This is a genomic window from Pseudoalteromonas sp. SWXJZ94C, from assembly GCF_015864385.1.
GTDB lineage: Bacteria > Pseudomonadota > Gammaproteobacteria > Enterobacterales > Alteromonadaceae > Pseudoalteromonas.
The window spans coordinates 1-115,343 of record NZ_JADYXF010000003.1; the positions used below are offsets into that span (position 1 = coordinate 1).

Here is a 115,343-nt window from a genome sequence, read left to right on the forward strand (position 1 = left end):
CAAAAGATGATAAGGGTATTGTGAAGCAACCAAAAGATCGGTCAACCGATCAAAAATACCTTAACTGATCGGTGTTAGCTTTTAAAAGCGGCTTTTCATTTAATTCTTAATACTATTTTCGTTTAGTCGGTTTAACACGTTGATTGTGTTTTTTAACTGCTTTACGAATCTGATTAATTTTAGCACGTTTATCTTTGCGCTTTTCAGGCATAACAGAAAGCTTAGTTTGTGTTTCACGACCTAATTTAACTGTTTTACGTAAATAGTTAACGGTTTCTAAATCGTATTCTACCCATCCGCCTTGTGGCACGCGCTTATCTAATTCTAATTTGCCATAACGGATACGAATAAGACGAGATACTTCAACATCTTGTGATTGCCACAAACGACGTACTTCACGGTTACGTCCCTCGTTTAAAGTTACATTATACCAACGGTTTATACCTTCTCCGCCCATTGGATTAACGCTCATAAACTTAGCAGGACCATCTTCTAACTCAACACCACGGGTTAAGTTTTTAATCGTTTCGGCAGTCACTTCACCAAATACACGTGCAGAATATTCACGCTCTACTTCGTAACTTGGATGCATTAAACGATTTGCTAATTCACCATCGTTGGTAAAAAGCATTAAACCCGATGTATTAACGTCTAGTCGACCAACAGCAATCCAACGCTCGCCATCAATACGAGGAAGTCGGTCAAATACAGTACGTCGCCCTTCAGGGTCTTTACGGGTACTTAACTCACCTTCTGGTTTGTTATACATAATTACACGACAGATTCTGTCTGCTTTTTCTTCAATTTTTACAGTGTGTCCGTCAACACGAATTAAATCAGTTTCCTCAACACGGTCACCTAGCTTTGCCACTTTACCATTTACACTAACGCGGTTTGCATCAATGTATTTTTCCATTTCACGGCGTGAGCCTACGCCAGCACGGGCTAGGACTTTTTGTAACTTTTCACCTTGTATAATACTCATTCGGATGGTTCTCTCACAGAAGGATCACTTAATAACTGGTTTATTTTACTCTGCTGTTGCTCTGGCAAGGCAGGTAAGTTATCTAAACCCATTATCGAAAAATAATCTAAAAATTGCTTAGTAGTTGCATATAAAGCCGGTTTACCCGGAACCTCTTTATGCCCTACCACTTTAACCCACTCTCTTTCGAGTAAGGTTTTAATAATATTTGAGCCGGTTGTTACACCTCTTACTTGCTCAATTTCGCCACGTGTAATCGGTTGTTTATATGCAATAAGCGATAACGTTTCAAGTAATGCGCGCGAATACTTAGGCGCACGTTCTTGCCAAAGGTTATTTAACCATGGGCTTAAACTACTACATGCTTGAAAACGATAGCCACTGCCAACTTCAACTAAGCGAATACCACGGGTTTGAAAATGTACTTGTATTGTTTCAATGGCATCGTTAATTCGCGCCATCGTAATAGCCAAATCAGCTAAAACAGTGTCTTTAAGGTGACGTTTACTGACAGGTTTATCTGCAACAAAAATCGCCGCTTCAATGATTTCAATTAATTGCTCATCACTAATTCGCCGACCCGCCATACACACTCTAAACAAATAAAAATACACAGCCATCTATTATGCCAGAACAACACTAAACTAGGAAAATATATCTATCAATTTACCTAATTTAAAACACAAAAAAGCCAGTGAGTGTCACTGGCTTCTAACTTACTCTTTAAAACAACAAATATTAACTGTGTTTAATCGCTTCTAATGCGTCATCTTCAGCTACTGCGTTACCGTATTTTTTAATGTAACCCATAAACTCGCTCTTGCTGATGCGCTTATCTTGGTTTTTATCCATATAACCAAAATGATTTGAAATATCATCATCATTGCCTTCAACTACAGAGATATAGCCATTACTGTCGTTATCTAAGCTTGAAAAGCTGCTTTCAATTTTATCAAATTTAGCAATTTCTGCTTTAAAAGCCGATTCGCTAACCTCAGAATCAGTTGCTACTTTTCCAGTATTAAGCTTCATGTAAGCATTAAATTCTTTGCGGCTTATTTCGTTATCCATGTTGGTGTCAATATTTGAAAAATGACCCCAAATGCTATCGTCATCGGCTTCAACTTTAGAAATAAAACCATCGCTATCGTTATCTAAACTTGCAAAGTCGCTGTCTATTTTCTCAAGACCTTGATTAGATGAACAAGCTGCTAAGCTTAAAGACGCTAAAATAGTGGCTGCTAATGTTAACTTTTTCATAAGACGTATCCTTCGTAATTAATTAAATGTCACTCTATTTAATACAAGTCTGATGCCAATTTAAAATTGGTCAATAAAATCAGTTGGATAGCATTAGTAAGGTTATTTATCAAACAAACTCATATACTTACATAATGAAAGGTTTGCAGAATGTCTGTAATTTTTGCAAAAAAATACCCAGTACATAAATATATACTGAGTATTGTTTTTATTTAATGATGCTAATTAACTTAAAATCTGATTAATAAATTAATTGGAGCATTTATTAGATAGCAGCGTTATGGTAGCGCTTAACAAAGTCGGTTACCTTTTGACCATTACATTTTAATGAGTCTAAGTTGCCTATTTTTTGACGAACTGGCGCTAGACCTTGCTTTAAAGCAGTCATACATAATTGTGTTTCTTGTTGAGCATCTTTTGCAAACACTTCAACCTTAGTCGTTGTTACTTTATTAAAAGTTTCTTTTTTAGCGATATCACGAATATCTTCACCGTTACACAAAATGCTTTGTGAAAAGCGTGATAAATACACACCATGAAGAGCAGCTTCTTTACGAGCAGCAGTAAAACCTTCATTTGCGCTCAATACGCATAACTTAGATTCAATTTTATTGTCTTCGCTAAAGTAAGTATTGCTTTGTGCAGAAACAGTCGTTGATGCTAAAAGTGCAGCGGCTAAAATTAGTTGTGTTTTCATGAGAGATCCTATTTGAACGAGCTAACTAAGTAATTTCGCGCATTATATAGCCAACAATTAACATTTCAACTGAATTTTTTATTTATTTAAAATATTAATACTGCATTAACAATGTTTGATCTTTAAACACCATTTGATCAACATTTACGCAGCTATTTCCTCATTTCAGCCATGTTATGTAGGTGTATTTACTGATACAATTTATCTTATTAAATAGAACTAATTTAAAGGTAAATTCTATGAAAGTGATTTCTTTCAATATCAATGGTCTGCGTGCTCGTCTTCATCAATTACAAGCTATTATCGATAAACATCAACCAGACGTTATTGGGTTGCAAGAAATTAAAGTTCATGACGAAGCGTTTCCACTAGAAGATGTTCAAAAAATGGGATATCACGTTTATTTTCATGGGCAAAAAGCGCATTACGGTGTAGCTATGTTATGCAAAAATGAACCTAAATCGGTCTTAAAAGGCTTTGCAACCGATACAGATGAATCACAAAAACGTATGATCAGTGTCACTGTAGAGCAAGAAAATGGTCGTGATTTAACCGTAATGAATGGTTATTTCCCGCAGGGCGACAATATAAATCACGAAACTAAGTTCCCCTATAAACGCCAATTCTATAAAGACTTAATGACACACCTTGAAACCAACCATACGCCAGAGCAAGACGTCATTGTTATGGGCGATATCAACATATCACCTACTGATTTAGATATTGGTATAGGCGATGTAAATGCTAAACGTTGGTTAAAAACAGGTAAATGCTCTTTCCAACCAGTAGAACGTGAATGGCTAGCTACACTGCTTAATTGGGGCTTTAAAGATACCTTTAGAGAACAAAATCCAAATACAGACGATCAATACTCTTGGTTTGACTATCGCTCAAAAGGTTTTGTAGATAACCGTGGTCTTAGAATAGATGTAGTGCTTGCGACTAACGAATTAGCTGCGCGCTGTATTGATACCGGAATTGATTACGAATTACGTGGTATTGAAAAGCCTTCAGACCACGCGCCTATTTGGTCAACATTTAAAAATAATTAATATGTTGAGCTTACAAGTACAAGGACTGCTTTGGGCTGTTGTTGCTATAGCTAGTTTACTCAGCTTTGATAAGGCTACCTATAAAGCACTTTATAGTACACCTGTTCGCCAAACAGGTGTACTTGCGTGCGCGCTCGTGTTTGCCATTTTATGGCGAATAAAAGCAGGCATACTAACAGGGCTAGATTTACATATTTTAGGCGTAACCGCAGCCACATTAATACTAGGCTGGCGCCTAACTATTTTAAGTAGTTTACTTGCCACTGCCCTATTAGCTAGTTTTGGGCAAATTGAGCCCGAATTACTGCCAGTGCAAATACTTATTGGTGCATTTATACCTATAGCATTGAGCTATTTAGCTTTTATTGTTAGCTATCATTATTTACCACGCCACTTTTTTGTTTATATTTTTGTTTGTGCTTTTATAACAGCAGGATTCATAGCATGTATTAAAATTGCTTTAGGTGCGTTATTTTACCTTTCTATTGGTCAATATAATTGGCAAGAACTTACAGATAACTACGTTTATTTAAGTGCAATAATCTGGTTTCCGGAAGCGATGTTAAATGGAATGGCTATTACTATAATGATCACTTATCGCCCGCATTGGGTAAAAACTTTTTACGATAAGGACTACCTAGACTCATGAGCCTTGAATATCGCTGCCCTCTGTGTAGCAACCCTCTTATAAGAACAAGTAACACACTTAGCTGTGAAAACAGACATAGTTTTGACTTTGCAAAAGAAGGGTATGTAAATTTATTACCTGTGCAACAAAAAAACTCTAAACAACCAGGCGACTCACTAGAAATGGTTCAGGCTAGGCGTGCATTTTTAGAATGTGGCTTTTACGCATTTTTACAAAGTGCACTAGGTCAAATAATTAATACACTAAATGCCGACAATATTATTGATTTAGGATGTGGTGAAGGATTTTATACTCAAGCAATCGCAGCAAACACACAAGCTAATGTGTATGGTGTAGACATATCAAAGTCTGCAATTAAATACGCCGCAAAACGCTATAACAATTGCCATTTTAGCGTTGCATCAATAAGCCAAGCTCCGTTTAAAAGCCAATTTGCTGATGTATTAATAAGTGTGTTTGCACCATTATTTGATCAAGAACTAGCAAGGCTAGCAAAACCAGGCTCAACACTTGTTGTAGCAAGCCCCGGCCCTTGGCACTTAAAAGAACTAAAAAGTTATATTTATTCAAGCGTAAATGAACATACTCAAATAGATATACCAAATGAGTTTATTCAAACTGATCAAATACTACTAACCGAACAAGTAATGCTTAACTTTAACGACGTTAAAAACTTAATTATGATGACACCATTTGCGTGGAAATTTAGACCCGAGCACTGGCTAGCGCTCGAAGAAAAAGGTGAGCACCATGTCACCTTATCATTTTATGTTACTCAGTTTACCAAAACTGCTGGCGATGTAGCTCTCTAAAATTGCTCTTTAGTGAATGCTTTATCCATTTTATCAAACATGTCATTAAGTAAGTTAGCAAGCTCCAAATAACGGGGCTTGTTTTCATTTAGCTGGGTTTGATAGCCATTGGCAACCATTTTTGTATGAAGTTCGTTATACCATTTATGCATAGCAGGCTCTAAGGGAGTTTGCGCCCGTTTTCCCAACCACAATAATCCCTGTAGAGGTAGCGATATAAAAAATAACGCGCTAGCGATCGCTTGAGGTAAAAAATCAGACCCTAAATAATTTAACTGAAAAAATAACGTAAACATGGCTAAAATAGGCATAACTGTAATAGCAAGTTCGGTTGCCTTAATAACTTTAAACTCAGCAAATAAAGGCGCGAGTTCTTTTCGCATAGGCCATTTTTTTGCATACAGTCGACCAGTTTGTACCTGTGACATTACACTTTTTTGAATCATAACTCCTCACCTATACTGCTAAAAACACGATAAATAAAACGGGTTATACTTAAAGTGTAACACAATTTAGCACGGTTTCACTTTCTCTTTAAAAGAGCTTAAATTTACTCTAAAGCATACAATCCTAACTTAAATACCTTAATTAAGGTAAAGTATTTAACATTAAGTTAACGGCTTTGCATTTGATCACTTAATTGTTTTAGCTTTATTTAATACCCTAGTTACAGTGATTACGTATTAACTGCTCACTTACTAAATTTTGTTTATGGGAATTGAAACTATGCCAACAACCTATCCTAAATCACAACACGTTTTAGTGCTAAATAGCGGCAGCTCTAGCTTAAAATTTGCCATTATTGATGCAAATAATGGTCACGAAATTATCTCAGGTTTAGCTGAACGCTTAGGAGGCGAAGCGCCCTCTATAAAGTATAAATACAATGGCGCTAAAACCACTATTGATTTAAAAGCAAATCAAGCACACGAAGAAGCAATTAATACGCTAGTAACATTAATAAAAACACATAAATTAGATGAGCATTTAATTGCGGTAGGTCATCGTGTTGTTCACGGTGGTGAAAACTTTATCAAATCAATACTTATAGACGAAGATGTTATTTCGGGAATTACCCAAGCAGCAACACTTGCTCCTCTGCATGGTCACGCTAATTTACTAGGAATTTCATCTGCAAAAACATCTTTTAAAGGGTTACCTCAAATTGCCGTGTTTGACACCGCCTTTCATCAAACTATGGACGAAGTAGCTTATCTTTATGCCCTTCCCTATAAGTTGTATACCGACTTTGGCGTAAGACGTTATGGCTTTCATGGAACAAGTCATTGCTATGTTGCAGAGCAAGCAGCTCAATTGTTAAATCAACCCATAGAGCAAAGTAACTTTATTAGCGCTCATTTAGGTAATGGCTGCTCTGTATGTGCAATAAAAAATGGTAAAAGTGTTGATACAAGTATGGGTTTAACGCCACTCGCTGGTTTAATTATGGGGATGCGCAGTGGTGATATAGACCCTGGCTTGTTTAATTTTTTAACTACACAACTAAATTATAGTGCGCAACAAATTGACGATTTATTAAATCAAGAAAGCGGTTTGCTGGGAATAAGTGGTCTCTCTAATGATTGTCGTACAATTGAAGAAGCATCACTTAATGGCAATCAAAGAGCAACGCTAGCGCTTGATATGTTTTGCTATCGCCTTTCAAAACAAATTGCAGCTTATATGGTGCCTTTACAACGCCTAGATGCTGTTATTTTTACTGGCGGTATAGGTGAAAATTCAGATCTTATTCGTAAAAAAGTAATATCTCAACTTGCCTTTTTAGGCATTGATTGCGATGAGCAAGCTAATCTTAATGCGCGCTTAGGGCAACAAGGTATTATTAGCTCTGAAAAAGCAAAAATTAAAGCTATCGTTATGTCTACAAATGAAGAATGGGTAATAGCGAACGATGCTGCAAACATAGTAAAGGAGTTTTAAAATGGCACGTCGTATTATGTTAATTCCTGTCTCTACAGGCGTAGGTTTAACTTCTGTGTCTGTTGGTTTAGTGCGAGCGCTTGAGCAAAAAACCGTTAAAGTTAATTTTTTCAAACCAATTGCTCAGCCACGCTCAGGTGAAACCGGCCCCGAAAAATCCACACAAATAGTAACTCAAGGCTCATCAATTAACCCTCCTACCCCCTTCGCGCTTGATTATGCAGAGCAAATGATTGGCGATGGTAAAGGGGATGATCTGTTAGAGGAAATTGTTGAACGTTTTGAGAGTAAAATAAACGACGACGAAGTAGCCATTATTGAAGGAATGGTAACTACTCGACGCCAACCTTATGCTGGGCGCGTTAATCGCGAAATAGCACAAACACTCGGAGCCGAAATTGTATTTGTACTTACACCGGGTAATTACAATATTACACAAATAGAAGATCGCCTTGAAATTGCCGCTGGTAATTATGGCGGTATTGACCACCCAAGAGTTCTAGGCTGTATTTTTAATAAAGTGAATGCACCACTTGATGAAGAAGGCAGAGCTCGCGCCGATTTAGTCGATGCGTATAAACCAGAAGAGCTTGAAAACGAATTAAAGCGCTTAGCTGCTTTACCTATTTTTAGGAAAAATTCGTTTATGTTACTTGGTGCCATCCCGTGGGACTTTGACCTTGTAGCACCTAGGGTAAAAGATTTGAGCGCGTACTTAAAAGCCACAATTATAAACGAAGGCGATATGCTTCACCGCCGCCTGCGTCGTATTACTTTTTGCGCTCGAACTGTTTCAAATATTTTGAATTACTTTACGCCAGGCGCGTTGTTAGTTACCCCAGGGGATCGCTCAGACATACTTGTTGCAGCGTGTTTGTCAGCAATGAACGGTACAAAATTAGGCGCCATATTATTAACCGGAGGGTATGAGCCTGAGCCAAGAATTATGGCGCTGTGCGAGCAAGCTATGCAAACAGGATTGCCTGTACTTGCAACCGAAGCAGACACTTGGCGTACGTCGTTATTGCTGCATAACTTTAATATGGAAGTACCAAGTGATGACGATCAACGTATTGAAAAAGTTAAAAACCATAATGCAGAACATATTAATTCAAACTGGTTAGATACATTAGCTAAAAATGTAGGTAAAACGCGTAAATTATCACCACCCGCATTTCGTTACTTATTAACAAATAAAGCACGCAAGGCTGGTAAAACAATAGTCCTGCCTGAAGGAAACGAACCTCGCACTATAAAAGCCGCCGCTATATGTGGTCAACGTGGTATTGCTAAAACGATATTACTTGGCGATCGCGAAGAAATAATGCGCATTGCTGAACAACAAGGTATAGAACTAAACGAACATGTAAGCATTATTGAGCCTCAAAGCATTATTAATGATTATGTTGCCCCAATGGTCGAAATTCGTAAAAGCAAAGGATTGACTGCGGTTGTAGCACAAGAGCAACTACAAGATAACGTAGTGCTTGGCACTATGATGCTCGAGCAAGGAAAAGTAGATGGTTTAGTATCTGGCGCTGTTAATACCACTGCCAATACAATACGCCCGCCATTACAGTTAATTAAAACAGCACCGGGCTCATCGCTTGTATCATCTATATTTTTTATGCTGCTACCCGATCAAGTATTGGTATACGGGGACTGTGCTATCAACCCAGACCCAAATGCCGATCAATTAGCTGATATAGCAATTCAATCTGCTGACTCAGCTGCAGCATTTGGTATTGAGCCACGCGTTGCCATGATCAGCTACAGTACAGGCACTTCTGGCACAGGTGCCGATGTTGAAAAAGTACGAGAAGCCACAAAAATAGCACAACAAAAACGTCCTGATTTAATTATTGATGGCCCACTTCAATACGACGCTGCTATTATGGAAAATGTAGCACTCAAAAAAGCACCTAACAGCCCTGTTGCCGGCAAAGCAACTGTATTTATATTCCCAGATTTAAATACAGGTAATACAACCTATAAAGCCGTACAACGTAGTGCCGACTTAATAAGTATTGGTCCAATGCTGCAAGGTATGCGTAAACCCGTTAATGATTTAAGCCGTGGTGCTTTAGTAGATGACATTGTATACACAATCGCGCTAACAGCTATTCAAGCGGCTCAAGCCGAAGCACTTAATTAAGCGCCAACACTAACATGTGTTTTTTATAGCCTAGCTGTTATTTATTTAATAATTAACTAGTTAGGCTATTTATACCCAGCAACCCCCACAGTTATCCACAGAAATTGTGGGTAAGTTTTTACTCCCTTCTTTTATCTACTTATTTACTGCTGAGTTAGTCGTTGTTACACCTTTAATTTAAAGCCAATAATCTATACTATAAAGCTATTAATATTGCTGTTTAGCAGGTTTTTAATGTCAAAACAAACATTACAATTACACAGCACCATTTTATCTATACATAGTTTAGATATAGATGCAGATATACCTGCGGCACTTTTAAAGCAATCTCTGTTTTTTATTTCTAAAACCCACGATGAGCTTTCAATTGTGTGTCCGAGTAGTTTTGAAATAAAATGCCTTGATACCGAACCAGACTGGCAAGCCCTGGAAGTTGTAGGTCCACTGGGTTTTTCGTTAACCGGAATTATGGCTAATATTTCAGGAGTATTGGCACGCGCTAAAATTTCTATATTTTCTATTTCAACTTACGATACTGATTATATTCTCATTAAAAAACACACAGTAGATAATGCTATTACCGCATTAAAAAAAGAGGGTTATAACGTGGTGGTAAATTAGCTTATGAAAGCAAAAAAAATTGACTATTTAGCTCAAAATAAAACACCTCTTAGCGCAATAAATATTACCAGCCCGTTTTCAGGTAAAGTAATTGAACTAAAAGAGCACCCAGAGCCTTTTTTTCGTTTTGGAACACTGGGTCCTGGCATTATGGTACAGCTAACAAGTCATAAAATTTTAGCACCGTTTGACGGTACTTTATTACAAGTAAAAAACGCGGGCACTGAGTTTATTTTACAAGCTAAAAATGGTTTAAAAGTTCTGATAAACTTAACTATTCCTGATTCGCAATCAATTACGCACACTCACATAGCCCAGCTAAATGGGAGTAAAATAAATAAAGGTCAACGCCTTGCTTACTTTGATTTACGTGAATTAGATGCCCCAATGCTAGCAAGTTTAATTTTACTTAACGGACACAACCTCGGCACATTTCATTACTCACATTCGCATGTAAATGCGGGTGTAGATACTCTATTAACTATTATTAAGAAGAAGTAGATATATGATCACTCTATACGGCATTAGCAATTGCGATACGATAAAAAAAGCTAAAAAATACTTAACCGATAATAACGTTGAGTTTACCTTTCATGATTACCGCAAAGATGGCGTAAATGAGCAAATGGTGAGTGATTTTGCAGATAAACTCGACTGGGAGCAACTTGTTAATAAACGCGGTACTACTTATCGTGCATTAACAGATGAGCAAAAACAGAGTCTAACTAAAGAAAGTGCAATACCACTTTTAGTGGAACAACCAGCAATGATCAAACGCCCAGTACTCGTAAATAACGGCAGCTACCATTTAGGCTTTAAAGCCGCTCAATACGATGAGATATTTAAATCATGAAAGATGACGTAATTAAACTCGCTCAAGCACTCATTCAGCGAGAATCGGTAACACCAGAAGATGCTGGTTGCCAACAAATGATGAACGACCGCCTTGCTGCAGTTGGCTTTAATATAGAGTCGTTATTTTTTACTGATACATTAAATACATGGGCTCGAAAAGGCACACAATCACCACATTTCTGTTTTGCGGGTCATACTGATGTTGTTCCAACGGGTCCTGAAAAAAACTGGCAACACCCACCATTCTCAGGGTTAATAAAAGACGGCTTATTACATGGTCGTGGCGCTGCTGATATGAAAGGCTCATTAGCGGCAATGCTTGTAGCAACCGAGCGTTTTGTAACTAAAAATCCAGATCATAAAGGCTCGATTTCTTTTTTAATCACCTCTGACGAAGAAGGACCGTTTATAAACGGCACAACACGTGTAATAGATACACTAGAAGCCCGTGGTGAAAAAATAGATATGTGCCTAGTAGGCGAACCCTCTTCTCGCGATGTATTAGGTGATGTTGTTAAAAATGGTCGCAGAGGCTCACTTACTGCTTACTTAACAGTTAAAGGCACACAAGGTCATGTTGCCTACCCGCATTTAGCTCAAAACCCAATTCATTTAGCAACGCCAGTACTTACTGAGCTTAGCCAAACAGTATGGGATAACGGAAACGAATATTTTCCTGCTACTAGCTTTCAAATTTCGAATATAAATGGCGGCACTGGTGCTGGTAATGTGATTCCGGGGGAATTAGAAGTACAGTTTAATTTTAGATTTAGCACCGAAGTAACACATGAGCAATTACAGCAACGTGTGAATGATATTTTACAAAAGCATAATTTAAATTATGAATTAAGTTGGATAGTAAACGGCTTACCTTTTATTACCGAGCACGGTCCACTTGTTGATGCCACAGTCAATGCGATTAAATCGGTAACCGGTTTAACCACTAATCTAGAAACCACGGGTGGTACATCAGACGGTCGCTTTATTGCGCAAACAGGGGCTAAAGTAATTGAACTTGGACCACGTAACGCCACTATTCATAAAGTAGATGAATGCGTAAGTACCGATGACTTAATAGCCCTTGCCGACATTTACGAGCAAATACTAGAGCAACTTTTAGCATAATGGATTTAAACCAATCAACACCAATACTGTGTATTACAGGTCAAAGTGATACACATTTAACTGATATACAAAATCATCGTTTGCATAGCAACATTATTAGCGACTTTTTAGCGCTACAAAGTGCAGCAAAAAATGCGGGATTTGAGCTCACGATTGCATCAAGCTTTCGTGACTTTAATCGTCAATCAATTATTTGGAATAATAAATTTTTAGGTATTCGACCTGTTTTTAATAAACAGCAAGAAATTGCAAATTTGAGCGACCTAAGCGATATAGATAAATGCATTGCTATAATGCTCTACTCTGCATTACCTGGGGCAAGCAGACACCATTTAGGTACCGATTTAGACGTGTTTGATAAAGCAGCCGTGAACGACAATTATAAACTACAGCTAACACCCGATGAATATCAGCAAGGCGGTCCATTTGCTCCTTTAAGTAACTGGTTAGATGACAACTTGGGTAAGTTTGGTTTTTATCGTCCCTATCAACACGATTTAGGCGGCGTAGCACCGGAGCTTTGGCATATAAGCCATATTGAGCAATCACAGTTATTAGTGAATAGGCTTAGCGAACAAGTACTTTTTGAATGTATAAAAAAGAGTGAATTGCAGGGGAAGCAGGCAATACTTGATAACTTACCTGCAATTTATGCACGCTTTGTAACTAACGTAAGCCCCCCACAAAAAGAAGGCTGACGTAAATAATATTAAACTTTCTTTTTATTTAAAATAAATACCAGCACCGCGCCTAATATTAACGAGCTTGCTACAATAAATTCCATTGTTACTTGCTCTGATAAAAACAACACACCGGCAATGGCTGCAAGTACAGGCACACAAAGCTGCACTACAGCAGCTTGTGTACTTTTAAGTAATGGCATTGCCACGTACCAAACGCTATAGCCAATGCCAGAAGCTATCGCACCTGAGGCACACGCAAGCAATATGCCTTCAATACTTACATTTGGTAAATGGCTCATACCAACTAATAATAAAATAGGTATAGCAACTAAGCTTCTTATAAAATTAAAACCTGTAGTGCGCAAAGGCGATACACACACTTTACCTCTAATGCTATAAATGCCCCATGCCACACCACTTAATGCCATAAGCGATGCACCCAGTAATGAAGGCACAGCTGCAGATGGCAGCATTAAATACACAAAACCACCCAGCGCGACTATAAACGCACACCATTGAAGCACACTTAACTGCTCTTTTTTATATATTCCCCAACCAATCATGGTTAGCTGCACTGCAGAAAATAAAATAAGTGCACCGGTGCCTGTATCTAGCTCTACGTATGCAATCGAAAAACAAAGCGCATAAATAAGGAGGCTAATACTGCTTCGCCAGCTTCCTTTATCGCTTAAAATTGCAGAGTTAAATGCACCTTTACGCTTTAAGTTATGGGTATAAATAGCCATTATTATGCCCAAACACGCAGCACCACTTAGCAAACGAATAATAGTAAAATTCCAGGCATCTATATAGCCTTCGGCTAAAGCCATTCTGCAAAAAAGAGAGTTTGCGGCAAATGCAATTAAAGCAATGATTGTATACAGCGTAGCTTTCAAAAGAATTCCTTAACAACAAAACGGATAACAGCGTTATTTAAGTTACCTAAGCAAGTAAATGCTATCTAATTATTGAACAATTATAGTAATTCAAACCCAGTAAACTACTTACTGGTGAGCTTATTTAAACAGGATTATCATTACTGTGCAAAGAGTGTGTTTTGTTTTGATAAATTAAGTAATATTTTTAAAATTAATACTTAATTATTGAACGTATTTTTCAATATAAAGATCTAAATCTCAAACATTTAGTACTTGTATCATCTAAAACAATACAACCTATACCGAGTAATATACCCATTAACACACCGATGAAATTGTTAATTATGTATTCTTTTTAGGTGTACCGTATTCAACAAGACCAATAAAGCCATTTAAGTATTTCAACTTAGTTTATTAAAATTAAAAATTCACGTTTTGTTCACCAACGTTACTCTACGATTTCTTACAATGTTTCGTACATTAAACCCAAAAATATATGTTAATGTGTGAAAGTAAATTAAGAGGAGTGCTCAGTGCGCCGCAGTATAATTTTAAGCTTTTGTTTTATTTTAAGTGGTTGTAGCACCATAGGCTTTAGTGACCTATTTAACGACTATGCCACCCAAATGACACCGGTAAGAAATGCGATCGAGAAAAACAATATCGAAGAAGCGCAGTCCCTTATTGCTAAAAATAGCACTATGCACAGTAGTTATCTTTTAAATCAGTTAGAGCAAGCTCGTATAAACGACTTAGCCAATAACCCTACTGATTCACAAAGTAAATTTGAAAACGTATATACGCAAATGCAAACTAAGCGCGAAGCAGCAAAAATACAGTTAAGTGCTGGGCTTGAACAAAGCAATGCACTGTTTACCAATGACTCAGCTATAACCTATGTGCCGCCAGCTTATGAAATGAGCATGCTACATAGCTACAAAGCACTTAATTATGTATACAAAAATGACGTTGAAGGCGCTTTAGTAGAGATTCGCAGAGCAAATAAAGTACAAGTTGATGCACGTTCAGAAAACCAGTCAGCAATAAATTCAACGGTTCAAGAAGCACAACAGCATTATCCAAGTATGGGCAATGTTACCCGAGACGTAAAAAATGGCTTTCAAAATGCTTATACATTTTATTTATCGGCTTTGCTTTACCAAAGCGTTAAACAATATGACGACGCTTACATTGATTATAAAAAAGCGTTAGATATTCAGCCAAACAATATTTATTTACAACGTGATGTAATGCGCCTCGCTAAAAAACAAGGGTTTGACCAAGACTTAAGTGAATTTAAAAAACGCTTTAGCGATGCACCCAGCATACCGGTAAATCAAGGCGAAGTTATTGTTTTATTTGAACAAGGTTTAGTACCAAAGCAAGATGAATTTAAACTGCGTTTACCAATATACACTTCACGCGGTGATGCTCGTTTTTACAGCCTTGCTATGCCTGTATACAAAGATAATGCGTATATAAGACGACTCAATAACATAAACATAGATACAAACAGCTTAGAATTAAACCCACTTGTTCATATTGAAGCACTTGCAGCAAAAACATTAGAAGATCAAATTCCTGCCAAGGTGGCACGCCAAATTTTGCGCCTAATCGCAAAAGAGAAAGTTCGCGCAGAGCTAGCACGTAGCGCCGGCGATGTTGGGAATATACTCGCAAATATTTATAATTTAGCATCGGAGCAAGCCGACACTCGCAGTTGGCTTACGCTTCCAAATCAAATTAGTGTTGCAAGGCAAAGCCTAGATATAGGCGAGCATTCGTTACAAGTAGGTACTCAAGCGCCTATAAATTTTACCGTTAGTAAGCAAGGGTTAACGTTAATTTACCTAACCTCTGTTAATAACTACTTTAACTACCATGTAGTTCAACTCTAGGAGTCACCATGAAATACATAGTGCCATTATTTGCTGTTTTAATGCTTAGTGCATGTAGCAGCAAACCCGTTACATCAGGTATTGCCGTTGAACAAAATACAAATAAGTTTAACGAACAACTACGTGTTGATAATTCAGATTTAGGTAATAAGCTGGCTATTACTGACGTAAAAACACGTCAAACCAATCAGCTAACCGACGTGGTAGTCACACTTTCGAGTCAATATAAAAAATCGCAGTATCTGCAATATCAATTTAATTGGTTTGATAAAGATGGTTTTGTAATTAAAGGCAACCACTCGCCTTGGCAAGCACTTACACTATTCGGCTTTGCAAAAACACAATTACCGGGTTTAGCGCCAAGCTCTGATGCGGTCACCTTTTCTTTAGCAGTAAGAGAAGTATCTACCGAGTCACAAGAATTTAAAGATTAAAGGAAACAGACATGATCATCAGTAAAAAATTTAAAACAGCATCAACTTATGCTTTAGTTGGTTTAAGTGCTTTAGTATTAAGCGGTTGTGCAAACAAAGCAGTAGTGAGCTACGGCGATGCACAGGCAGTAGAAACAACCGATATAAATTTTGGCTCTACCGACTTACAAAAAGTAGCGAGCCAAATGACCGACTCATTACTAAGCTCACCCGTTGTTGGCACAATGACCGCTAATAAACGCCCTATTGTATTTGTTGAGCGTATTAAAAACAAAACCAGTGAGCATATAGACACAGAGTCAATTACCGATTCTATCTCTACACAAATGCTACGCAGCGGTAAGTTTAGATTTGTTGATATGACTCGTGTTGAATCAGTACGTGAGCAATTAACGTTTCAAAATGAAGATGCACTAATAAACCCTGCAACAGCCGTTGCATTTGGTAAACAGATTGGCGCGCAATATATGTTATACGGCAACCTATCAAGTATCGTTAAATCTAATGCCGATAAATCAGACGTGTACTACAAATTTACCATGCGTTTAATGGATATGGAAAGCGGCCTAGTTGAGTGGGCAGACGAAACTGAAATTCGTAAAACTAAAGAAAAATCAACCTTTGGCTGGTAGCTAATACCAATCTGCTTATATATGGGGTCTATTTAACGTTAAGAAAATTACGCTAGTACTAGGCAAAAATTTTTGTATTTAGTTGTTCTAAATAAAAAATTTTTAACGACGTTATAGCGCAATTTAATTCGTTAAATTGATCAAATATTTATGCAGGTTGGTATAAAAGGAGCAAGTTATGAAAGCAATTACTGTATTAATGTGCGTATTACTTACAATTAGCGCACCTACATTTGCTAAATACGAGCGCAACAAAGCAGTGCCTGTTCAGCAAGTTTTATTTGGTGACGTAAAATCGGTACGCAATATTACCGAACAAGAAATCATTCAAGACAAAAACAACGGCTGGAAAACCTTTGGCGGCGCATTACTGGGCGGTGTTGTAGGTAATCAGTTTGGTGGCGGAAGCGGACGCACTGTTGCCACCATACTTGGTTCTATCATAGGTGGTAACTTAGCGCATAATAGTCAGCAAAAAAGTCATTACGAACAAAGTCATTTTGTAGAGTTGTTGATACAAGTTGAAAATGGAGATCAATTTATGGTCGTTCAAGATCAAGACCAATCAATGCGTTTTAGCAAAGGTGACAACGTAAGGTTAGTATACTTAACCGACAACACTGTTCGGGTAGATAGCGCATATTAAATAGTTATGTCTATTGACGTTTAAAACAAAAACGAGCCTAAACTGGCTCGTTTTTTGTTTATTTATTTTTAAATTAAACTTGGCGGTAATCTTTAAAAAAGCGTTTCATTTTTATCATCGCATCCGACAAATCATCTTTGTTTGGCAAAAATACCAATCTAAAATGATCAGGTTCTGGCCAGTTAAATGCCCTGCCATGCACAAGTAATATTTTTTCGGCTTTGAGTAAATCAAACATCATTTGCTCATCATCTTTAATATTAAAATGTGCGGTATCTACCTTTGCAAACGCATACAACGCCCCTTTTGGCTTTTTACAACTTATGCCCTCAATTGCATTTAGCCCGCGCCATGCAATATCACGCTGCTCGTATAAGCGACCACCAGGGTTAATTAAATTATCAATAGATTGCACGCCACCCAACGCTTGTTGTATGGCGTATTGAGCTGGTACATTTGCGCACAAACGCATAGAGGCAAGTATTTCTAAGCCCTTGCGTAAATCGTCCATTACCGAGGTACGCCCGCTTAATACCATCCAACCCATTCTTAGCCCAGCAGCTCGATATGTTTTAGCCAAACCGTTAAAGGTAATAATTGGTACATCATCGCAAAGCGAGCCAATCGATGTATGGGTTACACCATCGTATAAAATCTTTTCGTAAATTTCGTCACTCAACAACAATAATTTGTGTTCGCGCGCTATATCAATCAATTGCAGTAACAAATCATCACTGTAAACCGCACCAGTTGGATTATTAGGATTAATTAATACCAAAGCTTTAGTTTTTGAGGTGATTTTACTTTTTATATCTGCAATATCCGGAAACCAATCTTGTTCCTCATCACACAAATAATGAACCGGGTTACCACCAGATAATTTAACAGAAGCAGTCCAAAGTGGGTAATCAGGCGCAGGAATAAGTACTTCGTCGCCATTGTTTAATAGCGCCTGAGTAATCATTTGAATAAGTTCGCTAACGCCATTACCAATGTAAATGTTATCAACATCTAAATTGTGTAATCCACGTTGTTGGTAATGCTGATAAATAGCCACGCGGGCTGAGTAGAGGCCTTTAGAGTCACAGTAGCCTTGGGCTGAGTATAAATTGCGGATAATATCGCGGTGCATATCTTCAGGCATATCAAAACCAAAGGCGGCCGGATTACCTATATTTAACTTTAAGACTTTTTGACCTTCGTCTTCCATTTTTTTAGCTTGCGCTAAAACTGGTCCGCGAATGTCATAACATACACCTTCTAATTTGTGACTCTTTTTAATATCAGACATTTTTACCTCTACTAGTGAGTCTTTAGACTAACCTAGTAAAGGCGTAAAATGCCAGCCTATTTAAGCGCTTAATACTGAAATAAATTCACGTTTAGCTTATATTTTTAACGAGATGCTAACCATTCATTTAGCTTAGTTTGAGAGCCAGTTACTTGCGCCATCAAACTATTAGACGCATCGATAGCTTCTGATAAGTTATCCATATTTAAATTTTGCTCAATAACACGAGAAACCTCAGCAAGGCTTGAAGCCCCAAACTGCGCCGCGTTAGACTTTAAGCTATGAGAATGACGAATAGCCGCTTCTCTGTCTTTACCAATGGTTGCCAAAACTTCAGACCCTAAACGTTCAAACTCTGTACAACAAAATTCAAGCGTATCAGCAAATTGTTCACCCAATAACGATTCCATACTTTCTAATGCTGATGTATCAATATTTATTTCTGTCATATTTAAAGCCCTTAAAAACAATCCATGTAAATTACAGTTTAATAGTACTACTTTATATTGATGCGTAAAAAAAACCAACTTAATTACCTTAAAAATGTATAATTATGAGGATCATACTGGCAACTAAAAAGTTTATTAAATGGCACGCACACTTTGTAATCAGTGTAACTTTGCACTCAACACCTGTATTTGCAATGCAATTACAAACACAAAAAACAAAGTCACGGTTATTATTCTACAGCATCCTAGCGAAGAAAAAATAGCAAAAAACACCGCTAAGTTATTGAATTTATGCTTAACTGATTGCCAAATAATCAAAGGTGAAAATAATAACGACTTTTCTATTCTTAAAACACTGCCAGTAAACTCTACCGTTTTACTCTACCCTAATGAAAGCGCTGTAAATTTAGACGACAATAATGTGCAGCCAAGTTTAAAAAATATTACGCACTTAATCGTTGTTGATGGCACATGGAAAAAAGCCTACAAAATTTTGCAGCTCACCACATTGCTAAATCAATTTAAAACGGTCAGTTTTAAACAGTTACCTAAAAATCGTTATGCAATTCGTAAAGCCCCCCGCGCCGACAGCCTATCCACACTTGAAGCCGTAGCGCATAGTTTATTTTTAATAGAGCAGCTAAATCCCGCACCACTTTACAATGTGCTTGATGAATTAATACAAAAACAAACCCAACACATGCCCGAGCACGTAAAAGCACGTTACTTAGATTAAATTCGTTACTATATGAAACTTGCAATGCGTAACTACCCAAACAGATTAAAGCGTGGATTTACTCGCCAAGGTCCCGACTATCGATTTGACGACCAAGTCGACTTTAGCGATATAAGAGACACCTTTGGTTTTAGGTCAATGGTGGTAGGTAAATGGGTAACTAAAGAAGAGCGCTATATTAGCGCCAATTTAATTTACGATGCTCTGGCCGACCTTGCACAAATACTGCATTTACCACCTAAAGCAATTGGCCTGCGCGGGAAGCTTAATTTTGCATTTGGTCATGGTGGTCAAAAAGGCGTGCAAGCGCATTATAATGCAGCCTCTCAAACGCTTGCTCTTGCAAAAAATGCAGGCGGAGGCGCACTTGCTCACGAATGGTTTCATGCGTTTGACCATCATATAAGCGAGCATTTATTTGCAGCAAAACCACGATTTGGTTTTGCCTCAAAACTATGGCTTTCAAACACACCTAATTTATCGCACCCACTTAATAATGCTTTAAACAGTTTTTATAAAAATGTATTTTTAGATGAGCACGGCGTTAATGCTAATAGCTTTGTACAAACATGCATAGAACACGATAAAGCACAAAACATGAATTATATGAGCATGCCAGAAGAACTTGCAGCACGTTGCTTTGAAGCGTGTATTGAGCAGCATTCAAATATAAAAAATAGCTTTTTAGTGGGGGGCTTACAAAGTAGTAATTTAATATACCCAAATATTGGGCATATTAATAAAGCAAATGAAGCGCTTAACCAGTACTTTGAACTATTGGGTTATGCGCTTCATAAAATAGACGAGTAAAAGCTTTATTTAGTGGTTACTTATCGTCACTAATACGACTTGCTACTGCGCTGTTTTGATCTTTATATTTTGCATCTTTACGAATGTTGTATGGGTTTTCACACGGGCCCGATAGCATTTCAAAGCTCATAGCCCCAATTTTCATCAGTGGGCGAAGCGCCAGTGGTAATTTACCTGAGTTGTAAAACTCTAGAACAATATTACCGCTCCAGCCTGGATCTATTCGGTGCGCAGTTACATGCACCATTAAACCTAAACGCGCTAGCGATGAGCGTCCATCTAACCACCCTACTATGTCTGCTGGCAGAGTTACTTTTTCGTGCGTTATAGCAAGTGCAAGTTCACCTGGGTGTAAAAAGAATGCTTCACCTTCAGCAAGCACTATTTCTTCACTCATGATTGATTCCATGGCTTTATTTAACTGATCTTTTGGACCGCTTAAATCGACGTATGCCGCATTATGCGCATTAAAAGTTCTGAATTTATTACCTAATCGCAAATCGGCAGTTACGCCTGAAATCATGTCACTTGTTGGCGCAGGCTCAATAACAATGCGACCATCGCTTAGGTATTCATTAATATGTGTGTCTGAAAGTCTCATTATTTATTAATCTTCTGTAATCACAATTTCAATTGCATTGTGATGCTGTTGATAATAGAGCGTGCTGGCTATAAGCCTCGCTGCTGCGCTGTATGTTTTGCTTATCGCCGCGTCGTTATCGTTGGCAATAAGTTTTCCTTGCTCAGAATATTCACGTATATCTATTGCAAGAGGAATATGGCTAAGTACGGGTACGCCGTGCTTGTGCGCCAGCTTTTGTGCACCGTCTTTACCAAATACGTGGTTAGCTTCACCGCAGTGGCTGCAAATGTAATAACTCATGTTTTCAATTAAGCCCAGCACTGGCACGTTTACTTTATTAAACATAGCAATGCCTTTTTGCGCATCGGCTAGGGCTAAGTCTTGCGGTGTAGTGACAATAACAGTGCCGCTCGCGGGTACTTTTTGGCTCATTGTAAGTTGAATATCACCGGTGCCCGGTGGCATATCCACAATTAAGTAATCAAGCTCGCCCCAATCAGTCTCGTTAAGCAATTGGCTAAGCGCGCCTGACGCCATTGGCCCGCGCCATACGGTGGCATCATCGCTTGGAACTAAAAATCCAATAGACTGCGCTTTAATGCCGTTTGCATCAAAAGGCTGTAGCTGTTTGTTATCTTTAGTGACGGGCTCTGCGCCCACCAAGCCTAAAAGCATTGGAATAGATGGGCCATAAATATCAGCGTCTAAAATACCGACCTTTGCGCCTTCGTTTTTAAGGGCGCCCGCCAAGTTAACGGCAGTAGTCGACTTACCTACTCCGCCTTTGCCTGAGGCAATAAGCACAATATGTTTAATCGCCTTAAACTTAGCTGCCTCTTTAATGATAACCTTGGCGCTAATTGTTACAGGCACATTTAAGCTTTCACTTACGTGTTGCTCAACTAAAGGCATTTCTGATTGCCCAGCAAATGGCAGGGTTAATTTAATGTGTAGTGATTTATCGTCATTTTGAGTAATAGTATTAATGAAGCTTTCGTCAATACCGACGGCAAAAGCCGCACTACGATATGCCGCTAAGGCAGTAATAATCGGTTGTTTTTGCACCGATTTAGAAGAGAATAGTTTCGACAGTCCAAACATAGCAATTAAATAGCGTTTCTTTGATGAAAAGTGCCACGGAATTATGTAACATTCAGGGCATTAACACCAGTCAATTAATAAAAATCCATAAGCTGTGCGTACTCTAAGCAGATAGCTTGTAGATAAATTAATGATAATTGCCGTTTGTATAATAAAAACGGCGTTTTATCCTCAATTCGGAATGATTATGACGCAGCGAAAGATCCTGATTACCAGCGCATTACCTTATGCAAATGGCCCTACTCACTTAGGTCATTTATTGGAATATATTCAAACTGATATTTGGTCACGTTTTCAAAAACTACAGGGCCACGAAGCTTATTATGTTTGCGCAGACGATGCCCACGGCACACCAATTATGCTTAATGCGCAAAAGCAAGGGATCACGCCTGAAGAAGCGGTAAAACAAGTCAGCATAGAGCGCCAACGCGACTTTGCTGACTTTAATATCAAATTTGATAACTACCACAGCACACACAGCCAAGAAAATAAAGAATTAAGCGAGCTTATTTATAACCGCCTAAACGATGCCGGTCATATTAAAAAGCACACTATTTCGCAATTATTCGACCCTGAAAAAGGTATTTTCTTACCCGATCGTTTTGTAACAGGTACTTGCCCAACGTGTAAGTCTGAAAACCAAAACGGCGACAGTTGTGATTCATGTGGTGCTACATACAGCCCTACAGATTTAATCAACCCACGTTCTGTAATGTCGGGCGCTGAGCCTGTACTTAAAGATTCTGAGCATTACTTTTTTGACCTGCCAGCATTTGAAGGCATGCTAAAAGAATGGCTACACTCGGGCACTATTCAACAAGAAATGGCTAACAAGCTAGACGAATGGTTTACCGATGGCCTGCAGCAATGGGATATTAGCCGCGATGCACCTTATTTTGGTTTTGAAATTCCAAATGCACCGGGCAAATATTTTTACGTTTGGTTAGATGCCCCTATTGGTTACATGGCGAGCTTTAAAAACCTGTGTGACAAAACAGGCATTAACTTTGATGAGTTTTGGGCTGAAGGTTCAGACGCTGAGCTTTATCACTTTATTGGTAAAGACATCATTTATTTCCACAGCTTATTTTGGCCAGCAATGCTAGAAGGCGCTAATTTTAGAAAGCCAACTAACGTATTCGCTCATGGTTTTGTCACTGTAAATGGCGAAAAAATGTCTAAATCAAAGGGTACGTTTATTAAAGCGCGTACTTATTTAGATAACTTAAACCCAGAGTACTTACGTTACTACTACGCAGCAAAATTAAGCAGCGGTATTGTTGATCTTGATTTAAACCTAGAAGACTTTGCACAGCGCGTAAATTCAGACCTAGTAGGTAAAGTAGTAAACATAGCGAGCCGTTGTGCTGGCTTTATTACTAAAAAGTTTGATGGCAAGCTAAGCAGCACTATTATGCAACCAGAGCTATTAGCAGAGTTTCAAGCGGCTGCACCTAGCATTACAACACACTATGAGAATCGCGATTACAGCCGCGCAATTCGCGAAATAATGGCGCTTGCCGACAAAGCAAACCAATTTATTGATGGCGCAGCACCTTGGGTATTAATTAAAGACGAAACTAAGCAACAAGAAGCACACGAAGTGTGTTCTCTTGGTCTTAACTTATTCCGCGTTTTAATTACTTACTTAAAACCAGTGCTACCAGAAATGGCCGACAACGTACAAGCATTTTTAAATGACGACCTTGCATGGGACGGCGTTCAAAATGCACTCGTAAGCCACCCTATCAATAAATTCAAACCGTTAATGCAACGTGTTGAAATGGATAAAGTAAATAAAATGGTTGAAGAATCTAAAGAAAGCTTAGCGCCAAAAGTAACTATTGACCCTAACAGCCCACTTGCAAAAGAGCCTATTAGCGACGAAATAGAATTTGATGACTTTGCAAAAGTAGACTTACGCGTAGCTAAAATTGCTAAAGCAGAGCACGTAGAAGGCGCTGATAAACTACTTAAGCTAACACTTGATTTAGGCGGCGAAACTCGCCAAGTGTTTGCGGGTATTAAATCGGCTTACGCACCAGAGGATCTTGAAGGTAAGTTAACCGTTATGGTCGCTAACCTTAAGCCTCGTAAAATGCGCTTTGGTATGTCTGAGGGCATGGTATTAGCAGCAGGTCCTGGCGGAAAAGAAATTTATATTCTTAACCCAGATGACGGCTCAGAGCCTGGTATGCGCGTAATGTAAGCTAACGCTTAATAACCCATCTAAAAACCGCTGATACTGTCAGCGGTTTTTTTATAGGCTTCCCTATTTGCTTTATAAGCATTATTTAAATAATATCAGTGTATTAAAATATTTTTTAGATCAACAACCATGACCAACAACCTTGATACCCAAAGACTAAATACCAGTGCGCTAATCAAGCAATATAAGTTACTCGCAATCTTACGCTTAAAACAACAAAGCGATGTAGCTCCATTAATTGATTGCTTAGTTAATGCAGGCATAAACGCACTCGAAATCACTTCAAACACGCCTGGCTTTGAGCAAGAAATAACAAAAGCACGCGCAGCTCATAAAAATGCACTTATCGGCGCAGGTACAATAATAAATATCACTCTTGCTCAGCAAGCAATTGATGCCGGCGCGCAGTTTATTGTAACTCCTAACACAAATAAAGCCGTTGTAGATCTTGCTCACAAGCATGGTTTACCTGTACTTATGGGCGCATTAACACCTACCGATGTTGCAAATGCAATTGAGTATAACGCTGACATTATTAAAGTATTTCCTGCTGGCAGTATGGGCGTTGGTTACTTTAAAGCATTAACTGGCCCATTTTCAGAAGCACAATTAATGCCTGTTGGTGGTATTACTTTGGATAATATATCTCAGTGGTTTGACGCAGGTGCTTGCGGCGCGGCAGTAAGTGGTGATTTTTGTAAAATAGTCAACACAGAACAAGAACGCAGTGATCTTACTAAGCTTGTAAAAAGCTATATAAGTAAACTGCCTAAATAGACAGTTATACTTTAACTATAGAATTAGGACCTGTTTATCTTTCGAGGTTGAATTTGCAACTGGATGCGGAAACTTTGCCCGATTTTTACTTATTCTTACATGGATGTAAGTCAGTAGAATAACGCAGGAGCGGTTATCGAGCCCACTATGTTACAAACCTCACGCCGCGATTAAATCGCCCCTAAATTGAACGAATTTTAATCCTGAAAGGTCAACAGGCCCTAAACATTCTTTTTAATTCAGCTTTTTCAATACACGATCTTTTCTTGGTAAGTAATAGTTATCGTAATCAAGCGATACTATAACGCGCTCTGCTTTTCCCAATAGCTCATCACGCGGAATTAAACCTATTACACGAGAGTCTGCACTATTATCTCGGTTATCGCCCATTGCTAAATAATAATCATCAGGAATTGTTATTTCGTCAAACCCCGATAAGCGCGAAGGAATATTCGCCACTCTTATCGAATGCTCTAATCCGTTTAAATCTTCAATTTTATCAAGTGAGTCTATGTTGCTGCGCTGATCTGCATAGTTAAGCTTTTTACCATTAATAACGAGCTCATTATTTTCAAGCGCCACGGTATCTCCTGGCAAACCAATTACACGCTTAATTAAACGATTATCGGCTGCCTGTGAGTCAAATACGATGATATCGCCAGTTTTCGGATCACTTAATTTAAAAAGCGGTATATGCGTAAAAGGAATACGTAAGTCGTAAGCCATTTTATCAGTAAGAATCCTATCACCCTCTTGAATAGTCGGTTTCATTGAGCCTGTAGGCACTTCGTACCAGTCGGCAACAGCGCTTCTAAATACGCTCATTAGTGCAATAAATACGATGAGAGAACGATTGTTTTTCCAAAAATTATAAACTGGTTTCATGCCTAATCCCTTTAATTTAACAAGTCTTTAATTGAGTAAGTGTTTATATGACTTTACTAATAAGCAGCAGTTCAATTAAGGATGTAACAAAACATGTTTACTACTTAATTTTAATTGATCGATTAAATTTAAAGCGCCGTAACATTTAATGAAACCAACGGGTATTAACTTAAAGGAAAATAAAATGTTTAAGAAAATTACTACTGCATTATTGTTTACAACAGCAAGCCTTGGATTTACTACGGAGGCTTATGCTGATCATCATGGTATGAAAAAAGATGTTGTTGAAGTAGCCGTTGAAAATGGTTCGTTCACTACTCTTGTTGCCGCTGTTAAAGCAGCAGGTTTAGTTGAAACGCTACAAGGTAAAGGACCATTTACTATTTTTGCACCAACAGACGCTGCATTTTCAAAACTGCCTGAAGGCACTGTAGAAATGCTACTCAAGCCAGAAAACAAAGATAAGCTAACGGCGGTATTAACTTACCACGTAGTGTCGGGCAAAGTGATGGCTGCTGATGTAATGAAGGTAGATAGTGCGAAAACACTACAAGGCCAATCAGTTATGGTCAAGTCTAGTGATATGGCCGTGATGATTAACGATGCAAACGTTATTAAAGCTGATGTAGAAGCAAGTAACGGCGTAATTCACGTGATTGACAAAGTGCTATTACCTAAAGAATAATTTAAATAACAAAGAGCATAGTTGTTTTTTTATTCGTATTTAAGTTAACTTAAATACGAATAAAATTATTGAATTACCATAAACGACTATGCTTATTTTATTTCTAAATTACTGAAAGCTATTTCTAACACACTAGATAACGCAGTATTATTAATAGCGTCAGCTTTAAGGTTTGCTGTTCTTTTAGGTAATTTAACTGTAATTCCATCGTTATGTATTTGATACATTGTTTTATGTTTAGTAAAAGTGAGTGTTTGTTCATTTTTATTAAAAATAAACTTACCGGAATACGCTAGCTCAATTTCTTCACTCTTGTTTTTAAAAATATATACCAAATATTCCTCGTCGGCTTTCAAATGAAATAGTTCCATCGTTTTGCCACCCTTAAACGTTAAAGAGTAAATTAAAGTAAGATCCAAATCATCACGTAATGTGTTGTACTCTCTTTCGAGCATTTGGTTTTCAATTCTTGTTTTTTTTATATGCCTCTCTAACACAGAGTTTATAATAAAATCGCTTTTAACAATTTCCATTACAACTGGTTTATTTTTATCTACTTTAAACGTTGAATACTCATGCTCACAGCAACCGCTTTTAGTCGACGTATGTATTGTTTGTGTTTTGTAATCTATATCAAACATACCACAATAGTTTTGTGCTAATTGAGTAAATTCTTCACTGTGCTTTAAACCTCTTTCGGTTTGCAGGTATACTTGATAAGAAGGGCCGCCGTAACAACTATTGCGCCCATCTCTGATCGCAAAATCGGTAATATTGTCAAAATTGAAATCTTGCGCTATAAAAAACCTTTGCTTATCGTATGGTAGTTGTAAAGGGATTGTTTTTGCAGTGGTATCAATGTCTAAAGTTAAGCCTTCAGCATAAATAGTAATTATACTTTTTCCTGTACTCGCTTCAATAATAGAAATACTTCCATTATTAAACACTTCATCCTTGTTACCCTCTTCAATACTAATTAGCCCAGTGTATTTTTCTGAAAAACCCTTAATTTGGTAATCTGTTTTACAAAAAGCGGTAGTGGAAAATAAGACGAATATAAATATTAAGTAGTGTGTGCTCTTCATTTTGCATCCTTGCATAATGGATTTATACGTATTTCAAAATCTATATACTTTTTTATTTTACGCATAAATTTAAACAAATAATTATAACCACTGCCTTTATTTAAACGCAGTGATTACAAAATAATTACTGATTTAGTTTTTCTTTCGCTTCTTTCACTTTTTCAAAATCTAAACCAAGTTCGTCGGTTGCTTCTTTAATCAAGTGTGGTTGCGTCATCACCACTGCCATTAGTTGCTGTAGCTTTTCTGGCGGAATGCCAAGCTCTTGAACAAGCGCCATTGCCATCATTGGGTTTTGAGTAAACGCTTCAAACAATGCTTTTACTTTTTCGTCGCTTACGTTGTGCTCTTTTAAAATTGCAATAATTGGGTTCATTTTTAACCTTGTGTGTTTTTGTACGTATTTTATATTTACTAAATTATATTAGCTGAGCCATGCATTAACAACGTCAACACACGTCTCAGTGTTATATCTCATGGTTATTCTACAAGTAAAATCACTTTTCCTGCGTTTTCATTTCGCTCTAAAATAGCATGAGCTTCGTTTGCGTCGCTCCAAGCCAATGTTTTATACAGGTTAAAGTCGTACTTTTTAGTGGCAATATCATTGTAAAAACGCGCTACAAAGTCGTCGCGCACCTGGCGTTTAAACTCAATGCTGCGATTTCTAAGCGTTGAGGCATGAAACGAAATACGTTTGCGTAAAAGCGCGGCAAAATCAACTTCTGCAAAACGTCCATCTAAAAATGCAAGCATCACAATTTGGCAATCCATCGCTGCAATAGCGGCATTTTTATTTAAGTAACTCCCCGAAACAGGATCTACAATTGCATTTGCTGTTAAGTCATTTGCTTTCATATATTCTACAAAGTCGGTGGTTTTGTAGTTAATTGCATGATCGGCACCGAGTTCTTTTGCGTGTTGGCATTTTTCATCCGTACCTGCAGTAATAACCACGGTAGCACCTGCGCTTTTAGCCATTTGAATTGCTGCACCGCCCACACCACTAGCACCTGCATGAATGAGCGCTGTTTGCCCTTTTTGTAATTTACCAAGCTCAAATAACGCGCCAAATGCTGTTAAATACACTTCGCTTATTGCAGCGCCTTCAGCCATTGTTACATCATCGGGTAATTCCATTAGCTGTTTTGCATCAACGGCTACATATTCACTGTAAGCGCCACCAGCACACAAAGCAAAAACACGTTTATTAAGCCAAACTCTATCAACTTTACCGCCAATATCGCTAACAACACCGGCACATTCTAAACCTAAAATAGGGCTATCTCCCGCTGGGGCCGGGTATTTACCTTGGCGCTGCATGCTGTCTGCACGGTTTACACCTATTGCTGCAACTTTAACAAGTACTTCGTGGCTCTTTAAAACCGGCTTTTCGGTTTCACTAAATGCAAGATTACCATCTTCATGAGAAATATATTTCATTGTTGCTCCAAGTTTAAAAACTGTAATAACATATAGATGGGGATGAACACAGATTCAAACAACCTCAAAAACGCCAACTTTGTTTATAAGGGTAAACATCAGGTAAATAACCGGCTTTTACTTGTTGCTGACACTCTTGCCAAAATGTCGCTAAAAACAAGTTACTGTGCTCATTATTAAAATAGTTAAACGCAATATCATTGGCACTAAAAAACACCTTAAATTGGCTCGGAAATATATCATTTTCAGCTATATCAAAATACGAGTTACTACTTAGCTCTTCAAGTGCATTATCTGTGTGCGGCACATCTCTAAAGTTACAATCGGTAAGCGGGCAAATTTCGTCAAAGTCGTAAAACACCACTCGCCCCCATCGCGTTACGCCAAAGTTTTTCATTAGCATGTCGCCTGGAAATATATTAGCACCGGCTAACTCTTTAATTGCTTTACCGTAATCAACCATTACTCGCTCTAAGTTTTTGTTATCGCATTGGTTAATGTATAAATTAAGCGGGGTCATTTTACGCTCAACATAAACGTGCTTTAAAATAAGTGCCTTACCCGATATAACCATACTGCTACCAATTTGGTTTTTCATCTGCTCAAGCAATTCATCGCTAAAACGGCTTAAATCAAACGCTAAATATCTAAACTCGTGCGTATCTACCAAACGACCAACCCTATCGGCTTGTTTTACAAAGTTATACTTGTCTATTACTTGTGCTTTGGTGGCTGTTTTTGGCGCACTAAATTTGTCTTTAATTACTTTATAAACGTAATCTAGCCCTTCAATAGTAAATACCAGCATTACCATACCTGGCGTCCCTGGTGCTGTGACATACTTAAAGTTGGCTGGACTATTTTTAGTCGTATCGACCTTGTGTCGATAAAACTCAGTTTTGGCGTGCTTTATAAAACCAATGGCGTTAAATAACTCAAAGCGTTGTTTATGTGGCATTAACACACTTAAGTAATCTACATAACGAGCGGGCTTATCGGTATCAACCATAAAATAGGTGCGTGCAAAACCAAATAATAAACTTAATTGATCGGCGCCCATCATTACAGCATCAAGCTTTAGTCCCTCATCGGTATTTAAAATAGCGATAGCAAAAGGCATATTGTCGCCATTTTTAGCAATGCAGCGCCCTATTAAATAACAGGCTTTGTTTCGAAAAAATAATGAATTGGCGTATTCAATATACCCATCGTTTAAATTTATAAGTTCGTACACCTGTTTGCATTGCTGCTGAGCGCCTTGCATTAACGTACTTTGTAATGTGGCTACATCGGGTTCTAAATTACTAAATGGCACTCTAAACACTTGATTAGTAATAAGCGTTTTAACGGCGTTATTAAACCCATTATGTAGCGATACCCTGCTAACTAAGCTTTCATAAGAGCGTGGCTCACTACGATACTTTGCTTTTAATACAAATAAATGCACAGTACGAATTTTTTTATCGTCCCAAATTGCGCCAAACGTTGAGTTAAAAAAGGTATGCGCAATAGGTTTATTTTCGTGATTTTGTACCATATCGCCGTAAATGTTTTTAGCTAATTGCCACGTTTGCGGGCAAGTAAGTTCAGCGTAAGCAATAACTCTCAGGGCTTCACTCACATTTTTTACTTCGCGCTCATACACTTGTAAACGTTCACGCATAGCACTTTGTACACTGTGATACTGTCGTTGCTCAAACCGGCTTTGTGCACCCAGTGTAATATTTAAAAATTGCGAAAACATCGCCTCAAATCCAGCAAAAACAGATCGTGCAAGCTTACTGGCTACTACGTGTTGTAGCGCATTATTAGATTGATTTGTTAGCCTATTTTGCATAAATACAGCACTTATATTGATGCCAGTTATGGCGGTTATTTTTTATTAATGGTTTACACCTTAGCAAGCAGGCTTTAATTTAGATAATTAATAAAGTATATAAATAGCATTGATCTAATGAATATAAGAAACGTCGACCTCAACTTGTTAGTTTACTTAAATGTACTCATCGATGAAAAAAGTGTTTCAAAAGCTGCAAATAAACTTGCACTTACGCAACCAGCTATGAGTAACGCATTAAAACGTTTGCGCGATTTATTTGACGATCCGCTACTTGTGCGTGCCGCAGGCTCTATGACGCCAACGGCAAAGGCACTTGTGTTAAAGCCCGAAGTTGAAGCCCTATTAAAAATGGCTGAAGCTATTACGCAGCCTAGTGAGCAGTTTAACCCTACAACCGCAGAAGTTACGTTTAGAATAATGGCAAACGACTACATAGAGTCGACCTTAATAGCCCCTTTTATAACCGCGCAGCTTAGTAAAAACCCCGGTATTAATTTTGATGTATTAAGCCCAAGCGACGTAAACCTACAAGACATGGAAAAAGGCACTATAGATTTAGCAATAAATCGCTTTAATGGTTTGCCACGCTCGTTTCATCAAGCCAGTGTTTGGCGCGATAATTACTGTTGTTTAACCCATCCTAAAAATACATTTTTACAACAATCAGGGTTAGACGACTACTTACAAAAAGAACATATTTGGGTAAACCGTGCAGGTTGGGGGCCGGAGGCCGCTGTTACTAATAAATCAGGCAAGCAAAAATTAGGCTGGGTAGACGAGGCGCTTTGGCAACTAGAACAAACGCGTAAAATACGTGTTTTTACTCGCCACTACATGGTTGCAAGCCTGCTTTGCCAATCAGAGCAACTTATTGCCACCCTACCGCGCAGGCAAGCTAAGTTATTAACCTCTCATACTGATTTAGTAATCAGCCCTGTACCATTTCAAATAGTCCCTATTGAAGTGAAAATGATATGGAGCCCACTGCTTCACCACACACCTGCGCATCAATGGCTCAGACGTGCATTATTAGAGTTTGCTAAAACGATTGCCGATAGATAAATTAAATACAATATGGTGGGCATGAGCATTTACTATTTCTTCAGGACTAGGTTTCGGATTTTTTCAAACTAATTGTCGCATCAAGTTAAATTTTATGCAGCTGCATTTCTTCTTTTTTCTGGGTTTAAATTTACTTCATTTTAGACTGTTTGTACCTGTTACTTTAAAGTATATTCAAATGCCTAATTAATCTTGCAAGTTCTTTTTAGACCTTAGCGTTTGTGGTTCGCACTTTTTGACCTATAAAATATATGCTGGCCATCAGGTATTAAATTTATCATAACAAGGATGTAACTATAGATGCAGTATATAGACCCCTTCCCAGTCAAGTGTGAGTTTTGCCAACACTTAGCTTATTATCCATTGACCCCACTTAAAGCCGAAAAAGCAGCTTGTACAGCTTGCAAAAAAGTTTTACGCCAAACTCCTCGTAACCTTCGTAGTTCAAGCCGTAAACATGGAATTGAAATTTGGCCTTTTGCTTTTGTGTTTGAAGTTATCTCAGATTTCGATCTTGATTGTGATCTCGTTTACGATGAAGAGCCTAATGAGGAAACAACTCTATTAGCATTTGTTGATCTAGTGCAAAAAATTAAACCAAGTGTTTCCACTCGTAACCTACTTGATTTTGGTATGTTAAACACTGCTCGCTCTACCTGCGATGAAGAAAAATTATTAACGCTAAAATTAAAAGAACTGGCTTTGTTGTCTCACCCAGAAGAACCATTGCCAGACAATAGCTCTCTTGCAGATCCCAATGTAAAAGGCATTGAGAAATAATTGGTTTGCAGGTAATGCGAGTTTAGAAAAAGTTCTGGCGCGCATACCTTTTTAACCTAAGGTAGTAATCCATTGCATGAATTTTTCTATATATTGCTCTGGTATTATTGCCATAGGAATAGATTGCAAAGTCTTGTATCTAATATGATCAGTTGTTACTTCAGTAAAAAAGCGTGTAAATGCTTGCTCTTGCTCAACATGAATAGCATATGAGAAAAACTCGGTATTGGCGCTGCGTTCGATCCATAAATATCGGTTCTCCCTTGCCGATACTAATAATAATTCAACCTTATCTGGCGCGTTAGACAGTGCATACAAAATGTATCCTGGTGCGTATTCACGATTTAAGCTAACCATATTTTACAAAATTTAATTTAGTAATAATTTAGTGACATAAGTGCAGTAAATACCAATAAATTAAAGCTATTTATAACCATCTAGCCAAGGGTAATTTATTAAGTATCAAAAATATAGGAATGGGGATGAAAAAGTAGAGAGGTTATACCTAAACAATTTTGGTTTTAAATAATATTATTTAAAACCTTTAAATTGCACCATATGCGGCAATTTTTTAGATTAAAACTATAGCTATCAATCCATTTTATGATTTGATAGCTATAAATAGTACATGAAAGAATTTAAATATTTATGTGCCGGTTATCACTGTATGCTTTGATTATTCAGATTCTTCAACAGGGGTAAAACGCCAGCCTTTAAACACTAATTTACTTGCAGTGCCACCAGAGCCTGAAGAACCACCAAAGCTCGCTTCATTTAATGCGGTGTCGTAATGCACACCACCAGCGCCATTAACGGTCACTACATCTCCTAAAATAGAGCCTTTAAAGCCAACACCTGAGGTAATTTTAACTTCGGTATAAGGTGCATATATAACAGCATAAAGCTCTCGTGTGCCACCTGAAACTTCAACACCTGAGCTACTCCCTGTATATGAGCTATAAATACTAAAAACAGGTCGACCTTCGTCTGTAATGCCATTGTCGGGGGTGTAAACTTGTGCACCACTTCCTATTTTAAACTTACCTTTTATGATAATAGTTAAGCTGCTGTTATCTGGAATAGTTAGCGAACTTGCACCACTCATTGTAAAGTCGCCATCTACAAACATCACCGCATTGTAATTTTCTTTTACCTGCATTCGTCCTTTAATTGTCACATCATCAAAATAAAAAATTTGCGTTGCTGAATCAAGAAAAGTCGCCGATTGAGCGTTAATATCTCCATCTGGAGTGCTACCAAAATCGACTAAAAAGTTAGCTACGCTCGTTTCTAATTCGAGTAAATCGCCTGCGCTACTGTTATTATTTATATAAAGATCAGGGCTTGCTGTATTAATAGATACATCGTCAATAGCTGTTGCAATATCAAGTGGGTCACACGTAGTTAACCCTCTATTATTTTCACTCTCTGGGGTTATTTTTTCAACAGGCTCAATAGTTGGTATTGATATTTCTGTACTTGATACTTTATAAGGTGAAAAAGCATACTCTTGTGTATCGTCCTGAAACGTTCCATTTCCTGCGTATCTTAAATCTTTACCATCGATAGTGCTGCCATACTGCTTGAGGTTCACATTACCTTGAACACGCACACCACCAAAAACACTTCCACCTGTTTGCTCATAATTACCTGATGTGTAAACACCATTACGTATTATTGTTTGGTTAAAAGCTATTAAATCATATGAACTAACGGTTCCCTGAATTGTATTACCCGTAATTGAAATAGAACCTGATGAACTCACATCTCCACCAACTGGCGTTTGCTGTATTGATATAGATTGGTTTGCTGAAATACTACCAGAAACAGTACCGCTGCTTTGTGAAAAGCTTAAATACGCTGATGCATCACCACCTACAACCACACCACCAGAGAGTATTAAATTACCATTACTATGGATATTACCGGTAACGTCTGCACCTTGCGTAATTGATAAATTATTAGACGATAAAACATCGCCTTCAATTGTCCCGCTACCATTGAGAATAATATCGCCTGTATCGTTTACTGTACTAACGAAAGACTGTTCTGATGTGTTTTGACTACCATCATCTAATGTGTCGTTGTAATCCCCTAAAGACGAATCATAGCTATCAATTAAGCCACTCCCCGTAACTGCAACACCAGAACAGCCTGTAATTCCTCTAGAAAAAACAGAGGCACCTGTGGTTCCACCACCACCAGCAACAAACTCAAATATGGCTTGCATTTGATCCTCACCTTCAAAGCGAGTGCCTTCACTAGAAATTAATACATCGCCATTACTATCAACTTCAATAGTTGCATTGTATAGGCTTGATTCAAGCGAACCCGTACCTGAAACTTGGCTATTTTTGGCAATTAAATCGCTAATATTTATGGTTGGGTCTGCGAGCATTCCTGCTTCAAGTTTTTCCATACTTGAAAACACACCCTTTTCGGACATTAACCTTGCGTTTAATTTTTTTTGAAAATTACCACTCAACCTTTCTTGAATAACACTATCTCTAAGAGTGCTCAGTACGACAATTGATGCCATAGACGTTAAAATAAGTACCGTGACAAGCGTGAAACCGGATGTGTTTTTCATTTATTGAAACGCCTTATTCATTACTATTTGCGATAAAGATATATCGATAACTAAGCGGTTATTAAATTGGCTTGGTAAGTTTGTAGGCTCAACAAAAACGCTCACTATATTATTATCAATTGCATAGCTAATTGTATTAACACCTTTTAATATTTTGACTTTGCCGTTCCCTACATCACAAAATAATGAGTCGTCTTCGTGACTATAGTTTTCAGTGAATGGCGCATTAATTATTGAACCTGTACAAGCAAGTACACCCGACTCTTGCTCAACACTTAAAATATTATTGCTATAAGTAGGAATTGAGCTGGTTTATTTTAAACTTCGCGTAAATATTTTGCTGCTAAAGCGAATAACATCGAGCGCATTCTCTAAATCTTTTGCAGTGCTGGTACTGCTATTAATTGAAGAATAAGCCAAGCTAACACCACTGAGTAAAAACATCCCTGCAGCAAGCGCAACCATAAGCTCTATTAAAGTAAAACCACTGTGTTTATTTATTAAATGTTTCATGGTGTGCACCCAGCAGGCAGTGTTGGAAAACTTCCTGTAATTACAACGCGGCTCTCTAAATTATCAGTCAAACGTTTATCTTGCCATGTTATTTCAACCGGTAAGTCATTTGAAAAATTAGCTGGTAAGGTAAGTGTGTATGCATCTATTTGTGGAGATAAATAATTTATAAAATCGGCATCATTGTACAAACTAGGGTTAGTTTGTTGCAGCTCACATAAGTGAGGCCAAATGCGTTCTAAAACATTATTAGCTTCAATAATAGACACCGTATAATTAAAGCTGTTTGTAATATATTGCAATGACTTTAATTGACCTGATGCTAATCCTAATAAAGCTATAGTCGCAACAATTAATGCAACCATAACTTCTAAAAGAGAAAACCCCTTACTATAATTTTTTAGCATGTTTCAGGAGCCTCAACTAACCAACTTTGTCCACTTTGTAAAACGCATAATGTAAAGTCGGTGGTTGTACTATCGCTATCACTCACCAATATTTGGTACATTTGGTCTAATTCACCAGCACTTGAAATATCAATATCTTTTAGATCGACTGAAATACTGCTATGTGTAACTTCAAAAATATTTAACGTGGTTTGCGTTGAATTAATAGCAGTTTGTACTTGCCATTGATTGTTTGATGTTTTAACGGAAACTTTTTGATTTCTTTTAATTGCTTCACTGCGTGCAAATTTAAAAACGCTATGCAGTTGATTCGAATTTGTAACTAATCTATCCCGCTTTATAAAAGTAATAAACGAAGGAGCCGCAACAGCAGTTAAAATACCAATGATGGTCATCGTGATTAAAACTTCGAGTAAAGTAAAACCAAGGCTTTTTTTTACCAACACTGGGATTTATCCGCAGACTTGGTACCACTTTGATTTACAGATAGCTTGCCACACTCGTCACCACTTTGTGCACCTTTGGGTGAAACTTCTATCGTAAACTCTGACCCATTTGAAGCGCCGGTTGTTGCATCGGTTGTATATGTATATGAGTAGTAGTCTGAAGCAGGAAAAGTAAAAGTATCTGGGTAACCACCAACTCGGGTGTATTGCCTTTCTAAAACAGCTGTTTGCTGTAATAAAACCTGTTGCACATCAGCTCTTCTACTTTGCTGTATGTAACTCGTATAACTTGGAAGAGCAATTGCATATAAAATTCCAATAATTGCAATCACTATCATTAATTCAATAAGAGTAAAACCAAAACATTTTTTTAACCGCTGCGTATCCAATTATTTAATTCCATCATTTATAACAAGTATGTTTGATTTTTACGCAAAGCAAAAAGTAAGCCAACGTTCATCTTGATAGATATGATAGTGCTAAACTATGTATTGTCAATAATATAAAAGTTCGGATATTTAGGAACGTACGAGTAGTTTTAACAATGCACTAATTTAACTCAGTGAAACTAAAAAACGCACTAAAACAGTGCGTTAGATAAGTGCTTAAAATAATAAAGTATTTAAATTTAGCCTAGTCATAAGTGCTAATGAAAAAGTCAAATAACCCATAAAAATTAACAATCAAAGCTCTTTGACAATAATTAAATATTCACTATATATAATTTTAAATTATTTTCTAATATATAATTCCATTTTTGCTCAACCACCAAAACCAAGAGTTTTATATAAATCTGGTTTAATATTTATGGTTATAATTATTGCCGACTAGAAACAAATCCACCCTTATGTTATTTTTGTCTTGTTAGTAAAGTTAATTAATCAACTAAATCAGCTACAGGAGCCTTTCTTTTTTGAAACCTACGCCGCCCTAAGTTAATGCCCTTATCTCATTTATTTGCACATTATGTGTAATCAAATATCGCCATCTGCGCGAGAATCACTATTATTTAAATACAAAAACCTCCCTGCCGTTGCAGGAAAACTAACTAATTAGGTTATCTACATGTTTGATCACGTAAAAAGAGATTGGCTCTCTAATGTTCGTGGCGATGTGCTTGCTGGTATTGTTGTGGCGCTTGCCCTAATACCTGAAGCTATTGCCTTTTCTATTATTGCGGGTGTTGATCCTAAAGTGGGTTTATACGCCTCATTTTGTATCGCCGTTATTATTGCCTTTGTAGGCGGACGCCCTGGCATGATATCAGCGGCTACCGGTGCAATGGCGCTATTAATGGTAACGCTGGTTAAAGATCATGGTCTGGAATACTTACTAGTTGCTACCTTGCTTACCGGTGTACTACAAATATTTGCAGGCTTTTTAAAGCTTGGTGAGTTAATGCGGTTTGTATCGCGCTCTGTTGTTACAGGGTTTGTAAACGCATTAGCGATTTTAATATTTATGGCGCAATTACCCGAGCTTACCAATGTTACTTGGCATGTTTACGCCATGACCGCTGCGGGCTTAGGTATTATTTACTTATTTCCGTATATTCCAGCTATTGGCAAAATCCTTCCCTCTCCTTTAGTGTGTATTGTTGTTATTACACTGGTTTCACTGTTTTTAGGGCTTGATATAAGAACCGTTGGCGACATGGGCGAACTACCAGACACCCTGCCTATATTTTTATGGCCCGATGTGCCGCTAACACTCGAAACGCTGCAAATTGTTTTACCATATTCGATTGGTCTTGCGGTTGTGGGCTTACTTGAATCCATGATGACCGCCACTATTGTTGATGACTTAACTGATACAACGAGCGATCGTAATAAAGAGTGTAAAGGCCAAGGTATTGCAAATATTGGCGCAGGTTTATTTGGTGGTATGGCGGGTTGCGCCATGATTGGACAATCAATTATTAATGTTAAGTCCGGCGGTCGTGGTCGACTTTCAACCTTTATTGCTGGTTTATTTTTAATCATCATGGTGGTGTTTTTAGATGAGTGGCTGCGTTTAATTCCTATGGCTGCATTAGTTGCAGTAATGATTATGGTATCAATTGGTACATTCTCTTGGACATCAGTTAAAGATTTAAAAAAGAACCCGCTTTCGTCAAACGTAGTGATGATTTCCACCGTTATTGTGGTTGTTGCCACACATAATCTAGCCATTGGTGTTTTAGTTGGCGTATTGCTAGCTACGTTGTTTTTTGCCAATAAAATTGGTCGCTTTATGGTTGTTACAACTAAGCACGATGAAACTAAAAACCTAGTAACTTATGAAGTTGTAGGTCAGGTGTTTTTTGCCTCAGCAGAGCAATTTATTGCTTCGTTCGATTTTAAAAGTGCGGTAACAAATGTTGTTATAGATTTAACCCATGCACATTTTTGGGATATAACCGGCGTATCGTCACTCGATAAGGTGGTCATTAAATTTAGACGCGAAGGCGCAACAGTTAATATTGTTGGTATGAATAGCGCAACCGAAACAGTTGTTGATAAGTTTGGCGTACACAACAACCCTAAAGAAGTCGATAAACTACTTGGCGGTCATTAAGGAGAATGTAATGAAAAAAATAATTACCTGTATCGATGGCTCTGTCATTACACACGCTGTAACCGAAGCTGCTATTTGGGCTTCAAAAAAGCTAGATAAATCAATTAGCTTTATACATATGCTTGAAAAAATACAACAAACTAATGTAGGTAACTACACCGGTACGATTGGTTTAGGTGCCCAATCGGCTTTGCTTGAAGAAATGACAAAACTCGATGAACACCGTAGTAAAATTTCTTTAAAACTAGCAGATGAATTACTCGACTCGGTTGCTGTACAAGCAAAAATTGCTCATATTCAAAACTATGAATTAATTAAACGTCACGGTGACGTAATCGACGCTATTATTGATTTTAAAGATGATACTCGCTTAATCGTTATAGGTCGAAATGGTGTTGATCATCGTGTTGATTTAAATGCACTTGGTTCACACATCGAAACGCTCGTGCGTAGCGCTTCGCAACCAATATTGCTTATTTCTAGAAAGTTTAAGCAACCTAAATCATTTATGATTGCGTACGATGGTCGCGAAACAGCCGACAAAGCACTGCAACAAGTTATTGATGGCGGTTTATTACATGGGCTTCATTGTCATTTAGTAAGTGTTAATAATAATGAGAAGAACTTAGAAGAGAAGTTTCTTAACGCTCAATTTAAGCTTAGTAGTATGGGTTTTGAAGTGTCTGCAAGCTTTTTAGAGGGCAATATTTTTGACTCATTAATGCAATACAAAGAGCAAAATAACATTGATTTGATTGTTATGGGGGCTTTTGGGCATTCTAAGTTAAGGCAGTTTTTTGTGGGCAGTAATACCATTAAAATGCTCGAAAACAACGATGTGCCAGTTATTATATTAAAGTAAGTAGTTGTTTTAAGTAAGCGCCACTTTTAATTAAGTAACTATTTTAAAATAATATTTTAATATTCCATTCTAAAAGCCTAAAATCACTTAACTGATTTTAGGCTTTTTTTGTTTTTAGCTTGGTTTGGCTTTTAGTTTTAAAGTAAGGTTTAAAGTAAGCTTTATTTTTTAGCTTCAAACTTTTCAAATAAAAACTGAATAAACGACGTGACCTTTTGAGCCACAAACTTTCTATGCGGATAAATAGCAAATAAACCAAACTCAAATGTTTTATAACCTTGCATAACCTGCACAAGCTTACCCGATGCAATATCGTCTCTCACCACTATTTCAGGAATTAAGCCAATACCGCCACCCGCTACAACCACCTCTTTTACAGCTTGTGGATTATTAACCGAAACACGCGAGTTTACACTTGCCGTTAATGCCTCACCACTAGGTGAAACTAGAGGCCAATGGCGACCTATTTTAAAGTTGCTATCAATCACCGTAGCGTGTTGTTCAAGCTCGTCAACACTCGCTGGTGCGCCAAAGCGCTGAATATAATCTGCTGATGCACATAAAATTAAAGGGTAACTGGTAATTTGCCTCGCGATTAAATTAGAGTCAGACACACTGCCAATTCTAATTGCTAAATCAACCCCCTCTTCTAGTAAATCAATTGTTTTGTCTGAAAGCACTAAATCAATACTTAAATCAGGATAACGGCTCAGTAACTCAGGCATTAACGGCGCAAGGTTTGATTCACCAAACGACACCGGCGCACTCACCCTAAGCTTGCCGCTAGCAAGTGCTGTTTGACCCGATAAGTTATCGAGCATTTCGCTGTAGCTTTCAATTACAGGCACTACGCTTGTGTAATAACTTTGCCCCGCTTCGGTAATCGAAATTCTGCGCGTGGAGCGGTTAAATAATCTAACCCCTAAGTCTTGCTCTACAATGCCCACGTACTTACTAACCAGTGCCTTTGAAAGCCCTAGCCTGTCGCCTGCGGCTGTAAAAGAGCCTGTTTCAACAACCGCGATGATTGTTTTAATGCCAATAATAGTATCCATGATTGTCAATATAGCATTGACATTAATTCCTTACTAGCTTGGTTTTTCAAAACGGATAATAGTGAAAGAATAGCGTTATTAAAAATCACTATTCAAAATTAAAAAACAGGACAACCCATGAGCAACCTAACGCTATACCGTTTTACTTTATCTGGTCATTCACATCGTGCAGAGCTATTTACATCGCTTTTAAAGCTTGATGTAAATATGGTTGATGTTGCACTGCAAAACGGCGCACAAAAGCAAGCTGACTTTCTAAAAATGAATATTTTTGGGCAAGTACCCGTACTTAAACATAACGATGACGTTATTAACGATTCAAACGCTATTTTAATGTACTTAGCACAAAAGTTTGACGCTAACAGAACCTGGTATCCAGAAGATATTACTGTTCAAGCGCACATTCAGCGCTGGTTGAGCGTTGCTGCAGGGCTTGTGGCTTCAGGTCCGTGTTCGGCGCGTTTAGTTACTGTATTTGGCGCAGAGCTTGATCATCAAAACGCGATAAACATTGCCCATACATTATTTAAAACAATGGATGCATACTTACAAAATCGCGAGTACTTAGTAGGCACTCAGCCAACTATTGCCGACATTGCCAATTTTTCGTACATAGCACACGCACCAGAGGGCGGCGTATCACTTGAGCAATACCCAAATATTTTAAGATGGTTAAACAACGTTCGTAAACTTGATGGTTTTATAGCAATGCCTGAAACAAAAGCAGGTTTACTGGCTTAGTTTTTTAAGTTTTAAATACTGTTTTACAAGAAGCTATTTAGCCTCTTTTTTGTTTTTTATTGTTCTAAAATGCCGAGTCACAATATTTATTGTGACTTATTATCACCTGAAAATATGTTTGTGTAGCAATATTACTCTCATAAATGGATAGCTTAAGAGAAAAAGTTCAGTAAGATGCTTATGTATATTGTTGGATATGAGATAAAATTTTGGATTTGCTACTAACTGAAGATTTAGAATTAAACGTTCGAATTACCGAAGGTGAATACTTCAAACTTAAGCTTAACTACGGAAATATGCCTTTATTAACTCATGTTAGTAAGCATTTTTATGAATATAAAGGAGATGAGATTCAGGTAGAGGGTTTCACCGAAAAGCAAACTCCAAAGTACCTTTTGTCAGGTGCTATTGATTCTGGCGGGCAATCATCTAAGCTATTTCGATATATATATTCAGGTAAAGCAAAAGCAACTAACCTAAAAAAAGTATACTTCACGTTCCCTGAACTAGCTGCGTATTTCAACAACGAAATTTCAAGAAATCTAGGGGAAAATGGTGACTTGAGTGGAAATATCACCATAGAGCCAATGGATACAACGGTATTGAATGATGATCAAACCATCAAAATTGGATTGCATCAAGATTATCGGCTTTCTAACACATCGGCCAAAGATGGCTTTCAGTTCACAAGCTCTATAACTCTGGTTTTTGAATTTGAAAACGCCATTACTTTTAGTGAAATAGAAAAGTACTTGTATAAGTCTAAAAACCTTTTAACTTGGATTACAGGGTTTCCAATCAAAGTATCTAAAATCGAAGTGTCAGATGGAGAAAATACAGGAACCTTGTACATCCCGTCAGTTAAAGATACATCCGAACATGACATATCATACCCAAACAGTTTCATGCTAGCAGAACAATTAAGAGAACATTTCGTAAAAATTTGTGAAGCATATTTCGAAAAAAACACGTTCGAATTTGAGAATATTTGGTCACGAACAATTCCGTTATACAATTTCGATGGAGTTTTAGAGTATGAAACCATGCTCTATGCTGCCATTCTCGACAAGTATTGCAGCCACAAAGCAGATCAACTGAATCTTGATACCATGCTTGATAAAAATGAGTATACCAAACTAACAAATAAACTTGCAGATTTGATCTCTGAAGATGCAGATCTAGTCAAAACCTTTTCAAAAAATATAGTGGCTGATTTAAGTAATATCACAAAGCTTAGGGAAGTATTACCTAATCGATCGGCTGCAACTTTTAAGCAAAAAGTTAAAAAGTACTTAGATCACATAGGTAGGTATGTTACGGAGGTATTTTTGTCATCCGATGATCTTTACTCGATAAAATGTGTTAGAGACAGGGCTGCTCATGGGGAAATAGAAAAATACCCTATGAAAAAAGTAAATGAAATATACTGGAAATTAAGGTTGTTGGTTACCTATCTGATATATAAAGACTTAGGTCTATCTGATAATGACTTTCTTGAAATTATTTTTCATACACGTAACCCATTAGCTTTACACTGCAATAAAGATAAATTTAAATTTGATACCAAACTAAATAAAGCAATTATTTTACCTGTTTCAGAATCAGTATTTAATGAACTATCGTCACAAATAGGAGTAAATCTTGTTTTTGTACGCAAGGAAAGTATCTACGAAGTAGATCAAGAATACACAGCTAAATTATTGAGCTATTTTAATGCTAAAAACTCTGCAAACAGGCAAATAAAGAGCCTAGATGAATACGTGCAAACCTTGCTAGAAAATCCGAAATTAGAAGCTAAATACACTGGTAATGCATACATTACACACAAACAGAAAAACCATAAACTACATAATGTAATCATTGTTGATACTCCGAGAAAGTTAAGAAGTTATAATATTCGTTAGAGACAAGAATGTACTGCAATCACACGTCTATTTTGTATCAATAGTGAGCCTTTATTGCCCTACAATGATAAAAGCTGAAGATTTATATTTTGAAAAAACGTTACAGCTCTAAATCAAGCTCTTCAACGCCTTTAGCCGGTACGGCGCAGCAAATTAGCGCCTGTCCTGCCTCTACTGGGTAACTCACGTTATTGCGATAAACCACAGCGCCTGCGTTTATTTTTACGGCGCAACTGCCGCAGCTGCCGTTTCGACAACCAAACTCAGGCTCTAAACCATGGGATTCGGCTACATTAAGTATAGTGTTATCGCCTTTATTCCAGCGTTGTTCAAAGCCCGATTTACTAAATTTAATTACAGTGTTGTCTGCTACTTCAACGCTAACCTCGTTGCTTTTATTAGGCGCTCCGCTTGTTTTAAGTACTTTGCGCTTAATAGCGGAGGGTCCAAATGCTTCAGCAAATATGTTTTTATCCTGCACACCGAGCAATAACAGCTCGTTATATACGTGCTGCATAAACGCTTCAGGTCCGCATAAAAAGAACTCGTAATCATCAAGTGGTAAATAATACCTAAACACATCCGCATTTATGCGCCCTTTTAAATTAAAGCTTTCGTCTTTTAAGTTAAAGCTCTCATCTTTTAAATTAGAGCCATTGCCTTGCTTTTCATCAAGCTCAGGCTGAGATAAAAGTGAGTAATAATCAATTGCGCCGCCACTCGTATCTGCAAGTGTTTTCAGCTCGTTATAAAACGCACGCTGTTGGGCACTTTTAGCACTATGGAAAATATGCAAAGGGCGTGTATAACGGGTTCTTAACCCTTCATTGGCAATGTGTTTAGCCATTGAAATCATAGGTGTAATGCCTATTCCTCCACCAATCAATACCGCTGGTTTGGTACTGGTTGGGTCAATAAAAAACTGCCCTTGTGGGTATTTAGCTAAAATAACGTCGCCTACTTTTACGTTATTATGAAAGTAGTTAGACACCTCACCACTGAGCTCTTTTTTAATCGATAACCTATAAAATAGTTCATGAGGGCTTGATGACACGGTGTAGGTTCTAATAACAGGTTTGCTATTACTGTTATTGCTATTGCGACTATTTTTACATGGTATTTGTACAGTTAAATGCTGCCCAGCTTTAAACGGTAACAAGGTTGTATTGTTATGCCCTTCTAAATAAAAGGAGGTAATTACATTACTTTCTTTTATTATTTTAGTTACTTTTAAAGGCTGCCAAGTATGTTTTAGTTTTTCGGCTTGTTTGTTTTTATCAGCCTCAAGCCACGTGCCCGTCATTTTAGTATTAGGGGAGTAAGCATCAAATTTAGCACTAAACGGGAGTAAGTTTTTAAGCCACATTCCTTTAGTGAGGATAAATTTCCAGCCTCGGTCTGCGCCAATAAAGCCTTCAAGTTCTGGGTGCCCGTCCCATAGAATTTCAACGTTGCCGGTAAGCATTAATACATTGCCCGTGTCAAAATCAGGAAATAACAAACCTGCTTTTGGGTTTAATAAAAAGTTACCCAAGGTATTAAAAAAATTGTTACCTGCGTAGTCAGGAATCGTTAATGTGTTGCCTTCTCGCTTTACAAAGCCCGGCAACCCACCACGGTGAGAAACATCAACACCTTCAATTTTTGGATTGTTTTTAGCGGTTATAAAGCTTGAAACAAAAAATGTATCGGTGGTGTCAATTAACGCACTAGCTGCGTTATCAAGTGTATTAAATTCAACTTTTTGTACTGCACTACTTTTAACTAAAGGATCTCTATCAAACGTTAAGTCGCGCGTTTGAATATACTGCGGGCAATTTCCAAAAGATTGATCAACATTAAAACTCACCTGATTATCGTCAATTACCTCACCTACGCGCACATTTAAACGGTTACGCCTACGCGTGCTTAGCTCAATGCCTAATAAACCAATTGGCGAGCCGGCAATATTTAATGTGTTATGTAGAGGGTCGTTTTTATCAACCGCGTGCTTCATTAATAACGACGTGGGTGTGGGGGCGCTTAAAAAGCCTGACTGTCCTGAAACAATAGATACCCACGGATTAGCGTTTTCATCAACACTGCCTGCAACCACAAATGGTAACTGCTCAAAAAAGGCTTGATGCTGCTTTGGCATAAATGAGCGCACGGCACGTTTACCAAATGTTGCCATTATTTCTCGTTTACCGAGTTTGTCTTGTACTGCCAGCTCGCCTTCGTGAAAAGGGGAAGCATCTATTGAGTTTGTGTTAGTCATTTTGCTCGTAATTCGTGTGCGTATTTCATGGGTTAAATTTAACTCAATACACAATCAATGATAATGGGTGTTTTATTGACTGATAATGCACAAAACAATGACAATACTTGCACCCTCTTAGTGCCAGGCGCGCACCAACATATAACAAAACAGGTTTTATCCTCACTCTAAAAACACATTAAATACTATTTAAACAATAACTTAAAAAACTGGCTGTATTTTTGCAAACATTCTATTAACAAGCCCGTTTTACTTACGGCAAAAATTTAGGTTGTTAGCACAATAGCTATTAGCAACCATCGGCAAAGAAGCCCGCACACAGTTATGCATAATGCGTATTTGTGGCGGGCTTTTTTGTTAATTGTATTTAAACCGTCACTTTAAGGAATGCCCTATGCAAACCTCGCAAAAAATACTCATTATTGGTAATGGTATGGTCGGACACCACTTTGTTGAGCAAATGCGCCAAAGCGATGCCAACGCAGACATTACTGTACTTTGCGGAGAAGCAAATCTTGCATACGATCGCGTGTACTTATCAAGTGTATTTGATGGCAAAACAGCCGCCGATTTAGCACTTACAACTCACGACAACTACAAACAGCTTAATATTAATGTACATACCAGCCAGTGGGTTGAAGGCATTGATAGAACAGCAAAAGTAGTGACCACATTAACCGGTGAGCAATACCCATACGACAAACTTATACTTGCAACCGGTTCGTTCCCGTTTGTGCCGCCTATAAAAGGTAACGACCAACCCCATTGCTTGGTGTATCGCACATTAGAAGATTTAGAACAAATAAAAGTCAGTGCCGCTGTAAGTAAAAGCGGTGTTGTTATTGGTGGTGGTTTGTTGGGGCTTGAAGCCGCAAACGCCATTAAGCAACTAGGGCTTGATACCCACGTAGTTGAATTTGCGCCACAACTTATGGCTGTTCAACTTGATGGACAAGGCGGTACGCTACTAAAAAATAAAATAGAAAAACTCGGCGTAACAGTACATACATCAAAAGCAACCAGCGAAATAGTAAAAGGCGAAACCAGTCGCTTTAGATTAAATTTTTCGGACGAGTCATTTTTAGAAACAGATCTGATTTTGTTCTCTGCCGGTATTCGCCCGTATGATCAGCTAGGTAAAATTGCTGATTTAGAACTCGGTGAACGCGGCGGTATTATCATTAATAATCAATGCCAAACGTCAGATCCTGATATTTTAGCCATTGGTGAATGTGCCCTGTGGGACAAAAAACTATTTGGCTTAGTTGCACCGGGTTACAACATGGCGCGCGTTGCAGCGAGCCAATTAAGTGGTGGCGAGCTTGAGTTTTTAGGTGCCGATATGAGCACCAAACTTAAGTTATTAGGCGTAGAAGTAGGCTCAATTGGCGACGCTCACGCAAAAACGCCAGACTGTAAAGAACTTATATACCAAGATGCTATTCGCGGCTGTTATAAAAAAATCATACTAAGTGAAAAAGGCGATAAATTACTGGGCGCTGTACTTGTTGGCGACACCAGCGATTACGATACATTACTACAGTACATGCTTAACGACATGGACTTACCCGAAAACCCTGAGTGTTTAATTTTGCCAGACAGCGGTGGCGCACCGTCGCTATCGGGCAGTGCCCTACCCGACACCGCCACTATTTGTTCGTGTCACAATGTGAGTAAAGGCGACATTGTAGGTGCAATTGATGGCGGCTCATGCGATTTAGCTTCAGTAAAGTCATGCACTAAAGCAGCAAGCGGCTGTGGTGGTTGTGCCGCGTTATTAAAATCAGTTGTTGATAACGAATTAGCAAGCCGTGGAGTTGAAGTTAACAACCATGTATGTGAGCACTTTGCGTATTCACGCCAAGAACTACTGCACATGGTAAAAGTAGAAAGCATTAAAAGCTTTGATGACTTACTAACTAAACACGGCAGCGGTCATGGCTGTGAAATATGTAAACCTGCCATTGGCTCTATTTTAGCCTCAACATGGAACGACTTCATTTTAGAACCCGCTCATGTTGGCTTGCAAGACACTAACGATACGTACCTAGCAAATATGCAAAAAGATGGTTCGTACTCTGTGGTACCGCGTATTGCTGGCGGCGAAATAACCCCCGACAAACTCATTGTAATTGGACAAGTAGCCAAAGACTTTAACCTGTACTGCAAAGTAACGGGTGGTCAACGTATTGATTTATTTGGTGCGCGCTTAGAAGAGCTTCCTGTAATTTGGGAGCGATTGATCGAAGCCGGATTTGAGACCGGTCATGCTTATGGTAAGTCTCTCAGAACCGTTAAATCGTGTGTGGGTAGTACGTGGTGTCGCTATGGTGTGCAAGACAGCGTTGGTCACGCAATAGAAATTGAAAACCGCTATAAAGGACTGCGTGCACCGCATAAATTTAAAATGGCGGTATCGGGTTGTACCCGCGAATGCGCCGAAGCACAAAGTAAAGATATTGGCATTATAGCCACCGAAAACGGCTGGAACTTATACGTGTGTGGTAATGGCGGTATGCGCCCTCGCCACGCTGACTTATTTGCAACCGATTTAGATACGCCAACACTGATCAAATACATTGACCGCGTGATTATGTTTTACATTAAAACGGCTGACAAATTACAGCGTACCTCGGTATGGATGGAAAACCTTGAAGGCGGTTTAGACTACCTTAAAAGCGTAGTTATTGACGACAGCTTAGGTATTTGCGACGAACTAGAAGCGCAAATGGAGTTAATTACACAAACCTATGCCTGTGAGTGGAAAAAAGCGATTGAAAGCCCAGATGCTTCCAAACGATTCCGCCAGTTTGTTAATAGCCCCGAAACCGACGACAACATTTTATTTGTGCAAGAGCGTAACCAAATTCGCCCTGCTACAGAAGCCGAAAAACGTGAGCAACGTAATACACAAAACCGTATTCCAGTAATGGAAGTTGAAGAGGAGCAAGCTGATGTCTTGGCATAATATTGGAACAATCGATAACCTAGTGGCTAATAGCGGCGTATGCGCATTAGTTAATAATCAGCAAGTTGCTATTTTTTATATTCCGCAAAACCCAACGGCTGTGTTTGCCATTAGCAACTACGACCCTATTGGTAAAGCCAATGTATTATCGCGTGGCATTATTGGCTCTATCGACAATAAATTAGTTGTTGCATCGCCTTTATATAAGCAGCACTTTTGCCTAGAAACAGGCGAATGTTTAGAAGCAGAAGCAATACACTTACCGGTTTTTAATGCAAAAATTGAAGACGGCAGTGTATTTATAAGTTCTGTGCCAAAAGTTACAACAGCTGTGGCTTAGGGGAATATTATGAGTGTACTGTCTTATTTTTCGGGTATTGAAAACGTGTGGTTAAATAAGCTTGTTACTAAGCTAACAAGCTCAAATAGTCGCAGTGCTAAAAGTGGCAACGTTTATATAATTGGTGCAGGTCCGGGAGACGCAGAGCTAATTACAGTAAAAGCGCAGCGTTTAATTAATACCGCCGATGTTGTTTTATACGATTGGTTAGTAAGCGATGATTTACTAAAAACACTGCCTAAAAAAGCGCAGCGTGTATTTGTAGGTAAACGTGCAGGTAAGCATTCGATGACCCAAGCTAACATTTGCGAACTACTGGTTAAATACGCGCAACAAGGCTTAAACGTAGTGCGTTTAAAAGGCGGCGATCCGAGTATATTTGCACGTATTAACGAAGAAGCCGATGCGCTTACCAAGCATAATATTAATTTTGCGATTGTTCCGGGTGTAACAACTGCTTGTGCTACGTCCGCTTATACGGGTATTCCGCTCACTGCCCGCGATGTAGCGCGTAGTGTTACATTTTTAACGGCGCAGTTTGCCGACCCTAACAAGCAACCTCATTGGCAAAATTACGCGTTTATGCCTGCAAACAACAACCCCACTTTAGTGGTTTATATGGGGCTTTCGCGCTTACAAACACTAAGCAACGGTTTGCAATCAGTGGGTTGGCCAAGTAATACACCCATTGCACTAATAGAGAATGCCACTACCACTAAGCAAAAAGTAATTACCAGTACGCTTGATCAAATAGTAAGTGAGCATGCTAAACATAACTTTCAAGGTCCTACCCTTATTATGATTGGTGAAGTAATAAATCATAAAATGGCTATTAGCCCAGAGTTACTAAACAGTGTAAATGTTAACGCTTGATAAATATTGTTTTCGCGCTTACTACCTCCCCAGGAGTAGGCGCTTTTTTAGGTTCAAGTTGTGTGCAATAACATATTTAAATGCACCAAATAAGTTAACAGCAGCGATTATTTTAGTTATAAAAGCTCTGTGATAAATTAAGATGGAATTTCAAGTGACTGTTTTAGTTTGATTTTAAATTCAATGATGAAATTTATTAATGATTGGAACGGTGGTTGCACTTTAAAAACAAAAAAGTGTGGAATACTATCAATGGCGACAAGCAATCCTCTCACAAAACAGTTTTTATTAGCGGCAAAGTATCAAGAAATACACGCCTTAAAAAAATTACAAAACAGTTGCGCCTCGCTCACTAAACTAGGCGATTTTGTACATCAGCTACAAAAAGAACGTGCAATGAGTAATATATTTTTAGCCTCAAATCGCGAGCGGTTTAAAACACAACTCCAGCAGCAAATACACGTAAGCCACGATGCACAAACCGCATTTTATGATTCAATTAAACAAACTTATATTAGTGATAATGCCGATACTGGTCATACTCGACTATTTAATTTAATTGCCTATAGCTTACAATCTCTTGATGCATTGCCTGCATTACGAAGCCAAATATCGCAGCAAAACATTAGCGCAGTACATGCTACACAATCATTTACGCAGCTAATAACCAGTTTACTCAATATTATTTTAGAGGCAGCCGATGGAGCAAGCGATCCTAAAATAACTCGCTTACTGGTCGCATTTTTTAATTTTATGCAAGGTAAAGAATACGCAGGGCAAGAACGTGCGTGTGGCGCACAAGCATTTGCAGCGAGCAAGTTTACTGCAGAGCAAAAACAACAACTGGCACATTTTGTACAGGAGCAAAACCACAGCTTTGACTTTTTTAATGAATACGCAGATGAGCATTTATTAAAGTGCTATGCCACGCTAACAACGCATCAGGTTAACAATCAAGTTGAACAACTTAGAAGTTTGCTGCAAAAGCTCGATGACGAAAACGCACAACCGCTCTCACAACTTAGCGAAGTATGGTACGAAGTAACCACTACTCGTATCGATATAATGCATAAAATAGAGCAAAATATTGCTGATAATTTAATCGACACGGCTGCAATGCAAATAGCATGCGCCCAACGTAGTTTAAATACCAATAAAAAAGTGCTCAATACTATAAATGAACAGCAAATCGCTCCTATCGTGGGTCAATTAGCTATAAAACAACCAGACCCTGAAATACAACCCAATGTTGCAGCCGATAAGCTCAATAGCAATAAAAGCATGTACGATTTAATTATTGATCAAAGCCAACATATTAAACAAATTAACCAAGCCCTACTCGATGCTAAAAAAGTAATTAGTGAGCAAAAAATTATTCACCAAGCTAAATACATACTTATTGAACAACTAAAAATTAGTGAAGAACAAGCCCACAAGCAACTACAAAAACAAGCCATGAATTCACATAAAACACTTTATAGTGTTGCTCAAAAAATCGTGGAGTTAAGTGATTAAAAGTGAAGGGTAAGTTTAGCTCGTAGGTATATAAAATAAGTATTAGCCAAAAATAAACCCAGATGCGCAGAGCGTATCTGGGTTTATTTTTAATACAAACAAAATTTAAATCAAGACCTCTATATTGCAGTGATTAACAACATAAAGGCCTATTAAATTAAACTAGGTCGAAACGATCTGCATTCATAACCTTTGCCCATGCAGCAACAAAGTCTTTAACAAATTTTTCTTTGTTATCGTCTTGTGCATACACTTCAACGTATGAACGAAGAATTGAGTTAGAACCAAATACCAAGTCTGCTCTAGTGGCTGTCCACTTAACAGATTTTGTAGCTGTATCTTGAATCTCATAAGAGTTACGACCAGTCGGAACCCATGAATTACTCATGTCGGTTAAGTTAACAAAGAAGTCATTAGTTAATGCGCCTTCATTATCTGTAAATACACCATGTTTAGTGCCACCGTAGTTAGTGCCAATTACACGCATACCGCCAATCAATACCGTCATCTCTGGTGCTGTTAAACCCATCAGTTGAGTGCGGTCAAGTAGCATTTCTTCAGGTGTTACTGTGTAATGCTGTTTCTGCCAGTTACGGAAACCATCGTGAAGCGGTTCAAGTACATCAAATGACTCATTATCAGTCATTTCTGCTGTTGCATCACCACGACCTGCTGAGAACGGCACTGTTACTTCAAAGCCAGCTGCTTTAGCTGATTTTTCAATACCAACATTACCGGCTAGAACAATTACATCTGCAATGCTTGCACCCGTTTCGCTTGCTATAGCTTCTAGTACTGTTAGTACTTTAGCTAAACGAACTGGCTCATTACCTTCCCAATCTTTTTGTGGTGCAAGGCGAATACGGGCACCATTTGCTCCACCACGTTTATCCGAACCACGGTAAGTTCTTGCACTATCCCATGCAGTATTAACAAGCTCACTTAGTGTTAAATCGGTTGCTGCGATTTTAGCTTTAACTGTTTCAACATCGTAACTTGTATTACCTGCTGGTACAGGGTCTTGCCAAATTAGCTCTTCTTTTGGTACGTCTGGACCAATGTAACGTGCTTTAGGACCTAAATCACGGTGAGTTAACTTAAACCATGCACGTGCAAATACTTCTGAAAAGTAGTCTTGATCTTGAGCAAATTTCTCTGAAATTTTACGGTACGCAGGATCTACCTTCATTGCCATATCGGCATCAGTCATCATTGGGTTAAGACGGGTTGTTAAGTCTTCAACGTCAACTGGTTTTTTATCTTCAGGAAGATTAATTGGTTCCCATTGTGTTGCACCAGCTGGGCTATGCTTTAATTCCCAATCGTAGTTAAGTAATAAATCAAAAAAGCCATTATCCCATTTAGTTGGGTTAGACGTCCAAGCACCTTCAATACCACTTGTAACAGTATCACGACCAATACCACGTTTAGTTTTATTCAACCAACCAAAGCCTTGGTCTTCTAATTCTGCAGCTTCTGGATCTGCTTCTATCTGCGAAGCATCGCCGTTACCATGTGCTTTACCAACAGTGTGACCACCGGCAGTTAATGCTACGGTTTCTTCATCGTTCATAGCCATACGCTCAAAAGTAACACGTATATCATTTGCTGTTTTTTGTGGATCTGATTTACCGTCTACCCCTTCTGGGTTTACGTAAATAAGTCCCATCATTACTGATGCTAACGGATTTTCTAAATCGCGTTCGCCTGAGTAACGAGTACCTTCACTGCCACTTGGTGCTAGCCATTCTCTTTCTGAACCCCAGTAAATATCTTTTTCAGGGTGCCAAATATCTTCTCGACCAAAAGCAAAACCAAATGTTTGTAAACCCATTGACTCATAAGCCATGGTACCTGCATAAGCAATTAAATCAGCCCAGCTAAGTTTATTACCATATTTTTTCTTAATTGGCCAAAGTAGACGACGTGCTTTGTCTAAGTTTGCATTGTCAGGCCAAGAGTTTAGAGGAGCAAAACGTTGGCTGCCAGATGCCGCGCCGCCACGACCATCTGAAATACGGTAAGTACCCGCAGAGTGCCATGTCATACGAATCATAAGACCACCATAGTGACCCCAATCAGCCGGCCACCAAGGTTGGCTGTCAGTCATTAATGCAATCATATCTTTTTTTAGCGCTTCAACATCCAGTGTTTTTACTGCTTCACGGTAATCAAAATCTTCTTCTAATGGATTTGTTTTAGTATCGTATTGGTGAAGAATATCTAGGTTTAGCGCTTTTGGCCACCAAACCTTATTTGCATCAGTTGATGTAGCACCACCGTGCATTACTGGACACTTGCTATTAGACATAGATATTTCCTATTTTTCGAATTGAATTAATTTATTATCAGCACTACGTTCAGTGCTCTAAGCAGTACTATTACTTGTTTTTTATTATAAATAAAACTGTTTATTCCTACCACATTGATAGCTAAAACCTATCAGCCCCATTTTATTAAAATAAATTAGCTAGTATTAATAAATGCTCACAATAATATATAGCACATGAATTAAGGTAATATATTAATAAATAAAGAATATTTTATTAAATATTTCTATAAAATCGTCAACGTTTAAACTCTATACAGTAAATTTAAAGCGCCCTATCTCCACTAAGTTATTGCTAAAACAAGTGAAATGTTAATTTTAAATATATTCATCGTTCAATAATTAGCACTTAAGTACTATTTAAATATTTTAATATTCATATTTAAAAATATGAATTTAGGTAAGTAAATAATCGAAACCAAGTACAAAAAGCGGTCAAAAATTAAAAGCGCGTCGGCTTAAATTATTGTCCACAATAAAAATGAAGTTGAATAAGAGGACTTTATTAATAGAGTGTTTTTTAATCGAAAATATTTTCCACTGGCTATTTAAATTTAAATTATAAAAATAAAAAGTGAAAATTTTCTTAAAGATATGACATTGTAAAATTCTATATTTTAGAACATTTACTCTCGTGTATAAGAGTAAACTGAACTTTTTCCTTTTTTAATACTTGGAAATCACACGCTTTATAGTACATAAATAATTTGTTATGTTTGCATACTAAACAGTAAAATAGCCCCGACTAATGCTGTAATAACACCATAAATTATCATCGGAAGTATGGTTTTTTTAATAATATTGCCTTCTTGGTTAACAATACCTAAAATGCTGCTAACAGCAATTATATTATTAATACACACCATATTCCCCATAGCTGCTCCCGCTGATTGCAATGCCAATACCAATGTAATAGGTAAGCCAACCTGCTCAGCAATACTTAATTGAATACCACCAAACGTTAAGTTTGAAACTGTTGATGAGCCTGAAAAAAAGCTACCCAAAGCCCCTAAAAACGCAGCAAAGTAAGACCAATTATCCCCGGTTACATTTGCAAATGCATTAGCAATAAGAAAAATAGGTGACTGCTCGTCGCCAAGCATCATAAAGTTCACCATAATTAACGCCCCAATAAGTGAAAGCAAAGGTAACTTAATGCGCTGTCCAGTATCTACAAACGCTTCTTTTACTGTACCTGCAGACATTTTAAGTAATGGGATCGAAATGAGTACAACTAATAAAAATGGAATTAGCGCAGGTACATACAACGCTTTATATGACCAGTTAACCGATGTTTGTAGTATATGCTCAACCGATAAAACCAGCGCTTGGCTTACACTAAAATAGGTGTCTGCAATATCAAAACCAAACCATAGACTATTATTATTTAGTAATCCTTTAATACCCAGTTGTTCAATTCGCGTCACAATTAAAATAACAATGAGCAATATTAGAGGAAACAAAGCAATAAAGAGTGGTTTAAATGGCACTTTTTCGCCTTTAGGTAAATCGTTGTCAACTGACTTTAACCCTATATCGGCTTTAGCCAATACAATACTGAGCATTAAACCAATCGCTCCACCAAGGAGAGAGGGAAATTCGTAATTCCAATTAGCTAAAAGGTAGTAAGGTAAAGTACAGGCCAAAATACTTAAGAAAATAAAAGTAATATTACCTCGTATAAGTTGCCAGCTAACAACAAACCTAAGTGCAATAATAGGAATTACTAGCCCCGCAACAAGGTTAATTAAAGCGGTTTGACTCGACACCGAAAGTAACTGCTCTGAGCTCAGATTAAGTGCCTCTAACCCAAACCATATCGGTGTACCAACAGCGCCAAAAGACACCGGCACTGAGTTCATAATTAAAGCAAGTACAGCAACTTTAAGCGGCTTAAACCCTAACCCAACAAGCATAGGTGCAGCGATGGCTGCTGGTGTACCAAAGCCAGAAGCGCCCTCCAACATAAAAGCAAATGCCCAACCAATAATCATTAGCTGAGCAACCGCATTTGTACTTATAGAGTTAAGCCACGCTGTAATGACTTTTTCAGCTCCCGAAAAAGCCAATATCCGGTTTAATAAAATAGCCCCCGCAATAATAGATATAGGCGTTAATACCGAAAGTGCCCCAGCAATCGTATTAGCTAACAGTAAGCGTATATTAGTTTGAAAATAAAAAAGTTGAATTATACCCACTAGTAAGGCAATTATTGGTAAGGCTATATGCGAAGGTAAAGCAGCTTTTTTTGTCATTAACCAAATTAATAATACAATTGGAAACGCTGATATAAGTGTACTAACGAATTCCATTTTACTTTTCCTCTGCCAGCGTTAAAAATATTAAACTTAATCTAAAGTAACTATATTATATATTTAGAGCACTAGATGGATTGAAGCAAAAATCAGACTGGATCAAATAACAACCTAGCATTTAAAATCCAATATTTTTATAAACCTTAAATAGACAGCTTCTTTTTAATTTTTTCTTGCCATTCTAAAGCGAGCTCTGGCGATGTTAGTGCTTGTAAAAGTACGTCTTCATAACCTACATATTTTTTATCAAAAAACGCCTGAAACAGCCTTTTAACTGATATGTCGTGCGAGACTTTCTTCTCGATAACAACACTATCACCCGTTTTTGCAACGCCCTGCTCTAGTACCCTAAAATAAACCCCAGTACAGTAATGCTGGGTAAACAGTTTGAGGCTATTTTTATTATTAAGCGCAATAGCCAGTTTAAAACAGGGTACTCGAGGCTGACTTACCTCTAACAGCGTAGTGCCTACACGAATATGGTCACCTATGTGTATATTTTCTTCATCAAGGTCTGTAATCGTGAAGTTTTCACCAAAAATCCCAAAATTTAAATTTTCGTTTTCAAGTGTTTGTTTCCAGTAGTCGTAATGATTGTGCGAAAAAGCATATACCGCTTTATCTACCCCGCCGTGGTTAACTAAATCTGCTTGCTCGTCACCTATAATATTTAGCTTTTCAATTACTACAGGCTCGTTAGTTGGAATTTTAAATATTCCCGTTTTAACCTCTTTACTATTGTGAACCACTGTTTTTATTTTTGAGATGTTGGTTGAGATTATTTTCATTACGATACCAAAGACTGAGAAGGTGAAGATTGATTAAGCAGATATTTGAATTAGTATAAATAAATTTGATCAAAAAAATAACTACTAAAAGCTAAGTAACCTGAATTCTGAATAATAAATCTATTTCAAACAGAGTTCAGGTTAAGTAGTCATTTTAAAATATATTTTATTCGGCTTGCTTTAAAAAATACGTCTCGGCTAGTCCATTATGTATTCCAGCTAAGTCTATCTGTATTTCATCGATAAAGTCATGCAACAGACCATTTTTAAGTACTCGTACGTCTTTATTTTCTAACTCAACAATTGCATCATCAATAGATTTAATAATTTCTGTTGAGTTTGGCAAAGGTAAAACCAATGCTTTTAATTCATTCATACAAAATAAAATAGATCGTGGGAATACTTTGCTGTGCATCACAAATTCTATTACATCAGCACGCTGTACTCTAACGCCCATTTCTTGGCGATACATTTGATAAGCACTTAATGAGCGCAATAAACTGATCCACTGAATATTATCAAATGGCTTCACTTCCTCTTCATTAGTAATTAACGTAGCTGAGCGAATATCTAAAATTCGCGATGTCATGTCTGCGCGCTCTATAATCGAACCAAAGCGGATAAAAACATAGCCCTGATCGTGATTAATTGTGGCATCTAACGCCCCAAATATTTGATGGGCTGAATCTATAATCTTTTTTAAATAATCAAAACGTCCGCGCTTTGTTATCCCTTCTTTTTGATTATCTTTTACATAATAATAAAGAGAGTTAATTTCTTCCCACACATCTCGCGGAATTACATCGCGGATTGTACGCGCGCTTTCTCGTGCCGAAGTAATAGAGTTTAAAATTGACGAGCTATTATCACTCCCAACTAACAAATACCTTAATGCTTTTTGTTCAGTAAAATCAGTATGGTTTTCTGAATACGCTTTACGCACACCAATAATATCAATTAATGGCTCCCAGCCGGTACATACGCCTTTGGGTAAGTCCATCATCAGTAAATTGTTAACGTTGATTAAACGAGCTACATTTTCCGCGCGCTCAATGTATCGAGATACCCAATATAAAGTTTCGCCTACTCTTGATAACATATTATTTAGCCTCTTCGTCAACAATCCAAGTATCTTTACTGCCACCACCTTGTGATGAATTAACCACCAAAGAGCCTTTAACCATAGCAACACGCGTTAATCCACCAGTGGTAACTTGCGTATCTTTACCTGATGATAAAATAAACGGTCTTAAATCGGTATGTCGACCATCTGGTTTATTACCATCAAATGTTGGTACTGTTGATAAATCTAATGTTGGTTGAGCTACCCAGTTTCGTGGGTCCGCTTTAATTTGAGCAATACACGCTTCTTGTTCTTTTTTAGTCGATTTAGGACCAATTAATAATCCATATCCGCCAGATTCATTTGCTGGTTTAACAACAAGCTTATCGATATTTTTAATCACATGGTCGCATTCTTTCGGGTCTAAACATTTGAACGTTGGGACATTAGCAAGTTTAGCTTCCTCGCCTAAGTAGTACTTAATCATCTCAGGTACATAGGCGTAAACTACTTTGTCATCAGCAACACCTGCGCCTGGTGCATTAACCAAAGCAACATTACCTTTAGACCAAGCACGCATTAATCCAGGAACGCCAAGTTGGGATTCTGGTAAAAAGGCTTCTGGGTCTAAAAACAAATCATCTATACGACGATAAATAACATCAACTCGTTGTAGCCCTGTGATTGTTCTCATGTATACACAGTCATCTTTTTCAACAACTAAATCGCGCCCTTCTACCAGTTCGCAACCCATTTCTTGGGCAAGGTAACAATGCTCAAAATAAGCGGAGTTAAACACCCCAGGAGTAAGTACCACAACTTCTGGTTTATCTTGTGGACGAGGCGACATTGCCGCTAGCATATCAAATAATTGTGAAGGGTAATCATCAACAGGTAAAATCGATACTTGCTCAAATAATTCAGGGAATACACGTTTCATTACAGAGCGATTTTCAAGCATATAAGATACACCAGAAGGAACACGCAGGTTATCCTCAAGCACATACATTGTACCGCTACCATCGCGTACTAAATCTGAGCCACAAATATGCGCCCATATTTTATTTGGCGGGTTTATCCCCACGCATTGCTGGCGAAAGTTAACTGATTTTTCTAGTAACCCTTTTGGAAAAACACCATCTTTTATTATTTTTTGGTCGTGGTATAAATCATCTATAAAAAGGTTAAGCGCTTCAACACGTTGCTTTAAACCAACCTCTACGCTTTGCCATTCTTTTTTACCAATAGTACGAGGAATAATATCAAACGGCCAGGCTCTATCAATCATATTGCCTTCGTTGTAAACCGTGAAAGTAATACCCATTTCTTTAATAGCTAAATCAGCAACCGCTCTGGCTTTTACTAATTCTTCTGCTGATAAATTAGCAAAAAATTGTGCTAATTGTGTCCCATGCGATCGAACGTTTCCTTGTGCATCAATTAATTCATCAAAGAAACCATTTGTTTGGTACGCTTTCCAATCAATTTTCATACACTCTTTCACCTTATCCATCATAATATATGACGTAGTTAAACTGCCTATTCCATTCGAATCATATCAACCGCTACATCAAGCAATTGACTACCGCCACCAAATACCACTCCTTTTAAAGGAGTTACGTCAGAAAAGTCTCGCCCTACGGCTAGAGTAATATGCTGATCGCGAGGTAAAACATTATTTGTTGGATCAAAATCAACCCAGCCAAAGTTTGGCACAAATACCGCAAACCATGCATGAGTTGCATCTGCACCTTCTAGCTTTTCTTCGCCTTCTGGCGGCATGGTTTCTATGTACCCACTTACGTATCGACCTGCTAACCCTACGCTGCGTAAGCATGCAAGCGCAAAGTGTGCAAAGTCTTGGCAAACGCCCCTTTTTTGTGCAAAAACAGTGCTCAAAGGCGTACTAATCGTTGTAAAACCAGGATCATAATGAAATTCATGAAAAATTCGTGCCATTAAATCTTTGCATGCAGAAATTATATTTTTGTGTGCATCAAACGAAATTAATGCGTATTCCTTAATTCCTTTATCTATTGGAATAAGTTGTGAAGGTAGTACAAATTCAGACGTTTTTAATAACTCCGCCGTATTTGGTTTAACCAATAAATCACGTACTTTTCGCCATGCAATATCAACACTCTCTAAATTACTATTAGCGCCGACTAACAGCTCTACCTCACTGATCATCGTTACTTTAAGTTTTTTATGCTGTATTGCTATTTCAAACGCTGTTACCTGATTATTAAAATAATCAGTAAATGTTTGTAAGTAAGTCGGTGTAGGTTCAATTTCTACACGACTACTGTGGCATATTTGCCCGCGATTCGTTTTTGGCGTTAATCGCGCTTGGTTTTGACACAAACTAACAAAGTCTGAATAGTTGTATGTAGTCGAGTGCTTTATTTTATATTTCACGATTGAGCTTGCTCAATATTAGTCCAGTTCAATTTATTTGCCGTTTGGGTATGAGAAAAATACTGTAGTAGTAATACATCACAAAATGTATCTAAGTTCATACGCGTATTATGGTTAAATTCGATTAACTGGTTACGTTGTCCATTTTCACTTTTTTGTAGGTAATCTTTCTCAGTTACATAACAACTTGTTTTAGAAAGTAAAATTGCTTTTTCGTGTGCCGCAATTACGCCTTGTCTGCGTTTTGTGGGTAAATGCTTACACAACTTATTAATTTCCTCTAACTGAAATAATAAAGAACGTGGGTATTCAGCATCTAAAAGTAATAACTCAAGCCCTGTACCAATGGTTTGATACATTCTGTATCGGCGCTTATGCGTAACTAAACTAACTTGGCAACTTAGCACTGCTTCAAGTAAGCCAAGCTCTTCGGGCTCGTCTAACTCTTTGGTTAATAAAGCCGCACTTAGTGATGTTATTTGTAAGCTACGCTCTACTCTTCTGCCCATTTCGAGTAAAAACCAGCCGTTACTATTTGGCATACAATCTGTAATCGAGCCATTAAAAGCCATAATTGAGCCTATAACTCTATCTAGGCTGCTTTGCATTGCACGCGTTGGAATATTAATATTTACATTTTTAAATACTTTAATTTGCTCATTAATATCATCAATTATTCGGCGGCTATCATGAGATAGTAATTCTTGAATTTGCACCGACGCATTTGCAATGTACTTTAATGTATTAATAATACTGCCAGCGCATTGCTCGTCTGCAAGCAGTTGAAAAGCAGTTTCTTTAGACAGATTTACATCAATGCCATCTAGTTTTAAATCAGGTTCTATATAGGGATAAACAATATATTGCGACCTAATGGCATTAGAAAGCCGTGCAACTATACTTTTTCGTATTGAATCTGGGTAAACAGAAAATTCGGTGTACTTGTCTATAAAAATACGCAATATACGTATGGTATTTTCGCAGCGTTCTAAGTATCGACCCAACCAAAAAAGGTGCTCAGCCGTACGGCTCGAAATAACCCCTTCGAGTAGCGTTACATCCATTCTTTTTCTAATTGGCACCGGTGGATTATGCTCGCCTAAATCAACTCTATCGGCTGTATTTATCCATGTATCTTTGATCCAACCAGATATTCTCGGGTTGTTACTTTTTTCGTTCGAAAAACATAGTGCTGAAGGAAGTACTTCTACGCCATTTTCTGTGGTTAATGCATAACACCTAAACACCACTGGCTTGGAGATTAATTGCCCGTCATGCCAAAATGGTGCACTGCTAAAAGAAGGTTTTTCTTGGAAAAAGTAATTATCGGGTTCTTTGCTAATAAGTAGCTTTATTTCTTGCTCGTCTAACACTCCATCTAACTTGAGTGTAGGGTCTATAGCAGATAGTAGTTCGAGGTTATTCCAATCAACGGATTGCGCTTCTTTTACACTTAAATAATTTGGCTCACCTAACAACAGCGGTTGTTTTAAAATTTGCTGCGATAACTTTTCTAAGTTGCACTTTATTGAAGGTGACGAAAGCACACCGCTACCAAACGGGTTTAAAACCTTAACCGACCCTTGTCGTACCGATTGTAATAAGCCCGGAATACCATGAAGTGAATATTCAGTTTGCTCTAAAGAGTCAATACAACGATCAGAAACCCAGCGTAAAATGACATTAATTTTACCCAAGCCTTGTAACGATTTTAAACAAACGTCACCACCACGTACGGTTAAGTCGGCGCTTTGTACTAATGTGTAGCCAAAGTAGGTAGATAGGAATGCATGCTCGTTGTAATTAGGGTCATCAATTCCTTGGGTTAGAATTACAATTCGTGGGTCATCCATATAATGGGTATATTCGTTAATACCCTCTTGGAATAAATTTAAAAATTCTTTAATTTGCTGAACATTACATTCGGCAAATTCTTCAGCCATTACACGCCTTGCAATAATACGGCTTTTAATTAATAGCCCTAAGCCTAACGGGCACTGGCAATGATCGCTTAATACTTTAAATTCGCCTGTTGGCGTGCGATAAACATCTAATGCAGTAAAAAAAAGTGTTAATTCGTTGCTAGGTAAACTAAAACCTTCGCGTAAGTAATTAGGGTCTTGAAAAAGCTGCTTTGCAGGAATATGACCATCGACTAATAATGTTTGGTCACCGTAAATATCTTGCTGAATTTTATTTAATAAAAGGGTTCTTTGTTTTATTCCCTCTTCGAGCAATGCCCAATCAGCTTTAGATAACATAAATGGCAATGGGTCGAAGTGCCACTGCTTATTGCTTTCATTTTTAATATTGCCATTTTGTAGCAATTGGCTAATTTCTGTAGCGCGGCTACTAACATCATCTGCTGTTAGACTAGCTAAACGCTTAAATAAAGTATCCCAATGGTCTGGGTTTAAACCACTGTGGTTTGCTAGTTCATCATGTCCATGTGATTTATCAAGGTATAAAGACAACCACTCAGGCAATTCCGGCATCGCGTTATTGTTAATATACAAGCTGAAAGCGCTCCAATTTATAGTAAATAGCCGTGTTAATAATGATGCTTTAAAAATATTTAGTCATTCCACTTTAAATAATTTCAAAGTGGAATGACACAACTATCAATTATTATTTAAAGTTAGGCTGCCTGCGTAAATCCAAGGTATTTGGATAATCAGGATTACTACTTTCTTCATCAGGTACCACGTATTCACTTGCGCTTTGCGCAGATTGAAAACTATGCGTAACCGCCGATGGGCTCCAGCTTGGTTCTGCTGATGCAAGTAACGATGGTGTATGCCCATGCTCCCAAAATCTTGCGACTCTGCGCCCTTCGGCTTCAAATGCATTAACCGGTAGCGTTTCAGGATTACGACCTCCAGCATGGCTCACATGATATACAAAGCCTCCAACTGAACGACCTTCCCACGTATCGATTAAATCAAAAACTAATGGAGCATGTACGCCAATAGTTGGGTGAAGCGCTGTAGGTGGTTGCCAAGCTCGGTATCGTATACCCGCGACCATTTCATCTTTTGCTTTACCTTTAACCGGTTTAAGCGGCACTCTTCGACCATTACACGTTACAACATAGCGATCGCTCATTGTTCCTTGTACTTTTATTTGCACTCTTTCTAATGACGAATCTACATAGCGCGCCGTACCCGACGCACTTGCCTCTTCGCCTAGTACATGCCAAGGCTCGATTGCGGTTCTAAGCTCAAGTGTAACGTTATCAAGTTCTCGCGTTCCACATACCGGAAACCTAAATTCAAAAAATGGATTTAACCAACTTAACTGAAATTGAAAACCTGCTTGTTGTAAATCGCGGCTTACTTCAGCTAAATCGTTTTCTACATATTGTGGTAATAAAAACTTGTCGTGTAACTCTGTACCCCAACGTATTAATGGCTTGTGGTAAGGTTTTTTCCAAAACCAAGCAAGTAAAGTACGCAACAGTAGCATTTGCACTAAGCTCATTTGTGAATGTGGAGGCATTTCAAAGCCTCTAAATTCTACAATCCCTAAACGACCTGTGGCTGAGTCGGGTGAATAGAGCTTATCTATACAAAATTCTGCCCTGTGTGTATTACCCGTTAAATCCACCAATAAATTACGCAGTAACCTATCAACTAACCAAGGTTCAGGCACCTCACCTTCGGGCATATGCGAAAAGGCAATTTCTAGCTCGTATAAAACTTCATCACGGGCTTCATCCACTCGCGGCGCTTGGCTTGTAGGACCAATAAAAAGCCCCGAAAATAAATACGACAAACCAGGATGATGCTGCCAATAGGTAATAAAACTTCTTAAAATATCAGGTCTGCGTAAAAATGGGCTTTGCTCAGGTGTTTCGCCACCAAGCGTTACGTGGTTACCACCACCAGTACCAGTATGGCGACCATCTGCCATAAACTTATCAGTACCTAATCGGCATTCTTTTGCTAAACCGTATAACGTTGTGGTTCGACTGACTAATTGATCCCACGATGTTGAAGGATGAATATTTACTTCAATAACACCTGGATCTGGCGTTACAGCGTATTTTTCTACGCGGCTATCTTTAGGTGGGCTATAGCCTTCAATAACAAGCGGCATTTTAAGTTCTTTTGCTACACTCTCTATACTACTTATTAAACCCATGTAATGTTCAAAATGACTTGTTGGTGGCATAAATATATATAAACACCCCTCTCTCACTTCCATTACAAGCGCAGTTTTAACCATTTCTTTACCAATAAAGCCCTTTTTAAGCTTTTTAGCTTTGGTAAAATTTTCTGGAATATCAAACGGGTCGCGGTCAATAATATTGCCGCTCCACTCAAGGCTGTCTAAAGGTAGGCGATAACCAAGTGGTGATTCACCCGGCAATAAAAAACAATGACCCCGTTTAAACTCCCACGTACACGACTGCCAACAGTTTTTACTATCGTTCCATTTTAAAGGTAGAACATAGCCAACAGGCTTTTCTATGCCTTTATCCATTTTAGCTAAAAAGCCTTTTCGGCTCATTGCATGGAGAAGTTCTGGTTGATCTGGCTTTATTTCGGTAGGTAATGAGGCTTCTTGCCACATGTGATATAAAATATCTTCATAAGCCGTAGTAAGTGCCTTGGTTTCAAGACCCAGTGAGTCACACAGTTTATCAGCAAACTTTTTAGTATCGGTATGATCAAATTTATAATCTTTATTAGGATCGGCTAATAGCGCGGCATCTTGCCATAAAGGTTCACCATCTTTGCGCCAATAACATGCGTATTGCCAACGTGGTAATGGCTCACCCGGATACCATTTACCTTGTCCGTAATGAGTAAAGCCACCTTTTGTGTATACTTTATTCATTTCTACAAATAAATTTTGAGCTAATATTCTTTTTTCTTTACCGTCGGCGTCAGTATTCCACTGAGGATGTTCCATATCGTCGATAGAAATAAACGTAGGCTCGCCACCCATGGTTAAATGTATGTTTTCTTCGTTGTAAACATTATCAACGTGCTGACCTAAGCGATTAATTGCTGCCCACTGCGCCTCAGAATACGGCTTAGTAACACGTGGGTCTTCGTGTACACGCGTTACTTTATTATAAAAGCTAAACTCAGATTTACAGTCGTCTATACCGCCTGTCACCGGCGCTGCCGAGCTTGGCTCTGGCGTACACGCCAATGGAATATGACCTTCACCAGCAAATAAACCCGAGGTAGGATCAAGCCCTATCCAACCTGCACCCGGAATGTACACTTCGGTCCATGCATGCAAATCGGTAAAATCTTCTTCTGGACCACTTGGACCATCTAGTGATTTTTGATCTGAGGTTAGCTGTACTAGGTAGCCCGATACAAATCGAGATGCTAACCCTAAATGACGAAACAGTTGTACTAACAACCAAGCGGAATCACGACACGAACCTGTTTTTTTACTTATTGTTTCGTTTGCCGTTTGCACACCGGGTTCTAGCCGGATGCCATAACCTACTAATTCATAAATAGCTTGATTAACAGCCACTAAAAAATCAACGCTTCTAAGCGGCTCTTTAGGGTTTAAAGATTCAATTAATTCTTTAAATTTTGGACTGGCTTTGCGTTTTTTTAAATAAGGAGTGAGTTCTGACTTTGAAATTGCATCGTAAACAAATGGGAAATTTTCGGCGTAATCTTCTAAAAAGAAATCAAAAGGATTAATAACCGTTAGTTCGGCGACCAAATCAACTGTAAAACTAAATTCGGTAGTTGGCTTGTTAAACACCACCCTCGCTTGGTAATTACCAAAAGGGTCTTGTTGCCAATTTATATAGTGATCTTCTGGAACTATTTTTAAAGAATAACTTTTAATTTTTGTACGGCTATGTGGCGCTGGACGTAATCGGAATATATGCGGTCCCATATTGACTGACCGATCGTATTTATACTGAGTATGGTGCGAAATTCCAACTGTAATTGTCATCTATTAATTCCCCTTTAATAATGTATAGCCACAATATAACGCTAAAAAATATTACTTGGCCTAATTCAACTTGTGCAATTTTTATACCAGCAAACTTATAAATTAGTGCTCCTCATCCATTTGCCGACTCATACACAAAGCAACGCCATGCATAAAGGTTTTGACCAAATTAATAGAAAAAACACACCAACTCTGTAAATATTAAACTTAGTGTAATTTATACCATCAATTTTAGATTTTTAATGGTGCAGATAATGCACCAAAATAGTGCTTGAAAATAACTTACAATTAAAACTAGTTAATTTAAAATATTGAAATAAAACAAATAATGTTAATTTTTTAAAATACTTACTCCGTTATTTATAACGCTAAACGGGTATAATTAAAAGTATTTATTTATAGTTTAAAAATCATTAAAAATAATCATTAAATAGTAAGAAATAGTTCACAATAAAGCTGCTGTTAAAGTAAGTAACGGTGCTATACTAGATCGATTTTTAACCGCTTACGTTACAGCAAAACTAACAATCTCGATGAGATAAAACAAGCAACTTTTATTACAAAGATGCTTGTTTTAAAGGTTAGTTTTGCAGCGGTGTGTTTTAATTTCAGACAAAACAGAACACGTCCAATTTGAAAGACCAACACATCCCACTAACCTGTTAATTTTTCATTATCATCAATGCTAAAGGTAATGCAGCACTAGCGTATTTTCAGATTTTTTAAATCAACCCAATCTACCTAATAGGATATTTTCTTATGCAAAAGCTAACGGATGTCGGTGAAAACTTAGTTAATGGTATAGCATCTCGTTATAACCTCAGCCACGATGCAGTACTACACATGTTAGTAAGCGTTAATAACGGCGGTGGCTCTATGGCTCAGTTTAATTGTCCAGAGCTTGGTGGTTCTGGCCAGTGGATGCGTGGCGGGATGACTATGGTTGGCGATATGTTTAACAACGGTTTAAAATCAACCGTTGATAACTTATGCAACGAACTCGCTAATGTATTAAATAATAATCAAATATTTCCGGTTATTCCTGCAGGAACGCCTGGCAGCAATCAATGGTGGCCAGGTAATTTAGGCAGCCCATTCAGTAGTGGAGCGCAAAATAATATTCGCTACGCTATTTTCCCTAATCGCTTAGCCGTTGAATTAAATGGACAAGTGAGCGTATACGACACGCTAGATCACAATATTGGTGGAGTCAGCCAACAGCAAGGCAATAATACCTCTCTTACATTTAACAGTCAGTGGGGGACAATTAATGTAAATACCCTGCCATTAATTTCAGGACAAACGCCACCGGCTCCTCAAAAAGACTTTACGCAGCAAGTAACGCAGCCGAATTTTGCATCATTAACACCAAACCAAGTTGAGGCACCTGTTAATAATACAATAGCGCAATATTCGGTAGACGAAACACTTCAGATTATAGAAAAGCTGGCACAACTTCGCGACTCTAATGCGTTGAGTGATGATGAATTTAATATTAAAAAGTCTGAACTATTAAAAAGGATTTAACTACTATCCTCAAATAGCATAACGCTAACTAAAAGTGGTTTATACAGTCTCTTTTTATTCGGTAACATATGAAAACATTTAAATGTAATTGCACAGATCAACTTATTTTATTTTTTGAAAGCAGCCATTGTTTGGCTTGTGGCAGAACCGTGGGTATAGACGACGAGTTCGACCAAGTTGAACCGTATGAAATCGATGAGCAATCGGGGCTGTTTTACAAAGCAGAAGCGCCTGACGTTTTTTATAAAAAATGTGATAACAACGCTCAGTATCACGTATGCAATGGCATGGTTAATTTAGATACATTTATACCTGTTGCCGATAAAGACGAAGTGCTGTGTTTTTCGTGCCGCTTTAATGAAACGGTGCCCGATTTAAGTATTGTTGAACATATTCCATTATGGAAAAAAATGGAAACAGCAAAACGTCGCGCTTTGTATACATTAAAGTCATTATCACTCCCTTTAAATACAACGATTCAAGAACCTGAAAGCGGATTAAGCTTCGATTTTATAGCAGACCGTAACGTAAGCGATCACTTTGTAAGCCCTATTATAGGTCAAGACGTTGTATTTACAGGACACGATTGCGGGCATATCACTATAAACCTAGCCGAGGCAGACGACGTAGCACGCTCACAAGCTAAAATAGCAATGGGCGAGCGTTATCGTACCTTACTTGGTCATTTTCGCCATGAACTTGGTCATTATTATTTTGATCAACTAATTGCAAATTCACCAAAAAAACATACTTTATGTAAGCAATATTTTGGTGATGACGAATTAGATTACCAGCAAGCGCTCGATACTCACTACAAGCAAGGTGCGCCAGCTAACTGGCATGAAACCTTTATTAGTGAATACGCTACTATGCACCCTTATGAAGACTGGGCAGAAACATGGGCGCATTACATGCATATTATCGATACGCTAGAAACAGCCAAAAACTTTTCAATTACAGGCTCAACAACAGGTAATGAGTTTGAATTAGATGAAGCAGACGAGCTTCGATTGCCACAAAGTGCTTATTACTTTAATTCACAAACATCGATTGATGCTATTTTAGATACTTGGATGGAATTTTCGATCATTCTAAATTCACTAAATCGCAGCATGGGACTTGCCGATGCCTACCCATTTGTACTTACTCAAGCGGTGCGAACTAAGTTATCTTTCATCCATCATGCTATCCATAACAGGCTTAATTTAATGCCTGATTTGGTGAGCCAAGAAAATAAGTAAATTAAAGACGGTTATTTTAATCCGTTAAAAATCTACATGCCACTTACACTCATCATGATTCTTTCATGCGTGGTAAGTGGCATCTAAAAAATTTTACTAGTATAGATGAATACGTAAATACGATTTATAAAATCATATTTTAGGTAATTTAAACAACTAAAGTTAAGTTAATTAAGCTCTACTAACTATCAATCAAATTTGTATGTACTAATTTTTTTGATTGTAAAATACTAGCTCGCACATGATCATAGATTAAGTTAAAAGCAAATGCGTAAACTGTAATAAAAAAAGTTACGCCTATATCCATTATTAATGCTTCCCATAAGCCAACGTTTAAAATGTACGCCATTACAGGAATGGTAAAAACGAGTAATCCTCCTTGAAATAAAAGCACATGAAAAATACGAAATAATAATGAGCGCTTCTCTTTTGCACCAGTTGCTACTTTGTCAAAAAAGCAATTAAAAATAAAATTCCAACACATCGCAATGGTTGCAATTATAATCATGGTGCCCGATAAAGCCGATATTGCATGATCTGTAAATACAGCCAAACCAATAATCGATAACGTTACCGCTAATACCTCAAATAAAATAGCCTGTAATACCCGCTCCAACGCCCCCATCTTTGAACTCATAACCAACCTCTTTATGCCAAATAATTAAAGAAATCATCATGACATAATTTAATTATCTGCAAAGTTAGCAGCCATCACCTTTAGTGATAAGATGGGTGAATAATTACTCATTTTTAAGTTAAATGGTATGTATAGTTTTGAGCAACTAAAAATTTTTGTAACAGTGGTAGAAACAGGATCTTTTTCGGCAACAGCCCGAAAGCTAAACCGCGCACAATCGGGAATTAGCCAAGCTATTTCTAATCTTGAAATAGCGATTAATCAAACATTGTTTACCCGTAATAAAAATACACCCAACTTAACAAGTAACGGTAAAGCATTGTTACCAATTGCATACTCTATACTTCATCAGCAAAAATATTTTGATCAAAAAGTGGATGCATTAGCACAAAATTATGAACATGAAGTAATTATAGCTATAGATGAAAGCCTAACTAATCAAGATATTTTAAAAGTGATTACCCCACTTGCTGATCAGTTCCCTGTTACTAACTTTGAGATAATATCTGCAACAACATACGATATAGAAAATCTGGTAAAAACAGGGAAAGCACAATTAGGTATCATATATAGTGATGGCGAACTAAAGGTAGATATGGATTTTTTTCTATTAGGGCAAGCTCGGTTTTTAACGATTTCATCACCAGTGCATCCGCTTGCAACGCTAAAATCTGTAACAAGCAGTGATTTAAAAGCCCATAGGCAATGTGTTCATCGCAGCCTTAATCAAAAAGAGTTATGGTTTAGCTACGCAATCAGCTCTAGGGTTTGGTATGCAAATACACATCAGACGCTTGTCGACCTAGTAACCCAAGGAATTGGCTGGGCACTTGTACCAGAGATGGCAATTCAAAAGCATTTAAATCAAAGTGAAGTTATAACACTGCCCGTTACACATGAACAAGGCGGCTGGCTAACTCCCGTAGGATGCGTGGTTTCGAGGAGCCAAGCATCGGGTCCGGTTCTTCAAAGCTTAATAAATCTTTTGCAACAATATTTTTTAAAAAATGATGGCTGGGAGCTAAAGCTTTAATTAAATAGTTTACTGATTAACTCAGTAAACTATTATATAGACAGCTCTGTTAATCGTTTGCGCAAGATTCTAAACCAACTCGATAAGTCGATATTATTCCTGAACCACTATGCTTATGAAGTGCAGTAAAAGCGCTATAGCTAGGCTTATAAGATACAGAGTAGCTCATATTTAATTGCGAACCATAGTTACCACAGCAATTAGAACTAACAGATGCATCTTGGTTTATAATTTTAAAGTCTTCTAATTTATAAGTTTTAGCAAAAGCTAATAACTGTTCCGTTTTTTCTTGGTATATAGCACCTACATCAACATCTTCAGAAGATTTTATATTTTCCATGTAATTAAGTGATGCAACATCTCTTACTTTACATGTTTCCTCTGTCGCTGAATCGGCTGCAAATACTAATGATGGAGCCGTGATAAGCAGTATAGATAGAAGGGTATTCATAATGACATCCTATGTAATTAAATTTCCATTATTAAATCTTAAATGTAAGATTTAATTATTGCCTGTAACACTATCTTTAATCAATCGGCTGCATTTTATCAGTAACTATTTTTCTATTCAACATCTTAAATATGTAGGATATTAAGTGAAATATTTAAGATTTTTTTATTTTTTATAATTCTTATTTACTATATTCTTATTTTGTATATTTATAATAGCAAAGGTTATACCCACTATTTACAGAAACCCTAAACTCTACTTTATTTAAACTTATAAATTCGTAAAATCGGATTATTCCTTTAGTCTGTTTATAATTTTTTCTTGATAAGTACTTACTGTAGAAAACTTTTGTATCGGAACAAATAAATCCGCGAGCTTTTCGTTTGAGATATCAGAGATATTAATCCCTTTATATAAAATAGGCGCATTATTTTGTCTGGTTAAATTATCCGACAGTAAAAGATTTAATTTCACTGTACGTGCTAACTCTTCTTGATACAGAAAAAATTCTCTTAAATGTGTACTGACTATATCGTCTGGTTTTGATCTGTCTATCATCAAAATTTCGTCAATTAATCGGTTTAACCTGCTGCGAGACTCTATTGCTTCGTCGAGAATATCTAACCAATTAAGCTCTGTACTTGATAGTAAAGCTAAAAAATACACCGTTCGAGCTTTATTGTAATTAATAAAACCAGGCCACATAACATCTTCGCTAGATACTCTAAGTGCTTTATCAAACTGCTCAGCGGCAGATTTAAGATACATACTTACTTCTTCAAGTATTGATGGCTCTATAGTATTAATATTTTTTTGAGCCAACTCTAAACCATCAATCGACAAAATATCTACAGAGTTCATATTTAGCGACTCTCGTAATAAATACATGCCTTTTTTGTTGTAATACAAACCTAGGTAATTATGGTAAATGGTTTTTGTAACTGGATTACGAAGAATTGGACCTCTCACATGAAGTAAGTCTGCATGAATATTAAAATTATCATCAGCTACAAAATTTTGGTAAGACACAACAGCTTTAAATAGCTTTATTGTTTCCGTTATTTGAATTGAATTACCTTTACTCACCGAGTGTAATATTTCACAGCGCCTATCAACTTCTGACAAAATTGTATCCATACGCTTTTTATAAAGTACTTTGTTAGTTTCTGATGCATTAAAAACAGCTGGAAATAAAACAATTAGGTCAATTATATATTGCAGGGTATCGGCAAAAAGAACGGCGGTTTCTGATTCTTTTTTTAGTTTATGCTCAATAGAGTCAAAAATTTCTTTCTCTAGTGTATTTTCATCTTGGGACTTAAACTGATTAATTAACTCTGGAAGTGAGGTTACGTAATTTTCATTATCTAAAATGTTACCTTCCATTTTGCTAATGTTATTTACACTATCAATTGATGTATATGTTCTAACAGTAATAAATAAAGCTAATACGGCTATACAAAAGCTTACTGTTGATATGGTAAAGCTTAGTAAATCTTTACCTTCTTTTAAATCATATACCCATACAGCAAGAAAAGCTGAAAGTAGAACAAGTAATAATATTGTAAAATATAACATTTTTGATGTGCGCATATGTCTTCCAGACTTGGGTCGAGCTAACAATCTAACATTGCTGATTTATAACACGAAAAACGCAGGCTTTACACGCAAACTAAGAGTTACATAAGTTATTTATTATCGAGCTGTAAAGCCTTTACTGAACGTAAATAATTAAATGTTTTTATCACCCTTCCCATTTACCCAGCGCTTGTTTGTCACTTTGTTTAAACTCAACCCAATTTGATGAGTCTTTAAAATGCTCTTTTTTCCAAAACGTGGCGTGGTTTTTTAAATAATCCATTATAAATTGTGCGCCTTCGAACGCGGCTTGGCGATGGCGGCTGGTCACACCTACAAATACAATTTGCTCGCCAAGTGCTAAGTAACCAACGCGATGAATAATGCATATTCTCGCCAGTTGCCAGCGAGTTTGTGCTTGCTCTGCAATAGATTTAAGAAGTTGCTCGGTCATACCAGGGTAGTGCTCAAGCTCAAGTGCAATAACATTATCGCCACTGCTGAACTCTCTTACCAATCCTGTAAAGGTGACAACAGCGCCATCGCTTTTATTATTACTACAAAGCGTATTGTGCTCGTTACCTACATTAAAACCATCGGTTTGTACTTGAATATGTATGCTCATTAGCCACCTGTAACCGGCGGGAAAAAGGCAAGCTCATCCCCTGCTTTCACTATTTCGTCGCTTGATGACATAGTTTGGTTAAGCGCTGCAAGTAGCTCACGCTCCTCCAGCCACGGTTGCCAATGCGGGTATTGGCTCACTAATTTTAATTTAAGTTCTGAAATAGTAAGCGGCTGCGTAATCTCAAGGCTTAATTTACTGCACTTCAAGCGCTCTTTTAGTTGCCCAAAAAACAATAACTCTACTTTTCCGGCGCTAGATATTGCATCGTTTGGATTAATCGCGTTGCCAACTACCATTTTTGCCCCCTGCTTTTTGAGTAACGCGCATGCCGCTAATTTCCATTAGTGGGTCGGCTGCTTTACACATATCAAACAAAGTAAGCGCAGCAACAGATACCGCTGTTAACGCTTCCATTTCTACGCCAGTTTTACCGGTAAGTTTGCAGTAGCTGGTTATTTTAATTTGGCTGTTTGCTTCATCAAGTTCAAAATCAACAGCTACTTTAGTAAGTGCAAGCGGATGACAAAGCGGAATTAAATCGGCGCACTTTTTAGCGCCTTGAATACCCGCAATACGTGCCACGCCTAACACATCACCCTTTTTGTTTTGATTAAGCATTACTTGCTCAAAAGCAAGCTTACTCATGCTAATAAATGCTTCAGCTGAGGCATCACGCAAGGTTACGTCTTTGAGCGATACATCAACCATATTAGCTTGGCCGTTTTCGTCAACGTGGCTTAACATACTATTGCTCACGCGATTCACACTTTTTACCAATGGTAATGTGCGGTGCAAAGTTACACGGTTTATGCATTGAGTTAAGTTGATCTTTTATAATGCCTGTCCACGCTGTTTTACATGCGCCTGTAGAGCCTGGCATACAAAAAATAACGGTGTTGTTAGCAAGTCCCGCAAGTGCACGAGATTGAATAGTTGAGTTACCAATTTCACCGTACGATATATGTCTAAATAGCTCACCAAAGCCGTCTACGCTTTTATCAAACAGCGGCGCAAATGCCTCAGGTGTTGAATCACGTTCGGTAAATCCTGTACCACCAGTCACTAAAATAGCGTGAATGGTGTCGTCGGCTATCCACTGCGATGCAATAGCGCGCATTTGGTAAACATCATCTTTTACAATTTCTTTATCCGCTAAGTGATGACCCGCCTCAGTTAGCGCTTTAATTAAGTAATGACCAGAAGTATCGGTAATCGCATCGCGCGTGTCGCTTACTGTAAGTACGGCAATGTTTAAAGGTATTTGTGTATCGCTTGTGTGGCTCATAATGTTCTTCTCAATTGGTTAATGCTTAGGTCAAAATGCTCATTTACAGCTTTAAATTGCGCCGGTGTATTGGTGTTTATTAATGCATGCGCTTTATTACATAAAAGCGTTTGCACACCAATGCTTTGGGTAAACTGTTTTATTGATTTATGACTGTTTGCGTTTGTGAGTATGTGTTTTAAATGATTTTTTACACTGCTTGTATTACGAATATACAGCGGTAGTGGTTCATTTTCAAAGTGCCAAGCATGTATTTGTGACTGATTTAATTGATTGCTCACACTTTGTACGTTATTTGTCTGAGAAGCCAGCACTATTGTGCTTAACAAACTACTCGTAAGTAGAGGCATATCTACCGCAGTAATAAGTAAATCGTGCTCAGTGGCTATTAATGTTGAGTAAATTCCGCCAAGGGGTCCACTATTTGGGTATATATCTTTAACGTACTTTTCTGAGGGATAATCGCTCGGCGAATAATGGCTCGATGACTTGACTGGATTTGTAACGTTGCGGCTTATTAGTATATTTTTAGCGCCTGCCTCTTTTAATAAATCACACGCATTGTGCAATAGCGTTTTATTTTTTAAAACTAAATCGGCTTTGTCTGTGCCCATTCTTGATGACTTACCACCAGCAAGTACAACGCCTGTAAAATCTCGCTTAGCTTTTATATTAGATTTTATATCAGCTTCTATATGACTATTCACATCAACTCCCATGTTAGCCACCTAACATAGCTAAGTGAGTTGTCGCACCTGTTAAGCGTTTATCTAGCTCATGGCTTATTTCTTTATTGCCCATAGCAGCTCGAATTGCCTTTACGGTCGCTGCAGTATCATCCTCGTTGAGTAGTTCGCGTAAATCTATACCTTGCTCGGCAAACAAGCATAAGTGTAATTTACCCAACGCCGACACCCTTAAGCGATTACAGCTTTTACAAAAATCTTTACTGTACGGCATTATTAAACCAATACGACCATCGTAATCAGGATGACAAAATTCCTCAGCGGGTCCGTTTAGTTTCCCCCTAACAACTTGTAACCAACCTTGGTCGAGTAATTGGGCTTTAACCGTTTGCCCACTTAAGTGGTTTTCTTCAAAAAAAGTTGCGCCGTCACCTGTTTCCATTAATTCTATAAAGCGCACCGTAACTTTGTGGTGTTTTACCCACGCTAAAAAATCCTTCAATTGGTTTTTATTAAACTGCTTGGCAAGCACTGCATTTATTTTTATATCTTTTATGCCCAGCTCTACCGCGCGTTCAATCCCTTTTAAAATAAGGTTAAGTTTGTCGTGCCCTGTTATGAGTTTAAACATACTCGGATTTAAACTATCAATACTGACATTAAGCGCATCAAGCCCTGCTTCAGCAAATTCATCAATTTTCTTTAATAAATTAAACCCGTTGGTAGTAATGGCTACTTTTTCAATGCCAGGTGTATTTTTACAGAGTTTTATAATATCGGTTACGTCGTTTCGTAAGCATGGTTCGCCACCTGTAATACGCACTTTTTTGGTACCTAACTCTGCAAACGCATTTACTAACGTGCTAATTTCGTTTTTATTTAAAAAATTACGCGGCGTATCGCACTGATACCCGTTTGGTAAACAATAACTACAACTAAAATTACATACATCGGTTATTGAGAGGCGCAAATAGTTAAACTGCCGACCAAATTGATCATTAAGCATATGCTTCCTTTTTTCTTTACATTACAACCGCAACATCAATGCTGCTAGAACCTGCTTTGTAATGTTGTTTTATTAATTGGCTTAATTGTGTTTTACACGAACCGCAGTTCGTCCCACATTTAAGTTCAGACCCCAATTGCTCGACTGTGTTTGCACCGTTTTTAATGGCGTTTATAATTGGCTGCTCTCTTACTTTAAAGCAGCTACACACTTGTGCACCTTGGGTAAATTCTTCATCGGGAGTTGCATAAAGCAAAGACTGCAACTGTGTAAAGGTCAGTAATGGCTCTGCAAATAAATGGTTTATCCACTCAAGTGATATTTCTTTTTGCTCATTAGAAATAATACCAACAAACGCTAATTGATCGTTTTGAATACACTGCACATGCATGGCTTTTGCCGTATTCATAGCCGACCACAGCCCTTGTAAACCGGTTAAGGTTTGGCAGTAATACAATAAATCACTTTGTGGTTCATTAAGTGCCAATTGGTAATTAAAGCAATTACTTGCATTAACTTTGAGCCAAAAATCACTGTCTATAACAAGTTCGTTTTTAGCAAACAGCTGCATATATTGCACAAAGGGTGCTTTAACTATATTAACAGCGCCGTGTTTGCACTCAGCCTGACCAGATAGAGGGTCAACTACCGATTGATACAACCCACTTACTGTTGCTGATGACGCAAATTGCTTGTTCCAATGAATAGGCATAAAGCATTCACCTTTTCGCACGGCATCGGTTACTTTTGCATGCGCGGTAACCTGCCCAGTTTGGGCAATCGCACTTATTAAATCGTTTTGTTTTATTGCTAATTTACTGGCATCAAGCGGATTAATTTCAATGTACGGGCGTGTAATATGCGATGAAAGCGCAGTGCTTTTACCCGTGCGGCTCATAGTATGCCATTGGTCTCGTATACGACCCGAGTTCATTACAAACGGGTAATCACTTGATGTTTTTTGCACAGGTAATTTCGGCGTTATGGGTATAAAACGCGCTTTTTTATCAGCGGTGCTAAATTGGTTATCTGTAAAAACCTGACCGTTTTTATAAGGCTCGTTTTTAACAACAGGCCACATAATGGGTTTTAAATTATCATACTGATTTTGTGTGAGCCCAACTAAACCTGAGAGGTTTAACAATCGGCTGCCGTTATTTTCAAAATCGGTTAATTGTGCCCATTCTTCAAAAATGCCACTTGGGTCTGTAAAATCAAACCCTTCAAAGCCCATTTTTTTAGCAACATCGCACATAATTTGCCAATCGTTTTTAGCTCCTGAATAAGGCGCTACTAACGGGCGCTGCCTTGATATTCTGCGCTCTGAGTTGGTTACTGTGCCGTTTTTTTCGCCCCATCCGGTTGATGGAAAAGCAACATCGGCAAATTTTAATGTATCACTTTTTGCAATACAGTCAGATACAACTACCAGCTCGCAGGTCTCTAATGCCTTTTTAATAGCGGCGTTATTGGGCAAGCTCACCATTGGGTTTGTTGCCATTATCCACACTGCTTTTATTTTACCTGCGGCTATTTCATCAAACATATCGATGGCATTGCTGCCTGCTTTTTTAGCAATAGTTGGCGAGAGCCAAAAACGTTGCACAAGTGATTGATGCGCTTCGTTTTCAATATCTAAATGCGCCGCTAACTGATTAGCCAAACCACCTACTTCGCGCCCACCCATCGCATTGGGTTGCCCCGTAATCGAAAACGGACCACTGCCTGGCTTAAGTAATTTACCTGAGGCTAAATGCGCATTAATAATGGCGTTGCATTTATCTACACCCGAGCTTGACTGATTTATACCCATTGAATAAAAGCTAATCGCACTTGGGCTGTTAGCAAATAGCGCGTAAAACTCAGTAACTTGCTCAATTGCTATATCGCAAAAGTCGCTAACAGCCTCACAGCTCCATTTTGTTGCCTCTTGCAGTGCGCTTTCAAAGCCGTTTGTGTGCTGAGCAATAAATTGCGCATCGAGGTGGTTATGCTCATTTAAATAATTAAGTAAGCCGTTATAAAGTGCGGCGTCACTGCCTGGTTTTATATTTAAAAATGTGTCGGCAAGCTCAGCGGTGTCGGTTTTACGCGGATCAATAACCACTACTTTCATATTTGGGTTAAGCTGCTTTGCACGCTCCATTCGCTGATACAAAACCGGATGAGTCCACGCTGCATTAGAGCCAATTAAAATAAGTAACTCAGTTTGCTCTAAATCCTCGTAGGTACACGGCACTACGTCTTCACCAAAAGCGCGTTTATAACCTGCCACAGCAGATGACATACACAGGCGCGAATTTGTATCAATATTGCCTGAGCCTATGTAGCCTTTCATTAATTTATTCGCGATGTAGTAATCTTCAGTAAGTAACTGCCCCGATACATAAAAAGCCACCGCATCGGGTCCGTGCTTTTGTATTATGTCGTTAAATTTATTGGCAACATGGTCGGTGGCTTCATCCCACGTGGCTGCTTTATTATTAATAAGAGGCGACGTTAAGCGATTATCACTGCCTGTTGTGTCGAGCAAATGCGTGCCTTTTACACATAAACGACCAAAGTTTGCGGGATGCTCTCGCATGCCTTCAAGCTTGGTTGGCACATTATTAAAAAGTGAAATATCAACACCACACCCTACACCACAGTAAGCACATGTTGTTTGTTTTAAACTCGTTTTATTTATAGTTGGTGACGTGTTTGCGGTTGCCATACTGCTCTCTTTTAGTGTGCTTTAATTTATGCGGGCTGTTTAACAGGCTCATTAAGAGTAACTACGTTAATAGTGTTACTTGCTTTAGCGAGGGCGCTGTTTATTACGTTTTGAACGAGCTTTTCACAACCTCCACAGCCTGTACTGGCTTTGGTGCTTTGCTGCACACTTGCCAAATCTATGCAGCCTTTAGCGACTGTTTGTTCAATGGTGTGTTTAGTTACTTTATGACAAGCGCAAATAATAGCGTCATCAGGCAAGTCATCGGCGCTTAGCTCTGCTATGTCGCCAGCAAGGGGCATAATGAGCGCTTCGGGAGCGGTGGTAAGTTCAATGTCGTTTAAATGATATTGCAGTAAATTATCGTAATCGCTGGTATCGCCAACAAGTACGGCGCCAATCAGCTTATTACTTTGTGAATTAGTGACTACTTTTTTATAAATGCCATTGGGTTGATCCTCAAAATAATAGCTTATTGCGCCTTCGCTGCGTGCATGCGCATCGCCAATAGAGCCCACTTCAACACCCATTAATTTAAGCTTAGTGCTCATATCGGCACCGCTAAATTCATCGGCTTTATTGTCTAAGCCAGTACTTTGCTGGGTCTCTTGCAAAATATGTCCAACCGCTATTTTAGCCATGGCATAACCAGGTGCCACTAAGCCAAAAATAAAATTATTCCACAGTGCACATTCGCCAATCGCGTATATGTTTTTGTCGCTCGTTTGGCAGTGGTTATTAATTACAATACCGCCGCGCTCACCTAACTCTAAATTAAACTCGCGGGCTAAATTATCATAAGGGCGAATCCCAGCAGAAAATACAATCATGTCGGTTTCAAGGGTTTTACCGCCTTTAAAACACATTTTGTAACGGCAACTTTTACCTTCTACTATTTCCTCAGTCGCTACCGATGTATGCACAGTAACGCCCAAATCTGTAATTTTGTTTTTTAGTAACCGACCGCCCCCCGCATCAACTTGTACACCCATAAGTTGCGGTGCAAATTCTATTACGTGAGTCTGTAAACCCAATTGCTTTAATGCGTTTGCAGCCTCAAGACCCAGTAAACCGCCACCAATTACCACGCCTACTTTACTACCGTGGGCTGAGTTTTTTATTGCGTGTAAATCGTTAATGGTCCGATACACAAGGCAATGCTCGCGATCTTTACCAGGAATAGGCGGCACAAATGGGAATGAGCCGGTAGCAAGCACCAGCTTGTCGTATTCAAACAGCTCCCCTTTAGCGGTCTTTACAGTTTGCGAATCACGATTTATATCAACCACTTTAGAGAGAGTATGAAAGCGTACTTGCCAATCGTCATAGGTTTTATTGCATGTAAGAGCGAGGTCGTCTGCGGTTTTACCTTTAAAAAAAGACGATAGTTGCACGCGGTCATACGCTAAGCGGTCTTCTCCACTTAATACCGTAATTTCAAATGGGTTATCACCCTGATTTTGAGAAACCAGCTGCTGCACAAAATGATGCCCCACCATTCCGTTCCCTACCACTACAACACGCTGCTTGCTTAGCATTTACTCACCTTAAACCGACATTGCTTTACTTATAGCTAAACTTAAGTCTAGTTATTTGTTATAACTTTGTTAAAGCAATATGCAAGCCATGCATATATTAACATTAATTATCAATGAGTTAATGTATGCGGAGTGTTTGTAAAGCACCACAAAATAGCATTGTATGCACCAATTTGTTACGCAGTAAAAATATTTTAAAACACTTTGGGGACGGGCAGCATTGTAATGTGGAATTAATAAATTAAATTCCACTTCAGGCTTAGTTTAATTGGAAGATGGTAAGTGTGAGCAGTTGATTTTTATTAGCTTTTTTGCGCGATAACTTTATTTAAACGGGTATATTAATACGCATGAAATTTCTAATATAAAACAGATGCGAGCTATATTAGAAATTACCAATTAGAGCTATAAAACCGCTCTTATATAGCGGCGTATATACGCCGCTATACAATTATTCACACTAATTATAATAAAGATATTTATGCTAATTTTACTTACCAGGATAAATTCTTAGCACAACTGCTTGATGTGAAATAACCTCATCATCGTAATTTGTTGAGAATGACCCCATATCTTTATGTTTCCATAAATCACGTACATGTACTTCATCCCAATCAAGACCAAGATCTTGCTTCCAATCAATTGATATTTTTTGGGTTTCACTTCCACGATTCAACATAGCTACTGCCCAACTACCATCTGACATTGGTTTTGCTAAAACATGTATCTTACCCGTTTTTTTAACTGTTTTTGCTTGTTTCCCAAGAGGATCTTGATTCAAAGCAATTACTTCTTTATTTGTCAGGGTTTCTAAAGTGTAAGCATCTAAGTTTCTGACATCTGTGCCAGTTAATAACGGCGTTGCTAAAATAGACCACAAACTAAAGTGCGCACGGTATTCAATATTCGATGCACCAGCACCCACAAGCTCTTTACTCTCGCCATTGAGACCTACCACTAACATGTCAAAATCATTCCACTGCCCAGGCTTATTAAATTCTTCTAAGCCATCGCCTCTATCGAGCATGTCAAGAACATCAAAATAGTAATCTTCTCTATTCTCTGAGTAATCAAAATCATCCGATATATCTTGACCTATTCTCCAGTGATTTGCGCCTATATCACCTGCCCATTCCCAAATATCTTCCCATCCACAATGACATGCATGTAATACAATATCTTTAGGGTTATCAATTAATGGTTTAGACATTTTATAAAAAATTTCTTTTAATTCTTGTTTACTCGCATCTTTATGAGAGCAACAACTGTCGTACTTTAAATGATCAACATTCCATGAAGCGAACATATCTGCATCTTGTTTCTCATAGCCCAAACTTCCAGAAAACCCAGCGCATGTCGTTTCACCTGGTCCAGAGTAGATGCCTAGCTTCATGCCATTTTTATGTGCATATTCAGATAAAAACGTTATTCCTCTTGGAAATTTTTCTTTATCGTAATCTAAGGCTTTATTTTGACGTTTTCCTTTATCTTGCTGCCACCCATCATCGAGGTTAACGTAAATGTATCCAGCGTCTCGCATTCCATTACTTACCATTGCATCTATTGTTTCAATAATAAGTTTCTCATTTATTTCAACACCAAATTGATTCCAGCTACTCCACCCCATAGGAGGTGTTTTTGCTAATCCATTGTTAAGTTTCTCAAAAATATGGCTTTGTTTATCTTCTGATTGTGCGTGTACTTTTTCTGTTATGCCGATTGTAGAAAAGAATAAAATAGCGAAGAGTATAAAAATACGTGATGTAGTTATAGATTTCATATATTTCCCCAATGATTAAATAAATTAACATAAAACATGTTAAATCCATACTAATTGAAAGATAATGAAAGGTAAAGGCAGTGTGAAACAAAAAGAAACTTTTGTTATGTGTAATAATGGGCCGAGGATTCAAATAGACCAAACAATCACAATCGTATTATGGTGATTTAGTAATATTGTTTTTTTGGATGAAGGCTCGTCAAGTGAGGCTATTTAACTGCGGTATAAATATTTGTACTTAATGGGCTGAGTAACTTCTCCTGTATTATTTTACTTGGGCGTGTTTAACATTTATGCAGCGTTGTCGGTTATTTACAAAAAAGTAACTACACTTCATAGGCTTCGCCGCCCAGCCTAAAACCGTATAAAAGTAAATTATTCGGTTTTTATTAACGCATTTACCCATATTCACAAAGGTAATACGCGTTAATAGAACCGAGTAATCACAAGTATCATTTTAAATTAAGGGGAAAAATGCAAAAAATTAAAATTTAGCGCTCATCCATACCCACAATTTTTGGGTATCGACTTTATTAGCAGCGGTATCGCCCGCTGAGTAATCAGCGTATTTAGCACCCACAGAGTAGGTTTTATTAATAGGTTTAATGTATTGTACGTTTAGCTCACGACCTAAATCGTCAACCCCATTTGATTGCTCATTGGCATCAAAACTGTGATATGCCACCAGCCATTTACCGTCAAATGCTTTACCGTTTAAGCTTATGTATGTGTCATCCAAACCTTGTGTGGGTGTGCTCAAAAACATATCTGCCCAACCATTAAATTTATGCATTGTGGCAAGCGGTGCTGCAAACCCGTAATCGCCGCTGTCAGAGCCTAGTGATTCGATGCCAGCTTTTAATGTTATGGACTCACTGCCAAACCCATTAATATCAACACCTCCTTCAAGTGCATAGTAGTCTGCATCAAAATCACTCACACTTGTTGAAGCAGACTGCGTTGCATACTCCGCTTTGTAATAAAACGTTATGTCGTTTAGAGTTTTATTACCGTTAAAAGAAAGGCCATAAGTGTCTAAACTGTCGTCTTGTAGTGCATCGTCACTTAATAAGTAACTGTATAAAACCACTTTACCGTAGTCTGTTTTAAAGCTGGCATTAATTAGATGATCGGACGATTTAATGTCTTTATCGTCAGCAAATATACGGTTACGTTTGTTTAAATAACTGTATTGTAAATCTATGTTATTAAATGCGTAGTTGATAGTTGCTGCATCAAATGTTTGCCTATCTTGACGCCAGCCTACATGCCCAACAAAGCGCTGCCCATCAAGTGCAATTACTTGACGCCCTACTTTTAGCGATAAGCCATCGCGGGCATATTTAACAAAACCTTGGTCTATCTCAGTGCTTTCTGGGTCTGCAATAACAGAGTAATTAGTGTTTTTCCCCACCGTATTGTTGTAATCATCTACGCCCAATAGGCTGCGAGTGTCTTCTACTTCAATAAGGGCTGAAAAACCATTAACCTCGTCTGTTTGATGCGTTAAGCGGGTTCTAAGTGTTAAGCCGCTTGCATCTTTTAAGGCATTGTTTTGATCAACGCTTTCAAAACGCAGTCTAAAATCAAGATCAGTTTGCGCAGCAAAGCTTATTGAAGGCGCAGTGAAGCAACCCAGTATAAAAATAATAGGTAAGTTGTTCTTATAGTTAAGCATTTTGGTTCTCTACGTTTTAATTATTAATACACACACCAAAGCAATAAATAAACACAGCGAAATACATTTCCAGACCATCACTGGATCGCGTTTTAGTATTGAGCTTTTATTGGCGGTACTTTCTAAATAAGGGTTAGGTTTGTTGATATCGTTTATAAACTCAGAAAAAGCTTGGTATCTGAGCTCGGGTTTAGGTGCAAGCGCCTTCATAAGGGCTTGATCTAACCAAAACGGAATATCGGCTCTGTATTTACGAATACTTGTGTAGTGCCAATGGCTGTAATCTTTTGGCGCTACGTGGTTAAGTGGCAGTGGTTTGTAAGGTAATTTTGAGCACAATAACTCGTATGCAATAACGCCAAGTGAAAACAAATCACTTTTAAAATCGGCGTGCATAGTAATAAGTGTTTCGGGTGCGGTGTAGTCGGCAGTACCTTGTGGGCAATCATCCGCAATTTGTTTAACCGACTCGTCCATAGCTGCAACACTTACTGTGCCGTAATCAATGAGCGTTACTTTTCCGTGCGCATCTATCATTACATTATCGAGTTTTAAATCGCGATGTACCATATCGAGTCGCTGAAACGCCCTTAGTGAATGTACTATTTGTTCAATAATACTGCGTACTTGAGTTATTTCTGGGTGCGGCACGTCGTGCTTCCAATCACTGAGCGTTTGCCCGTCCATGTACTCACAAATATGATACAAAAAACGACTTTGCGATTGCGTACTCAGTACTTTCATCACGTTTAAATGGTTTATACGTTGCCCTACCCAACCTTCTCTTATAAAGCCTTGAAGGTAGTGCACATCGTCTTCAAAATTAACCGAAGGTGCTTTTAAAACCACTGGCGGTATATCGGGCGCTTGTTGCACTAAATAAATATGCGAGCGACTACTGGCATGCAATTTACGAATAACCGTGTAGTCATCAATTTTTTGTCCAACATTAAGCGCAGGTGGAATTTTTCGTCGTGTTAGCGAATGATAAAGCTCATCTAACTTTTGCTCGGCAATATTTTCTACTTTTACCAGTAAGCAACTTACGTTGTCGTCACTGCCTCGCGCTAATGCAAGTTCGGTAATTGCTTTAGCTGCATTTTCTAAATTAGCGTGCTCGTTAATTAATTTAGCTATATCACTACTTGGAAGCACATCGTGTACGCCATCGCAGGTTAATATATAAATATCGTCTGCTTTTAGGTCAACTTCGTATACATCTATTTCTTGATGAAGTTGTGCGCCAAGTGCACGCGTTAGCGTATCGTTTACTTTGTGATCCCGTGTTATTGCCTCTATTTTATTTTCTCGCAAGCGAGTAATACGCGTATCACCTAAGTGAAATATATAACCCGTTGCCGACTTTAAAATAAGTGCTGTAAAAGTGGTCATCCAATCAGCTTGGCGCTGACCAAGATGATTGTAATTAACCGATTGCGAATACAGCCACTGATTTAAACTTGCTAACACCTTCGACACTGACTTTTTAACTGCCCAACTTTCGGGGGTATTTAAATACTCATTTATAAAATGAGTGACCGAAAGTTGAGACGCTTGTTTCGCATTTTTTGCTGATGAACACCCATCGGCTAAACAGGCAATAACGCCTTTAGACTCTTTTTCTTGCGCTTTGGTATTAAGGGCTGCAAACGCATCTTGGTTTTCTGCTTTTAGCCCTTTAGCGCTGTGCCCGCCAAATGAAACGTTGAGTTCATTTTTTAACGCTTTAGCTTGGAGTGTTTCATCAAACATCGTCAATAATGCCTTAAGTCACTGAAATAAGTTCAACGGTGCCGTCTTCATTTACTTCGGTAATATGTCCATCTGGTTCTTTCATAAAAAACAGCGCGCCTAAGCCAAGTAATGCACTACCCGCAATAATGAAAAAGAAGGTTTTATAATCAACAAGTGATAATGCCGTTAAGTAAACTACTGCGCCTACATTACCGTAAGCGCCTGTCATACCTGCAATTTGCCCAGTTAAACGACGTTTAATTAGCGGTACTGCGGCAAATACAGCGCCCTCACCTGCTTGCACAAAGAACGAACATGCCATAGCAGCTACAACAGCAAGCCATAAAGGCCACGATGCATCAACCAAGCCCATTACAAAATAACCAACAGCAAGACCTGTCGTAAGTACAATAAGTGTTATACGGCGACCCAATTTATCTGAAATCCAACCGCCACCAGGGCGAGATGCTAAGTTCATAAATGCGTAAGCAGAGGCTAAAATACCCGCGTACACCATATCAAGACCAAACACATCCATAAAAAACAGTGGCAACATAGATACAACCGCAAGCTCAGAACCAAAAGTTGTAAAATATAAAACATTTAAAACAGCCACTTGTTTAAACTCATAACGATGCGACTCAGGTACTGGCTCTTTAAAAATATGACCATTTACGTCAAAGGTTTTATACACTTCGTAAATATAAAGTAGAACTAAAAAAGCATACACAGCAAGTACAAAATTAGCCGAAATTAAGTTAGCACCGGTTGGCGAAAGCTTCCAAGTAAGTAATGCTAATGCGCCGTACATAGGGATTTTCATAATAAGCAGTAATACAAAGTCGCCTTTACTGGTTACTTCCATTGCGCCTACTTTTTTAGGCTTAAAGTATGTACCGCCTTTTGGCGTATCGGTTACATTTAAGTACCAAATAACACCAAATATAACGCTTAATACACCGGTTAAGCCTACTGCATAACGCCAGCCATCTTCGCCGCCAAACATTAGTGCAATAATTGGCAATAACATAGCCGCAGCTGCTGAACCAAAATTACCCCAGCCGCCATAAATACCTTCCGCTATACCCAACTCATTAGCAGGAAACCATTCACTCACCATTCGAATGCCCACAACAAAGCCAGCACCAATAAAGCCTAAAGCAAAACGCGCCAGCGCTGCTTGTTCAAATGTAGTTGCCATAGCAAACATAAAACACGGAATGCTACAGGTAATAAGTAATGCTGAATAAACAATACGCGGACCAAATTTATCGGTTAGCATACCCACAACAACGCGGGCAGGAATAGTTAACGCTACATTTAAAATGAGTAACGTTTTAACTTGTGCCATGGTGATCCCAAGCGAACCCGCAATTGCACCTAGTAAAGGGGCATGGTTAAACCATACAAAAAATGACACAAAAAAGACCATCCAACTCAGATGTAATACTTTCATTTTTCCTTTAAAGGATATTAGGTTAAACCCAGAACTCGGTTGCATGTTTATTTTCCTCGTAAACGTATTATTGTTTTATTAATGCCCCACCCTTTTATATGAGTAGCAGCCAATGTTTGTTGAATTTAAGTTAACCCGATATAGCAATTACTGAGCCACTAATTAAAAACCATAAATTTCATATAGTTAAATGCAACAGTTGTTTTTATACGTTATAGTTGCACTATATGAGTGAAGGGCTCTGGGTTGTTAGAGTGCAAATAAAAAGCGTTACCACTTGCTCTTGGATTTAACAAATTGGTATTGTTTATAAAAAGTATGAGAAGCTAAAAAATGCAAAAATCACCGTTAACTTACCAGCAGCAACTGCGCTACTCTCGGCACATTATGCTTCCGCAGCTTGATATAGACGGACAAGAGAAAATATGGCAATCGCATGCTTTAATTATTGGTGTAGGAGGGCTTGGGTGCGCGGTAGGTCAATACTTAGCAGCATCTGGCGTTGGCACGCTTACCTTAGTTGATAACGATGAAATAGACGTAACCAACCTGCAAAGGCAAATACTGTATAAAGAAAGTGATATTGGTAGCTCAAAATGCAGTGCCGCTAAAAAACAGCTCAGCGAACTTAATAGTGAAATAGACATAAATACCATTGAGGCATTTTTTGATGAAAATACGTCTATCAATCCTCTATTTAATAACATTAATATAGTAATTGATTGCTCAGATAACCTAGCAACGCGTAATGCACTTAATAGCGCCTGTTTTAAAGCTAAAGTTCCGCTGGTATCAGGCTCTGCAATACGTATGGAAGGACAAGTCGCCTGTTTTACTATGGATGAAAACAGCCACTGTTATGGTTGTTTATCACAATTTTTTAGTGAACAAACACAAAGCTGCTCAGAATCCGGTGTGCTCTCTCCTATTGTGGGGCTAATAGGCAGTATTCAGGCTATTGAAGCGCTAAAAATGCTTGCTGGTTTGCCAAGTGGTTTAAGCGAGCACTTATTGCTGGTGGATGGTTTAAGCATGGAGTTTAATCGTTTTAAAATAGCTAAAAACAGTCAATGTGCGGTGTGCAACATTTAGTTATTCTAGATTACTGATCGTTGTATAAAGCACATCGCCCACTTTAAAGTCGTTTTTGTCCCACACTCGTCTTGATGCCAAACAATACAATGTTTGCCCATCTACATTAAGCGTTAGCTGCCACTTATTATTAATAAGCTCAGCCTGAGTTAATACCGACTTTAAAACATTACTGTGCGTTGTTTGCTCAGGCTTTAACGCACTAAACGACATTTGCTCACTTTCTATAATTAGCTTATTACTGCTATCTACAAGTGCAGGAAGCACAAAAAGCGGCTGCTCACTTTGCTGTAATTGCAGTTGATATAGCCCGTAGTCTTCATCAAATTTAACCACATCGTAATTAATTAAGCTCAGCGGTGTTTGCCTGTCGTTTGCGTAAATAGCCTTTGCAACGCGCGCACTCGCACCTTGGTTTATCACCTTGCCTTTATCTAGCTGAATAAGGGTATCGCAGCAAAATAGCAGCTCTTTTAATGAGTGACTTACAACTATAAATTTAATATTAAATTTAACGGCTAACTCATTGAGTTTAGTGAGTGTTTTAAAACGCAATGACCAATCAAGCGCGCTAAAAGGCTCATCAAGCATTATAAATTTTTGACCGGCAAGTAAAGTGCGCGCAAATACGACACGTTGGCGTTCGCCACCCGATAAGCTTTGTACGTCACGATTTAGTAAATCTTCTAATTCAAGCGTTTTAACAACGTACTCTAGCGTTAAGCTGCTTTGCTTATTCCCGCAGTGTTTTTGTGTAAACGCTAAATTACCTGCCACATCTAAATGAGGAAACAACGGGCACGATTGCAACTGAAGCGTTATACCGCGTTTATCGCTTGGTAACTCATGCACTGGCTGATTGTTTACATAAACACTTTTTGCAGGCTCTAAACCACTAATACAGCGCAGTAATGTTGACTTACCCGAGCCAGAAGGCCCGTAAACACCCAATACATTAAACGACTCAAGATCAAGGTTTATATCTAAATCAAAATTATTGAGTGCTTTAAAAAGGCTTAACCTAATCATGTTATGACTTAACCCCAACAATGCTTTTATTAAACTTAAATAACAGCACTAAACAGGCAAACGAAATAGCCAGTAAAATAAGTGAAAGCTGATGCGCCGCCGTGTAATTTAACGATTCAACATGGTCGTAAAGCGCGATAGACACCACCTGTGTTTGCCCCTGAATATTACCGCCAATCATTAATACCAAACCAAACTCACCCAATGTATGCGCAAAGCCTAAAGCAAAAGCGCTACCAATACTGGGTTTTAAAAGCGGAATAATTAAATGCACAAAGCGTTTAAACGGGCTTAACCCAAGCGCAATTGCCGCTTCGTTATAGGTTTGATTAATATGCTTAAACCCAGCCACAAGTGGCTGCATTACAAAAGGCAGTGAGTAAAAAAGCGAGCCAATAACCACGCCCTGAAAACTAAACGCAAGCTGCGTACCCGTTAGCCAAAACCAAAATTGCCCAACAGCGTGATCAGGCGAAAATAAAACAAGTAAGTAAAACCCTAATAACGTAGGCGGCAGCACTAAAGGCATTGCAATTAATGCTTCTAAAAATGGTTTAAATTTACCGTTATAGCCAGCGAGCTTGTAAGCCACCGGAATACAAAAAACAAGAAGGAGTACTGCGGTTATAAAGGCAAGTTTAATAGTTAACCACAGCGCGGTTAAATCACTTTGAAGCATTGTTGTCCTTTATTCTGTAACCTAATTCAATTAACTGCTGCTGCGTAGCCTGCGTCATTAAAAATTGCATGAGTTGCTTAGCGCTAGCGAGTTTTTTAGTCGACTTAATAATAACACCCTGTTGAATTATATCGGGATATTGATTGGTAGGCAGCACGGTGTAATCTAAATACTTTTGATTTTGAGTGTTACTGTAAGCCGCCTTTAGTGATGAAACAGCCACCAGCCCGACTCCTACATTACCGCTTTCAACAAACTGAAAAGCATGCGTAATGTTATTCCCGTACACATAATTTACTGGCTTTTTAAAATGGTTATTAGCGTAGTGCTCTGAGGCACGCCCGTAAGGTGAAAAACGCGGATTAGCAATGGCTACTTTATCATTTACTTTTTCAGCTTTGGGTTGCCATAAAGCAAGCTCGCCTAAAGCGTAAGTGATTAAGCTACTTTGCTCAGCATAGCCTTCTTTAATAAGCGATTGCGGTCGAAAATCGTCAGCCGATAAAAACACATCAAATGGCGCGCCATGCACTATTTGCGAATATAAAACACCGCTAGAAGCGGCTGATATTTTCACGTCAACATTAGGTAATGGGGATTTTTTTAGTAGGGTTTGCAATACAATTTTAAAATTACTCGCTACGGCTACTTGCAGCGTTTCTTTTGCGTTTACGCTGCACGAAAGCATGCATGCTATAAGCAAAAAATAACCCAACCATGTATTGTAAAGCTTTGACATTATAAGTATTGTTTCAAAATAAAATGATTTAAGTAAGCAATATATATGAACGATGTTTGCAATGCACCCGGTTTGTTACCAATTGAAACTGCAATACAAAATATACTTAGCGTAATAACACCTGTTAAAAGCGCTGAAACCATCAAAATAATGCAAAGCGTTGATCGCATTTTAGCAAGCGATGTTAAATCAACTATAAACGTACCGGCTCATAATAACTCTGCAATGGATGGTTATGCGCTATGTATTTCAGATAAAAGCTTAACCTATACACAAGTAGGTAGCGTGTTTGCAGGGCAAGTTTTTGAAGGAATGCTAACCCCAGGGCAATGTGTAAGAATAATGACCGGCGCCGCCATTGCACCCGGCGCTAACGGCGTTGTAATGCAAGAAAACGCCTCGGTAAATGGCGATAAAATTACGTTTACAGCACAACCAGAACTAAATGAAAACGTGCGTTTTTCCGGCGAAGATATTGCAATAGACGATGTTATTTTAAAAGCCGGTGATAAATTAAAAGCCGTTGATGTGGGACTACTTGCATCTTTGGGCATTGCTAATATAGACGTAATCAGAACCCTAAAAATAGCCGTACTTTCTACAGGCGATGAGCTAATTGAACCAGGGCAGCCTCTTAAACAAGGCGCTATTTTTGAAAGTAACCGCGCTGTTATTATTAGTGCGCTGCAACAAAAAAATATAGACGTGATTGATTTAGGGATTATCCCCGATGACAAAGAACTCATCACTAATGCATTTTTAAAAGCGAACGAACTTGCCGATGCAGTAATAAGCTCAGGCGGAGTATCGGTTGGTGAAGCCGACTTTACTAAAGAAGTGCTCAACGAAATTGGCGAAATTCACTTTTGGAAAATAGCCATGAAACCAGGTAAACCTTTTGCCTTTGGTAAACTAGCTAACAGTTACTTTTTTGGCTTGCCAGGTAACCCTGTGTCGGCTGCTGTTACGTTTAATCAGTTAGTAGAGCCTGCACTGCAAAAGCTGTCGGGGCTTGGTGAAGTAAATCCTAAAATGCGATTTAACGCGGTTACTACATCCGTTATTAAAAAGCGCCCAGGAAGAGCCGACTTTCAGCGCGGTACAGCAACAATTAACGAGCAAGGTGACTTAGTGGTTGCCCCGTTTAATAAACAGGGCTCGGGTGTACTTTCGTCGCTTAGTAAAGCTAACTGCTTAATTGTAGTGCCAGCACAAAGCGGCAATATCGAAAAAGGCGCAACAGTAAGTATTGAGTTGCTATAAAGCCTAAAATGCTACAGCTAACTGTATAATTTAGCTGTAGCGCTATGTAGACCTTAAAATATTTTTATATTTAATGTTTGAATTAAACAATTTAACTTTTCGCTACGCCCTACAAACTCTTCTTTGCTCAATCTATTAACACACTTTAGCGCATTTTTAGTCGCAAAGTATCTATCATAACTTAGGCTTCTTTCGCATTTAACACTATACGTTGAGGGCCAAGAGCCACCAGCACCCGTTGCTATGCCAACAACATTACATGTAGCATCTATATATTGCTCCCATGCTTTTATTTGGGCTTTAACTGCATCTACTTGGTAGTCGTCAGTTAGTTGCGGGTAAATTTCATTCATCATTTTACTGATTTTAATTTTGTATCTATTGCCCTCTAAATTATAAGTATTGCCAGTGTGCATTGCACCGCCTTCTGGCCAACCATCAGCACTTTGCGCAAGTGCCCCAAACGATGAAATAGTTAAAGCAAATCCAATAATAATTTTATTCATTTTTAAATCCTTTTAAAGTTTGAAAAAAAGCCCTTAAATTAAAAAATAAGGGCTTACTTATATTTTACAAAAATAATAAATAGATTCAATGTATTAATGCTGTAATTTAACTAATTAATATTAAAAGTTTACTGAGGGACTCTTACAACGCCTTCCATAAGTACACGCGCACTGCGACTCATGCTTGCTTTGGTAACTTGCCAATTACCCGCATTATTTTTAGCCTCTGCACCCACTTTTAATGTGCCCGATGGATGACCAAAGTTTACTTCACTTAATGCGCCGCCTCCAGCGGCTACATTAACCAGCGTACCTTCAATAGCTGCGGCAGTACCAATAGCAACAGCAGCTGTGCCCATCATGGCGTGATGCAGTTTACCCATCGACATAGCGCGCACTAATAAGTTAATGTTTGCAGATTCAATAAGCTTTCCGCTAGACGCTTTATAATCTAAAGGCGATGCAACAAACGCAACTTTAGGCGTATGTTGGCGAGCTTGTGCTTCACTAATATCAGTAATTAAGCCCATTTTTACAGCACCATAAGCACGAATAGTTTCAAGCTTTTTAAGTGCAGCAACATCGTTATTAATATCGTCTTGCAGCTCGGTGCCGGTATAACCAATATCAGCCGCATTAATAAATATGGTAGGTATACCTGCGTTTATCATTGTTGCTTTTAAAGTGCCAACGCCTGGTACTTCTAAGCTATCAACTACGTTGCCAGTTGGAAATAAGGCGCCATCACCATCAGCTGGGTCAATAAATTCAAGCTTTACCTCGGCTGCAGGAAATGTAACGCCATCGAGCTCAAAATCACCGGTTTCTTGTACTTCGCCATTAGTTATTGGTACATGGACTAAAATACTTTTTTTAATATTAGCCTGCCACACACGCACAATAGCAACACCGTTATCGGGTACTCTGCTTTTATCGACCAAACTATTACTAATGGCAAAAGCACCCACTGCTGATGTTAAATTACCGCAGTTACCGCTCCAATCAACAAAGGGCTTATCTATCGCCACTTGACCAAATAAATAATCAACATCGTGATCGGCTTGCTCACTTTTACTTAAAATGACTGTTTTACTGGTACTAGACGTAGCGCCACCCATACCATCCGTTTGTTTGGCATACGGATCGGGACTGCCTATAATACGCAGTAATAAATTATCGCGTGCCTCGCCTGCTACTTGAGCAGGTTTTGGTAAATCAGTTAAATTAAAAAAAACACCTTTACTAGTGCCGCCTCGCATATAGGTTGCAGGCACTTTAATTTGCGGTTTAAACATAAATAACCCTTTCCTTATGCAGTTTTAGTGGCTTCTAAAAAGTCTTGTGCAAAGCGCTGTAATACACCGCCAGCAGCATAAATAGAAAGCTCTTCTTGAGTATCTATACGGCACTTCATGGGTATATTTAACACTTCGCCATTTTTACGAGTGATAGATAAGTTAAGCGTACAACCAGGCGTTGGCTCGCCTGTTACATCATAACTTTCACTGCCATCAAGCTTGAGCGTTTTACGGGTTGTGCCTGCTTTAAATTCAAGTGGCAATACACCCATACCCACTAAGTTAGTACGATGAATACGCTCAAAGCCCTCTGCTGCAATAACTTCAACGCCAGCAAGCCTTACACCTTTTGCAGCCCAATCGCGCGACGAACCTTGTCCGTAATCGGCTCCGGCTACAATAATAAGTGGTTGTTTGCGCTCCATGTACGCTTCGATTGCTTCCCACATGCGTGTATTAGTACCTTGTGGCTCTAGTCGGGCATACGAGCCTTGTTTAACTTCGCCGTTTTCATCAAGTACCATTTCATTAAGTAGTTTAGGGTTTGCAAATGTTGCACGCTGCGCTGTTAAATGATCGCCTCTGTGCGTTGCGTACGAGTTGTAATCTTCCTCTGGGACGTTCATTTTAGTTAGGTATTCGCCAGCGGCACTGCTTGCCATTATTGCGTTTGAAGGCGATAAATGATCGGTTGTAATGTTGTCGCCAAGTACAGCAAGTGCACGCATACCGGTCATTGTGCGCTCACCCGCTAATGCACCTTCCCAATAAGGCGGACGACGAATGTACGTACTTTGTGGTCGCCACTCATACAATGGATCGTTATCTTCACCGTAATCTACGGTTAAGTTAAACATTGGCTCGTACACTTTTCTAAATTGCTCAGGCTTAACGCTTTGCTTAACTACTGCATCTATTTCTTCATCAGATGGCCATAAATCTTTAAGTGTAATATCGTTACCTTGCTGATCTTGCCCTAAAATATCTTTTTCAATATCAAAACGAATAGTACCGGCAATCGCGTAAGCAACAACTAAAGGAGGAGACGCTAAAAAAGCTTGCTTGGCATATGGATGAATACGCCCGTCAAAGTTTCGATTACCTGAAAGTACAGCCGTTGCGTATAAATCACGTTCAATTACTTCTTTTTGAATAACAGGGTCAAGTGCCCCGCTCATACCGTTACACGTTGTGCAGGCAAAACCCACAATACCAAAGCCGAGCTGCTCAAGCTCTGTGAGTAAATTTGCATCTTCAAGATACGATTGAACCGCTTTAGAACCTGGCGCAAGTGACGTTTTAACCCAAGGCTTACGCGTTAAACCTTTTGCATTTGCATTACGTGCAAGCAGTGCAGCGGCAATTACGTTACGTGGGTTACTCGTATTTGTACAACTGGTAATAGCTGCAATAATACATGCGCCATCAGGCATTAAGCCTTCTTCGTTTTCGACAACGCCCGAAATACCCTCTTTTGCTAAATCACTTGTTGATACACGGCGATGCGGATTAGATGGTCCTGCAATATTACGACCCACGCTTGATAAATCAAACGTAAGTACGCGGTCGTATTTAGCTGTTTTTAGGCTGTCACTCCACAAACCTGTGGTTTTAGCGTAGTTTTCTACCAGTGCAATTTGCTCTTCTTCACGGCCGGTTAAACGCAAGTAATCAATTGTCATTTCGTCGATATAAAACATCGCGGCGGTCGCGCCAAATTCTGGCGTCATGTTCGAAATTGTTGCTCTGTCGCCAAGGGTTAGTGCATCAGCACCTTCACCATAAAATTCTAAATAAGCCGATACCACACGTTGCCCACGTAAAAATTCGGTTATGGCAAGTACAATGTCGGTGGCTGTAATACCCGGTTGGCGAATACCCGTAAGCTCAACGCCTACAATATCTGGCAGGCGCATATAAGAGGCGCGACCAAGCATTACGCTTTCGGCTTCAAGCCCACCTACACCCACCGCTATCACACCTAGCGCATCTACATGAGGGGTATGGCTATCGGTTCCAACTAAGGTATCGGGGAATGCAATGCCATCACGGTTTTGAATAACCGGCGACATTTTTTCAAGATTAATTTGATGCATAATCCCGTTACCCGGCGGGATCACATCAATGTTTTTAAAAGCTGTTTTAGTCCAATTTATAAAATGAAAACGGTCATCGTTGCGTCTATCTTCTATTGAACGGTTTTTTTCAAACGCATCGGGGTCAAACCCTGCATGCTCAACCGATAATGAATGATCAACAATTAACTGTGTTGGTACAACTGGATTTACTTTTGCCGGATCGCCACCTTTAGCAGCAATTGCATCACGCAAACCTGCTAAATCAACAAGCGCCGTTTGCCCTAAAATATCATGGCACACTACTCGCGCCGGATACCAAGGAAAATCTAAATCTTGTTTACGCTCAATTAGCTGCTTAAGTGCATCGGTTAACATTGCAGGGTCGCATCGGCGTACTAAGTTTTCAGCAAGTACGCGCGATGTATAAGGTAGTGTGGCGTATGCGCCAGGCTTAATTTCATCAACCGCTTCTTTAGTGTCGTAATAATCAACATTTGAGCCAGGTAGAGGTTTACGGTATTGGGTATTATTAATTATGGTCATAATAAAAGTTCGCTAATTGGTGACGGGGTTATTAAGAAAGGCTTTAGGTTTGCAGGTTTTTTTTATATAAAGCATTAAAGCCGTAAAAGGTGAATATAGAGTTCACCTTAATTCACTTACCAACTCTCATGTGTGGTCATATTTAACCAGCTAAATTATTCAAATATACATGAGAGTTGGTAACCTATTATCTTGATTCGATTGGTGTGTAACTACGTGCATCAGGTCCTGTGTAGTCAGCGCTTGGGCGAATAATACGGTTATTAGTGCGCTGCTCTTTAACATGCGCGGTCCAACCTGTAACACGGCTCATTACAAATATTGGCGTAAATAACTTAGTTGGAATATTCATAAAGTGATAGGCAGATGCATGGAAAAAATCGGCATTACAAAACAGTTTTTTCTCGCGCCACATAATTTCTTCACAACGAACAGACACAGGGTAAAGCACATGGTCGCCCACTTCATCGGCTAGTTTTTCGGACCACTTTTTAATAATAACGTTACGCGGATCAGACTCACGATAAATAGCATGACCAAAGCCCATAATTTTATCTTTACGCTCCAGCATGCCCATTACTTCTTGCTCTGCATGTTCAACACTTGTAAAACCTTGAATCATATCCATTGCTGCTTCGTTTGCGCCGCCATGTAATGGACCACGCAGCGTACCAATTGCACCCGTTACGCAAGAATGAATGTCAGAAAGCGTTGACGCACACACGCGAGCCGTAAACGTAGAGGCGTTAAACTCATGCTCTGCGTATAAAATTAACGACACATTCATTACTTGAGCAAACAATTCACTTGGTGCTTTATCGTGTAGCAGCGTTAAAAAATGCGCACCAACAGAGTCGTCATCTGTTTGTGTTTCAATGCGTACACCATCGTGGGTAAACCGATACCAATAACAAATAATACTAGGGAATACAGCAACCATTCGGTCGATTGCATCGTTAGCTTGGCTAAAATCATTTTCTATTTCAAGATTACCCAACATAGAGCAACCTGTGCGCATTACATCCATTGGATGCGCGTCTTTAGGAATGTTTTCAAGCACGGTTTTAAGTGCACTAGGTAAGCCGCGTAAGCTTTTTAATTTAGCTTTATATTGCACAAGTTCGCTGGTGGTTGGTAACTCACCACGAGAAAGTAAAAACGAGACTTCTTCAAACTGAGCTTTTTCGGCAAGTTCGCTAATATCGTAGCCACAATACGTTAAACCCGAACCGCTTTGCCCAACTGTACATAATGCTGTTTGACCTGCTACTTGCCCGCGTAAACCTGCACCGCTCAATGCTTTATCGACCATGATCTTCTCCTATCTATAATTTGTGTGTGTTTTTATTAGTGTTTATTTACTTATCAGATTTTGATGAAAAAAGGGTGTCGAGTGTGTTCTCGTACGTGTGGTAATCTAAAAAGTCGTATAGCTCTGCACGTGTTTGCATATTTTCTATTTGGCTTTGTTGCGAGCCTTCATTCAAAATAGCTGAATACACGTTTAACGCCGCTTTATTCATTGCTCTAAACGCACTTAATGGGTAAAGCACCATTTTAACGCCCACATCACTTAACTGCTCTTTGGTATAAATAGGCGTTTGACCAAACTCGGTAATATTTGCCAAAATTGGAACGTTAATCGCTTTTGCAAATGCTTGATAATCAGCAAGGTCGTGTACGGCTTCAGCAAAAATAGCGTCAGCCCCTGCTTCTACACATGCCGCTGCGCGGTCAATTGCTGCGTTTAATCCTTCTTTTTGAAACGCATCGGTACGCGCCATAATATAAAAATCATTATCGGTTTTTGCATCAACCGCCGCTTTAATACGGTCAACCATTTCGTCTTGGCTAACAATTTCTTTATTAGGACGGTGACCACAACGCTTCTGTGCTACTTGGTCTTCTATATGAAAACCGGCAGCACCGGCTTTGGTCATTTCTTTAACGGTGCGTGCAATATTAAATGCGCCGCCCCAACCTGTATCTGCATCAACTAACAAAGGTAAATCGCTCGCACCGGTAATACGACGAATATCTTCAAGTACATTATCAAGGCTGGTCATTCCTAAATCAGGCATACCAAAAGAAGCGTTGGCCACGCCCGCACCTGAGAGGTAAATTGCTTGGTGACCCATTTTTTCAGCCATCATCGCGGTATATGCGTTAATAGTCCCTACAACTTGTAAAGGGTGATTATTAGCAATAGCCTGTTTAAATTTTAATCCTGCTGACATTACTTTCTCCTAACTTTGAACGGTTGCTACGTGGAGTAACTACTATTTTTAATATCTAAATATGACTGTTTAATTGTTCTGTTTAACTTTAACGGCTAATAACTTTTGAGCTGTTCATGAGTTTTGAGCCGTTAATAAATCGAATTTGGTTTGAATATTTGCTTGCGATGCACTTATATGTCGCTTCATGAGCATTTCGGCAAGTTCACCGTCGTGGTTTTCTATCGCATTAATAATAGCTAAATGCTCATCAAACGCTTTTGATACACGCGGCCCCACCATGCCCATTTGTACTCGGTACATTCTTATTAATTGGTAAAGTCCGTTACATAACAAATGAATTAAATGAGCATTTTTACTGCCTTTAATTATTCGATAATGAAAGTCTAAATCGCCAGCCTCTTGATAATACGACTCGCCTTCTTTTACACGCTGTGTTTTTAAATGTTGATTAAGTAATTGCTTTAAGCCTTGTACTTCATCGGCAGCCATATTGTCGGCAGCAAGCCTGCAAGCAAGTCCTTCGAGTGAACTACGAACTTGGTATACTTCAATTAAACGCTCTGCGGTAAGTGCTACTACTCGGCAACCCACATTTGCTTTACGCTCAACTAAGTAACAGCTTTCTAAACGATTTAATGCTTCACGAAGCGTTGCACGGCTTACACCATAACGCTTTGCTAATTCTGGCTCAGATATTTTGCTGCCCTGTATTATGCTGCCCTCTACTATTTCGCGGCGCATATCTACAAACACTTGATCTGATGCAGTAGTAATAGGAGCTTCGTTTAAAAAGGTTTCGGTCATAGGTATCTTTTATATTGTCGACAATTTATGCAGTCACTATGTGCTTATTGGTAATTTATGTCAACCCTAAAACCTTTAAAAACGACTAAAAAACACCCTCATTGTCGACACTATTAAAGTAAAATAGCTATAAATGAGTTAAATACAGCTAATAAATAGTTAAAAGTAATGAAGTGTCGACACAGTAATAAAGCAAAAATTAGAGTTTTTAGCGCTGAAACCACCTTATATAAATGTTATTATCGCGCTTTATTTTTATAGTATGAGCCAACGCGTGAACGCCAACACTTTTATTCCTGAGCATTTTATTGACGACGTAAAAACCTATTTACCTGAGCATTTAAATTTAGATGACTTTATAAGTGCTTGTCGTCGCCCCCTCAGAAAATCAATTCGCGTTAATACTTTAAAAATCACTGTGGAAGAATTTGTAAATAAAGCGACACAAAAAAACTGGCTACTAACCCCTATACCATGGTGCAGTGAAGGTTTTTGGTTAGAACGCCCAAGTGACGAAGATCAAAACTTGGCACTGGGTAATACCGATCTACATTTAAGTGGTGCAATGTACGTGCAGGAGGCAAGCTCAATGCTACCTCCTATCGCTTTAAAACAAAGTATTGAACTCGCTGACCCTCAAAATAATTACGTGCTTGATGTTGCATCTGCGCCAGGTTCAAAAACATCGCAACTTGCTGCGCTTATGAATAACCAAGGCGTATTAGTTGCAAACGAACTTTCGTCATCACGTTTAAAGGTGCTCAGCGCTACATTAAAACGTATGGGAGTTGGTAATTGTGCGCTATCACATTTTGATGGCGTTATATTTGGTAACTACATGTTTGAATGCTTTGATAGCATATTGTTAGATGCTCCCTGCTCAGGCGAAGGGACTGTACGTAAAGATGCCGATGCTCTTAAAAACTGGTCAATAGAATCAAATATCGAAATAGCCCAAGTACAAAAAGACTTAATTAAAAGCGCATTTTATGCATTAAAGCCAGGCGGTACATTAGTGTATTCAACCTGCACGCTTACACCGCTCGAAAACCAACAAGTGTGTGATTATTTACTGAGTGAGTTTGGTGACTATATTGCCCCACAATCGTTAAGTAATTTATTTGAAGGCGCAAACAAAGCCACAACAAGCGAAGGTTATTTGCATGTTTGGCCACAAACATTCGACAGCGAAGGCTTTTTTATCGCTAAATTTAAAAAGCACGCCAGTTGCGATAACCCAAATCAAACAGTTAAAAAAGGAGCATTCCCGTTTAACGAGTATGATAAAAAACAAAGTGCTGCTTTTATGGAATCACTTAAAAAGCACTTTGGGCTAATGGCACTGCCTGGCAGCTTAATGCAACGCGACAAAGAGTTGTGGTTATTTCCTGAAGGCTTTGAAGCAGTACAAAATAAAATTAAATATGCTCGATTAGGTATTCAAATTGGAATCATTCATAAAAATGGCGTAAGGCTCACGCACGAGTTTGCAACTGTGTTTGGTAGCGAATGTGCAAGTAACATTTATGCTTTAAATAACGAGCAAGCAAATGATTATTTTCAAGGCAAAGATATACGCTTAAATGAAGTAACCCAAACAATAGGCGAAGTAGTTTTAACACTATGCGGATGCCCTATTGGGCTAGGTAAATGGCAAAAAAATAAGATCAAAAACTCACTACCAAGAGATTTAGTACAAAACACAAAGTTAATAAGTTGGGGTTAGTAAATATACTTTACAATGTATTAACTATATAATATTGAATCATTAGATTTTATATTATCAATAATGGAGGAGTTAAATACTTGTTATTTGTATTTGCTAAACTCGTCTCTGATGTTGGTCTATTAAAAAGCATACTAAATAAGGAAAATAAGTTTGCAGTTTAGGGAAGATATTAATGGTTTAAGAGCCATTGCAGTGATTGCTGTTGTATTATTTCACTTCAACTCAAGTTGGCTCCCTGGCGGGTTTGCAGGTGTTGATGTTTTTTTTGTTATTTCTGGCTTTTTAATGACAGGGATAATATTTAGAGGATTGGAACAAAAAGACTTTTCTATTTTAAAGTTTTATATTGCTCGAGCTAATAGGATTATTCCAGCCTTAGCCGCCCTGTGCGTATTATTAATGATTTTTGGATGGTTTTATCTCACCCCTCTAGATTATAAAGCACTAGGAAAACATGCTGCTAGCAGTGTTGGTTTTTTTTCAAACATAACGTACTGGCTTGAGTCAGGTTACTTTGATGCACTATCAAGCGAAAAATGGTTACTACATACGTGGTCATTATCTGTTGAATGGCAGTTTTATATTATTTATCCATTAGTACTTGTTGCCATGCACAAATTTGTGTCTATAAACACAATAAAAAAAGTAATATTAATTGGCACTATTTTAGGTTTTATATTTTGTGTTATCGCCACTTATAGATGGTCTGAGGCTGCGTATTATTTATTACCCACAAGAGCCTGGGAAATGATGATTGGAGGGGTTGCATACCTGTATCCTTTTAATATCAAAAATAGGCAGAAAAAGTTAGTTGAATGGACCGGTTTTTTACTTATTTTAGGGTCTTATTTTTTAATTTCAAAAGATACTCCATGGCCAGGTTACTTAGCTATATTCCCTGTTTTAGGATCATTCCTCGTTATTCAAGCGCAACGCAACAATAGCCTTATCACAAGTAATATTGTCTTTAAAAAACTAGGTATATGGTCATATTCTATTTACTTATGGCACTGGCCTTTAGTTGTGGCTATCTATTATTTTTCTTTAAGCCATAGTTATATTTATATAGGCATAGCACTATCAGTACTACTAGGATTTTTAAGTAACAAATATATTGAAAAAATTAAGTTTAGAAGAGATTTTAATAATCCCTTAAGTTATACAAAATGTAAGCCATTATATATAGCACTAATTGTTGGTATAACGGGCTATATAGTTACTTCAAATAACGGCTTTAATAGTAAAATAAGGCTAACTAATAAACAGTTAATAATTGTTAAGGGTATGAATAGAAATAGTCGCGAGCACTATTGTGGAACTCTTATAAATGGTGATTCTCCAAATTGTAAATATGGAAAAGGAGAAGTTAAAGCTATCATTTTAGGTGATAGTCATGCTCAAGCCTTAATTGAAGGAATTGGAGTTCGGGCAAAACTGCATAATAGTTCTGTAATCGACTGGGGATTAAGTGCCTGTAATACAATAAAGGGACTGTACACTACAGATAATGTAGGTAACGTTATAGATGACTCTTGCGGAAAGCTAGTTAGTAAATTAATTATTCGTGCAGGAAGTGAGTTTAAAGGCGTTCCTATAATAATTATTAATTGAACATCACAAAATTTATTTGGTCATAATGAAGATATAGTAAACACTCCACCTGAGCGCTTTGTTGATAAAATATTTCAAACACGCAATGATGCTTATCGAAAAAACTTGGTTTCTCATATGGTTAATACAATCTGTGAATTATCAGAAAATAATCCTATATATTTGCTAAGACCTATTCCAGAATTAAAACTTAATGTGCCAAAGTATATGTTTAGGTCCTTGTTAATTAATGATCATATCGAAAAGGTGAGAATCTCTATATTAGAATATGAAACGAGGCAAAAAGTGGCATATGAAATGCAAAATGAAGCAGTTAAAAGGTGCGACGCAAAAATATTAAACCCAATACCGTACTTATGTGACTCTGAATTTTGTCATGGCGATATTAATGGAAAACCACTTTATTTTGATGATGACCATTTGAATTTATATGGTACTAAAATTATTTCTCCCATATTCGATAAAGTATTTGCTGTTCAGTAATGTAAGCCATTAACGCAATGAAGAAGACATGTAAACATACTGCGGTCTCAGCCTAGAAGATGGGTAACTTAAAAATATAAACGACTATCCTAAAATTACTCACACATCATTAATAACTAAGCGAACAATAATTGAATAAAGGTAATAATCTATGGCTACTAGATTTAAAAATACGGAGCTAAAAAATGGGTGTCAATAAAAGCCAAGGTTTTATTACTAAATGTAATCATATTAAAAAATTAGTTATGCATTATTATGTGCCTTTACTACACTTAAAATACTTTCTTCTTCTCCCTAAAGAACCTAGAAAGTTTTTTTAGTTAACGTTAGGCTCTATCCAGAGTCACTTTATAGCCCAGAGCTTTTTATAAGCTTCTGGGCATTTTTATATTCAGTACTAAATTTAAAGTAATTAAGATCTGCAATATTTTTTATAGTGATTACTAATTCTTACTTTTTCAAAATCAGTACCAAATTGCATCGATAAACAAAGTATTGGTAATCCATTAACCTGTTTAGCAACATCAAATATCTGGTTGAATTTATAGCCATGTTTAACGGCTAACTTAAGCTCTTGTACGTATAGCGCTTTGTACTTAGGAGGTAATGCATGCCAATTCATTAATGCTATTTGTATAGCACCTGCATGAACTTCAAAATTAAACGGACCTATTTTTTTTGCCTGTTGGATATAGGTATAAACGCGATCACTTGCACCTTCCTGATAGCTTGTAACTTTAGCAAGCTCTATCCAGCTATCTGGCCATGATTGCCTAAGATCAACTGATTTTAAAAGAGCTTGCTCTGCTTGTTTATAAACACCATTTTTATAATCTAAATCGTTTATGGATTCTTTAGTATCAGAGAGTAAACGCATTTTTATGTACGCATATAACTGCCAATAATGAGGTTGTGTTGGTTCAAGTTCAGTTGCAATTTTTATTGCATTCTCTGCAAGTGCTAATTCTGTATTATCTAAAAGTGGTAAAGGTAACTGTTTTAACGTATTAAGTGCATTAAAGTACCATGCATTAGCACGCATACTTTGTATACTGCTATAACAAATAATTAAAGTTATTATGGCTAAAAAGCCAATCTGAATGAATTTTCGATGCTTTAAATCAATCACAAAATAAAGACTCAGTTAAACTAAATGGGTTAGTTATAAATAAAGCTTCTGCTTTATCAGCTCCTATTAACTCGCTAACAATATGCATTGCGTTACTTAAAATAGGTGGTCTGCGCTTTACCGAGTGTGCATCAGATGCTACATAACTAACTAAACCTGCACTTAACATATCTTCACAAATACTTTTTGCTTTATCGCCCCAGGCGCCTTCAATGCTCGATGCTGTTAGTTGGAATTCACAACCTAGCTGCTTTAAACGCTCTATATAAAATGGGTTAGCTTGAATATCTCGGTTACGCTCTGGGTGGGGAATAATTACTTTAATATTTTGCTTAGCAAGCCACATAATAAATTTATCGTAGCCTTGAGGCACATGCGAATGTGGTAGCTCTAATAATAAGTAATTTTGACCACTTACTTGCCCAATAAACGGAAGTTTATTAGCCATTACAAGCCCCATTAATTCAATATCGAGTCGTACTTCTGCAGCAACAGCAAGCTTTACTGTAATACCAGCAGCAGTTGCATGGCTTTTTAGATTGGCTAAATCATCATATATATGTGAGGTTGAGTTATTAAAACGCCCTAAATGAATATGCGGAGTGGCAACCATATGGGTAATTCCATCACTTTGCGCAACTTTTAATAGCGCTAAAGATTCATTTAAATCTTTAGCGCCATCATCAATACCTGGCAAAATATGTGAATGAATATCAATCATAAATTGTACTGTTATTTATACTTTTGGTTTTTCTGGTTGTTGAGAATAATCAAAATAATCATAGTAGCCATGGCTATGCTGATCTTTAGACTTACTCATATCAACCTGATTAAGTACTACACCGGCAACATGTGCTTTTGCTTCAAATAAGCGTTCAAGCCCTGCTTTAATTGGTTTAATACGTGTTACATCCGATTTAACAACATAAATAACCGAATCAGCGCTTTGTGCAATAACTAACGCGTCGCTAACCGCTTGAGTGGGTGGTGTATCAATAATAATATGGTCGTACTGCGCTTTCAGGGTATTAATTAGTTCTTCAAAGCGTATATTTGATAAAAGCTCTAACGGGTTTCCCGGGATTTGTCCGCTTGGCATAATGGTTACACCCGACTTTTCGTCAACATGTATACATTCTGCAAATTCTTCAGTGCCTACAATTAAATTACTTAAACCTGGATGGAATACAGGAATATCAAAGCGTTTTGCAATACTTGGTTTACGCAAATCAGCATCAACAAGCAGTACTTTCCCCATTTGGGCAAGCGACATAGCTAAATTAGCTGATGTTGTTGTTTTACCCTCACCCGGTGAGCTTGATGTAATCGCAATCACTTTATGATTTTTATCTAACTGGGTTAATAATAAACTGGTACGAAATGTTCTTACCGATTCGGCAAATAGTCTATATTGATCTTCAAGGTAAGCGTAAATAGGAAATGAACTTTTTCGTGGAGTTTTTACGTGCGGTAAAAGCCCTAACATACGTTGCGCTAGCTTGCTTTCAACATCGGGTTTAGTTTTAACTGTGTCGTTTAGTGCATCAAATACAAAACTCATTACTAAAGCAAAACTAAAGCTAACTAAAAACGAAAGTATTACAATTAACTTTTTATTCGGTTTACTCGGAGTATTTGGTGTAAACGCGCGGTCGGTAAAACGAGCTGCTGCCGAACTAAAATCGCTGGTTACTTCAGTTTCTTTAGAACGCGATAAAAAGGTATTAAATATATTCCGGTTAGTCTCTACTTCGCGTTTAAGTTGGTTATATTGCGTCTCTTTTCGTGTAATAGTTTGATACTCAGCACGTATATTAGCTAATGCACTTTCAAGTGCTTTAACTGTTCGTGTAATACGGTTTAACTCTTTTTCAATGCCTGTAATAAGCTCTTTAATTTGCTTATTTAAGTTTGCTTTAACAGTTACTAATTCTGCCCTAGCAGATATTATATTTGGGTGTTTAGGTCCATAAACTTCACTAAGTTCACTTAATTTACGCTCAACTATAATTACATCGCGTTTTACATCTTGCACTGCATTATGAGATGTTATTTCCGGCATACTACCAAGTAGCTCAATATTATCATTACCGTATTCTTGTATTACACGGTTAATGCTTTGCAAATTGTTTTTCTCATTACGCGCTGTTATTAGTTGCTCTGATGTTTGCTCAAGCTCTTGTGTAATAAGGCCTGCAATACCTTCAATATCTACTAATTTTTGATCTTCTCTAAAAGCTTGTAAACGCACTTCTGAACTATCGAGCTGAATACGTAACTGTGATAAACGTGTATTTAACCAAGCAGATGCTTGTTGTGTAATACCCATTTTGGCGCGCATTTGATTATCTATGTAAACTTCACCTACCGTATTTGCAATAAGTGCTGCTAATTTAGGGTCGCTTGACTCAAAACTAATGTTTACCAATTGTGTACTACGTATAGGTTCTATACTTAATTTAGACTTAAATACAGAAAGCAAGCCAAGCATTTCACTTTGTGCTTGTTCTTCGGGGGTAAATATTGCTACCTCTTTTTTGTTTAAAAAAGGGAATAGTTCTTTGATTGATTTTTTTATTTCACCTAAAAAAGAAGGTTTACCAATAAAATCAGAATGCGACTTTAGATCAAGTTTAGTAATAACCTCACGAGCAATACGGTCAGATTTCATTACTTCAAACTGCGTTAAATAGTACTCTTTTTTATTAGTATCTAAGCCATAGATTTCTTCAAAGCTTACCGCTTTAGTTTGCTCAGCTTCAATAAGTAACGTTGCTGTTGCTGTATATTTAGGTATTAGCGTTAAAGTAAACATAATAGTTAACAGTGTAACTACAATGGCAAACCCTAAAATACGCCATTTTGCTTGTTTAATAACATTAAGGTACACGCCTAATTCAATAATTTCATCGTTATTGTTAGGTTTATCTGATATTTGATTCATTAATTAATGCCTTTAAAACTGCTTTAAAACAAGCGCTGTTCTATTTTTATGGTGTCGCCCGCTGCAATTCGGCTATTTAAACTACCTTTAATTTGCTGCTCTTTGGTTTGCTCTTTAAAAATATATATTTTATCTACCGATGCGCGCTCAGTTAAACCGCCAGCTAAGGCAATAGCTTGGTTAACAGTCATCGCAGGCTGATATGGGTACCCGCCTGGTGCTTTAACTTCACCATGTATATAAAAAGGTCTGTACTCAATTACTTGCGCGTATACATTAGGGTTAATTAAATAATCAGGCTTTAAGCCTTTACTAATTTCTTGCTCAACCTGAGAAGTAGTTAAACCAGCAAGCTTAATTTTACCTAAAAAAGGATAGTTAACTTCGCCACTATTACCAAGCAACGCAGTTAACTCTAAATCAGGCTGACCAAACACTTTAATCTCTACTCTATCACCAGGACCTATAATATAGCCCTGCGATGTTTGAGCAAAACTTACATTAGTTAAGCAAAGTAGTAAAAAACCAACAATAATTCTAAACGTCATCATTAGCCTTTAATGCAAAAGTAAAGTTAATACCAACCACAACATGATCAAATTCAATAGTAGGTTGAGTAGAATTTTTATCAACAAAGTCAATATAAGTAGATATCATGCCAAAATTGGTCGCTATGTAATTTAAACCTAAACGTGCTGTTTTAGTTTTATCTTCACGTCCAACATTTCCCGTGTATTGCTCATCAATATAATTTACGCCCGCTTGTGAGCTTAAAAAGTCGCTCCAAGCATGATTCCACGTAATACCATATACACTTTCACGTATATAATCGCCTTCAACTAGCGGGTCTTTCGCTGCACGACTTGTCATTAATTGCACTGTAGAGTAACTTAATGGTTGCCAGTTAACCGCAGCTTCCCAGCTCAAACCGCTAAAGTCTTCACGTAGGTTACTATCAAACGTTTTATTTTGATAACCAAGTTTAACCGAGCCTGAGGTAACGGCAGTGGCTTCCCATTCAACACCTAATAATACTTTAGTGTCGTCGGAGTTGCGCGATATACCATCAGAATCAATTACATCATACCGGTAGTCTTCTTTTGTTAACTCAACAAAAGTTCGCGTAGCAGCTTGTGTATTGTAATAGCCTGTAATGCCAACAAGTGATTTATCAAAATCACGAAATTGCGATATTGTTCTAAAATTTTGATATTCTTTACTTGAATAACCGGCAGTTAAAGCCACTTGTGCTTTAGAGCTAAGTGCACCGTATTCATAACGAGTACTTATATTTTGTTGCTGGTATTTAATTAATTCAGCTGCTGCATCACCCAACCCCTCACTTAAACCACTTCCGCGTGGCTCATACAACCAGTCAGCAATACCGGTTACATCTAATCTATGTTGGCTTGTAAATTCTTGATGAGTACCAATTCCTACATTTACTTGAGTAAAGTTATCGGTAGTATCTTTATTATGGAATGACGTTTTAGTTCCAAGATTAAGTTTATAACTGTCAGGACCGTTATCAATTTGCGCAGCGATTTTAGGTGCTATGGTCCAGATTAATCGAGACTCTTCATCGTTGGGTGTGCTAAAAAAATTGCTGTTACTACTTACACCAGTTTGAAGCGTTGGTGTAATTTCAGCTCCATCTTTAGTCATAAAGCTCCCTGTTTTAAACTCAGCTAAAGCCGGTGCGGTAACACCAACACTAAATAAAGCAAGTACAGGAACAAATTTACTAATAGGCATTTTCACTTTTAAATCCCTTAAAAATTGTAATAAAAATAATTTTAACATCAAACCATAACGACCAATGCTTAATGTAATGTAAATCAAACTCAACACGTTTAGTCATTTTATTTAATGTATCTGTTTCACCGCGCCAACCATTAATTTGTGCCCAACCGGTAATGCCTGGTTTTGCCTTATGCCTGAGCATATAAAACTCGACTTTTTTACGATATTCTTCATTATGGGCAACAGCATGCGGGCGTGGTCCTACTATTGACATATCGCCCTTTAATACATTTATAAATTGCGGTAGCTCGTCTAGGCTTGTGCGGCGTAAAAAAGCGCCTAATTTAGTAATACGTTTATCACCTTTCGTTGCCTGAGTTACCACTGCACTATTTTCGGTAACGGTCATCGAACGAAATTTCCACACCTTAATTTTACGCCCATCGAGACCGTAACGGTCTTGTTTGAATATAATAGGCCCCGTAGAAGTAAACTTAACAGCAGCAGCTATCGCTATTAAAACTGGTGAAATAAGCGTTATTATAATAGCTGACACCACAATATCTTCAGTGCGTTTAATAAACTCGCGCGCACCAATAAATGGAGATTCAAATACGCTAAGCGTATCAACATCCCCTACGTGTTCTATTCGGGCGTGTATTAAATTAGAGAGTAAAAAATCGGGTATTAAATGTACATCAACCGTTGTATCACCCAATTGTAATAATAAATCGGCTATGCGTTTATCTGCTTTCATTGGGAGCGCTATATAAAGTACATCAATATTTCCATCGCGAGCTGCACATATCGCATTTTGAATTGTGCCGGCAACATCATACGAAACAACATTATCAAATAAACGTTCTGGTTTTCGGTCGTCATAAAAACCAATAAATTTAAAACCTAACTCGTCATTTTTTTCAATCTCGTCATACAGGTACACAGCCGACTCAGTAGCACCAACAATTGCAACATTTCGTAAATTTAAGCCTAACTTACGGCGATTGCGTTTATATAAATGAACTATTGCGCGCCAGCTGTAAAAAAAAGCAACACTTAACAAAAACCACAACCCTAAACCCAAGCGCGAAAGCGACTCTGTAAATTTAAACGCAAACGATACAAAAAACAAAACGGCAAACGAAATAGATAAAGATCCCCATGCACATAAAACCATAGTTCTAAATTTGCCGGCACGCCAAGAACGATAAGTAGAAAATATTTCTGCACAGTATAAAAAGCTCAATGCAACACTAAGTAGAGCAACTATGTAAAAAGAGTTTAATTCGAGCCCATAAAATATAACAGAGCATTGAAAAGCTAAAAACAATGCGAAAATGTCGAATAATCGGTAAAAGCTTGCGTCGGAAGAACTTGAAGGCTTGAAGGTCCTTGAAGATGTCATACTCTTTAATCCCTGAAGATATCTTATTTAGTGAATTCAGCTCACTTTGCTATGTAGTAAATAATATATTAAGACACCCTACAACTCAATACTAAATCACTATTTAAAAGTTGCACAAATGGAAACAACAGTGTTAATAACGCAATATAATTACGACTTTAGTTATATTTTTACGATAATTTTCCAGAGCAGTCTGATAATATTAAATAATTTCATATAACTTTAAATCAATGTTAATAATGAGCCGTTATTAACAGTAATTTAATATACTAAATGAATCTAAAATAAATATATAAAACCAAACTCTAAAACTGCAAAAGTAACGTTTATCATGTAATTTATAGATTAGTCTGTTTAAAAACCGCCGTTGAATTGCAAAAAACGCAACTATCTTTATTTCTAAATTTAATACTAAAAAGCACTAATAAAATTGGGTTAAAATAACTCTTTAAACCAACTCCAGATCCCAAAGGAAAAATTTTCAAATATATTAATCCCTAATGCAGATTTTATTAAGTACGCGACCAATAAAAATGTCAGCAACGCACAAAAGCTCAAAACAGTAACAATGACAGCTTGCGCTAATAAAGCAAAGCGTTGCTCTTTCGCATTTAAATTTCGCTTATTTCGACCTGCTAAAATGACAAAATAATAGCGGTATTTAAAAAACTTAATGACCCCTCGGTGATCAATTGCATGGTCACCCCACTGCCTAGCACCAATCGCTATTTTTAAGTGTGCTAACTGATCATCTGTAAAACTATTTTGTAAGCTTTTAGGCATCCGATTTAATAAACTTCGAATCGCTGGATCTTTTTTCAAGTTTGACAAAATAATCCTTACGTTTATTTTTTATGTATAACAAAACCCATAAAAATCGGGAAGTAAAAAAGCAACATAGATGGAGCACCACCCGACATAAAAAAGAGCATAAAAAAAGAGTACATACATAAGCCAAAAAATATCATTTTTTCTTTAGATTCAGCTCTTCTAATTATATTTTTATAAAATATAAAATAAGGTAGTAATAGTAAGAATAGACCTATGACCCCTTGCTCGACTAATGTATCTAAAAAAACGTTATGGGTATATAATCCTAAACTAGGATGGATATAATAATTCATCATATAAGATTGTAACATTTTAGGTCCGACGCCAAACACATAATTATTACTGAAAATATCCCAACCGTTTTCGAGTAAAGATTGCCTATGTAAGTTAGAAACCCAAAAGGCTTGTTCTTCATCAAGATAGAGCATTTCTAACTCTGAGTATTCAAAAACACTGATATTGGTTAAAAACGACAGATCAAAAAATAAAATAAAAATTAAAACAAAAAAAGCTATAGCTGCAGTTAAAAAATATCTATAAAGAGGTTTCAATATGTAGAGCATATAAAAGACAAATACAATATGAAAGACTAAAATTCCCTTTCTTTCCATTGAAAGTATAATAACTGGATACAATACGACTAGGTATTTTAAAAACTTTCTTTCACTATAATAAAAACAACAACTTAACAATACTACACCGGCAAGTGCAAATGAATATCTAGCATCGCCCAAATTCTTATAGCGTGTATAGTGACCATTTAACACATGATATAGCACTGTAAAAAAGCATATTATAAGTAAAGTGATAATAAATATTTTTTTAAATTTCTCTGGGTTTGTAACTGCATTTGAATAAACAATAACTAAACTAAATAAAATCATCACCCACTGCAAAGTGGCAACTAAAGCCTTAAACAACCCCGATTGAATTAACGCATTAAAAAAACAATACATTAAAAAAAATAAAATATAGTTGACACCTATAGGGTAGCTTATTTTTACTCGCCCTCTTAAAAATAAAAAACTAAAAGATAAAATAACAAATATAGCCATTAAATCTGAAAGCCTAATAATAACGCCTCCGGTCGGAAACCTAAAGTCAGTAAAATACATAGGCACCAAAGCTGCAGATATAAAAAACAACAACGTTTCGATACTTTTTACTTTTATACTAAACATTATTCAATACTTCATTATAGATAACTGAATGTTCAAGAGCTGTATTGGTAATCGAAAAATGCTTAGCTTTCAGTACAACAGCCTCAGAAAAGTTATTATATTCTGTAACGTTATTAGCTATTTTTTTTATTTTTTTTGCCAAAGTAATTGCATCGCCCACCTCAAACAAACCACCAGTTAATGCAACATTGTTTAATCCTTTAACATTCGTTGCAAATGTTGGTAAACCAGCAGCCATGGCCTCTACGACAGCTATACCAAAGCCCTCCCAATGTGAGGATTGCACATAAATATCCAAAGAGTCTAAGAAAAGAGGAATGTCGTTTACCTGACCATGAAAAATCACTTTATTATCAACATTTAATGATTTGCAGTAGGCCTCGTATTCTTGTCGCAAATCCCCATCACCCGCTAAATGTAATGCAAAGTCATCATCAAGTAATGTCATCAATTTAATTAATGTTTTTATATCCTTTTGAGGTGCAAAGCGCCCTACCATTCCGATATTTATAACTTTTTTAGTCATATTTAGCATTTTTTTATTTTGTGGAAAGCGCTCTAAATTCACTCCATTATGTATAATATAGGCTTTAGATACATCTACTTTAATATTAGACAAAAAAGTATTTTTAACACCATCAGAAATACAAATTACTTTTTTGAATTTTTTATACAAAAAACGTTCTAAAGTTTTAACTAAAGGAATATCTCTTCTTCTGTAATGTGGATTATGTTCTGTAACAATAGTCGGAGTTGATGTAAAATAAGCAATGTAAATTGAAGGAAATAAATGTGTATGTACTAAATCCGCAGCATTTAAACGTTTAATTACGCCAAAAAATCCTAAATCTCGTTTATGGTATACCTCAACCCCTAACGCTTTAAGCTCATCTTTATATTCGTTTTCACCGCGAGTTAAAATGACTTCAAATTTAAACTCATTATGTTGAAAGGTCATTAAATCGACAAGTAAACGCTGCACACCACCTAAACGCTGCAGGTCATTTGTTATGTGTACAATTTTTTTCATTTTTTTAGCTTCCTAGCCCAAGAGTCGTCACATAGGTTATCGTTATAAGTATTTATATCTATTACATCTTTAATCACCTTACCTGGTGAGCCTACTACAACTTTATTGCAATCAATATTTTTAACAATTACTGAACCAGCCCCTAAAACGGAGTTACTGCCGATATTTATATCGCCAACTAAATTAACATTTGGTCCAATGTACACGTTGTCGCCTATCGTGGCAGATGTGCCATTGTGTATGGAGCCAATCGATACAAACTGTAACAAACTACAGTTATTGCCTATTATTGATTTTGAATTCACAACAACATTACCATGAGGTATATACAAACCATAACCTATGGGAACATTATAATTTAATTGAACATTAACTTTTTTTCCTAAACCGGCTTTTAATAACCTGAATATAAAGGATAATAAAAAATTATTTGATTTAGAAAATCTTAAATAAACTTGAAATCTAAAATAACTATTAGCAAAAAAGTTTTTGATGAGTGTTTTAGTATTATTTTTTTTTGTATATCTATATAAGTCAGATAATACTAAAACTTTTATTTCTGCTAATTTCATTATAAAAACCGCCCTATCAAGCAAACAAAATAAGAAAGTTTAAATTTAAGCGCAGCAATAATAGAATTATTACTTTTATTAAAATCATTTTTAAATGATAAATTTATTTTTTTACAACGATTAAAAAACACTTTTCGATCTGCACGCTCTTTTATCGTAAACCCTTTTAAACTGACTAACAGCGAATACCTAGCAACCTGAGCAACTACAACATCTTTTTTATCATAATTAGCTAACGTTGCTTTGACTGAGTTAACCATATTAAGCAATAAGTTAGAATAACTAGATGTTCGACCACTGGTTGTTGAACCCGCTCTTTTACGATAAAAAACGAGCGAATTTGATAGCCTTACTATTGACTCAGCCATAGAAAATGCATGAATATTATAATAAATATCTTCATATATAAGACTTTCAGGAAACTTAAGACCTTTTAATATTTCTTTTTTATACAAGCGAGTCCACACAAAAAAACCTGTATCAAATAGTGTAAGATTAGACCCA

101 protein-coding genes and 1 pseudogene (1 of these 102 running past the window's edge) are annotated in these 115,343 nt (G+C 37.8%); 36 read left to right on the top strand and 66 right to left on the bottom strand.

Annotated elements, in window-relative coordinates:
- Positions 1–112 precede the first annotated feature (112 nt).
- The 4 genes from rluB to I6F65_RS01590 all read right to left on the bottom strand — a co-directional run bounded on the left by rluB (position 113) and on the right by I6F65_RS01590 (position 2,942).
- On the bottom strand, positions 113–985 hold the full coding sequence (gene rluB / locus I6F65_RS01575; RefSeq protein WP_024609757.1) for a 23S rRNA pseudouridine(2605) synthase RluB: 873 nt from the start codon (positions 983–985) through the stop codon (positions 113–115).
- The gene (gene scpB / locus I6F65_RS01580; protein WP_024609758.1) at positions 982–1,572 is read right to left on the bottom strand and encodes an SMC-Scp complex subunit ScpB; all 591 of its coding nucleotides are present in this window, start codon (positions 1,570–1,572) and stop codon (positions 982–984) included. The genes rluB and scpB overlap by 4 nt, the downstream gene beginning before the upstream one ends.
- Positions 1,573–1,723: 151 nt before the next feature.
- The gene (locus I6F65_RS01585) at positions 1,724–2,245 is read right to left on the bottom strand and encodes an EF-hand domain-containing protein (protein ID WP_024609759.1); all 522 of its coding nucleotides are present in this window, start codon (positions 2,243–2,245) and stop codon (positions 1,724–1,726) included.
- Positions 2,246–2,510: 265 nt separating this feature from the next.
- Positions 2,511–2,942: a hypothetical protein gene (locus I6F65_RS01590; RefSeq protein ID WP_024609760.1), complete on the bottom strand. Its 432-nt coding sequence runs from the start codon at positions 2,940–2,942 to the stop codon at positions 2,511–2,513.
- A gap of 239 nt (positions 2,943–3,181) precedes the next feature.
- Here I6F65_RS01590 and xthA point away from each other — a divergent pair, with 239 nt between their 5' ends.
- The 3 genes from xthA to I6F65_RS01605 are packed head-to-tail and all read left to right on the top strand — an operon-like array spanning position 3,182 to position 5,455.
- Entirely contained in the window at positions 3,182–3,994 is an 813-nt protein-coding gene (xthA, locus tag I6F65_RS01595; RefSeq protein ID WP_166113368.1) for an exodeoxyribonuclease III, read from the top strand.
- A gap of 1 nt (position 3,995) precedes the next feature.
- Entirely contained in the window at positions 3,996–4,643 is a 648-nt protein-coding gene (locus I6F65_RS01600) for an energy-coupling factor ABC transporter permease (protein WP_024609762.1), read from the top strand.
- Complete coding sequence (locus I6F65_RS01605; protein WP_024609763.1) at positions 4,640–5,455, top strand: putative RNA methyltransferase; 816 nt, start codon at positions 4,640–4,642, stop codon at positions 5,453–5,455. The genes I6F65_RS01600 and I6F65_RS01605 overlap by 4 nt, the downstream gene beginning before the upstream one ends.
- Here the strand turns inward: I6F65_RS01605 and yfbV are convergent.
- Positions 5,452–5,898 carry a terminus macrodomain insulation protein YfbV gene (gene yfbV, locus I6F65_RS01610; RefSeq protein WP_024609764.1) on the bottom strand — a complete coding sequence of 149 codons (447 nt, stop codon included), beginning with the start codon at positions 5,896–5,898 and terminating at the stop codon, positions 5,452–5,454. The two genes, I6F65_RS01605 and yfbV, sit on opposite strands and share 4 nt — an antisense overlap.
- A gap of 283 nt (positions 5,899–6,181) precedes the next feature.
- On the opposite strand from yfbV, the gene I6F65_RS01615 reads away from it, so the two are divergent.
- The 7 genes from I6F65_RS01615 to I6F65_RS01645 all read left to right on the top strand — a co-directional run bounded on the left by I6F65_RS01615 (position 6,182) and on the right by I6F65_RS01645 (position 12,850).
- Positions 6,182–7,396 carry an acetate kinase gene (locus tag I6F65_RS01615; RefSeq protein ID WP_197111199.1) on the top strand — a complete coding sequence of 405 codons (1,215 nt, stop codon included), beginning with the start codon at positions 6,182–6,184 and terminating at the stop codon, positions 7,394–7,396.
- Position 7,397: 1 nt separating this feature from the next.
- Positions 7,398–9,551, top strand: coding sequence for a phosphate acetyltransferase (gene pta / locus I6F65_RS01620; RefSeq protein ID WP_197111201.1), 2,154 nt, complete (start codon positions 7,398–7,400; stop codon positions 9,549–9,551).
- A 234-nt stretch (positions 9,552–9,785) separates the two neighbouring features.
- A complete protein-coding gene (locus I6F65_RS01625; protein WP_024609767.1) occupies positions 9,786–10,172 on the top strand; it encodes an ACT domain-containing protein in 387 nt (128 codons plus the stop codon).
- A 3-nt stretch (positions 10,173–10,175) separates the two neighbouring features.
- Complete coding sequence (locus tag I6F65_RS01630) at positions 10,176–10,673, top strand: PTS glucose transporter subunit IIA (protein ID WP_024609768.1); 498 nt, start codon at positions 10,176–10,178, stop codon at positions 10,671–10,673.
- 4 nt (positions 10,674–10,677) lie between these two features.
- Positions 10,678–11,025: an ArsC family reductase gene (locus tag I6F65_RS01635; RefSeq protein WP_024609769.1), complete on the top strand. Its 348-nt coding sequence runs from the start codon at positions 10,678–10,680 to the stop codon at positions 11,023–11,025.
- The gene (dapE, locus tag I6F65_RS01640; protein ID WP_197111210.1) at positions 11,022–12,152 is read left to right on the top strand and encodes a succinyl-diaminopimelate desuccinylase; all 1,131 of its coding nucleotides are present in this window, start codon (positions 11,022–11,024) and stop codon (positions 12,150–12,152) included. Before I6F65_RS01635 ends, dapE begins: the two co-directional genes overlap by 4 nt.
- Positions 12,152–12,850 (top strand): M15 family metallopeptidase, encoded by a 699-nt coding sequence (locus I6F65_RS01645; RefSeq protein ID WP_197111212.1) that lies wholly within the window; start codon positions 12,152–12,154, stop codon positions 12,848–12,850. Before dapE ends, I6F65_RS01645 begins: the two co-directional genes overlap by 1 nt.
- An 11-nt stretch (positions 12,851–12,861) precedes the next feature.
- Here the strand turns inward: I6F65_RS01645 and I6F65_RS01650 are convergent, their stop codons facing one another.
- Positions 12,862–13,731 carry a DMT family transporter gene (locus I6F65_RS01650; RefSeq protein ID WP_024609772.1) on the bottom strand — a complete coding sequence of 290 codons (870 nt, stop codon included), beginning with the start codon at positions 13,729–13,731 and terminating at the stop codon, positions 12,862–12,864.
- 515 nt (positions 13,732–14,246) lie between these two features.
- Here I6F65_RS01650 and I6F65_RS01655 point away from each other — a divergent pair.
- The 4 genes from I6F65_RS01655 to I6F65_RS01670 all read left to right on the top strand — a co-directional run bounded on the left by I6F65_RS01655 (position 14,247) and on the right by I6F65_RS01670 (position 17,323).
- A complete protein-coding gene (locus I6F65_RS01655) occupies positions 14,247–15,611 on the top strand; it encodes a COG3014 family protein (RefSeq protein ID WP_024609773.1) in 1,365 nt (454 codons plus the stop codon).
- Positions 15,612–15,619: 8 nt separating this feature from the next.
- Positions 15,620–16,045, top strand: coding sequence for a YcfL family protein (locus I6F65_RS01660; RefSeq protein WP_024609774.1), 426 nt, complete (start codon positions 15,620–15,622; stop codon positions 16,043–16,045).
- Positions 16,046–16,056: 11 nt separating this feature from the next.
- A complete protein-coding gene (lpoB, locus tag I6F65_RS01665; protein WP_024609775.1) occupies positions 16,057–16,677 on the top strand; it encodes a penicillin-binding protein activator LpoB in 621 nt (206 codons plus the stop codon).
- Positions 16,678–16,855: 178 nt separating this feature from the next.
- Entirely contained in the window at positions 16,856–17,323 is a 468-nt protein-coding gene (locus I6F65_RS01670; RefSeq protein WP_197111214.1) for a glycine zipper 2TM domain-containing protein, read from the top strand.
- Between the two features lie 73 nt (positions 17,324–17,396).
- Here the strand turns inward: I6F65_RS01670 and I6F65_RS01675 are convergent, their stop codons facing one another.
- Together I6F65_RS01675 and I6F65_RS01680 are read right to left on the bottom strand one after the other, a co-directional pair.
- Positions 17,397–18,614, bottom strand: coding sequence for a pyridoxal phosphate-dependent aminotransferase (locus I6F65_RS01675; RefSeq protein ID WP_024609777.1), 1,218 nt, complete (start codon positions 18,612–18,614; stop codon positions 17,397–17,399).
- Positions 18,615–18,718: 104 nt separating this feature from the next.
- A complete protein-coding gene (locus I6F65_RS01680; protein ID WP_024609778.1) occupies positions 18,719–19,063 on the bottom strand; it encodes an Hpt domain-containing protein in 345 nt (114 codons plus the stop codon).
- A gap of 139 nt (positions 19,064–19,202) precedes the next feature.
- Here I6F65_RS01680 and I6F65_RS01685 point away from each other — a divergent pair, with 139 nt between their 5' ends.
- Together I6F65_RS01685 and I6F65_RS01690 are read left to right on the top strand one after the other, a co-directional pair.
- The gene (locus I6F65_RS01685; protein ID WP_024609779.1) at positions 19,203–19,799 is read left to right on the top strand and encodes a tRNA-uridine aminocarboxypropyltransferase; all 597 of its coding nucleotides are present in this window, start codon (positions 19,203–19,205) and stop codon (positions 19,797–19,799) included.
- 24 nt (positions 19,800–19,823) lie between these two features.
- Entirely contained in the window at positions 19,824–20,609 is a 786-nt protein-coding gene (locus I6F65_RS01690; protein ID WP_166113428.1) for a CLCA_X family protein, read from the top strand.
- A gap of 16 nt (positions 20,610–20,625) precedes the next feature.
- Here the strand turns inward: I6F65_RS01690 and dcd are convergent, their stop codons facing one another.
- On the bottom strand, positions 20,626–21,210 hold the full coding sequence (gene dcd, locus I6F65_RS01695) for a dCTP deaminase (RefSeq protein WP_166113389.1): 585 nt from the start codon (positions 21,208–21,210) through the stop codon (positions 20,626–20,628).
- Between the two features lie 6 nt (positions 21,211–21,216).
- Complete coding sequence (gene apbC / locus I6F65_RS01700) at positions 21,217–22,293, bottom strand: iron-sulfur cluster carrier protein ApbC (protein WP_010554232.1); 1,077 nt, start codon at positions 22,291–22,293, stop codon at positions 21,217–21,219.
- A gap of 187 nt (positions 22,294–22,480) precedes the next feature.
- Here apbC and metG point away from each other — a divergent pair, with 187 nt between their 5' ends.
- Both metG and I6F65_RS01710 read left to right on the top strand, forming a co-directional pair.
- Positions 22,481–24,502: a methionine--tRNA ligase gene (metG, locus tag I6F65_RS01705; protein WP_024609476.1), complete on the top strand. Its 2,022-nt coding sequence runs from the start codon at positions 22,481–22,483 to the stop codon at positions 24,500–24,502.
- A 129-nt stretch (positions 24,503–24,631) separates the two neighbouring features.
- Complete coding sequence (locus I6F65_RS01710; protein ID WP_197111216.1) at positions 24,632–25,279, top strand: bifunctional 4-hydroxy-2-oxoglutarate aldolase/2-dehydro-3-deoxy-phosphogluconate aldolase; 648 nt, start codon at positions 24,632–24,634, stop codon at positions 25,277–25,279.
- Positions 25,280–25,513: 234 nt separating this feature from the next.
- Here the strand turns inward: I6F65_RS01710 and lepB are convergent, their stop codons facing one another.
- A complete protein-coding gene (gene lepB, locus I6F65_RS01715) occupies positions 25,514–26,164 on the bottom strand; it encodes a signal peptidase I (RefSeq protein ID WP_197111218.1) in 651 nt (216 codons plus the stop codon).
- Positions 26,165–26,348: 184 nt separating this feature from the next.
- Between lepB and I6F65_RS01720 the strand changes: the two genes are divergently transcribed.
- Complete coding sequence (locus I6F65_RS01720; RefSeq protein ID WP_197111220.1) at positions 26,349–26,849, top strand: fasciclin domain-containing protein; 501 nt, start codon at positions 26,349–26,351, stop codon at positions 26,847–26,849.
- 92 nt (positions 26,850–26,941) lie between these two features.
- Here the strand turns inward: I6F65_RS01720 and I6F65_RS01725 are convergent, their stop codons facing one another.
- From I6F65_RS01725 to aceK, 4 genes are all read right to left on the bottom strand, one after another.
- Positions 26,942–27,934, bottom strand: a complete 993-nt coding sequence (locus I6F65_RS01725; RefSeq protein ID WP_197111222.1) for a hypothetical protein — start codon at positions 27,932–27,934, stop codon at positions 26,942–26,944.
- Positions 27,935–28,058: 124 nt separating this feature from the next.
- Positions 28,059–28,310: a DUF2999 family protein gene (locus I6F65_RS01730; RefSeq protein WP_008131476.1), complete on the bottom strand. Its 252-nt coding sequence runs from the start codon at positions 28,308–28,310 to the stop codon at positions 28,059–28,061.
- A gap of 104 nt (positions 28,311–28,414) precedes the next feature.
- Positions 28,415–29,377 carry a zinc-binding dehydrogenase gene (locus I6F65_RS01735; protein WP_024609638.1) on the bottom strand — a complete coding sequence of 321 codons (963 nt, stop codon included), beginning with the start codon at positions 29,375–29,377 and terminating at the stop codon, positions 28,415–28,417.
- 64 nt (positions 29,378–29,441) lie between these two features.
- Positions 29,442–31,214 (bottom strand): bifunctional isocitrate dehydrogenase kinase/phosphatase, encoded by a 1,773-nt coding sequence (aceK, locus tag I6F65_RS01740; RefSeq protein WP_197111224.1) that lies wholly within the window; start codon positions 31,212–31,214, stop codon positions 29,442–29,444.
- A gap of 117 nt (positions 31,215–31,331) precedes the next feature.
- Here aceK and I6F65_RS01745 point away from each other — a divergent pair, with 117 nt between their 5' ends.
- Together I6F65_RS01745 and I6F65_RS01750 are read left to right on the top strand one after the other, a co-directional pair.
- A complete protein-coding gene (locus I6F65_RS01745) occupies positions 31,332–32,279 on the top strand; it encodes a LysR family transcriptional regulator (RefSeq protein ID WP_197111226.1) in 948 nt (315 codons plus the stop codon).
- Between the two features lie 300 nt (positions 32,280–32,579).
- A complete protein-coding gene (locus I6F65_RS01750; RefSeq protein ID WP_166113410.1) occupies positions 32,580–33,059 on the top strand; it encodes a hypothetical protein in 480 nt (159 codons plus the stop codon).
- Positions 33,060–33,110: 51 nt separating this feature from the next.
- Here I6F65_RS01750 and I6F65_RS01755 read toward each other — a convergent pair whose 3' ends face one another.
- From I6F65_RS01755 to I6F65_RS01780, 6 genes are all read right to left on the bottom strand, one after another.
- Positions 33,111–33,416 (bottom strand): hypothetical protein, encoded by a 306-nt coding sequence (locus tag I6F65_RS01755; protein WP_197111228.1) that lies wholly within the window; start codon positions 33,414–33,416, stop codon positions 33,111–33,113.
- Positions 33,417–33,735: 319 nt separating this feature from the next.
- On the bottom strand, positions 33,736–35,649 hold the full coding sequence (locus I6F65_RS01760) for a PilX N-terminal domain-containing pilus assembly protein (protein WP_197111230.1): 1,914 nt from the start codon (positions 35,647–35,649) through the stop codon (positions 33,736–33,738).
- A gap of 312 nt (positions 35,650–35,961) precedes the next feature.
- The gene (locus I6F65_RS21685) at positions 35,962–36,162 is read right to left on the bottom strand and encodes a PilW family protein (protein WP_231613077.1); all 201 of its coding nucleotides are present in this window, start codon (positions 36,160–36,162) and stop codon (positions 35,962–35,964) included.
- Positions 36,159–36,569: a prepilin-type N-terminal cleavage/methylation domain-containing protein gene (locus tag I6F65_RS01770; protein ID WP_197111232.1), complete on the bottom strand. Its 411-nt coding sequence runs from the start codon at positions 36,567–36,569 to the stop codon at positions 36,159–36,161. Before I6F65_RS01770 ends, I6F65_RS21685 begins: the two co-directional genes overlap by 4 nt.
- Positions 36,563–37,015, bottom strand: a complete 453-nt coding sequence (locus I6F65_RS01775; RefSeq protein WP_197111234.1) for a GspH/FimT family pseudopilin — start codon at positions 37,013–37,015, stop codon at positions 36,563–36,565. The genes I6F65_RS01770 and I6F65_RS01775 overlap by 7 nt, the downstream gene beginning before the upstream one ends.
- The gene (locus I6F65_RS01780) at positions 37,006–37,404 is read right to left on the bottom strand and encodes a type IV pilin protein (RefSeq protein ID WP_024613037.1); all 399 of its coding nucleotides are present in this window, start codon (positions 37,402–37,404) and stop codon (positions 37,006–37,008) included. Before I6F65_RS01780 ends, I6F65_RS01775 begins: the two co-directional genes overlap by 10 nt.
- A gap of 676 nt (positions 37,405–38,080) precedes the next feature.
- Between I6F65_RS01780 and I6F65_RS01785 the strand changes: the two genes are divergently transcribed.
- Together I6F65_RS01785 and I6F65_RS01790 are read left to right on the top strand one after the other, a co-directional pair.
- Positions 38,081–39,571: a SulP family inorganic anion transporter gene (locus tag I6F65_RS01785; RefSeq protein ID WP_024613038.1), complete on the top strand. Its 1,491-nt coding sequence runs from the start codon at positions 38,081–38,083 to the stop codon at positions 39,569–39,571.
- 10 nt (positions 39,572–39,581) lie between these two features.
- Positions 39,582–40,433: a universal stress protein gene (locus tag I6F65_RS01790; protein ID WP_166111379.1), complete on the top strand. Its 852-nt coding sequence runs from the start codon at positions 39,582–39,584 to the stop codon at positions 40,431–40,433.
- A gap of 161 nt (positions 40,434–40,594) precedes the next feature.
- Here the strand turns inward: I6F65_RS01790 and I6F65_RS01795 are convergent, their stop codons facing one another.
- Positions 40,595–41,488, bottom strand: coding sequence for a LysR family transcriptional regulator (locus I6F65_RS01795; RefSeq protein WP_024613040.1), 894 nt, complete (start codon positions 41,486–41,488; stop codon positions 40,595–40,597).
- A 117-nt stretch (positions 41,489–41,605) separates the two neighbouring features.
- Here I6F65_RS01795 and I6F65_RS01800 point away from each other — a divergent pair, with 117 nt between their 5' ends.
- Positions 41,606–42,229, top strand: a complete 624-nt coding sequence (locus I6F65_RS01800; protein ID WP_197111236.1) for a glutathione S-transferase — start codon at positions 41,606–41,608, stop codon at positions 42,227–42,229.
- A gap of 209 nt (positions 42,230–42,438) precedes the next feature.
- Entirely contained in the window at positions 42,439–44,133 is a 1,695-nt protein-coding gene (locus I6F65_RS01805) for a hypothetical protein (protein ID WP_197111238.1), read from the top strand.
- A 100-nt stretch (positions 44,134–44,233) separates the two neighbouring features.
- Here the strand turns inward: I6F65_RS01805 and I6F65_RS01810 are convergent, their stop codons facing one another.
- Positions 44,234–46,390 carry a pyridoxamine 5'-phosphate oxidase family protein gene (locus I6F65_RS01810; protein ID WP_197111240.1) on the bottom strand — a complete coding sequence of 719 codons (2,157 nt, stop codon included), beginning with the start codon at positions 46,388–46,390 and terminating at the stop codon, positions 44,234–44,236.
- Between the two features lie 394 nt (positions 46,391–46,784).
- Here I6F65_RS01810 and nirB point away from each other — a divergent pair, with 394 nt between their 5' ends.
- The 4 genes from nirB (at position 46,785) to I6F65_RS01830 (ending at position 52,086) form a co-directional block, all read left to right on the top strand.
- A complete protein-coding gene (gene nirB, locus I6F65_RS01815) occupies positions 46,785–49,358 on the top strand; it encodes a nitrite reductase large subunit NirB (protein ID WP_197111242.1) in 2,574 nt (857 codons plus the stop codon).
- Complete coding sequence (gene nirD / locus I6F65_RS01820) at positions 49,345–49,698, top strand: nitrite reductase small subunit NirD (protein ID WP_197111244.1); 354 nt, start codon at positions 49,345–49,347, stop codon at positions 49,696–49,698. Before nirB ends, nirD begins: the two co-directional genes overlap by 14 nt.
- 9 nt (positions 49,699–49,707) lie before the next feature.
- A complete protein-coding gene (cobA, locus tag I6F65_RS01825) occupies positions 49,708–50,571 on the top strand; it encodes a uroporphyrinogen-III C-methyltransferase (RefSeq protein ID WP_197111245.1) in 864 nt (287 codons plus the stop codon).
- 252 nt (positions 50,572–50,823) lie between these two features.
- A complete protein-coding gene (locus tag I6F65_RS01830; RefSeq protein ID WP_024609531.1) occupies positions 50,824–52,086 on the top strand; it encodes a nitrate- and nitrite sensing domain-containing protein in 1,263 nt (420 codons plus the stop codon).
- Positions 52,087–52,243: 157 nt separating this feature from the next.
- Here I6F65_RS01830 and katG read toward each other — a convergent pair whose 3' ends face one another.
- The 8 genes from katG to I6F65_RS01870 form a co-directional block, all read right to left on the bottom strand.
- Positions 52,244–54,397 (bottom strand): catalase/peroxidase HPI, encoded by a 2,154-nt coding sequence (gene katG / locus I6F65_RS01835; RefSeq protein WP_197111246.1) that lies wholly within the window; start codon positions 54,395–54,397, stop codon positions 52,244–52,246.
- A gap of 728 nt (positions 54,398–55,125) precedes the next feature.
- Positions 55,126–56,727, bottom strand: coding sequence for an L-lactate permease (locus I6F65_RS01840; protein ID WP_197111247.1), 1,602 nt, complete (start codon positions 56,725–56,727; stop codon positions 55,126–55,128).
- A gap of 146 nt (positions 56,728–56,873) precedes the next feature.
- Entirely contained in the window at positions 56,874–57,518 is a 645-nt protein-coding gene (locus tag I6F65_RS01845; protein WP_197111248.1) for an MOSC domain-containing protein, read from the bottom strand.
- A 166-nt stretch (positions 57,519–57,684) separates the two neighbouring features.
- Positions 57,685–58,617, bottom strand: coding sequence for an alpha-E domain-containing protein (locus I6F65_RS01850; RefSeq protein ID WP_007585221.1), 933 nt, complete (start codon positions 58,615–58,617; stop codon positions 57,685–57,687).
- Position 58,618: 1 nt separating this feature from the next.
- On the bottom strand, positions 58,619–60,073 hold the full coding sequence (locus I6F65_RS01855; RefSeq protein WP_166377603.1) for a circularly permuted type 2 ATP-grasp protein: 1,455 nt from the start codon (positions 60,071–60,073) through the stop codon (positions 58,619–58,621).
- 47 nt (positions 60,074–60,120) lie between these two features.
- Positions 60,121–60,999, bottom strand: coding sequence for a transglutaminase family protein (locus tag I6F65_RS01860; RefSeq protein ID WP_024590933.1), 879 nt, complete (start codon positions 60,997–60,999; stop codon positions 60,121–60,123).
- Entirely contained in the window at positions 60,996–63,515 is a 2,520-nt protein-coding gene (locus I6F65_RS01865) for a circularly permuted type 2 ATP-grasp protein (protein ID WP_197111249.1), read from the bottom strand. Before I6F65_RS01865 ends, I6F65_RS01860 begins: the two co-directional genes overlap by 4 nt.
- A 112-nt stretch (positions 63,516–63,627) precedes the next feature.
- Entirely contained in the window at positions 63,628–66,939 is a 3,312-nt protein-coding gene (locus I6F65_RS01870; protein WP_197111250.1) for a DUF2126 domain-containing protein, read from the bottom strand.
- 759 nt (positions 66,940–67,698) lie between these two features.
- Between I6F65_RS01870 and I6F65_RS01875 the strand changes: the two genes are divergently transcribed.
- Positions 67,699–68,466, top strand: coding sequence for an SHOCT domain-containing protein (locus I6F65_RS01875; RefSeq protein ID WP_166111424.1), 768 nt, complete (start codon positions 67,699–67,701; stop codon positions 68,464–68,466).
- Positions 68,467–68,534: 68 nt separating this feature from the next.
- Positions 68,535–69,707, top strand: coding sequence for a putative zinc-binding metallopeptidase (locus I6F65_RS01880; protein WP_197111251.1), 1,173 nt, complete (start codon positions 68,535–68,537; stop codon positions 69,705–69,707).
- A 181-nt stretch (positions 69,708–69,888) separates the two neighbouring features.
- On the opposite strand, the gene I6F65_RS01885 is transcribed toward I6F65_RS01880, so the two are convergent.
- On the bottom strand, positions 69,889–70,344 hold the full coding sequence (locus I6F65_RS01885) for a PACE efflux transporter (protein ID WP_197111253.1): 456 nt from the start codon (positions 70,342–70,344) through the stop codon (positions 69,889–69,891).
- Positions 70,345–70,471: 127 nt separating this feature from the next.
- On the opposite strand from I6F65_RS01885, the gene I6F65_RS01890 reads away from it, so the two are divergent.
- A complete protein-coding gene (locus I6F65_RS01890) occupies positions 70,472–71,377 on the top strand; it encodes a LysR family transcriptional regulator (RefSeq protein WP_197111254.1) in 906 nt (301 codons plus the stop codon).
- A gap of 49 nt (positions 71,378–71,426) precedes the next feature.
- Here I6F65_RS01890 and I6F65_RS01895 read toward each other — a convergent pair whose 3' ends face one another.
- The 14 genes from I6F65_RS01895 to I6F65_RS01960 all read right to left on the bottom strand — a co-directional run bounded on the left by I6F65_RS01895 (position 71,427) and on the right by I6F65_RS01960 (position 87,955).
- On the bottom strand, positions 71,427–71,828 hold the full coding sequence (locus tag I6F65_RS01895; protein WP_197111255.1) for a hypothetical protein: 402 nt from the start codon (positions 71,826–71,828) through the stop codon (positions 71,427–71,429).
- Positions 71,829–72,119: 291 nt separating this feature from the next.
- Entirely contained in the window at positions 72,120–73,421 is a 1,302-nt protein-coding gene (locus I6F65_RS01900) for a hypothetical protein (RefSeq protein WP_197111257.1), read from the bottom strand.
- Between the two features lie 151 nt (positions 73,422–73,572).
- Positions 73,573–74,031, bottom strand: coding sequence for a molybdopterin synthase catalytic subunit MoaE (moaE, locus tag I6F65_RS01905; RefSeq protein WP_197111259.1), 459 nt, complete (start codon positions 74,029–74,031; stop codon positions 73,573–73,575).
- Positions 74,031–74,330 carry a MoaD/ThiS family protein gene (locus I6F65_RS01910; RefSeq protein WP_182695789.1) on the bottom strand — a complete coding sequence of 100 codons (300 nt, stop codon included), beginning with the start codon at positions 74,328–74,330 and terminating at the stop codon, positions 74,031–74,033. The genes moaE and I6F65_RS01910 overlap by 1 nt, the downstream gene beginning before the upstream one ends.
- Entirely contained in the window at positions 74,308–74,778 is a 471-nt protein-coding gene (gene moaC / locus I6F65_RS01915; protein WP_197111361.1) for a cyclic pyranopterin monophosphate synthase MoaC, read from the bottom strand. The genes I6F65_RS01910 and moaC overlap by 23 nt, the downstream gene beginning before the upstream one ends.
- Position 74,779: 1 nt before the next feature.
- A complete protein-coding gene (gene moaB, locus I6F65_RS01920; RefSeq protein WP_024609783.1) occupies positions 74,780–75,319 on the bottom strand; it encodes a molybdenum cofactor biosynthesis protein B in 540 nt (179 codons plus the stop codon).
- Positions 75,316–76,038, bottom strand: coding sequence for a molybdenum cofactor guanylyltransferase (locus I6F65_RS01925; RefSeq protein ID WP_197111261.1), 723 nt, complete (start codon positions 76,036–76,038; stop codon positions 75,316–75,318). The genes moaB and I6F65_RS01925 overlap by 4 nt, the downstream gene beginning before the upstream one ends.
- Position 76,039: 1 nt before the next feature.
- A complete protein-coding gene (moaA, locus tag I6F65_RS01930) occupies positions 76,040–77,011 on the bottom strand; it encodes a GTP 3',8-cyclase MoaA (protein WP_149602496.1) in 972 nt (323 codons plus the stop codon).
- A 16-nt stretch (positions 77,012–77,027) separates the two neighbouring features.
- Positions 77,028–79,724, bottom strand: coding sequence for a nitrate reductase (locus I6F65_RS01935; protein WP_197111263.1), 2,697 nt, complete (start codon positions 79,722–79,724; stop codon positions 77,028–77,030).
- A 26-nt stretch (positions 79,725–79,750) separates the two neighbouring features.
- Positions 79,751–81,262 carry an FAD-dependent oxidoreductase gene (locus I6F65_RS01940; RefSeq protein ID WP_197111264.1) on the bottom strand — a complete coding sequence of 504 codons (1,512 nt, stop codon included), beginning with the start codon at positions 81,260–81,262 and terminating at the stop codon, positions 79,751–79,753.
- 490 nt (positions 81,263–81,752) lie between these two features.
- On the bottom strand, positions 81,753–82,889 hold the full coding sequence (locus tag I6F65_RS01945; protein ID WP_231613078.1) for a glycoside hydrolase family 27 protein: 1,137 nt from the start codon (positions 82,887–82,889) through the stop codon (positions 81,753–81,755).
- 637 nt (positions 82,890–83,526) lie between these two features.
- Positions 83,527–84,720: an alginate export family protein gene (locus tag I6F65_RS01950; protein ID WP_197111266.1), complete on the bottom strand. Its 1,194-nt coding sequence runs from the start codon at positions 84,718–84,720 to the stop codon at positions 83,527–83,529.
- A 9-nt stretch (positions 84,721–84,729) separates the two neighbouring features.
- Positions 84,730–86,472, bottom strand: coding sequence for a bifunctional protein-serine/threonine kinase/phosphatase (locus I6F65_RS01955; RefSeq protein WP_197111267.1), 1,743 nt, complete (start codon positions 86,470–86,472; stop codon positions 84,730–84,732).
- A gap of 13 nt (positions 86,473–86,485) precedes the next feature.
- Positions 86,486–87,955, bottom strand: coding sequence for a NarK family nitrate/nitrite MFS transporter (locus tag I6F65_RS01960; protein ID WP_166111462.1), 1,470 nt, complete (start codon positions 87,953–87,955; stop codon positions 86,486–86,488).
- Positions 87,956–88,243: 288 nt separating this feature from the next.
- Here I6F65_RS01960 and moeB point away from each other — a divergent pair, with 288 nt between their 5' ends.
- Entirely contained in the window at positions 88,244–89,002 is a 759-nt protein-coding gene (gene moeB, locus I6F65_RS01965) for a molybdopterin-synthase adenylyltransferase MoeB (protein WP_197111268.1), read from the top strand.
- Here moeB and I6F65_RS01970 read toward each other — a convergent pair whose 3' ends face one another.
- Genes I6F65_RS01970 through modA form a run of 3 tightly spaced genes read right to left on the bottom strand, consistent with a single transcriptional unit; the run spans position 89,003 to position 91,449 of the window.
- Positions 89,003–90,031 carry an ATP-binding cassette domain-containing protein gene (locus tag I6F65_RS01970; protein WP_197111271.1) on the bottom strand — a complete coding sequence of 343 codons (1,029 nt, stop codon included), beginning with the start codon at positions 90,029–90,031 and terminating at the stop codon, positions 89,003–89,005.
- Position 90,032: 1 nt separating this feature from the next.
- Positions 90,033–90,710 carry a molybdate ABC transporter permease subunit gene (gene modB / locus I6F65_RS01975; RefSeq protein ID WP_197111279.1) on the bottom strand — a complete coding sequence of 226 codons (678 nt, stop codon included), beginning with the start codon at positions 90,708–90,710 and terminating at the stop codon, positions 90,033–90,035.
- Positions 90,697–91,449, bottom strand: a complete 753-nt coding sequence (modA, locus tag I6F65_RS01980; protein ID WP_197111281.1) for a molybdate ABC transporter substrate-binding protein — start codon at positions 91,447–91,449, stop codon at positions 90,697–90,699. Before modA ends, modB begins: the two co-directional genes overlap by 14 nt.
- Positions 91,450–91,494: 45 nt before the next feature.
- On the opposite strand from modA, the gene glp reads away from it, so the two are divergent.
- Positions 91,495–92,712, top strand: a complete 1,218-nt coding sequence (gene glp, locus I6F65_RS01985) for a gephyrin-like molybdotransferase Glp (protein WP_197111283.1) — start codon at positions 91,495–91,497, stop codon at positions 92,710–92,712.
- Between the two features lie 53 nt (positions 92,713–92,765).
- Here glp and I6F65_RS01990 read toward each other — a convergent pair whose 3' ends face one another.
- The 6 genes from I6F65_RS01990 to I6F65_RS02015 form a co-directional block, all read right to left on the bottom strand.
- Positions 92,766–93,218, bottom strand: coding sequence for a hypothetical protein (locus I6F65_RS01990; RefSeq protein WP_197111285.1), 453 nt, complete (start codon positions 93,216–93,218; stop codon positions 92,766–92,768).
- 128 nt (positions 93,219–93,346) lie between these two features.
- Complete coding sequence (gene prpF, locus I6F65_RS01995; protein ID WP_166111479.1) at positions 93,347–94,513, bottom strand: 2-methylaconitate cis-trans isomerase PrpF; 1,167 nt, start codon at positions 94,511–94,513, stop codon at positions 93,347–93,349.
- A gap of 14 nt (positions 94,514–94,527) precedes the next feature.
- Positions 94,528–97,137 carry a Fe/S-dependent 2-methylisocitrate dehydratase AcnD gene (gene acnD / locus I6F65_RS02000; RefSeq protein ID WP_197111287.1) on the bottom strand — a complete coding sequence of 870 codons (2,610 nt, stop codon included), beginning with the start codon at positions 97,135–97,137 and terminating at the stop codon, positions 94,528–94,530.
- A gap of 187 nt (positions 97,138–97,324) precedes the next feature.
- The gene (gene prpC, locus I6F65_RS02005; RefSeq protein ID WP_197111288.1) at positions 97,325–98,449 is read right to left on the bottom strand and encodes a 2-methylcitrate synthase; all 1,125 of its coding nucleotides are present in this window, start codon (positions 98,447–98,449) and stop codon (positions 97,325–97,327) included.
- 46 nt (positions 98,450–98,495) lie between these two features.
- On the bottom strand, positions 98,496–99,374 hold the full coding sequence (prpB, locus tag I6F65_RS02010) for a methylisocitrate lyase (protein WP_197111289.1): 879 nt from the start codon (positions 99,372–99,374) through the stop codon (positions 98,496–98,498).
- A 114-nt stretch (positions 99,375–99,488) separates the two neighbouring features.
- A complete protein-coding gene (locus tag I6F65_RS02015) occupies positions 99,489–100,181 on the bottom strand; it encodes a GntR family transcriptional regulator (RefSeq protein WP_166111492.1) in 693 nt (230 codons plus the stop codon).
- Between the two features lie 274 nt (positions 100,182–100,455).
- Between I6F65_RS02015 and rsmF the strand changes: the two genes are divergently transcribed.
- A complete protein-coding gene (gene rsmF / locus I6F65_RS02020; protein ID WP_197111290.1) occupies positions 100,456–101,907 on the top strand; it encodes a 16S rRNA (cytosine(1407)-C(5))-methyltransferase RsmF in 1,452 nt (483 codons plus the stop codon).
- Positions 101,908–102,060: 153 nt separating this feature from the next.
- Positions 102,061–104,004, top strand: a pseudogene (locus I6F65_RS02025) (acyltransferase family protein).
- 412 nt (positions 104,005–104,416) lie between these two features.
- On the opposite strand, the gene I6F65_RS02035 reads toward I6F65_RS02025, so the two are convergent.
- From I6F65_RS02035 to I6F65_RS02085, 11 genes are all read right to left on the bottom strand, one after another.
- On the bottom strand, positions 104,417–105,133 hold the full coding sequence (locus I6F65_RS02035) for a VpsP family polysaccharide biosynthesis protein (protein ID WP_197111293.1): 717 nt from the start codon (positions 105,131–105,133) through the stop codon (positions 104,417–104,419).
- Positions 105,126–105,854 (bottom strand): tyrosine-protein phosphatase, encoded by a 729-nt coding sequence (locus I6F65_RS02040; RefSeq protein WP_197111294.1) that lies wholly within the window; start codon positions 105,852–105,854, stop codon positions 105,126–105,128. Before I6F65_RS02040 ends, I6F65_RS02035 begins: the two co-directional genes overlap by 8 nt.
- A gap of 15 nt (positions 105,855–105,869) precedes the next feature.
- Positions 105,870–108,077: a polysaccharide biosynthesis tyrosine autokinase gene (locus I6F65_RS02045; protein ID WP_197111296.1), complete on the bottom strand. Its 2,208-nt coding sequence runs from the start codon at positions 108,075–108,077 to the stop codon at positions 105,870–105,872.
- A 23-nt stretch (positions 108,078–108,100) separates the two neighbouring features.
- The gene (locus tag I6F65_RS02050) at positions 108,101–108,625 is read right to left on the bottom strand and encodes a polysaccharide biosynthesis/export family protein (RefSeq protein WP_197111298.1); all 525 of its coding nucleotides are present in this window, start codon (positions 108,623–108,625) and stop codon (positions 108,101–108,103) included.
- Positions 108,615–109,832, bottom strand: coding sequence for an outer membrane beta-barrel protein (locus tag I6F65_RS02055; protein ID WP_197111363.1), 1,218 nt, complete (start codon positions 109,830–109,832; stop codon positions 108,615–108,617). The genes I6F65_RS02050 and I6F65_RS02055 overlap by 11 nt, the downstream gene beginning before the upstream one ends.
- Entirely contained in the window at positions 109,822–111,225 is a 1,404-nt protein-coding gene (locus I6F65_RS02060) for an undecaprenyl-phosphate glucose phosphotransferase (RefSeq protein WP_197111306.1), read from the bottom strand. Before I6F65_RS02060 ends, I6F65_RS02055 begins: the two co-directional genes overlap by 11 nt.
- Positions 111,226–111,660: 435 nt before the next feature.
- The gene (locus I6F65_RS02065) at positions 111,661–112,056 is read right to left on the bottom strand and encodes a 3-phosphoshikimate 1-carboxyvinyltransferase (RefSeq protein WP_197111308.1); all 396 of its coding nucleotides are present in this window, start codon (positions 112,054–112,056) and stop codon (positions 111,661–111,663) included.
- 14 nt (positions 112,057–112,070) lie between these two features.
- Positions 112,071–113,237 carry an O-antigen ligase family protein gene (locus I6F65_RS02070; protein ID WP_231613081.1) on the bottom strand — a complete coding sequence of 389 codons (1,167 nt, stop codon included), beginning with the start codon at positions 113,235–113,237 and terminating at the stop codon, positions 112,071–112,073.
- Positions 113,230–114,267, bottom strand: coding sequence for a glycosyltransferase (locus tag I6F65_RS02075; RefSeq protein WP_197111310.1), 1,038 nt, complete (start codon positions 114,265–114,267; stop codon positions 113,230–113,232). Before I6F65_RS02075 ends, I6F65_RS02070 begins: the two co-directional genes overlap by 8 nt.
- Positions 114,264–114,839 (bottom strand): serine acetyltransferase, encoded by a 576-nt coding sequence (locus I6F65_RS02080; RefSeq protein WP_197111312.1) that lies wholly within the window; start codon positions 114,837–114,839, stop codon positions 114,264–114,266. Before I6F65_RS02080 ends, I6F65_RS02075 begins: the two co-directional genes overlap by 4 nt.
- A protein-coding gene (locus tag I6F65_RS02085; RefSeq protein WP_197111314.1) for a glycosyltransferase crosses the window boundary here: on the bottom strand, positions 114,839–115,343 show its 3' portion. 434 nt of this gene lie beyond the right edge of the window; only the last 505 of its 939 coding nucleotides appear in the window; its start codon lies off the right edge, out of view — the gene reads right to left on this strand; its stop codon occupies positions 114,839–114,841. The genes I6F65_RS02080 and I6F65_RS02085 overlap by 1 nt, the downstream gene beginning before the upstream one ends.

Coding starts and splice junctions, on each gene's coding strand:
- rluB (WP_024609757.1), bottom strand. CDS start 985: ATGAGTATTATACAAGGTGAAAAGTTACAAAAAGTCCTAGCCCGTGCT.
- scpB (WP_024609758.1), bottom strand. CDS start 1,572: ATGGCGGGTCGGCGAATTAGTGATGAGCAATTAATTGAAATCATTGAA.
- I6F65_RS01585 (WP_024609759.1), bottom strand. CDS start 2,245: ATGAAAAAGTTAACATTAGCAGCCACTATTTTAGCGTCTTTAAGCTTA.
- I6F65_RS01590 (WP_024609760.1), bottom strand. CDS start 2,942: ATGAAAACACAACTAATTTTAGCCGCTGCACTTTTAGCATCAACGACT.
- xthA (WP_166113368.1), top strand. CDS start 3,182: ATGAAAGTGATTTCTTTCAATATCAATGGTCTGCGTGCTCGTCTTCAT.
- I6F65_RS01600 (WP_024609762.1), top strand. CDS start 3,996: ATGTTGAGCTTACAAGTACAAGGACTGCTTTGGGCTGTTGTTGCTATA.
- I6F65_RS01605 (WP_024609763.1), top strand. CDS start 4,640: ATGAGCCTTGAATATCGCTGCCCTCTGTGTAGCAACCCTCTTATAAGA.
- I6F65_RS01615 (WP_197111199.1), top strand. CDS start 6,182: ATGCCAACAACCTATCCTAAATCACAACACGTTTTAGTGCTAAATAGC.
- pta (WP_197111201.1), top strand. CDS start 7,398: ATGGCACGTCGTATTATGTTAATTCCTGTCTCTACAGGCGTAGGTTTA.
- I6F65_RS01625 (WP_024609767.1), top strand. CDS start 9,786: ATGTCAAAACAAACATTACAATTACACAGCACCATTTTATCTATACAT.
- I6F65_RS01630 (WP_024609768.1), top strand. CDS start 10,176: ATGAAAGCAAAAAAAATTGACTATTTAGCTCAAAATAAAACACCTCTT.
- I6F65_RS01635 (WP_024609769.1), top strand. CDS start 10,678: ATGATCACTCTATACGGCATTAGCAATTGCGATACGATAAAAAAAGCT.
- dapE (WP_197111210.1), top strand. CDS start 11,022: ATGAAAGATGACGTAATTAAACTCGCTCAAGCACTCATTCAGCGAGAA.
- I6F65_RS01645 (WP_197111212.1), top strand. CDS start 12,152: ATGGATTTAAACCAATCAACACCAATACTGTGTATTACAGGTCAAAGT.
- I6F65_RS01660 (WP_024609774.1), top strand. CDS start 15,620: ATGAAATACATAGTGCCATTATTTGCTGTTTTAATGCTTAGTGCATGT.
- lpoB (WP_024609775.1), top strand. CDS start 16,057: ATGATCATCAGTAAAAAATTTAAAACAGCATCAACTTATGCTTTAGTT.
- I6F65_RS01670 (WP_197111214.1), top strand. CDS start 16,856: ATGAAAGCAATTACTGTATTAATGTGCGTATTACTTACAATTAGCGCA.
- I6F65_RS01675 (WP_024609777.1), bottom strand. CDS start 18,614: ATGTCTGATATTAAAAAGAGTCACAAATTAGAAGGTGTATGTTATGAC.
- I6F65_RS01680 (WP_024609778.1), bottom strand. CDS start 19,063: ATGACAGAAATAAATATTGATACATCAGCATTAGAAAGTATGGAATCG.
- I6F65_RS01685 (WP_024609779.1), top strand. CDS start 19,203: ATGGCACGCACACTTTGTAATCAGTGTAACTTTGCACTCAACACCTGT.
- I6F65_RS01690 (WP_166113428.1), top strand. CDS start 19,824: ATGCGTAACTACCCAAACAGATTAAAGCGTGGATTTACTCGCCAAGGT.
- dcd (WP_166113389.1), bottom strand. CDS start 21,210: ATGAGACTTTCAGACACACATATTAATGAATACCTAAGCGATGGTCGC.
- apbC (WP_010554232.1), bottom strand. CDS start 22,293: ATGTTTGGACTGTCGAAACTATTCTCTTCTAAATCGGTGCAAAAACAA.
- metG (WP_024609476.1), top strand. CDS start 22,481: ATGACGCAGCGAAAGATCCTGATTACCAGCGCATTACCTTATGCAAAT.
- I6F65_RS01710 (WP_197111216.1), top strand. CDS start 24,632: ATGACCAACAACCTTGATACCCAAAGACTAAATACCAGTGCGCTAATC.
- lepB (WP_197111218.1), bottom strand. CDS start 26,164: ATGAAACCAGTTTATAATTTTTGGAAAAACAATCGTTCTCTCATCGTA.
- I6F65_RS01720 (WP_197111220.1), top strand. CDS start 26,349: ATGTTTAAGAAAATTACTACTGCATTATTGTTTACAACAGCAAGCCTT.
- I6F65_RS01725 (WP_197111222.1), bottom strand. CDS start 27,934: ATGAAGAGCACACACTACTTAATATTTATATTCGTCTTATTTTCCACT.
- I6F65_RS01730 (WP_008131476.1), bottom strand. CDS start 28,310: ATGAACCCAATTATTGCAATTTTAAAAGAGCACAACGTAAGCGACGAA.
- I6F65_RS01735 (WP_024609638.1), bottom strand. CDS start 29,377: ATGAAATATATTTCTCATGAAGATGGTAATCTTGCATTTAGTGAAACC.
- aceK (WP_197111224.1), bottom strand. CDS start 31,214: ATGCAAAATAGGCTAACAAATCAATCTAATAATGCGCTACAACACGTA.
- I6F65_RS01745 (WP_197111226.1), top strand. CDS start 31,332: ATGAATATAAGAAACGTCGACCTCAACTTGTTAGTTTACTTAAATGTA.
- I6F65_RS01750 (WP_166113410.1), top strand. CDS start 32,580: ATGCAGTATATAGACCCCTTCCCAGTCAAGTGTGAGTTTTGCCAACAC.
- I6F65_RS01755 (WP_197111228.1), bottom strand. CDS start 33,416: ATGGTTAGCTTAAATCGTGAATACGCACCAGGATACATTTTGTATGCA.
- I6F65_RS01760 (WP_197111230.1), bottom strand. CDS start 35,649: ATGAAAAACACATCCGGTTTCACGCTTGTCACGGTACTTATTTTAACG.
- I6F65_RS21685 (WP_231613077.1), bottom strand. CDS start 36,162: ATGAAACATTTAATAAATAAACACAGTGGTTTTACTTTAATAGAGCTT.
- I6F65_RS01770 (WP_197111232.1), bottom strand. CDS start 36,569: ATGCTAAAAAATTATAGTAAGGGGTTTTCTCTTTTAGAAGTTATGGTT.
- I6F65_RS01785 (WP_024613038.1), top strand. CDS start 38,081: ATGTTTGATCACGTAAAAAGAGATTGGCTCTCTAATGTTCGTGGCGAT.
- I6F65_RS01790 (WP_166111379.1), top strand. CDS start 39,582: ATGAAAAAAATAATTACCTGTATCGATGGCTCTGTCATTACACACGCT.
- I6F65_RS01795 (WP_024613040.1), bottom strand. CDS start 41,488: ATGGATACTATTATTGGCATTAAAACAATCATCGCGGTTGTTGAAACA.
- I6F65_RS01800 (WP_197111236.1), top strand. CDS start 41,606: ATGAGCAACCTAACGCTATACCGTTTTACTTTATCTGGTCATTCACAT.
- I6F65_RS01810 (WP_197111240.1), bottom strand. CDS start 46,390: ATGACTAACACAAACTCAATAGATGCTTCCCCTTTTCACGAAGGCGAG.
- nirB (WP_197111242.1), top strand. CDS start 46,785: ATGCAAACCTCGCAAAAAATACTCATTATTGGTAATGGTATGGTCGGA.
- nirD (WP_197111244.1), top strand. CDS start 49,345: ATGTCTTGGCATAATATTGGAACAATCGATAACCTAGTGGCTAATAGC.
- cobA (WP_197111245.1), top strand. CDS start 49,708: ATGAGTGTACTGTCTTATTTTTCGGGTATTGAAAACGTGTGGTTAAAT.
- I6F65_RS01830 (WP_024609531.1), top strand. CDS start 50,824: ATGGCGACAAGCAATCCTCTCACAAAACAGTTTTTATTAGCGGCAAAG.
- katG (WP_197111246.1), bottom strand. CDS start 54,397: ATGTCTAATAGCAAGTGTCCAGTAATGCACGGTGGTGCTACATCAACT.
- I6F65_RS01840 (WP_197111247.1), bottom strand. CDS start 56,727: ATGGAATTCGTTAGTACACTTATATCAGCGTTTCCAATTGTATTATTA.
- I6F65_RS01845 (WP_197111248.1), bottom strand. CDS start 57,518: ATGAAAATAATCTCAACCAACATCTCAAAAATAAAAACAGTGGTTCAC.
- I6F65_RS01850 (WP_007585221.1), bottom strand. CDS start 58,617: ATGTTATCAAGAGTAGGCGAAACTTTATATTGGGTATCTCGATACATT.
- I6F65_RS01855 (WP_166377603.1), bottom strand. CDS start 60,073: ATGAAAATTGATTGGAAAGCGTACCAAACAAATGGTTTCTTTGATGAA.
- I6F65_RS01870 (WP_197111250.1), bottom strand. CDS start 66,939: ATGACAATTACAGTTGGAATTTCGCACCATACTCAGTATAAATACGAT.
- I6F65_RS01875 (WP_166111424.1), top strand. CDS start 67,699: ATGCAAAAGCTAACGGATGTCGGTGAAAACTTAGTTAATGGTATAGCA.
- I6F65_RS01880 (WP_197111251.1), top strand. CDS start 68,535: ATGAAAACATTTAAATGTAATTGCACAGATCAACTTATTTTATTTTTT.
- I6F65_RS01885 (WP_197111253.1), bottom strand. CDS start 70,344: ATGAGTTCAAAGATGGGGGCGTTGGAGCGGGTATTACAGGCTATTTTA.
- I6F65_RS01890 (WP_197111254.1), top strand. CDS start 70,472: ATGTATAGTTTTGAGCAACTAAAAATTTTTGTAACAGTGGTAGAAACA.
- I6F65_RS01895 (WP_197111255.1), bottom strand. CDS start 71,828: ATGAATACCCTTCTATCTATACTGCTTATCACGGCTCCATCATTAGTA.
- I6F65_RS01900 (WP_197111257.1), bottom strand. CDS start 73,421: ATGCGCACATCAAAAATGTTATATTTTACAATATTATTACTTGTTCTA.
- moaE (WP_197111259.1), bottom strand. CDS start 74,031: ATGAGCATACATATTCAAGTACAAACCGATGGTTTTAATGTAGGTAAC.
- I6F65_RS01910 (WP_182695789.1), bottom strand. CDS start 74,330: ATGGTAGTTGGCAACGCGATTAATCCAAACGATGCAATATCTAGCGCC.
- moaC (WP_197111361.1), bottom strand. CDS start 74,778: ATGTTAAGCCACGTTGACGAAAACGGCCAAGCTAATATGGTTGATGTA.
- moaB (WP_024609783.1), bottom strand. CDS start 75,319: ATGAGCCACACAAGCGATACACAAATACCTTTAAACATTGCCGTACTT.
- I6F65_RS01925 (WP_197111261.1), bottom strand. CDS start 76,038: ATGGGAGTTGATGTGAATAGTCATATAGAAGCTGATATAAAATCTAAT.
- moaA (WP_149602496.1), bottom strand. CDS start 77,011: ATGCTTAATGATCAATTTGGTCGGCAGTTTAACTATTTGCGCCTCTCA.
- I6F65_RS01935 (WP_197111263.1), bottom strand. CDS start 79,724: ATGGCAACCGCAAACACGTCACCAACTATAAATAAAACGAGTTTAAAA.
- I6F65_RS01940 (WP_197111264.1), bottom strand. CDS start 81,262: ATGCTAAGCAAGCAGCGTGTTGTAGTGGTAGGGAACGGAATGGTGGGG.
- I6F65_RS01945 (WP_231613078.1), bottom strand. CDS start 82,889: ATGGGGTGGAGTAGCTGGAATCAATTTGGTGTTGAAATAAATGAGAAA.
- I6F65_RS01950 (WP_197111266.1), bottom strand. CDS start 84,720: ATGCTTAACTATAAGAACAACTTACCTATTATTTTTATACTGGGTTGC.
- I6F65_RS01955 (WP_197111267.1), bottom strand. CDS start 86,472: ATGTTTGATGAAACACTCCAAGCTAAAGCGTTAAAAAATGAACTCAAC.
- I6F65_RS01960 (WP_166111462.1), bottom strand. CDS start 87,955: ATGCAACCGAGTTCTGGGTTTAACCTAATATCCTTTAAAGGAAAAATG.
- moeB (WP_197111268.1), top strand. CDS start 88,244: ATGCAAAAATCACCGTTAACTTACCAGCAGCAACTGCGCTACTCTCGG.
- I6F65_RS01970 (WP_197111271.1), bottom strand. CDS start 90,031: ATGATTAGGTTAAGCCTTTTTAAAGCACTCAATAATTTTGATTTAGAT.
- modB (WP_197111279.1), bottom strand. CDS start 90,710: ATGCTTCAAAGTGATTTAACCGCGCTGTGGTTAACTATTAAACTTGCC.
- modA (WP_197111281.1), bottom strand. CDS start 91,449: ATGTCAAAGCTTTACAATACATGGTTGGGTTATTTTTTGCTTATAGCA.
- glp (WP_197111283.1), top strand. CDS start 91,495: ATGAACGATGTTTGCAATGCACCCGGTTTGTTACCAATTGAAACTGCA.
- I6F65_RS01990 (WP_197111285.1), bottom strand. CDS start 93,218: ATGAATAAAATTATTATTGGATTTGCTTTAACTATTTCATCGTTTGGG.
- prpF (WP_166111479.1), bottom strand. CDS start 94,513: ATGTTTAAACCGCAAATTAAAGTGCCTGCAACCTATATGCGAGGCGGC.
- acnD (WP_197111287.1), bottom strand. CDS start 97,137: ATGACCATAATTAATAATACCCAATACCGTAAACCTCTACCTGGCTCA.
- prpC (WP_197111288.1), bottom strand. CDS start 98,449: ATGGTCGATAAAGCATTGAGCGGTGCAGGTTTACGCGGGCAAGTAGCA.
- prpB (WP_197111289.1), bottom strand. CDS start 99,374: ATGTCAGCAGGATTAAAATTTAAACAGGCTATTGCTAATAATCACCCT.
- I6F65_RS02015 (WP_166111492.1), bottom strand. CDS start 100,181: ATGACCGAAACCTTTTTAAACGAAGCTCCTATTACTACTGCATCAGAT.
- I6F65_RS02040 (WP_197111294.1), bottom strand. CDS start 105,854: ATGATTGATATTCATTCACATATTTTGCCAGGTATTGATGATGGCGCT.
- I6F65_RS02045 (WP_197111296.1), bottom strand. CDS start 108,077: ATGAATCAAATATCAGATAAACCTAACAATAACGATGAAATTATTGAA.
- I6F65_RS02050 (WP_197111298.1), bottom strand. CDS start 108,625: ATGACGTTTAGAATTATTGTTGGTTTTTTACTACTTTGCTTAACTAAT.
- I6F65_RS02055 (WP_197111363.1), bottom strand. CDS start 109,832: ATGCCTATTAGTAAATTTGTTCCTGTACTTGCTTTATTTAGTGTTGGT.
- I6F65_RS02060 (WP_197111306.1), bottom strand. CDS start 111,225: ATGACATCTTCAAGGACCTTCAAGCCTTCAAGTTCTTCCGACGCAAGC.
- I6F65_RS02070 (WP_231613081.1), bottom strand. CDS start 113,237: ATGTTTAGTATAAAAGTAAAAAGTATCGAAACGTTGTTGTTTTTTATA.
- I6F65_RS02075 (WP_197111310.1), bottom strand. CDS start 114,267: ATGAAAAAAATTGTACACATAACAAATGACCTGCAGCGTTTAGGTGGT.
- I6F65_RS02080 (WP_197111312.1), bottom strand. CDS start 114,839: ATGAAATTAGCAGAAATAAAAGTTTTAGTATTATCTGACTTATATAGA.